Source organism: Clostridium sp. D33t1_170424_F3, from assembly GCF_015667585.1.
GTDB lineage: Bacteria > Bacillota > Clostridia > Oscillospirales > Acutalibacteraceae > Anaeromassilibacillus.
This window is the reverse complement of sequence record NZ_JADPEG010000002.1, coordinates 1-115,343: the sequence shown is the minus strand read 5'-3', so window position 1 is coordinate 115,343 and position 115,343 is coordinate 1. Positions and strand designations below refer to the sequence as shown.

Annotated in this window: 82 protein-coding genes, 1 tRNA gene and 1 other annotated feature (1 of these 84 running past the window's edge); of the genes, 54 read left to right on the top strand and 29 right to left on the bottom strand. The window is 54.2% G+C overall.

Going from position 1 to position 115,343, the window contains the following annotated elements; translation table 11 throughout:
- From cuyB to I4V53_RS01910, 6 genes are all read right to left on the bottom strand, one after another.
- Positions 1-697 carry the 5' portion of a cysteate racemase gene (gene cuyB, locus I4V53_RS01935; RefSeq protein WP_195983725.1) on the bottom strand. Its footprint begins 26 nt before the window's first position, so only the first 697 of its 723 coding nucleotides appear in the window; the start codon lies at positions 695-697; the stop codon falls past the left edge of the window.
- Positions 694-1,920, bottom strand: a complete 1,227-nt coding sequence (locus I4V53_RS01930; protein ID WP_195983724.1) for a carboxylate--amine ligase — start codon at positions 1,918-1,920, stop codon at positions 694-696. The genes cuyB and I4V53_RS01930 overlap by 4 nt, the downstream gene beginning before the upstream one ends.
- Positions 1,921-2,150: 230 nt before the next feature.
- Positions 2,151-2,963 carry a M15 family metallopeptidase gene (locus I4V53_RS01925; protein ID WP_195983723.1) on the bottom strand — a complete coding sequence of 271 codons (813 nt, stop codon included), beginning with the start codon at positions 2,961-2,963 and terminating at the stop codon, positions 2,151-2,153.
- A 186-nt stretch (positions 2,964-3,149) separates the two neighbouring features.
- Complete coding sequence (locus tag I4V53_RS01920; protein ID WP_195983722.1) at positions 3,150-4,670, bottom strand: sodium:solute symporter family protein; 1,521 nt, start codon at positions 4,668-4,670, stop codon at positions 3,150-3,152.
- A 472-nt stretch (positions 4,671-5,142) separates the two neighbouring features.
- Positions 5,143-11,862: a DUF8487 domain-containing protein gene (locus I4V53_RS01915; protein WP_195983721.1), complete on the bottom strand. Its 6,720-nt coding sequence runs from the start codon at positions 11,860-11,862 to the stop codon at positions 5,143-5,145.
- Between the two features lie 411 nt (positions 11,863-12,273).
- Entirely contained in the window at positions 12,274-13,530 is a 1,257-nt protein-coding gene (locus tag I4V53_RS01910) for a DUF1015 domain-containing protein (RefSeq protein WP_195983720.1), read from the bottom strand.
- Between the two features lie 231 nt (positions 13,531-13,761).
- Between I4V53_RS01910 and I4V53_RS01905 the strand changes: the two genes are divergently transcribed.
- A complete protein-coding gene (locus tag I4V53_RS01905; RefSeq protein ID WP_286166991.1) occupies positions 13,762-14,160 on the top strand; it encodes a DUF3783 domain-containing protein in 399 nt (132 codons plus the stop codon).
- Positions 14,157-14,897 (top strand): peroxide stress protein YaaA, encoded by a 741-nt coding sequence (yaaA, locus tag I4V53_RS01900; protein WP_195983718.1) that lies wholly within the window; start codon positions 14,157-14,159, stop codon positions 14,895-14,897. The genes I4V53_RS01905 and yaaA overlap by 4 nt, the downstream gene beginning before the upstream one ends.
- On the opposite strand, the gene I4V53_RS01895 is transcribed toward yaaA, so the two are convergent.
- Positions 14,865-15,068, bottom strand: coding sequence for a hypothetical protein (locus tag I4V53_RS01895; RefSeq protein ID WP_195983717.1), 204 nt, complete (start codon positions 15,066-15,068; stop codon positions 14,865-14,867). The genes yaaA and I4V53_RS01895 overlap by 33 nt on opposite strands.
- 133 nt (positions 15,069-15,201) lie before the next feature.
- Here I4V53_RS01895 and I4V53_RS01890 point away from each other — a divergent pair, with 133 nt between their 5' ends.
- The gene (locus I4V53_RS01890; RefSeq protein WP_195983716.1) at positions 15,202-15,411 is read left to right on the top strand and encodes a hypothetical protein; all 210 of its coding nucleotides are present in this window, start codon (positions 15,202-15,204) and stop codon (positions 15,409-15,411) included.
- A gap of 76 nt (positions 15,412-15,487) precedes the next feature.
- On the opposite strand, the gene nifU is transcribed toward I4V53_RS01890, so the two are convergent.
- The 3 genes from nifU to rnhA all read right to left on the bottom strand — a co-directional run bounded on the left by nifU (position 15,488) and on the right by rnhA (position 17,766).
- Positions 15,488-15,922 carry a Fe-S cluster assembly scaffold protein NifU gene (nifU, locus tag I4V53_RS01885; RefSeq protein WP_195983715.1) on the bottom strand — a complete coding sequence of 145 codons (435 nt, stop codon included), beginning with the start codon at positions 15,920-15,922 and terminating at the stop codon, positions 15,488-15,490.
- Positions 15,923-15,973: 51 nt separating this feature from the next.
- The gene (gene nifS / locus I4V53_RS01880; RefSeq protein WP_195983714.1) at positions 15,974-17,161 is read right to left on the bottom strand and encodes a cysteine desulfurase NifS; all 1,188 of its coding nucleotides are present in this window, start codon (positions 17,159-17,161) and stop codon (positions 15,974-15,976) included.
- A 155-nt stretch (positions 17,162-17,316) separates the two neighbouring features.
- A complete protein-coding gene (gene rnhA / locus I4V53_RS01875; RefSeq protein ID WP_195983713.1) occupies positions 17,317-17,766 on the bottom strand; it encodes a ribonuclease HI in 450 nt (149 codons plus the stop codon).
- A gap of 898 nt (positions 17,767-18,664) precedes the next feature.
- Between rnhA and I4V53_RS01870 the strand changes: the two genes are divergently transcribed.
- The 10 genes from I4V53_RS01870 to I4V53_RS01825 all read left to right on the top strand — a co-directional run bounded on the left by I4V53_RS01870 (position 18,665) and on the right by I4V53_RS01825 (position 33,747).
- On the top strand, positions 18,665-20,473 hold the full coding sequence (locus I4V53_RS01870) for a ribonuclease J (RefSeq protein ID WP_502709351.1): 1,809 nt from the start codon (positions 18,665-18,667) through the stop codon (positions 20,471-20,473).
- Between the two features lie 81 nt (positions 20,474-20,554).
- Positions 20,555-22,525 (top strand): DHH family phosphoesterase, encoded by a 1,971-nt coding sequence (locus I4V53_RS01865; RefSeq protein ID WP_353616458.1) that lies wholly within the window; start codon positions 20,555-20,557, stop codon positions 22,523-22,525.
- A gap of 13 nt (positions 22,526-22,538) precedes the next feature.
- On the top strand, positions 22,539-22,994 hold the full coding sequence (gene rplI / locus I4V53_RS01860; RefSeq protein ID WP_195983712.1) for a 50S ribosomal protein L9: 456 nt from the start codon (positions 22,539-22,541) through the stop codon (positions 22,992-22,994).
- 21 nt (positions 22,995-23,015) lie between these two features.
- A complete protein-coding gene (gene dnaB, locus I4V53_RS01855; RefSeq protein ID WP_195983711.1) occupies positions 23,016-24,392 on the top strand; it encodes a replicative DNA helicase in 1,377 nt (458 codons plus the stop codon).
- Positions 24,385-25,869 carry a tRNA lysidine(34) synthetase TilS gene (gene tilS / locus I4V53_RS01850; protein WP_353616457.1) on the top strand — a complete coding sequence of 495 codons (1,485 nt, stop codon included), beginning with the start codon at positions 24,385-24,387 and terminating at the stop codon, positions 25,867-25,869. Before dnaB ends, tilS begins: the two co-directional genes overlap by 8 nt.
- Entirely contained in the window at positions 25,799-26,338 is a 540-nt protein-coding gene (hpt, locus tag I4V53_RS01845) for a hypoxanthine phosphoribosyltransferase (RefSeq protein ID WP_050698833.1), read from the top strand. Before tilS ends, hpt begins: the two co-directional genes overlap by 71 nt.
- Positions 26,339-26,387: 49 nt before the next feature.
- On the top strand, positions 26,388-28,262 hold the full coding sequence (gene ftsH / locus I4V53_RS01840; RefSeq protein ID WP_502709350.1) for an ATP-dependent zinc metalloprotease FtsH: 1,875 nt from the start codon (positions 26,388-26,390) through the stop codon (positions 28,260-28,262).
- A 129-nt stretch (positions 28,263-28,391) separates the two neighbouring features.
- On the top strand, positions 28,392-30,368 hold the full coding sequence (locus I4V53_RS01835) for a DNA gyrase/topoisomerase IV subunit B (protein WP_195983710.1): 1,977 nt from the start codon (positions 28,392-28,394) through the stop codon (positions 30,366-30,368).
- 12 nt (positions 30,369-30,380) lie between these two features.
- Positions 30,381-32,615, top strand: a complete 2,235-nt coding sequence (locus I4V53_RS01830; protein WP_195983709.1) for a DNA gyrase subunit A — start codon at positions 30,381-30,383, stop codon at positions 32,613-32,615.
- 388 nt (positions 32,616-33,003) lie between these two features.
- Positions 33,004-33,747 (top strand): copper homeostasis protein CutC, encoded by a 744-nt coding sequence (locus tag I4V53_RS01825; RefSeq protein ID WP_195983708.1) that lies wholly within the window; start codon positions 33,004-33,006, stop codon positions 33,745-33,747.
- On the opposite strand, the gene I4V53_RS01820 is transcribed toward I4V53_RS01825, so the two are convergent.
- Together I4V53_RS01820 and I4V53_RS01815 are read right to left on the bottom strand one after the other, a co-directional pair.
- Positions 33,742-34,341, bottom strand: coding sequence for a DUF4364 family protein (locus tag I4V53_RS01820; RefSeq protein ID WP_195983707.1), 600 nt, complete (start codon positions 34,339-34,341; stop codon positions 33,742-33,744). The two genes, I4V53_RS01825 and I4V53_RS01820, sit on opposite strands and share 6 nt — an antisense overlap.
- Positions 34,342-34,516: 175 nt before the next feature.
- Positions 34,517-34,900 (bottom strand): helix-turn-helix domain-containing protein, encoded by a 384-nt coding sequence (locus tag I4V53_RS01815; protein WP_195983706.1) that lies wholly within the window; start codon positions 34,898-34,900, stop codon positions 34,517-34,519.
- Between the two features lie 294 nt (positions 34,901-35,194).
- Between I4V53_RS01815 and I4V53_RS01810 the strand changes: the two genes are divergently transcribed.
- Positions 35,195-35,270 (top strand) — tRNA-Thr (locus I4V53_RS01810).
- A gap of 473 nt (positions 35,271-35,743) precedes the next feature.
- On the opposite strand, the gene I4V53_RS01805 is transcribed toward I4V53_RS01810, so the two are convergent.
- The 5 genes from I4V53_RS01805 to I4V53_RS01785 form a co-directional block, all read right to left on the bottom strand.
- Complete coding sequence (locus tag I4V53_RS01805) at positions 35,744-36,595, bottom strand: DegV family protein (protein WP_195983705.1); 852 nt, start codon at positions 36,593-36,595, stop codon at positions 35,744-35,746.
- A 159-nt stretch (positions 36,596-36,754) separates the two neighbouring features.
- Positions 36,755-39,457, bottom strand: coding sequence for a bifunctional acetaldehyde-CoA/alcohol dehydrogenase (adhE, locus tag I4V53_RS01800; RefSeq protein WP_286166988.1), 2,703 nt, complete (start codon positions 39,455-39,457; stop codon positions 36,755-36,757).
- A gap of 297 nt (positions 39,458-39,754) precedes the next feature.
- Positions 39,755-40,411 (bottom strand): redox-sensing transcriptional repressor Rex, encoded by a 657-nt coding sequence (locus tag I4V53_RS01795; RefSeq protein ID WP_195983704.1) that lies wholly within the window; start codon positions 40,409-40,411, stop codon positions 39,755-39,757.
- 84 nt (positions 40,412-40,495) lie between these two features.
- A complete protein-coding gene (locus tag I4V53_RS01790) occupies positions 40,496-41,707 on the bottom strand; it encodes an NADP-dependent isocitrate dehydrogenase (RefSeq protein WP_195983703.1) in 1,212 nt (403 codons plus the stop codon).
- 26 nt (positions 41,708-41,733) lie between these two features.
- Positions 41,734-43,668, bottom strand: coding sequence for an aconitate hydratase (locus I4V53_RS01785; RefSeq protein WP_195983702.1), 1,935 nt, complete (start codon positions 43,666-43,668; stop codon positions 41,734-41,736).
- A 483-nt stretch (positions 43,669-44,151) separates the two neighbouring features.
- On the opposite strand from I4V53_RS01785, the gene I4V53_RS01780 reads away from it, so the two are divergent.
- From I4V53_RS01780 to I4V53_RS01755, 6 genes are all read left to right on the top strand, one after another.
- Complete coding sequence (locus tag I4V53_RS01780) at positions 44,152-44,964, top strand: ClpP family protease (protein ID WP_502709349.1); 813 nt, start codon at positions 44,152-44,154, stop codon at positions 44,962-44,964.
- Between the two features lie 116 nt (positions 44,965-45,080).
- A complete protein-coding gene (locus tag I4V53_RS01775) occupies positions 45,081-47,684 on the top strand; it encodes an FtsK/SpoIIIE family DNA translocase (RefSeq protein ID WP_353616456.1) in 2,604 nt (867 codons plus the stop codon).
- Positions 47,685-47,853: 169 nt separating this feature from the next.
- Positions 47,854-49,731, top strand: a complete 1,878-nt coding sequence (locus I4V53_RS01770) for a YgiQ family radical SAM protein (protein WP_195983701.1) — start codon at positions 47,854-47,856, stop codon at positions 49,729-49,731.
- Positions 49,732-49,733: 2 nt separating this feature from the next.
- Complete coding sequence (locus I4V53_RS01765; RefSeq protein WP_195983700.1) at positions 49,734-50,651, top strand: ComEC/Rec2 family competence protein; 918 nt, start codon at positions 49,734-49,736, stop codon at positions 50,649-50,651.
- A 70-nt stretch (positions 50,652-50,721) separates the two neighbouring features.
- Positions 50,722-50,940 carry a DUF3006 domain-containing protein gene (locus I4V53_RS01760; RefSeq protein ID WP_195983699.1) on the top strand — a complete coding sequence of 73 codons (219 nt, stop codon included), beginning with the start codon at positions 50,722-50,724 and terminating at the stop codon, positions 50,938-50,940.
- Positions 50,941-51,115: 175 nt separating this feature from the next.
- Complete coding sequence (locus I4V53_RS01755; RefSeq protein ID WP_195983698.1) at positions 51,116-52,585, top strand: NADP-dependent glyceraldehyde-3-phosphate dehydrogenase; 1,470 nt, start codon at positions 51,116-51,118, stop codon at positions 52,583-52,585.
- Positions 52,586-52,830: 245 nt separating this feature from the next.
- On the opposite strand, the gene I4V53_RS01750 is transcribed toward I4V53_RS01755, so the two are convergent.
- The 3 genes from I4V53_RS01750 to I4V53_RS01740 are packed head-to-tail and all read right to left on the bottom strand — an operon-like array spanning position 52,831 to position 55,563.
- Positions 52,831-53,637, bottom strand: a complete 807-nt coding sequence (locus tag I4V53_RS01750) for an ABC transporter ATP-binding protein (protein WP_195983697.1) — start codon at positions 53,635-53,637, stop codon at positions 52,831-52,833.
- Positions 53,615-54,529 carry an ABC transporter permease gene (locus I4V53_RS01745; RefSeq protein ID WP_195983696.1) on the bottom strand — a complete coding sequence of 305 codons (915 nt, stop codon included), beginning with the start codon at positions 54,527-54,529 and terminating at the stop codon, positions 53,615-53,617. Before I4V53_RS01745 ends, I4V53_RS01750 begins: the two co-directional genes overlap by 23 nt.
- A 23-nt stretch (positions 54,530-54,552) precedes the next feature.
- The gene (locus tag I4V53_RS01740) at positions 54,553-55,563 is read right to left on the bottom strand and encodes an ABC transporter substrate-binding protein (RefSeq protein WP_195983695.1); all 1,011 of its coding nucleotides are present in this window, start codon (positions 55,561-55,563) and stop codon (positions 54,553-54,555) included.
- Positions 55,564-55,716: 153 nt separating this feature from the next.
- Positions 55,717-55,971, bottom strand: a binding site (T-box leader).
- 416 nt (positions 55,972-56,387) lie between these two features.
- On the opposite strand from I4V53_RS01740, the gene I4V53_RS01735 reads away from it, so the two are divergent.
- From I4V53_RS01735 to I4V53_RS01600, 28 genes are all read left to right on the top strand, one after another.
- Positions 56,388-57,071: a response regulator transcription factor gene (locus I4V53_RS01735; RefSeq protein WP_050698803.1), complete on the top strand. Its 684-nt coding sequence runs from the start codon at positions 56,388-56,390 to the stop codon at positions 57,069-57,071.
- Positions 57,058-58,557 (top strand): sensor histidine kinase, encoded by a 1,500-nt coding sequence (locus tag I4V53_RS01730; protein WP_286166985.1) that lies wholly within the window; start codon positions 57,058-57,060, stop codon positions 58,555-58,557. The genes I4V53_RS01735 and I4V53_RS01730 overlap by 14 nt, the downstream gene beginning before the upstream one ends.
- A 103-nt stretch (positions 58,558-58,660) precedes the next feature.
- Positions 58,661-59,620 carry an NAD(P)H-dependent glycerol-3-phosphate dehydrogenase gene (locus I4V53_RS01725; RefSeq protein ID WP_195983694.1) on the top strand — a complete coding sequence of 320 codons (960 nt, stop codon included), beginning with the start codon at positions 58,661-58,663 and terminating at the stop codon, positions 59,618-59,620.
- Between the two features lie 108 nt (positions 59,621-59,728).
- Positions 59,729-60,559 (top strand): Mrp/NBP35 family ATP-binding protein, encoded by an 831-nt coding sequence (locus tag I4V53_RS01720; RefSeq protein WP_195983693.1) that lies wholly within the window; start codon positions 59,729-59,731, stop codon positions 60,557-60,559.
- A 117-nt stretch (positions 60,560-60,676) separates the two neighbouring features.
- Positions 60,677-61,213, top strand: coding sequence for an HdeD family acid-resistance protein (locus I4V53_RS01715; RefSeq protein WP_195983692.1), 537 nt, complete (start codon positions 60,677-60,679; stop codon positions 61,211-61,213).
- Positions 61,214-61,439: 226 nt separating this feature from the next.
- Positions 61,440-61,928, top strand: a complete 489-nt coding sequence (locus tag I4V53_RS01710; RefSeq protein WP_207747813.1) for a MarR family winged helix-turn-helix transcriptional regulator — start codon at positions 61,440-61,442, stop codon at positions 61,926-61,928.
- The gene (locus I4V53_RS01705) at positions 61,925-64,153 is read left to right on the top strand and encodes an ABC transporter ATP-binding protein (protein WP_195983690.1); all 2,229 of its coding nucleotides are present in this window, start codon (positions 61,925-61,927) and stop codon (positions 64,151-64,153) included. The genes I4V53_RS01710 and I4V53_RS01705 overlap by 4 nt, the downstream gene beginning before the upstream one ends.
- Complete coding sequence (locus I4V53_RS01700) at positions 64,150-66,057, top strand: ABC transporter ATP-binding protein (protein ID WP_195983689.1); 1,908 nt, start codon at positions 64,150-64,152, stop codon at positions 66,055-66,057. The genes I4V53_RS01705 and I4V53_RS01700 overlap by 4 nt, the downstream gene beginning before the upstream one ends.
- A 264-nt stretch (positions 66,058-66,321) precedes the next feature.
- Positions 66,322-68,136 (top strand): TasA family protein, encoded by a 1,815-nt coding sequence (locus I4V53_RS01695; RefSeq protein ID WP_195983688.1) that lies wholly within the window; start codon positions 66,322-66,324, stop codon positions 68,134-68,136.
- 12 nt (positions 68,137-68,148) lie between these two features.
- A complete protein-coding gene (locus I4V53_RS01690) occupies positions 68,149-69,138 on the top strand; it encodes a hypothetical protein (RefSeq protein WP_195983687.1) in 990 nt (329 codons plus the stop codon).
- A 164-nt stretch (positions 69,139-69,302) separates the two neighbouring features.
- Positions 69,303-69,653: a DRTGG domain-containing protein gene (locus I4V53_RS01685; RefSeq protein ID WP_050698794.1), complete on the top strand. Its 351-nt coding sequence runs from the start codon at positions 69,303-69,305 to the stop codon at positions 69,651-69,653.
- A complete protein-coding gene (locus I4V53_RS01680) occupies positions 69,650-70,093 on the top strand; it encodes an ATP-binding protein (protein ID WP_195983686.1) in 444 nt (147 codons plus the stop codon). The genes I4V53_RS01685 and I4V53_RS01680 overlap by 4 nt, the downstream gene beginning before the upstream one ends.
- A 2-nt stretch (positions 70,094-70,095) precedes the next feature.
- A complete protein-coding gene (locus tag I4V53_RS01675; protein ID WP_195983685.1) occupies positions 70,096-71,424 on the top strand; it encodes a [Fe-Fe] hydrogenase large subunit C-terminal domain-containing protein in 1,329 nt (442 codons plus the stop codon).
- Positions 71,402-71,734 carry a DRTGG domain-containing protein gene (locus I4V53_RS01670; RefSeq protein ID WP_195983684.1) on the top strand — a complete coding sequence of 111 codons (333 nt, stop codon included), beginning with the start codon at positions 71,402-71,404 and terminating at the stop codon, positions 71,732-71,734. Before I4V53_RS01675 ends, I4V53_RS01670 begins: the two co-directional genes overlap by 23 nt.
- Positions 71,731-72,462 (top strand): PHP domain-containing protein, encoded by a 732-nt coding sequence (locus I4V53_RS01665; RefSeq protein ID WP_195983683.1) that lies wholly within the window; start codon positions 71,731-71,733, stop codon positions 72,460-72,462. Before I4V53_RS01670 ends, I4V53_RS01665 begins: the two co-directional genes overlap by 4 nt.
- A gap of 254 nt (positions 72,463-72,716) precedes the next feature.
- Positions 72,717-73,211: an NADH-quinone oxidoreductase subunit NuoE family protein gene (locus I4V53_RS01660; RefSeq protein ID WP_195983682.1), complete on the top strand. Its 495-nt coding sequence runs from the start codon at positions 72,717-72,719 to the stop codon at positions 73,209-73,211.
- A 1-nt stretch (position 73,212) separates the two neighbouring features.
- Positions 73,213-73,767, top strand: a complete 555-nt coding sequence (locus tag I4V53_RS01655; protein ID WP_195983681.1) for an ATP-binding protein — start codon at positions 73,213-73,215, stop codon at positions 73,765-73,767.
- 2 nt (positions 73,768-73,769) lie between these two features.
- Positions 73,770-74,141, top strand: a complete 372-nt coding sequence (locus I4V53_RS01650) for a (2Fe-2S) ferredoxin domain-containing protein (protein WP_195983680.1) — start codon at positions 73,770-73,772, stop codon at positions 74,139-74,141.
- Between the two features lie 12 nt (positions 74,142-74,153).
- Positions 74,154-75,947 carry an NADH-quinone oxidoreductase subunit NuoF gene (gene nuoF / locus I4V53_RS01645; RefSeq protein WP_195983679.1) on the top strand — a complete coding sequence of 598 codons (1,794 nt, stop codon included), beginning with the start codon at positions 74,154-74,156 and terminating at the stop codon, positions 75,945-75,947.
- 18 nt (positions 75,948-75,965) lie between these two features.
- A complete protein-coding gene (locus tag I4V53_RS01640; protein ID WP_195983678.1) occupies positions 75,966-77,711 on the top strand; it encodes an NADH-dependent [FeFe] hydrogenase, group A6 in 1,746 nt (581 codons plus the stop codon).
- A gap of 1,106 nt (positions 77,712-78,817) precedes the next feature.
- Positions 78,818-80,092 (top strand): dihydroorotase, encoded by a 1,275-nt coding sequence (locus I4V53_RS01635; protein WP_286166984.1) that lies wholly within the window; start codon positions 78,818-78,820, stop codon positions 80,090-80,092.
- 69 nt (positions 80,093-80,161) lie between these two features.
- Entirely contained in the window at positions 80,162-81,094 is a 933-nt protein-coding gene (gene pyrF, locus I4V53_RS01630) for an orotidine-5'-phosphate decarboxylase (RefSeq protein ID WP_195983676.1), read from the top strand.
- On the top strand, positions 81,091-81,852 hold the full coding sequence (locus I4V53_RS01625) for a dihydroorotate dehydrogenase electron transfer subunit (protein ID WP_195983675.1): 762 nt from the start codon (positions 81,091-81,093) through the stop codon (positions 81,850-81,852). The genes pyrF and I4V53_RS01625 overlap by 4 nt, the downstream gene beginning before the upstream one ends.
- A gap of 16 nt (positions 81,853-81,868) precedes the next feature.
- Entirely contained in the window at positions 81,869-82,786 is a 918-nt protein-coding gene (locus I4V53_RS01620) for a dihydroorotate dehydrogenase (RefSeq protein WP_195983674.1), read from the top strand.
- On the top strand, positions 82,776-83,549 hold the full coding sequence (locus I4V53_RS01615; protein WP_286166983.1) for a histidine phosphatase family protein: 774 nt from the start codon (positions 82,776-82,778) through the stop codon (positions 83,547-83,549). The genes I4V53_RS01620 and I4V53_RS01615 overlap by 11 nt, the downstream gene beginning before the upstream one ends.
- Entirely contained in the window at positions 83,546-83,980 is a 435-nt protein-coding gene (gene ruvX, locus I4V53_RS01610) for a Holliday junction resolvase RuvX (protein WP_195983673.1), read from the top strand. Before I4V53_RS01615 ends, ruvX begins: the two co-directional genes overlap by 4 nt.
- A gap of 374 nt (positions 83,981-84,354) precedes the next feature.
- Positions 84,355-86,169: a diguanylate cyclase domain-containing protein gene (locus I4V53_RS01605; protein WP_195983672.1), complete on the top strand. Its 1,815-nt coding sequence runs from the start codon at positions 84,355-84,357 to the stop codon at positions 86,167-86,169.
- Between the two features lie 42 nt (positions 86,170-86,211).
- The gene (locus tag I4V53_RS01600) at positions 86,212-86,688 is read left to right on the top strand and encodes a GNAT family N-acetyltransferase (protein ID WP_195983671.1); all 477 of its coding nucleotides are present in this window, start codon (positions 86,212-86,214) and stop codon (positions 86,686-86,688) included.
- 130 nt (positions 86,689-86,818) lie between these two features.
- On the opposite strand, the gene I4V53_RS01595 is transcribed toward I4V53_RS01600, so the two are convergent.
- Positions 86,819-87,205: a MerR family transcriptional regulator gene (locus I4V53_RS01595; RefSeq protein ID WP_195983670.1), complete on the bottom strand. Its 387-nt coding sequence runs from the start codon at positions 87,203-87,205 to the stop codon at positions 86,819-86,821.
- 689 nt (positions 87,206-87,894) lie between these two features.
- On the bottom strand, positions 87,895-88,728 hold the full coding sequence (locus I4V53_RS01590; RefSeq protein WP_195983669.1) for a MerR family transcriptional regulator: 834 nt from the start codon (positions 88,726-88,728) through the stop codon (positions 87,895-87,897).
- Between the two features lie 86 nt (positions 88,729-88,814).
- Here I4V53_RS01590 and I4V53_RS01585 point away from each other — a divergent pair, with 86 nt between their 5' ends.
- Positions 88,815-90,188 (top strand): MATE family efflux transporter, encoded by a 1,374-nt coding sequence (locus I4V53_RS01585; RefSeq protein ID WP_195983668.1) that lies wholly within the window; start codon positions 88,815-88,817, stop codon positions 90,186-90,188.
- A 70-nt stretch (positions 90,189-90,258) separates the two neighbouring features.
- Here I4V53_RS01585 and I4V53_RS01580 read toward each other — a convergent pair whose 3' ends face one another.
- Together I4V53_RS01580 and I4V53_RS01575 are read right to left on the bottom strand one after the other, a co-directional pair.
- Positions 90,259-91,002, bottom strand: coding sequence for an N-acetylmuramoyl-L-alanine amidase (locus tag I4V53_RS01580; protein ID WP_195983667.1), 744 nt, complete (start codon positions 91,000-91,002; stop codon positions 90,259-90,261).
- Between the two features lie 51 nt (positions 91,003-91,053).
- Complete coding sequence (locus I4V53_RS01575; protein WP_195983666.1) at positions 91,054-91,938, bottom strand: polysaccharide deacetylase family protein; 885 nt, start codon at positions 91,936-91,938, stop codon at positions 91,054-91,056.
- 283 nt (positions 91,939-92,221) lie between these two features.
- Here I4V53_RS01575 and I4V53_RS01570 point away from each other — a divergent pair, with 283 nt between their 5' ends.
- On the top strand, positions 92,222-92,863 hold the full coding sequence (locus tag I4V53_RS01570) for a hypothetical protein (RefSeq protein ID WP_195983665.1): 642 nt from the start codon (positions 92,222-92,224) through the stop codon (positions 92,861-92,863).
- Between the two features lie 148 nt (positions 92,864-93,011).
- Here the strand turns inward: I4V53_RS01570 and I4V53_RS01565 are convergent, their stop codons facing one another.
- Positions 93,012-93,548, bottom strand: a complete 537-nt coding sequence (locus I4V53_RS01565) for a PadR family transcriptional regulator (protein WP_195983664.1) — start codon at positions 93,546-93,548, stop codon at positions 93,012-93,014.
- Between the two features lie 121 nt (positions 93,549-93,669).
- On the opposite strand from I4V53_RS01565, the gene I4V53_RS01560 reads away from it, so the two are divergent.
- Positions 93,670-95,043: an MATE family efflux transporter gene (locus I4V53_RS01560; protein WP_195983663.1), complete on the top strand. Its 1,374-nt coding sequence runs from the start codon at positions 93,670-93,672 to the stop codon at positions 95,041-95,043.
- 172 nt (positions 95,044-95,215) lie between these two features.
- On the opposite strand, the gene I4V53_RS01555 is transcribed toward I4V53_RS01560, so the two are convergent.
- From I4V53_RS01555 to secG, 4 genes are all read right to left on the bottom strand, one after another.
- The gene (locus tag I4V53_RS01555; RefSeq protein ID WP_195983662.1) at positions 95,216-95,479 is read right to left on the bottom strand and encodes a pro-sigmaK processing inhibitor BofA family protein; all 264 of its coding nucleotides are present in this window, start codon (positions 95,477-95,479) and stop codon (positions 95,216-95,218) included.
- Between the two features lie 87 nt (positions 95,480-95,566).
- A complete protein-coding gene (locus tag I4V53_RS01550) occupies positions 95,567-95,848 on the bottom strand; it encodes a DUF2508 family protein (RefSeq protein WP_195983661.1) in 282 nt (93 codons plus the stop codon).
- Between the two features lie 304 nt (positions 95,849-96,152).
- The gene (rnr, locus tag I4V53_RS01545; protein WP_286166982.1) at positions 96,153-98,366 is read right to left on the bottom strand and encodes a ribonuclease R; all 2,214 of its coding nucleotides are present in this window, start codon (positions 98,364-98,366) and stop codon (positions 96,153-96,155) included.
- Between the two features lie 173 nt (positions 98,367-98,539).
- A complete protein-coding gene (gene secG, locus I4V53_RS01540) occupies positions 98,540-98,794 on the bottom strand; it encodes a preprotein translocase subunit SecG (RefSeq protein ID WP_050698766.1) in 255 nt (84 codons plus the stop codon).
- Between the two features lie 243 nt (positions 98,795-99,037).
- Here secG and I4V53_RS01535 point away from each other — a divergent pair, with 243 nt between their 5' ends.
- The 3 genes from I4V53_RS01535 to I4V53_RS01525 form a co-directional block, all read left to right on the top strand.
- On the top strand, positions 99,038-100,120 hold the full coding sequence (locus I4V53_RS01535) for a tetratricopeptide repeat-containing glycosyltransferase family 2 protein (protein ID WP_195983660.1): 1,083 nt from the start codon (positions 99,038-99,040) through the stop codon (positions 100,118-100,120).
- A gap of 507 nt (positions 100,121-100,627) precedes the next feature.
- Positions 100,628-107,956 (top strand): Ig-like domain-containing protein, encoded by a 7,329-nt coding sequence (locus tag I4V53_RS01530; RefSeq protein ID WP_195983659.1) that lies wholly within the window; start codon positions 100,628-100,630, stop codon positions 107,954-107,956.
- A gap of 342 nt (positions 107,957-108,298) precedes the next feature.
- A partial coding sequence (locus I4V53_RS01525; RefSeq protein WP_195983658.1) for an Ig-like domain-containing protein occupies positions 108,299-115,343 on the top strand: 7,045 nt, incomplete at its 3' end.

Below are 115,343 nucleotides of genomic sequence, written 5' to 3'. Positions count from 1 at the left end.
ATGTGGGGCGAAGCGGTTTATCACAGCGCAGGATGCCGGCGCGCGCCAGAACGTCCAGCGTATCCAATACGCCCGGGCCGACGGGAGAATCCCGCTTGATGAGCGAAAGCTCCGTACAGCCCAAAATGACGCATTCCGCGCCCTGTTTTTGTACCGCGCTGGCGGCCGCGTGGAACTTGTCCAGCTCAACGGGGCGGCCCGCTTTAAAGTCGTCGTAAATCAATTGCATTACGCGCTGCTGGTTGGTTTCGTCCGGCAGAACGCATTCGATTCCCTGTTCCGCAAGCGCGTTTTGAAACAGACCGGCGCGCACGGTGCCGGTGGTCGCCAGAATGCCGGCGGTCTTTACGCCGTTTTCCCTGAGATGCAGCGCGGTTTCCCGCAAGGCGTGCAGAAATGGGATCTGCACCGCCGCGGAAAATTCCTTATATAGCGCGTGGGAGGTGATGCAGGGAATGGCAATACAGCAGGCCCCCAGCGCTTCCAGCTTTTGCGCCGCTTCAACGATGGGCACAAGGGGAGAGGGCTTGGCATGATCCAGGATATAGGCCGTCCGGTCCGGAATGGACGGCCGGTTAAACACAATCGCGTCCAGATGCTCCTGGTCGGTTCGCGCGTCCGTCATCTCTACGATACGGCGCAGAAAATAGGCGGTTGCCATTGGGCCAAGTCCGCCGATCACACCCAGTGTCTTCATTCGTGCAGCCCCTTATTGCCAAAATATTTCTTATACTTTTTGCGGTAGTTCATCTGATTCAGGAAGAAGGAAAGCGCATGTTTCGGGCTCCAATCCGGTTGATACTGCATGGACTGACAGTATTTTCCGTCTTTGATAAGGTTGCGCGCCTTTTCCTTCAATGACGCATCTTTGACATATTGAAAAATAACATCTTTTGGGATGATGCTCCAAAGCACCTCGTTGGTGACGACGGTAAGCTCCATATTCTTCTGTTCGATCACGTCGTCCACCAGCCATTTGGCGAGGTTGTATCCGGCGGCGGTCACATAGAAGCTGCTGCGGCCCTGCCGCAGGTTCATCTCAAACAGCTTGTACTGCTTGTCGCGTGGGTCGTATTTCATATCAAAATTGGCGAAGCCAATGTACCCGATGCCTTCCAGAAAACGCTTCATGCGTTCCGCCAGCTCCCGGTCGCAGGTGCTGATGATCGCGGCATAGCTGCCGATGCCTTCCGGGGAGTGTTCCTCCAGCAGGGCGTGTCCCAACGCGATCAGCTTGACCTTTTTATCGCGTCCGCTGTAGCAGTTCATTACGCGCATATTGCTGTCGTCACCGGGGATGTATTCCTGCAGGATCAGGTGATCCTTATAGGAGGAACTGTAGATGGCGTTCAGAATATCGGTGAATTCCTGTTGATTGTAGGCGACAAACACCTTCTTTTTATACGGGAAGTGGCAGTTCCAATAGGCCACGGAGTTGCTGGGTTTGATGATGACCGGGAAGTCGAAGGGAAGCTGAATTTCCTTGTAATTTTCATAGCTGCAGGCCGCGGTTTTGGGAAACGCGAAGCCGTGTTCCTCACAGACCTGATAAAAGCTTTCCTTGATGCTCAATCGCATCAGCAGCGCTTCGTCGATGCATTCAAAGCGGTAATAGGGGCGCAGCTTGTCCTGATTGCGCACCAGCAGCTTGATGTAATTATCGCCGCAGGGGACCAGCAGAAGCGTCCGGCCCGGATAGCGGCCCGCAAACGCAATCAGGGTCTTGCAGAAAACGGCGTCGTCCTCCAAATCGGGTTCCACACACTCTACAGTGACAATTTTGCTGTTGGAGGTTGCATTCAAACGGCCCTTTCCCACAGCAACGCTCCTGATGCCGTAGGCTTCGTGAAACGAACGCGCCATGCCGTAGACGTTTACATCGCTGCCAAGCAGTACCGGCAGAAAATCGGGTTGACTCATCCAAATTTCCTCTTTTCTTTATCGGGCGCACGGACTGCATGCAGCCCGCACGGTTCTCTTTTCAGTATGGGCCGGCCGGACTCCTGCCATACCGGAAATCCGGCCGCTGTATTTGATTATTATACTATCTTTACCAGGGAATGACAATAAAAGATTCCCGGATTGCGGGCATGGAACCATGTCAAATAAAAAGGGCGGCGGGGAAATTCCCAGCCGCCCGGTTGACGCTTTTAAGAGAGAGGACCCTGCAGGTATTCTATAAATTCCTCCAGGCACATGCCCAAACGATTGATTTCCTCCGCGTTTTCCTTGCCGACATACCGGTAGTGCCACGGCTCAAAGATGATGCCGGTGACGTCCTGTTTGCCGTCCGGATAGCGCTGGATAAAGCCGAACTGCGCGGCGTTCTTTTTCAGCCATTTGCCCTCCGGCGTATCGGCGAAGTCGCTGTCCAGCGTTTGGTGGTCAACGGCGCAGATATCCGCCGCAAGCCCCAGATTGTGTTCGCTGGTGCCTGGTACGGCCACGGTGGTTTTTGCCGCATCGTAGGCTTCCTCATAGGAGTAGCCCTGATTTTCATATTTAGCCATTTCCTCGTCAAACAGCTCGGTTTGCCTTTCAACGGTCCGGTAACCGGAACAGACCATCAGGTCCAGGCCAGAGCTGTTGCCGGCTTCCAGCAGGGCAGTAAGGGCCTCGAACGCGCGCGCGTCAAATTCCTTTCCGTTGGGCAATGATCTGGTTTCAATGGAGTGATCTTTTGGAAGTGGATTTTCTTCATTAACCAGCTGTAAACGCCAGTCGTCCAAACGGGGATCGGGCGTCTGCGGGCTTGCACCGCCGGAAGGGGACTGCTGCATGTATTCGGATACCGATTCTGTGGGGGGCGTATCCGGGTTGCCCCGGGACTGGGCCGCGCCGTCCGCCAGATTGTTGTATAGGGCAGTTGTGCCGAATCCGATCAATACCAGCGCGGCGATTGCTCCCAGAACAATTTTAATCCGGCGTCTGCGCAGGGCGATGACTCTATACGTCTTTGGCATGTCTTTCCTCCTGTATTTTCATTCCTGTTCTATAGATAATACAGTTTAACCTATGAATTCCTTGCATACTGTCCCTTATTATACGCAGTTTTCGAACAAAAGACAACAAACAGACGGATGCATTTTGAAATCGTTCGACAAAAAAGAGGGACACAACCGGTTGTGTCCCTCTTTTTGTAAGATTTATTATTTTACATATCCATGCTTTTGCCGCCATTCCTCCGCCGTGCCGTTGTAGAAGAAATCGTTGGTTTCGCCGCTTTTCCAACCGGCGGAAGAGGCGATCTTACTGACCGCGAAGCAAAGCACCAGTGAAACGAACATTGCCAGGCATGCGTAAAGCGGGCCGTCCGGTGTGGTGAATCCGGAGATGGCGACCGGCACGAACGCCGTCAGGAAGCCGCCGATCATACCGGACCAAGCGCCGGCACGGTTGATCCCCTTCCAGTACAGCGCGATTGCATACGGGGCGAGGAACGAGCCGGAGATGATGCCCCAGGAATATGACATCATTTCCAGGATCGGCGTTGGATAATTTGCCACGATGTAAGAACCTACTACAAATACCAGGCACAGGATACGGGTGAGCATCGCAACGTTGGAATCGCTCATTTTCGGCTTCCATTTACCCTTGATGAGGTCCATGGAGACGGTGGAGCATGCGGTCAGCGTGATGCTGGAAAGTGTGGAGACAGACGCTGAAATTAAGAGTACCAGTACGATGCCGATCAGAATATTCGGGAGTCCCGCCATGTTCAGCATGTTGGGAATGATATAGTCCTTGCCGCCCGCAGGCATGGTGTCTCCAAAGAACAGGTGCGAGAAGGAACCGATGAAATAGCCGCCGCCCGCGACCAGAAGCGCGAAAAGGGTAGAAATGATCGTGCCGCGCTTGACTTCCCTCGCGTCGCGAATGCCGTAATATTTGTGGATCATCTGCGGCAGACCCCAGGTGCCGAAGCTGGTCATCACGATGGTTGCAATCAGGGAGATGATGCTCTGCGTACTCATGGGCGTCATGCCGCTCTGGCTCATGTAGGCGGTCATGCGCTGGAAGCCCTCGGAAAGCCCCCCGACCTGCGGGCAGATGACGACCATTGCCAGCAGCGCCGTCACACCGAACATCATCACAATGCCTTGTACAAAATCGGCCTTAAGAGTAGCCATGTAGCCGCCCAGAACCAGCACCACCGCGGAGGCGACCGCAATCATGATCATGCAGACGCGCTCGTCGATGTTCAGGAGAATGGAACAGACGCTGGTCAGACCCTTGTAGACAGAAGCGGAATAGGGAAGCAGGAAGATAAAAATGACCACGCTGGAAAATATTTTCATGCCGCCGCTCTGGTACCGCATCTCAAAGAGCTGGGGCATAGATTTGATTTTCAGCCTGCGCGTAACCTCGCGGGTGCGCCCGGCCAAAACCATCCAGGCGAGCAGAGAGCCAAAAATGGCGTTGCCGATACCGACCAGCGTGGCGTACAGGCCGAAGTTCCAGCCGGAGCCGCCGGAGTATCCGATGAACATAACCGCGGAAAAATACGCGGTGCCGTAGGAGAGGGCGGAAATCCACGCGCCCGCGTTGCGTCCGCCCACGGTGAAGTTCGCCATGCCGCCGTTGCTGTTTTTGGAGTTGATCACGCCGATTGCCAGCATGAAGATGGCGTAAATAGCGATGACAATCCAAATGGTTGTTTCTTTACTCATGTTACCAGCCCCCAATGTGCTTTTTTAGTTTAAACCATCGATGAATCAACTTACTAAATCGTATGTTATTTTATCAAAAAACGGAGGGAATAGCAAGAGGTTTTATGCAGAAAATATAATTTTTTGTAATAAATGAGCGTTTTGCTTATTATATACAATTTTAGAATGAAACCACCTGCACCGCAACTGCGGTGCAGGTGGTTTTTGGTGCTATATTGCCGTATTTGAATGCACAGCGTCATTCACAGGCATGAAGTATCTTATACACCTCCGGTCGAAATACGCTTACAGCGAGGACCATTTTACGCAATTGTGATAACACAATGCTTTTGCGGATGATGCGCAGCGTCTTTCGCAGACATAAAGTGTCCAGCACACCTATAGTGCTGTTCAGTGAAAGCTTCTTTTCAAACAGGGCCCTTTTAGACTCTGTTCATACAGGGGCGATCCTCTCAATTGGCCGGTATCCTGTTCAGCCAACTGTTACCACACAATGCTGCTGTTCTTTCTCTCCAGACATTGTAGTGTACACGCCGGTGCTCTGGCCGGGTGTGCCGACCGCCCAGATTCTGTAATAGCAGTCGTTGCCAATCTTCGCCACAAACTGCGTCTTGAGCACATTGCCGTCGCCCACGGTGAAGTTCGGGGCCGCACTGCTTCCGTTGACAACCGTCATCTTGAAGCAGTAGGCGCTGCCTCTCTTCAAGGTGAAGTTTGCTGTGGTATCGGAACAGACGGACTTCTGGCCCATCACGTTCTGTGCCGCGCTGACCACCGGATTGGTCACGGCGACTGCCGTTCCCGCGCCGGAAACGTTGCCAACCGGCTTCTTGCTGCCGGAACTGCCGCTGTTGGACGGCTTGTTGCTGGGTTTCGCCGGCTCTTCCGGCTTGTCTGCCGGAACCAGGCCCGCGCGGGCCTTCTCCACCGTTGCGCAGACTGCCGTGATTTCCTCCTGCGTGGCGTTCTCGTCTTCGTAGACGTTTAGTGCGGTATTCAGCGCCGCGCGCAGGATCGCATAGCTTGCCGCGGTGTAATCCTCCGGGTTGAGCGCTTCAGACTCGTCGATCAGGGCTTTCAGCGCTTCCTTGTCCGGAATCATACGCAGGTTCATCATTGCCTCGTACAGGGCGTCCGCCATCTCGTCCACCTGCTTCTGGGTCGCGTTCGCGTCTTCCAGAAGGGCTTCCGCCTGCGGGAGAATCTCATTGAACTTGTCTTTCTCCGGGCCGTCCAGATACTTGTCGATTTCAATCTCCTGTGCCTGCTTCACAAAGGCTTCCAACGTTTCCGTGTTTGCCTTGAACTCCAGGCGCAGGATCGCTTCGTGCAGGTTCTTTGCCGCCTTCTCGACTTCCGCCTTCAGTGTCTCGCCCTCGTCGTCATAGACTTCCTGTGCATAGGCGAGCGCTTCCGTGTAGCCCTCCTGGCTCTTCGGAGTAAAGTTGTCCAGGTCAAGCTGCGCCGCGTAGTCGAGCCAGTATTCTAGCTTGTCTTTGGTGCCTTCCTCAAAGGAGAGGTAATGCATCGCGTTGAGCAATTCTTTCCAGGCTTCGTTCACTTCGTCCTGGGTCGCCTTATCGCTTTCATAAACAGTCTTTGCATTGTCGCGCGCCGAAATAAACTTCTTGCGCACGGATTCGACGAGTTTGTTGAGCTGCTCGTCGGTCACTTCGTTCGCCTTTTCCAGCAGGGATTCCAGAACGTCCTTGTTCACGCTGGTGAAAGTGAAGCGCAGAACGGTCTTGTCGTTCGGCATGATATAGGTGTAGGTAAAGCCGTCGGCCTCAAACGGGATATCGGCACCGTTCAGCTTTGCGCTCGCAAACGGGCTGTTCGCCGGGGTGAAGGTGAAGGTCAGCTTCGTACCCGGAACCACTGTCGCGCCGTAGATGCCGTTGCCGTCGAGAATCACGTCTGCTTCGCCGGTAATTTCCACATCTGCCTGGCTCGGGTTCCACTGCACGTTCAGCAGCTGCGGATCTGTAACAACAGCTTCCTCAAATACAAAGGAATGCAGCGCAACCGCGCCCTCAACCAGCTGAAGGGAAATGTCTTTTACGCCGTTGAATAATTCGGGCGAAATATCCACGGTAAAGTCTCTGTCGTTGGCGGCGCCCCAGCCGCCGGTTTGCAGAATTCGGACGTCCGCATAGTCGTTCTCGCCGGTTCCATAACGGAAGCGCAGGACGGCTTCTTTTTCCTTTTCCGAGTCGCTGCGTCCATTGGCGGCGCGGACCGTCAGTTTCATCGCGCCGGAGCCGCCGAAGTCGAGGCCCTTGTAGATGAGCGTTTCTCCCTTGTCAAAGCCGCCGACGACCTGATCCGGTTCCGCACGTTCCAGCTTCACACTGCCGTCGACTTCGTCGTAATTCCGGGCATAGGTGATTGTGTATGCGGATTTGCTCTTCCCGGTCAATACCAGACTGTCCAGCGCGCCCTGCAGTTTCTTTGCCGCAGCGGCGATCGCGTCGTTATCGTCCATATCGGCCTGGGACGCTTCTTCGTAGGCTACAGTGAACATCTGCCACGACGCCTCTGTGTACAGCAGGGGACGGTTTTCCACCGCTGCCAGCTTCTCCCGCGCTTCGTTCATTGCGTTCACATAATCGGGATTTACAACGGGTTCGCTGGTGTATCCGGTAAAGAGCAGTGCTTCGAGGTCAAAGCTGGTACCCGGATCGAATCCGATCACCAGATTCTGCGCGCCTTTGATGCCCTTTGCTTTGAAAGTCTGCTTAAAGAAGGTCTCCGAAGAGAGCTCGTAGGATTCGCCTTCCCCGGCTTTGAAGATAAAGGGAATGGTTGTTTCTTCGCCCGCATCTTCATAGCGCAGGTAGCCGCTGACATCCTTGCCGTTCAGGGAACGTCCTTGTATTGTCACGTCTTTGGAACCATATGCGCCGAATTCCACATGGTTGAACCGGATTTCCACCCGGTCTGTGATGGCGCTGACATAGTTCTGCATGATGACGTGGCTTCCGCCGTCGATGTCGGTGATGGTGATGTCGCCCGCCGCGGATTCCGGCTCCAGCTTTTCATATGCGCTGACGTATTGCGTGGAGCCTTCACCAAACCAGAAGGAGTTGAACGCGATGCCGCCGTTCTGTGAGACCAGAACAACGTCGTTCAGGCCGGAGATGCGCGGAATATCAAAGGTCTGGGATTTGTACTGGCTCCACGAACCGGTGTTCTTGAAATGCAGGGTAGCGATCAGCGGGCCGGTGGAGGAGCCGGTACGCAGCTCCAGTACGGCGTCGTAGCTGTTGGCGTTCGCGCCGTTCAGGGTGATGGTGGAACAGCCGTTGAGGCCGAATTCCACTTTTTCATAGCGCAGCCAGTTGCCCTTGTTGATGTTGCCGAGCGCGGTTGCCTTTTCGCCGTCTTCCGTCGTGCCGGATTCTGACTTGAAGCTGCCGTTGCCCTCGGTATAGGATTCCGCCTCAATTGTAGAGTAGGCGTTGGTGTTGGTGAGCTCTTTAAAGGTATCGGTCAGGTATTCCTGTGTCAGTACGGCCTTTGGCTGGAATGTTTCAGACGCCATATATTGGAGGATACTGGCATACAGCTGCTTCGCCTCCGGATAGGCGTCCATCTGATTCAGCAGGTCGAAGGTGCAGACGACAAGCTTGCCCTTGCCGACGTTTGCCTCAAACAGGCTGCCCAATTTGCGGCTCCACTCCATGTGGTCGATGTTCCATGCCAGAGGTTCCAGATCTGCCGGCGCGTTGTCCAGTACGACCGCGCGGGAACCCTTCATCAGATTGAACCACTGGTAGTCGCTGAAAAAGTCCGTTGGGAAATTGGCAAAAATGGGGTGTTCATTCTGCACGTACATGCCCATTGTGTGTGCGTTCCGGTCGGAGCGGTGGAACATCTTGCTCCAGTAATCGGTGGTCCAGCGGACCGCGACGCTGTCTGGGATAATCTTTTCAGAAGGTTCCGGCAGATAGAGGACCTTGCCGCCGTTTTCCAGTGCGTTCAGGGTCGCTTCGTCCAGATTGGAGGAAACGATCACACCGGCGGGAACGGCGGTATCGATCTGCTGCGGATACACCCAGACGTCATAGCTGTTGCTGCCGATGGAATCCACGGATACCTCCACCGTCAGTTTGGAGGCGTCCGTAATATCAGACAGGGAGGCGGAGAAGGTTCCCAGATTGGTGACGCTTCCCTGCGGGACGTCCATTGCGTCAAAAGACCCCTCTGCGAGGACCGCGTCGCCGTTTTTCAGCTTCCACTGTCCCACTTTGCCCTGGAGCGACGCCGGGCTGTAGTTGACAACGGAGATCATGCCGCTGAGTTCCTGGTCGTTGCGGTAAACCAGCTTGGGTAGCTGCGCCAGTACGACAACGGAGTCATTGAAGCTCTTGTACTGCTCGGTGGTGAATCCGCCAGGTTTGTCCTCCATGAAGTTGTCCAGAATGCCCACATGCGCCGTGCCCTGGCCGGGGAAGTCCTGGATGCTGAGCAGCTGGTAGCCGCCGAGGCCGGGGGTACGGAGCGCGGTTTCCATATCTGCGCGGTAGCCGATGGCGGAGACGCGCGCGGAAACTTTGGAGAAGATTTCATTCATATGGAGCAGGCCTTTGCGTTCCATCAGGTCGCGGTAGTATTGCAGGTTGCGCGCCTCAAAGACGCCGGGCTCGTACTTCGGAATTTCTTCGTCAAAGAGCGGAAGCACCTGGTACTGGCCCGCTTCGTGGTTCATCAGCGGCTTATCGACGATGCTGATGGCGTTTGTATAGGTGAAATTGCTGTTCGGCTGCATGGATTCCAAAGCGCCCCCGGAGGCGGCGTCCACCCAGGAGAAGGAAATGCGGGTGTGGTACGGATCGGAGTTGGCCTTGGTTTTGCAGGTTGTCCAGTAATCGTCCCCTGTGTTGAGGGACGGCGCCCAGTAGTTGTTGTTGCTGCCTTCCGCGTACAGGCGGGTATCGTCCACGCTGCGGCAGAGCTCACGGAGCGCATTGGCGCCGTCACGGTTGCTGCCGGTGGTGTTCAGCTCGTTGCCCCAGGCAAACATGACGAACGATGGATGATTCGCCAGGTATTCCAGGATGCGGACGGCTTCTTCGCTGTAATACTCGTTGAACGGTGTTCCGCCAAAGCCGTACAGCTCGGGCTGCATGTAGATGCCGAGCTCGTCCGCTGCTTCAAACGCCGCTTCGGGCGGCGTCCAGGAATGGAAACGGAAGAAGTTGATGCCCAAATCCTGCGCCTTGGTGAAGAAATCAATCCATTCCGCCTTGGTCATGTACGGATACCCGGTGAGCGGGAACACGGCGGAGTTGCCCTCGCCGCGCATGAAGGTGGTGAGGCCGTTGATGGTGAATTTGGTGCCGGAGGTTTTAAACTCACGCATGCCAAAGTTTTCCGCTGAGGAATCGGCTGCACCGTTGGCCGCCAGGTCTACGGTCAGGCGGTACATGGAGGGATCAAATTCCGACCAGAGACGGACGTTTTCACCCATTGCATAGGTGATGGTGATTTCCATCTCTGCTTCGCTGTCCTCCAGAGAGAACGCCTGAACCATCTGCGGAACGATGTGCGGCGCTCCGTCGTGATTGTAGCTCTGCGCGTTTAAAGTTAAACTGCCGCTGACCGCCGCGCCGGTGTCGTTTGCGACGACGGCTTTAACCGTGGCGGTGTGGTCCTGAATATTCGGATAAACCCGGACGTCCTTGAGGAAGACCGGATCAGCGGCTTTCAGCTCGATCTTGCCCAAAATGCCGTTCCAGTTGGTTACGGTTTCTTCCGTCAGCATATGGCAGCCGGTGCCGACCGGATAATCGGTGTTGCGCACCTGAACGGTCAGTGTGTTTTCCTGTCCGGGGACCAGGCCGGTCAATGTATACTCCTGTGCGACGCCCAGCGTATTGTTGGCGTTGCAGTCGGTCTGTTCCTGTCCGTTGACCCAGACGCGGGTGTTCTTTGTGCGCTCCATCAGGAAGGTTACATGTTTGCCCTCCCAATTCTGCGGGATAAAGACCTGCTTCTGATAGACCGCGTCGCCGGTGTAGGTGTACTTGCAGCTGAGGCGGTTGGTGTTGACCGACGTATTCAAATTGCCCTTCCTGTTTTCATCCAGCGTGCCGGGGAGCACACAGGTGTCGGACAACGCGCCGTCGTCAGCGGAATAGGCGCCCAGCTTCAGCTCCCAGACGCCCGCGAGGGATTTCAGGCTGGTCACGATGCGGTCTTTGAAGGTCTCCATCGCCTGTACCAGCGTTTCGTATGCCAGATGAACGGTTTCCTTGTCCGCCTCGCTGTTGTTCAAAACGGCTTCTGTCTCGTGCAGCACGGACTGGAAATCCCGCTTTGCCTGTTCGGAGGCCTCGCCGTCCGCTTCGCCGGCGGGCGTGCCGTCGTTAAGTGTGTTCGCCTGCTCTGCGAGAGCGGCAAGCTGCTCTTTGGTGTATGTAATGCGCGCGTGATGGAATGCGTCCAGTGCGGTGCGCAGCGCGTCCGCCGCCGTCTGGATCCCTTCCGGATCGGATTCCGGCAGGGAGACCGCTTTCAGCTTGGCGTCTTCAATGGCCCGATTTAATGCATCCGCGGCGTCCTGCGGGTACTGGTTCGGCTGGCTGCCGGTTTCCGTTCCCGCGAGAAAGCGTTCCGTCTCGTCAATGCTGTTCCAGAGCGGTGTGTAAGGGCTGGAGGACGCGTAAATGTTCAGCTCTGCACAGGACATCATGGAAGCGCTGACGGCTTGCAGTTTTACATAACGGCCGCTTACCGGCGTCTGCAAAACGGCCTCCTTTTCCGTCATGTCGGCAATCCAGTCGCCTTCTGCCGCTTTTGTATAGGTCTGTCCGTCGTTACTGACGGAAATTTCATACTTTTTGACATAGCCGTTCTGGTTGCCGTCCTGTCTTGGCAGATAAGTCAGCCTGGAGATTTCCACAATACGTCCCAGGTCTACGGCAATCCAGTGCGGGGATGGCGGCGTAGCGCTCCATTGGGTGTGCCATATGGACGCGGCGTTGCCGTCGACCGCCATAGAGGCGTAACAGGTGTCGCTGGTTTCCTCCTGGCTGGAAGCGGTGGCCTCCATCAGGAATTGGGGTACCCTGACCGATTGATCTTCCCGGACCGCTGCCTGTGAAAGCGACACCGGGATACTGCTGACCAGCAGGGCGGCGGCGCATACGAACGCCGTGAGTTTTTCTCTAAATCGATTTCTTTTCAAATTTTCCCCTCCATAACACGTAAGCGCAGACGGTCTGATTCCGTCTGCAGTTCGGATCAATCCCTTGCTTCATTGTATTGGGATGATGTACTGCGGTTTTCTCAACTTCCGGTTTATCCTTGTAGACGCGCGCATTTTTCACTTCCTTTCCGGGACAGATTTGTTCAATTAAATAATGCAGATTAGAAAATCTATCGTTTACTGTGTGAACAGTATCCTTTTTATTAAAACATGTATAAAAATTTTTGTCAATTTACATCATTAAAAAATGCATTTTAGAATTTTTAGTGAATATTGAGGGTCATGCGATGGCTTTGCGTTCGATATTCTGATGGAAGAACGGTGAAGATGGAAAAAATAAAAGGCCTGCCGCGGAACGTTTCCCATTCCGCGGCAGGCTCTTTCGGCCCATTATTCAGCTTTGATTTTTCTGCCTTCCAGATAAAAGCGTTTATCCCAGGCGTGTCCCATTGAAAACGTCTTGCGCGGGAGCGCGCCGTCCAGTACGACGGTTTTAAACAGCTCTTCCTTCGGCATGGCCTCCAGCAGGAAGCCGACATTGCCGGGTTTGGCGGAGAGCTCCTCGACCACTTCATTCCCATGAATGTAGTCGACCCGGCCGCCGTTTTCTGCGATATAAGCATCCAGGAACGATTGCAGTGTGCCGACCGGCAGGTTGGAGACAGCCGCGTTAAAGCGAAGTTCCTTCTTTTGGCCGTTGTTGCAGACCATAACGCGCTGGCCGCCTGCGGAGCCGCACTGTGCTTCCAGCGCTGCCAGAAGCTTTTCCTCGTCCACGTCGAAGACGACGCGGTGGATCGGCTCGAATTCCAGGGAAGCGTCGTGCAGGTTGACCACTTCCACCAATGCGTAACGGGCCGGATGCGCGCGGTATTCTTCTTCCGGCAGGGTCTTTTTCAGGTTTTCGTAGCAGGTTTTTGCCGTCGCCAGGGAGTGGTTCCCGTCGCCCACTGCAAACAGCAGGGGAGATTTCCCTTGCAGGCCGTAGCGCCGGTTGAACGATTCCGGGTCGGCCAGTTCGCCCAGCGCGCCGAGGATGCGCATGGATTCGGCGTCGTCGCACTGGTATCCGGCGATGGAACCGCTGTCCTGCATCAAATCAAACCGGTAGACCTCTTCCAAATCGCCCACGCGGTCCGCAATGGGCTCAATTACAGTCTTTGCGGGGTCGTCGATCAGCAGCATGATATGCGGGCATTCCAGGGAGGCGTCCTCACGCACCTTGACGCGGGGCGGGATGCGCTCCAATACGGTGCCCTCCGTCGCGCGGATCAGGGATTCAGAGCCCTTGGTGAAGTCGTACTGCTCCAGATCGACCACGCCCATCAGTCCGCGGCGTAGCTTCCCATCGCGCAGGGTGCGTTCCACATACAGGAATTGATCTGTTACGCGGAACAGATCGGAAGCCAGATAGCGGTCCATCGCGTCGTTGACGTCCGCGATCCGCTGTTCCACGCCATCTTCCTCCAGATAGAGTTCCGGCACGATCATACGCAGGGTGGAAGGCGCTTCGCCGACAAACTGCTCCACCTCCTGCCAGTAATCCGGCTGCGAGGTATACTGGTCGCATGCGACCACGCTCCACTTGGTCAAATCCGCGTTTGCGGGCAAAAGGGTCTCTGCGGGATAAAAACCCAAACCGTTCATATCATTTCTCCCTACTTTTGGATTGCCTGCGCACGACGGCCAGGCTGCGGCACAAAGAAGAAGGCCATCCATATGGATGGTCTTCCCGGAATTTGTATCTATTGTATCGCGTTGCAGGCAAAAATTCAAGGCTGTTTCGACAGTTTCTGCGGGCTTTAAATTGAGAATCAGTTGCATTTTTAAGAACAGGATGCTATGATGGAGGAAATGAAACACAGGGGAGGACTTATCATGCAGACGCCCACCGTATTTCTTTACAACCTGGATACCCCGAAGGGGAGCCAAATCAAACGCATGTGCCTGCTGATGAAAATCCGCGTCCGTTCGGTCAAACCGGAGGAATACGCCGAACCGCTGGCGGTATTGTCCGGGCAGATGGAACCGACGGGCCGCACACCGGAGAACGCCGTCTTTACCGACGAAATGCTTTTGCTGGTCCATTTTACCAACGGTTTGCTGGATGCTTTTTTGCAGGGCTTCCGCCGGCATAAAATTACGCCGGTGGCGCTGAAAGCGATTTATACGCCCCATAATGCAGCGTGGAATTCCATTCAGCTTCGGGAAGAGCTGCTGAAGGAACGGGAAGCGATGACGCAGGGCGGACAGGCGCACGGGCCGGAAACCCCATGAAAATTCTGCTCTCGCCAGCGAAAAAAATGAACGCCGACGTGGACTTTTTAGAGCCGCGCCGGCTGCCCGCGTTGTTGGAGCGGACGGAACAGTTAATGCGGTATTTGCAGAATCTTCCGTATGAGGAGCTGAAAAAACTGCTCGGCTGCAACGATGCGATTGCACGGTTGAATTTTGACCGCTACCGGAAGATGCAGCTGCGCCGGAATCTGACGCCCGCGCTTTTAAGCTATGAAGGAATCCAATATCAATATATGGCGCCGCATCTTTTCACCGAACCGCAGTATGCGTATCTGGAAGCGCGCGTGCGGATCCTCTCTGGTTTTTATGGTGTGTTGCGGCCGTTTGACGGCGTCGTTCCCTACCGGCTGGAGATGCAGGCGAAGATGAAAACGTCTTTCTGCAAAAATCTGTACGATTTTTGGGGCGGCAGCCTGTTTGACCAGTTGGAGGAATCGAACGGGACGATTGTAAATCTGGCCTCCCAGGAGTATGCAAAGGCGGTGCTTCCGTATGTTCCGCAGGCGGTGCGGGTGGTAACGCCTGTCTTTGGCGAGCTCTGCGAGGGCAAGATCAAGGAAAAAGGCGTTTATGTCAAAATGGCGCGTGGGGAGATGGTCCGTTATATGGCAGAGCATGCGATAACCTGTCCGGAGAACATCCGGCCGTTCCGCAGGCTGGGGTATCGATATTGCGCGGAACGGTCAAACGATTCCGTCTTCGTATTTCTCCGTTAGCGCGCTGTCCGCAGCGGCGGAAACGACGACGTCCTGTGCAGGCTGCAAGGCGTCGACGGCGCGGCGCAATTCCTCCAGTTTGCTGTAAATTTCATTCTGATTTTGAATCAACGCATTTAAATTGTGGTTGATTAATCCCAATTCCTTACATATCTTTTTGTGATGTCTCATGGTCGTATTCGCCTCGCTCTTTTTTCTACAGTATACACGTATTTTTCTAAATAAGCAACCACACGCATGTGAGAAAAGTTGGCTGAACGCTCCCCGGAGGACAGAATAGTATGAAGGGACGGGGGTGAATATCATGAACAATCGGCAGTTATTGACACAGCTCAATACCGTGCGAAATGCGGTTCTGACCTATCAGCGGATGCAAAACACCTCCTTTCAGGTGGAAAATCTGCTGCGCCAGGCGGGGTGGGCAGCCGGTTATATGCAGGATATTCGTGCGCTGCGCAGCGCCGTGCGGCAAATCCAATGCACCATGGCGCATGTGCGCCGGGGCAGACGATAAAAAACGGCAGGCCCGGATCTTTACAAAAGTCCGGGCCTGCCGTTTTTTATAGAATTATAGATTGTAAGGGTTTAAATTAATGTGCATCGCAGGCGCATTCCTCACATGCCGGGACTTCTCCGACAAAGGGCGTGGGGTCGATGCCCTGGCGCTTGTAATAGTCAGATACCGCCGCTTTAATGGCCTGCTCGGCGAGAACGGAACAGTGCACCTTGACCGGCGGCAGTCCGTCGAGCGCCTCCATTACAGCCTTGTTGGTAAGCTTGAGCGCGTCCGCAATCTTCTTGCCCTTAATCAGCTCCGTTGCCATGGAGCTGGTGGCGATGGCCGCGCCGCAGCCAAAGGTCTTGAATTTTACGTCCGTGATGGTGTCGCCGTCGACCTTAATGTACATGCGCATGATGTCGCCGCAGCGGGAGTTGCCGACTTCGCCGACGCCGCTGGGGTCTTCCATCTCACCGACATTGCGCGGATTTGCAAAATGATCCATTACTTTTTCACTGTATGCCATAAACGATCAGCCTCTTTTCTTTGACATTGTTTTTCTGTTCATATTTATCAATCAGTTATACTTTTTTCCGTGGATGATTTCATCCCAGAGCGGGGACATGGCGCGCAGCCGCTCCACAATGCCGGGTAGAACTTCCAGGATGTAGTCGACGTCCTCTTCCGTGTTCTGGTCGCTGAAGGAGAGGCGCAGGGAGCCGTGCGCGATCTCGTGCGGCAGACCGATGGAAAGCAGCACATGGCTGGGGTCCAGCGAACCCGAGGTGCAGGCGGAGCCGGAGGAACCGCAGATGCCGTTCAGGTCCAGCAGCAGCAAAAGGGATTCGCCTTCAATGCCCTCAAAACAGAAGTTAACGTTTCCCGGCAGCCGTTTGACTTGGTCGCCGTTCAGGCGGGAGCGCTCAATCTGCAAAATACCGTCAACCAGCCTGTCCCGCATGGCGGTCAGACGCTTGGCGCGTTCCTCCATGGTGGCGCAGGCTTCTTTCAACGCGGTGCTCAGGCCGACAATACCGGCCACGTTTTCGGTGCCGGCACGGCGTCCGCGCTCCTGCGCGCCGCCGTCGATTAAATTGGGGAGCGGTATCCCTTTGCGGACATAAAGCGCGCCCACGCCTTTGGGGCCATGGAACTTGTGCGCGGAGAGGGAGAGCAGGTCGATGCCCTGCGCTTTTACATCGATCGGCACGTTGCCGACCGCCTGTACCGCGTCGGTGTGGAACAACACGCCGTGCTGTTTGCAGATAGCCCCGATCTCCGGAATCGGCTGGATGGTGCCGATCTCATTGTTGGCGTACATAATGGTGACAAGAGCCGTATCCTCCCGGATCGCGGCTTCCAGTTCCTCCGGACGGACCAGACCGTCTTCGTGAACATCCAGGTATGTGACGGAAAAACCCTCTTTTTCCAGAGAAGCGCAGGTATGCAGCACAGCGTGGTGTTCAAATTTAGAGGTAATAATATGCTTTTTGCCTTTCTTTGCCTGTAAGTGCGCCGCGCCTTTGATGGCCCAGTTGTCGGCTTCGCTGCCGCCGGAGGTAAAGAAAATCTCAGCCGGTTCCGCGCCAAGGCAGGCGGCAACTTCTCCGCGCGCCAGCTCCAGCGGGCGTTTGGCGTCCCGGCCTACGGAATACAGGCTGGACGGATTGCCGTAAATTGATGTAAAATACGGTTTCATCGCCTCAAAAACAGCGGGAGAAACCGGCGTTGTCGCGGCGTTATCAGCATAAACAAAATGTGCCATGTTCACAATCACCTTTTCTTTCCTTATATCAGTGCGCCGGGTTCCCGATCGGGCCGGCAAATTTTTTTACAAAATGGACTGGCAAATCCTGACTGATTTACTATGATTATAATATACACCTTTTTAGTATAGTATGCAATAGGGTTTGAAAAATTTTATAGCTGTCCGGACCTGGCACGTTCCGCCGCCGCCACCGCCAGGCGGTCGCAGCGTTCGTTTTCCGGATGGCCGTTGTGCCCCCGCACCCAACGGATGGTGATTTTGTGCTGTTCCAGCAGGTTCAACAGCGTCTCCCACAGGTCTGCGTTCAGAGCGGGAGATTTGTCCGACTTGCGCCAGCCGTTGCGCCGCCAGCCTTTGGCCCAACCCTTTTCTATGGCGTTGCAGACGTATTGGGAATCGCTGTACAGCGTTACTTCGCACGGTTCTTTCAGGCATTGCAGGGCGGCAATGACCGCACTGAGTTCCATGCGGTTGTTGGTGGTGTCCGCGTCGCCGCCGCTGATCTCCTTTTCCACGCCGTTATACCGCAGGACCGCACCCCAGCCGCCCGGCCCTGGATTGCCCTGGCAGGCGCCGTCCGTAAAAATTTCCACATGTTTCATCGTATCCATCCTTTTCCTATATATGTATTGGATTTATATGTATTGAATTGTTTTTTCTGTGCAATCAAGTTATTCAATCATACCCGACCAGCAGAGGCTTTTCTTTAAGGCTGAAACGCCATATCACATCCAAAAGCTGGTATGATTCAATGTTCTCTCAGCCGTCGGAAGCTCTGCTTCCGGTCACGGCGTGAGGTTATTATACCAAGAAGAGGCGCAGCCTCCATCACAACGGTACAATGTTCTCTCAGCCGTCGGAAGCTCTGCTTCCGCTAACGGCGTGAGGTTATTATAGCATAGAAAGATATTGCGTGCGCGCAGGGCCGCAATTTTTTTCAGATGGCGGTACGATTGGTTTAACAAGCACAGAAGGGGCCATAATATGAATAAAAGTGCGGCCTGCTTTTTAGGAAACTTGACAGCTATACAATATCAAGGTACAATAAAAGCAATCATAACCGGTGGGAAACGGCGCTGTTTTTTGGAAAAGGACGGGCCGGACCCGCGGTCGGGAATGTATCTGCCGCAGAAACCGTACAGACGGTGTGCGGCGTCCTGTTGAAAAAGGTTTCACAAGGGTTTTCAGTATGTGCGACAGGATGGAATTACCCCGGACGGGGAATTCCTTTTTAACTGAATATTATTAATGCGCGCGGTTCCGGCAGCGTTTCCGGAGCGGCTTTGCGCGGATTAAAAATATAAATATTTTACTTTGGAGCGTCATGCCCGCCAGGCACCGTTTGCAGGCGGACATTTTATCGGCGTATCCAAAAATAATGGAGGTCATATCTTGACGGAAAGAAATCAGAATCAAACGGATACAGTGCACCTGCAGGAGGCAGCTGCAGAAACAGGGGTGCATCCGGCGCTGTATGGAAAAGTAACGTTGCCAGCCAGACTGGAAGAAACGCCGGAGAAGAAGCCGGAACAGCCCCGCCGCCGTCCTGCGAAGCGGGCGGCGCAGCCTAAAAAACCGCAGCAGGCGGAACCGGCCGCGGAACAGGCGGCCAAGCCGGCGCGCGGCAAAAAACGCGGACAGCCACCGGTGAAGAAGCCGTCCATTAAAGCGTATTTTCTGGGCGGACTCAACGAGATTGGAAAGAACTTCACCTTGTATGAGTGCGAAGGCGATATGCTGATCGTGGACTGCGGCATGGCGTTCCCGGACGAGGATATGCTGGGTGTGGACCTGGTTCTGCCGGACTTTACCTTTGTGGAGCGCAACGCGGATAAAATCCGCGGCATTGTGCTGACGCACGGACATGAGGACCACATCGGCGCGCTGCCGTACCTGCTCAAGCGCGTCAACCTGCCGATCTACGGCACCATGCTGACGCTGGGCCTGGTGGAAGGGAAGCTCAAGGAGCACGGACTTTCCGGTAAGGTCAAAATGAACGTGGTTAAACCGGGACAGACCGTTAAGCTCGGCTGCATGAACGTGGAGTTTATCCATGTAAACCATTCCATTCCGGACGCGGTCGGTTTTGCGATCCACTCTCCGGCAGGCACCGTTGTGTACACCGGCGACTTTAAGATCGACTGCACGCCCGCCTGGGGCGAAATGATCGACCTGGGCCGCTTTGCGGAGTTGGGCAACGAGGGCGTTCTGGCCCTGCTGGCGGACTCCACCAACGCCGAACGGCCCGGCTACACCAAGACGGAGCAGATGGTGGACAATACCTTTGAAAACCTGTTCAAGCGCGCGGAGAAAAAGCGCATCATTATTGCGACGTTCGCGTCCAATATCAGCCGCGTGCAGCAGATCATCAACTGTGCGGTCCGTTATGGCCGCAAGGTGGCGCTTTCCGGGCGCAGCATGCTGAACGTGATGGGCATCGCCGTGGAGATGGGGTATTTGCAGGTGCCGGACGGCGTGCTGATTGACATCGACCTGCTCAACCGTTACCCCAAGGAGAAGGTGGTGCTGATCACCACCGGCAGCCAGGGCGAGCCGATGAGCGCCCTGACGCGCATGGCGTTTGCGGACCACCGCAAGGTGGAGGTCGGCCCCGGCGACTTCATCATTATCTCTGCAAGGCCGATTCCCGGCAATGAAAAAACCGTCGGCGCTGTGGTCGACGAGCTTCTGAAACGCGGCTGCGAGGTCATTTATGAATCGATGTACGAAGTGCACGTTTCGGGCCACGCCTGCCAGGAGGAGCTTAAAATCATTCAGGGGATTACCAAACCCAAGTATTTTATCCCGGTCCACGGCGAGCAGAAGCACCTGCGCAAGAACGCGGGGCTTGCCGCATCGATGGGGATGGACAGCTCCCGGATTTACATCGGCGACATCGGCGATGTGGTGGAGCTGAACCAGGATTATATGAAGAAACTCACCAGCGTCCCGGCGGGCCGCATTTTGGTGGACGGCCTCGGCGTGGGCGACGTGGGCAGCATTGTGCTGCGGGACCGCAAGCATCTGGCGGAGGACGGCCTCATTGTCGTGGTGTGCACCATCGACGCGTCAGGCAATGTGGTTTCCGGCCCGGACGTCGTCTCCCGCGGATTTGTCTATGTGCGTGAGGCGGAGCCGCTGATCGACGAGGCGAAGAAACGTGTGGTTGCTGCTCTGGAGAGCTGCTCGGAACACCACATCCATGAGTGGGGCGCTTTAAAGACGCGCATCAAGGACGAGTTGTCGCGCTTCCTGTACGAACGTACGCGCAGAAGCCCGATGATCCTGCCGATCATCATGGAAATATAAAACGACGTGCTGGCTGCGGCGGAAACGCCGCGGCCATTCGTCATGCGTGCCGGCCAGTTTCGGATTTAAGGAGTAAAAACGGTGAAAAAAAAGATATGGGTTGCATCGCCGGTCTGTCTGGTCATTGCGGCGGTTATGCTGGTAATGGCGGGGGTGAGTTGGTTTACCCACAATCCGGCGGTGTTTGTCACAGAGCTCGTTCTGGCAATCGCGGCCGTGATCATGGTCGCGGTTTCTATTTTCCGGTTTCAATCGCATATCCTGTATTCGGTACGGGCTGTGCGGCGCGTCCTGTCCGGGCAGGAATACCAGGCGCTGCAGCGTTTGACCATGCCGGTCGCCATCATCGGGGAGGCCGGGGATATTGTCTGGGCCAACCCCGCGTTTCTGGAGAGCGTCGGCGGAACGAGGGACTGCCGCGGGGAAAACATCCTGCGCTATCTCTATCCCCATACGCTGGAGCAGGTGATGCAGGCGAAGGGGACGGACGTCGGCGTTGGAAACCGCCGCTTTACCGCCTATGCCTCGCAGACGGCGGGGGGCAGCATCCTGTACCTCGTGGACGATACATATTATAAGGCCGTCAACAAAGAATTTGCGGAAAAGCGGCCGGTTGTGGCCATCGCGCATTTTGATAACCGGGAGGAGCTGGCGCGGGATCTCAACGGAGGCGAAGACGCGCGGCTTGCGTCCGATGTGGAGAGTACACTGGCGGAATGGGCGCAGAGTATGAACGGCTTTTTGCGCCGTCTCAGCGGCGGCCGCTTTTTGATCCTGACGGATGAGGCGCATATCCGGCAGGCGATGGAAAAGCGCTTTGAAATCCTGGACATGGTCCGCGGGATCAAAACGGTGGAACGCCGCAGCCCGACGGTTTCCATCGGTGTGGGCCGCGGCGCGGGGAACCTGCAGGAATCCGAGCTGTGGGCGCGCAAGGCGCTGGAAATGGCGCTGGGCCGTGGCGGCGACCAGGTGGCGGTCAAACAGAAAAACGATACCTATGAGTTCTTCGGCGGCTTGAGCAAGGGCGTGGAAAAGCGCGACAAAGTGCGCACCCGCGTCATTGCCGCCACACTTTCCGATCATATCAAGGATTCCGACAATGTGATGATCATGGGCCACCGGTTCTCCGATCTTGATGCGGTTGGTTCGGCGGTCGGCATCTGGAGCGCGGTGACCAAGGCGCTGCAAAAGCCGGCGTACGTGGTAACCAACCGGCAGCAGAGCCTGGCCGGGCAGCTGATTACCCATGTTGAAGCGGCGGCGCCGGGCAAAACAGTTTTTCTCGCGCCGGCGGAGGCGCTGGAGCAGATGACGTCCCGCACCCTGCTGATCGTGGTGGACACGCATTCCCCGGACTTTGTGGAGAGCAAGGACTTGCTGAACCGGGCGGCGCGCGTGGTGGTAATCGACCACCACCGCATGATGGTCAAGCACATTGAGAATGCAATCGTCTTTTACCATGAACCGTACGCCAGCTCCACGTCGGAGATGGTGGCGGAACTGGTGCAGTATGTCGGCGACCATACGCTGACACAGGCGGAGGCCGAAGCGCTGTTGGCCGGCATCATGCTGGATACCAAGAGCTTTGTGCTCAAGACCGGCGTGCGCACCTTTGAAGCGGCCGCATACCTGCGCCGCCGCGGCGCGGATACGGTGGAGGTCAAGCGCATGTTTGCCGATACCATCGACAGCTACAAAGCGAAATACGCCATTGTTTCCGCGGCGGAAATCATGGAATGCTGCGCCATCGCCCACACGGACCACGAGTTCCCGGACATCCGGGTAACCTCGTCCCAGGCGGCGGATGAGCTGCTTTCCATCCAGGGCGTCAAGGCGTCCTTCGTAATCTTCCCCACGGGGAATGTGATGAATATCTCGGCGCGTTCGCTGGGGGATATCAACGTACAGATCGTGATGGAGGAGCTGGGCGGCGGCGGCCATTTGAATATGGCGGCGGCGCAGATTCCGGATATCACGGTGGAACAGGCCAAAACACAGCTGCTGGCGGCGATCAAAAAGAAAGTGCAGCTGGCGGCGAATCAAAAATAGGAGGGAATTTATCATGAAAGTCATCTTATTGCAGGATGTAAAGGGAAGCGGGAAAAAGGGCGAGCTGGTCAATGTGTCCGACGGATACGCGCGCAATTTCCTGTTTCCGCGCAACCTGGCCAAGGAGGCCAACGCACAGGCGATGAACGAGCTGAAAAACGCCGAATCCGCCAAAGCGCATAAGATTGAGACGGAAAAGAAAATGGCGACAGAGGCCGCGGCCAAGCTGGAAGGCAAGAGCGTCAAGCTGACTGCCAAGGGCGGCACGGGCGGGCGCCTGTTCGGCTCCATTACCTCCAAGGAAATTGCGGAGGCGATCCGAAAAACCTACCACATCGACGTGGATAAGCGCAAGATCGAAGTGGACGGAGATATCAAGGCGTTCGGCACCTACCAGTGCGTGGTGAAGCTCTATACCGGCATCAGCGCCAAGGTTTTCGCAGTGGTATCGGAATCGCAGGAAAAGTAAAAGTAAAGGAAAACGGGAGGGATGCACATGGACAATTTAACGGCGGGTTACAGCGCCCTGAATTTGCCCTTCAGCCCGGAGGCGGAGCAGTCCGTTCTGGGCGCGATCCTGCTGGATTCCTCCTGTCTGGACCGGGTGGCGGAGATCCTGCCCCGCCCGGACTATTTTTATCAGACCAATAACAGCCTGATCTATGCCGCCATGCTGGACATGTTCACAGTGGGCCGGCAAGTGGACTTTGTCACGCTGCTCGAAAAACTCAAGGAATACCGGGAGTTTGACGAGACCAGCGGCAAGACGTATCTGTTGCAGCTCGCGCAGATTGTTCCCTCGATCAGCAATGTGGAGTCGTACGCCCGCATTGTGCGGGATAAATACGACATCCGCACGCTGATTATTACGGCGCGGGAGATTATGGAGGAGGCGTCCGACGGCGGGGTCGACGCCGAAAAACTCCTCGATTCCGCAGAGCAGCGGATTTTTGACATCCGCCGCGGGAAGAATATGCAGGGGTTGCAGCGCATCGACGAGATCATCATCCAGACGCTGGACCGGCTGGACCTGCTCAATTCGCCGGATAGCGATTTATTTAAGGGCGTACCCACCGGCATCCGGGAGCTGGACGACACCATCACCGGGCTGAACCGCTCCGACCTGATTTTGCTGGCGGCGCGTCCCGGTATGGGTAAAACAAGCTTTGCGTTGAACATCGCGCGGCACGCGGCGGTCAAGGCGGAGAAGAAAATTGCGTTTTTTTCCCTGGAAATGACGAAGGAACAGCTTTCCTCCCGTTTGATCTCCACAGAAGCCATGGTAGGCGGCACGAAGCTGCGCACCGGCAAGCTCAGCGAAGACGAGTGGGTGCGCATCATCGAGGCGGGGGATATCCTCTCCAAGACGAAGATGTATTTTGACGACAGCTCCGGCATCACCGTGCCGGAAATGAAGGCAAAGCTGCGCCGTCTCAAGGATGTGGACCTGGTGGTCATCGACTATCTGCAGCTGATGTCAGGTTCCAACAACCGCAAAGGGGATGGCAACCGCGTGCAGGAAATTTCAGAGATCACCCGGAACCTGAAGATCATGGCGAAGGAGCTGAACGTGCCGGTATTGACGCTTTCACAGCTGTCCCGTGCCAGCGAGCAGCGCACCACGCACCGGCCGATGCTCTCCGACCTGCGAGATTCCGGTTCCATCGAGCAGGACGCGGATATTGTTCTGTTCCTGTACCGCGAGGATTACTACGCGAGCGCGGACGCGCCGGGAGAATCCGACGACCGTAACAGCGGCGAATGCATCGTGGCAAAAAACCGCCACGGCGAGACAAAGACCGTGCCGCTGCATTGGCAGGGCGAGTTTATGCGCTTCACCGCACAGGAGGTTTTGCGCAGTGAGTGAGGAAATCGCAATCATAAAAGAGCTGGTTCAAGGGGTAATCGCCGAGTTTGGTATGCTCCCGCCGGGCGGCAGGGTCGTTGTGGGCCTGTCGGGCGGGGCGGACTCAATGGCGCTTACCCATTTTCTCGTTTATCAGGAGAAGGCGGAGGTGCTTGCCGCGCACGTCAACCACGGGCTGCGCGGGGCGGAATCGGATGCGGACGAGGCGTTTGTCCGCAAATGGTGCGCGGAAAACCGGATTCCGCTCCGGGTTCTGCATGCCGACGTCAAACGCCTGGCGGAGGAGCGGAAGCAGGGTCTGGAGGAATGCGGACGGGAGGTACGCTACGCCTTTTTTCAGGAGCTGGCCCGGTCAGAGGACGCCAGAATTGCTACGGCGCATACCCTTTCCGACAGCGCGGAGACCGTTTTGCTCAACTTGGCCAAAGGTACGGGTGTGCGCGGGCTGTGCGGCATTCCACCGGTGCGCGGCAATATCATTCGCCCGCTGATCCGTGTCGTGCGCGAACAGGTGGAAGTGTATTGCCGGTTTTACGGGCTGCCGTATGTAACGGACAGTTCCAACCTGGAGCGGGATTTTGCACGCAACCGGGTGCGGCTGGACGTCGTGCCGGTTTTGAAGCGGATCAATCCCGCGTTTGAAAAAGAAATTGCGGGCATGACAGTGCGGCTGGCGCGGGACGAGGCGTTTTTGCAGGAACAGGCGGAGCAGGCGGTTCAGCGTGCGGAGACGCCTCATGGATACAATCTCGCTGTTTTAAAGGCATTGGCACGGCCGGTTCTGGTGCGTGCGGCGGCGGTTGTGATCCGGCGCGCCGGGGATGCGCGGCTGGAAAGCAGGCATCTGGAAGCTGTTGCGAATGTGATCGCCGCAGGAAAGGGCGCCGTCAGCGTTGCGGGAGGAATACAAATCGCCGCGCAGGGCAATACTCTTTTTGTCGCACCGGAGCGCACGGAGCCGTGGAGCGTGCCGGTTTTGTTCCCGGTCACGCAGACGCCGGACGGGCGCAGCATTTGTTTAAAAAAAATTAACAAGAATGCCGTTCAAACAGAGAATAAATTTCATAATTTGTTATTTCATAATTGCATCAACTGTGATACAATATGGACTAATCCAGTCTTTCGGACCCGGCGTGCGGGCGATGTCTTTCGTCCGGCGGGCCGCGGCGTGTCCAAATCGCTGAAAAAGCTGTTTAATGAGGCAAAGCTGGAACCCCTGCTGCGAGACAAAGTCATTTTGCTGGAAAGCGGTGGGGAGATTCTTTGGATAGAGGGCTTCGGCCCGGCGGAAAGCGCCCGGGTTTTGCCCGGAACACAGCAGGCGGTTGCAATCAGAGTGGAACCTGCCGGGAGCGGCGCAAGGGCGGACGGCTCCCAGGACGAATGGGAAAGGGATGGGTACACCAATGGTGAACGATATTCAGGAAGTGCTGTTCAGCGAATCGTATCTGGCGGAAACGGTCCAGCGGATCGGTAAGCAGATCAGCGAGGATTACAAGGATAAAAACCTGTTGATGATCAGCGTATTGAAGGGCTCCGTGGTCTTTATGGCGGACCTCATGCGCGCGATCACGATTCCGTGCCGGGTGGATTTTATGTCCGTATCCAGTTACGGTTCCGGGGTCAAAACCTCCGGCGTGGTCAAGATTGTCAAGGATTTGGATATTCCGCTCGCGGGTTACGACCTGCTGGTGGTGGAAGATATTCTGGACAGCGGCATGACGCTCAGCTACATACTGGAGCTTCTGCAGTCCCGCGGACCCAGAAGCATCAGGCTCTGCACGCTGTTTGACAAGCCGGAGCGCCGCACCGTCGACATAAGCGCGGATTATGTGGGTACCAATGTCCCGGACGCCTTTATCGTGGGCTATGGGCTTGATTATGATGAAAAATACCGCAATCTTCCCTTTGTGGGCATTTTAAAGCCGGAGGTATACGGCGGCTGACGGAACCTCTGTAAAGGAGTGAATGTAGATTTTGGAAAATAAGGACACCATGAAACGCATGCTGATCTACCTGGGTATCCCTATCGCGCTCTTTCTGGTGATCGCCCTGCTGTTCAGCAACCGGCCTTCGGAAAAAGCCTACGTCTATTCGGACATCGTGAATTACTTTCAGGATGAACAGGTGACGGAGTTTTCCATCAACATGGGCACGGGTGAAATGCGCCTGCAGCTCAACGATGAAAAGAAGAGCATTATCAACTATACGGCGCCGAACTCGCAGTACCTGCTGCTGGAGATTCAGCCCTATGTGGACGAGTACAACGCCAAACGCGACGGTGAAGAGCGCATGAAGCGCGACATCCAGCGCGCGCCGGAAACCTCCTGGCTGGTGAGCATGCTGCCGATGCTGGTGGTGCTGGCCCTGGGCGTGTTCCTCTGGTGGTTTATGATGAAGCGCCTGAACTCCACCATGGGCGACGCCGGCAAGCAGATGAACTTTGGCAAGGCGAAGATCAAGCAGATGGCGGATGAAAAGCGCAAGACCACGTTTGCCGATGTGGCGGGCGCGGATGAGGAAAAAGAGGAGCTGCGCGAAATTGTGGAGTTTCTCAAAAATCCGAAGAAATACAACGAGCTGGGTGCGCGCATCCCGAAGGGCGTGCTGCTGGTGGGCCCTCCGGGCACCGGTAAAACGCTGCTGGCGCGCGCGGTCGCGGGCGAGGCGGGCGTGCCGTTTTTCTCGATTTCCGGCTCGGACTTTGTAGAGATGTTCGTCGGCGTCGGCGCGTCCCGCGTCCGCGATCTGTTTGAACAGGCAAAAAAGAATTCCCCCTGCATTATCTTCATCGATGAGATCGACGCGGTCGGCCGCCAGCGCGGCGCCGGACTGGGCGGCGGGCACGATGAACGCGAACAGACTTTGAACCAGCTGTTGGTGGAAATGGACGGCTTTGGCGCGAACGAAGGCGTGATTATGATCGCGGCGACCAACCGCCCCGACGTCCTCGACCCGGCGCTGATGCGTCCCGGCCGGTTTGACCGCCAGGTGGTTGTCAGCTATCCGGATATCAAGGGCCGCGAAGAAATCCTGAAGGTTCACGCGCGCGGCAAGCCGCTGGCGCCCGACGTGGTGTTGCGGACCATTGCGAAGACCACCGCCGGTTTTACCGGCGCGGATCTGGAAAACCTGCTGAACGAGGCCGCGTTGCTGGCGGCCAGAAAGAACCTCAAGGCCATCACCATGGCGGAGATCGAAGAGGCCACCATCAAGGTTGTGGTGGGCACGGAGAAGAAGAGCCATGTGATGACGGAGCGGGAGAAGACCCTGACGGCGTATCACGAGGCGGGCCATGCGGTGGCGACCTTCTACTGTCCGACGCAGGACCCGGTGCATCAGATTTCCATTATCCCGCGCGGCATGGCGGGCGGCTATACCATGCATCTGCCCACGGAGGACCGCTCCTATCAGTCCCGCAAGGAGATGAAGGAGGACTTGGTAGTCCTTTTGGGCGGCCGTGTGGCGGAGGCTCTGACGCTGGACGATATTTCGACCGGCGCTTCCAACGACATTGAGCGTGCGACCAAAACGGCGCGTTCCATGGTGACAAAATACGGTATGAGCGAAAAGCTGGGCCCGGTACAGTACGGCGCGGACGACAGCGAGCCGTTCCTGGGCAGGGATATGGGCCATGTCCGCAACTATTCCGAGGAGACTGCTTCCGCGATCGATCGGGAGATCAAGAGTCTGCTGGTGGATGCGTACCATCGGACGGAAACTATTCTCACCGAGCACATGGACCAGCTGCATGAGGTGGCGAAGTTCCTGTACCAGAATGAGAAGATGGGCGGAGAAGATTTTGCCGCTGTTATGAATGGGACGTATCAATATCCGGAAGAGAAGAAAGAACCCGTCACAATCGGGTAAAATAGAAAGAGGGGAATGTACAAACATTCCCCTTCTTTTTGCGGATGGGATTCGCACGTATGTTTTGTGGAACAGGAGCATCCGCGGAGAATGGACAGGAACAATAAAACTTGGGGAGCGATCGATTCAATGGCAAAAAAACCGGTTTACGGCAATGAAAGCATATCATCCCTGAAAGGGGCGGACCGTGTCCGCCGCCGCCCGGCCGTCATCTTCGGTTCGGATGGTATCGAGGGGTGCGAACATTCGATATTTGAGATTTTATCCAATTCCATCGACGAGGCGCGCGAGGGCTACGGCAGCGAAATCACCATCACCCGCTACGCGGACGATTCGGTAGAGGTCTGCGACCACGGGCGCGGCTGTCCTGTGGATTACAACCAGAAGGAACAGCGCTACAACTGGGAGCTGGCCTTCTGCGAGCTGTATGCGGGCGGCAAATACAATAATGCGGCGGCGGAGAGTTATGAGTATTCGCTGGGCCTCAACGGCCTGGGCCTGTGCGCCACACAGTATGCTTCCGAGTATATGGATGTAGAGGTGTGCCGGGACGGGTTCCGGTTTAATCTGCATTTTGAGCACGGCGAGAACGTCGGCGGCCTCAAAAAGGAGCCGTACAACGGCAAAAGCGGCACCAAAATCCGCTGGAAACCGGACATCCAGGTGTTTACGGACATCCGTGTGCCGGCGGAATACTATCTGGATATTATTAAGCGGCAGGCGATCGTCAACGACGGGATCAGGTTTCTGTTTCGCAACCAGGCAGGCGGCAAATTTGAAACGACGGAGTTTCTCTACCAGCAGGGCATTGTGGACCATGTCAAGGAGATTGCGGGGGAAGACGCGCTTACTTCCGTGCAGTTCTGGCAGGCGGAGCGCAAGGTGCGCGACCGTGCCGACAAAGCGGAATACCGCACCAAAATCAATGTGGCGCTGGCTTTCTCCAACCGCAGCAAGCAGATTGAGTATTACCACAATTCCAGCTGGCTGGAACACGGCGGTGCGCCGGACAAGGCCGCGCGCAACGCTTTTGTATACCAGATTGATTCATACTTAAAACAGACCGGCAAATACAATAAGAACGAGAGCAAGATCACCTTTGCGGATGTGGAAGAATGCCTCATCCTGATTATCTCCTCCTTTTCCAACCAGACCTCCTATGAGAACCAGACGAAAAAAGCCATCACCAACAAAGGCATTCAGGAGGCCATGACGGAGATGCTCCGCCATCAGCTGGAGATTTATTTTATTGAGAATCCGCTGGAGGCGGACAAGATTGCCGCGCAGGTACTGATTAACAAGCGCAGCCGTGAGGACGCGGAGAAGACGCGCCTGAATATTAAAAAGAAGCTCAACAGCAACATGGACATCACCAGCCGCGTGGCGAAGTTTGTGGACTGCCGCACCCGCGACGTCAACGAGCGTGAAATCTTTATCGTGGAGGGAGATTCCGCGTTGGGCGCCTGTAAGCAGGCCCGTGACCCGAACTTTCAGGCGATCATGCCGATCCGCGGCAAAATCCTGAATTGTCTCAAGGCAGATTACGATAAAATCTTCAAAAGTGAAATTATTACAGACCTGCTCAAAGTGCTGGGCTGCGGCGTGGAAGTCAAGGCGAAGGCAAACAAAGAGCTATCCACTTTTGACCTTTCCCAGCTGCGTTGGAATAAGGTTATTCTTTGCACTGATGCGGACGTGGACGGCTTCCAGATCCGTACGCTGCTTTTAACCATGCTGTACCGTTTGACGCCCACCCTGATCAACGTGGGCAAGGTGTTTATCGCGGAATCGCCGCTGTTTGAGATCACGACCAAGACGGAAACCTTCTTTGCCTACACGGAGAAGGAGAAGGACGACGTGCTCAATAAGCTGGCTGGGAAAAAGTTTACGATCCAGCGCTCCAAGGGATTGGGCGAAAACGAACCGGACATGATGAACCTGACCACGATGAATCCGGAGACGCGCCGTCTGATTAAAGTCATGCCGGAGGACGCGGCGCGCACGGCACAGATTTTTGACCTGCTCCTGGGGGACAATCTTTCCGGGCGCAAGGATTATATTGCGGAAAACGGGCATTTGTATCTGGATGCCGCGGACGTCAGCTAAGGAGGTGGGAATATGCCGAGAAAACGCAAGGAACAGGCCGCGCCGCGCGCCAAAGCAAGCGGCGTTATTGAGGGCGCGGGCGAGATTGTAGAGCAGCAGATCACGGAGACGCTGGAGCAGAACTATATGCCCTATGCGATGAGCGTCATTCTATCGCGCGCCATCCCGGAAATCGACGGCTTCAAGCCCGCCCACCGCAAGCTGTTGTATACCATGTATAAGATGGGGCTTCTGGGGCCCACCCGTACCAAGTCCGCCAATATCGTGGGGCAGACGATGAAGCTGAACCCGCACGGCGACGCGGCGATTTACGACACAATGGTGCGGTTGAGCCGCGGCTACGAGGCTCTTTTGCACCCGTTTGTGGATTCCAAGGGAAACTTTGGTAAATTCTATTCGCGCGATATGGCGTGGGCGGCGTCCCGTTATACGGAAGCGCGGCTGGATGACATCTGCAAGGAGCTTTTCAGCGATATTGACAAGGATACCGTCGACTTCGTGGACAACTACGACAACACCCTGAAGGAACCGACGCTTCTGCCGGCGACCTTCCCGACGGTGCTCGTCAACGCCAATACGGGCATTGCCGTCGGCATGGCGAGTTCTATCTGCCCGTTTAATCTGGCGGAAATCTGCCAGACGACAATTGCGCTGATGCGGGACCCGGAGCACGATATCACATCCACCCTGCAGGCGCCGGATTTTCCCGGCGGCGGGCAGCTCATTTACGACGCCAAACAGATGAATGAAATATACCGCACCGGGCGGGGAAGCTTCCGCGTCCGGTCCCGGTATTCCTACGACAAGGCTGCCAACTGCATCGACGTGACGCAGATTCCGCCCACCACCACCGTGGAAGCGATTGTGGAAAAGGTTGTGGACCTGGTCAAGCAGGGGAAGGTAAAAGAGGTAGCGGATATTCGCGATGAAACCGGACTGGACGGCATGAAGATCACCATTGACCTCAAGCGCGGTGTGGAGCCGGACCGTCTGATGCAGCGGTTGTTTAAGCTTACGACACTGGAGGACAGCTTCTCCTGCAACTTTAACGTGCTGATCGGCGGTATGCCGCGCGTGCTGGGCGTAGGATCGCTGCTGCAGGAATGGGTGGCGTTCCGCATCGAGTGTATCCGCCGCCGCACGTATTACGACCTCAGCAAAAAGCGGGACAAGCTGCACCTGCTCAAGGGGCTGCAGGCAATCCTGCTGGACATCGACAAGGCGGTTTCCATCGTCCGCAATACGGAAGAGGAATCCGAGGTCGTACCGAACCTGATGATCGGCTTCGGCATCGATGAGATTCAGGCGGAGTATGTAGCGGAGATCAAGCTGCGCCATTTAAACCGGGAGTATATCCTCAAAAGGACGGAAGAGACGGACCAGCTGGAAAAGGACATCGCGGCGCTGCAGGCGATCCTGGACAGCAAATCCAAAGTGAAAAGCATCATCATTGCGGAGCTGCAGGCAGTCGCCAAGCAGTACGGGCAGCCGCGCCGCACGATGCTGATCTATTCCGACGAGCTGGAGGAGTACGCCGAGGAGGAGAGCGTGCCGGATTATCCGGTGCATCTGTTCTTTACCAAAGAGGGTTACTTTAAAAAGATCACCCCGCAGTCCCTGCGCATGAGCGGGGAGCAGAAGCTCAAGGAAGGGGACAGTGTGGCGCAGCAGATCGAGAGCAGCAACGCGGCGGAGCTGTTGTTCTTTACCGACCGCGCACAGGTGTACAAGGCGAAGGCCTCCGATTTTGGAGATACCAAAGCCAGCGTGCTGGGCGAATATATCCCGGCGAAGCTGGGGATGGACGAGGGGGAAAACGCCCTTTATATGGCCGTCACAAAGGATCACAGCGGCTATATGCTGTTCTGCTTTGAGAACGGCAAGGCGGCGAAGGTGGAGCTGCAGGCATATGCCACAAAGACCAACCGCCGTAAACTGCTGGGCGCATACAGCGACAAAGCGCCGATTGCCGCTATCCTGCAGCTGCGGGAGGACGGCGAGGTCCTGTTTACCAACGCGCAGGGCCGGATGCTGCTGGTGCATACCGGTGCGATCCAACCCAAGACGACGCGCAATACACAGGGCGTCGCTGTAATGACTCTGCGCAAGGGCGGGCGTCTGATGCAGGTTGTTCCGTATGCGGAAGGGATGCTGATGAAACCGGATCGCTACCGTAAAAACATCCCGGCAATCGGTGCTCTGCCAACGGCGGAGGAAACGGCGGGGGAGCAGACCACTTTATCTTAATCATAAAAGACAAAAAGCAGGCGCCGGCAGCCAATAGCTGCCGGCGCCTGTTGTGGTTTTCGAAACGGCAAACGCATGCATTCCGAAACACCAACTATAGCATGACCGGATTCGCGGGATGTTATTCATATTTATGATAAAAACAGTAAATTTTTATTTATGCGGTTCAGAAACGCGTTGGGAAGCACAGCACATAGAAAATAAAATTTAAAATGGAATGGCTGCGCCCTGTGAGGGACCGGCAAACGACTAAGTTTTACCGTCAGAGGCCGGTCTATGTTACTCCCATAATCTGCAATAATTTTATTCAATTCAGGTGCTTTTCTGGATTTTTTAAATCATATGTGGTACAATACAGCCGAATAAAGATTGAAAAGGAAGGTCCACCATGAACCATTTTATTCTGGAAGTCTGTGTCGACAGCATTGCTTCCGCGGAAGCGGCAATGCGCGGAGGCGCGGACCGTCTTGAGCTGTGTACCGGTCTTGTCGTCGGAGGCCTTACGCCAAGTCTCTCTTTTTTGCACCAAGTAAAAGAGCGCACGGACATGCGCACCCATGTGCTGGTGCGCCCGCGTTTCGGCGATTTTTGCTATACTGACGACGAATTTGCTGTAATGCTTGAGGAAATCTCCGCACTGGCGCAGGCGGGCGCAGACGCTATTGTCACAGGTTTTCTGCTTCCGGATGGAAACCTGGATCTTGTAAAAATGGAAAAGGTCCGGGCGCTTTGTAAAAGCTGCTGTGTTACGCTCCATCGTGCCTTCGACGTCTGCGCCGATCCCCGCCGCGCTTTGGAAGAAGCGAAATCCCTGGGAATCGATACCATTCTGACCTCTGGGCAGCAAAACAGCGCGGTGGAAGGCGCGGCACTTTTGCAGGAGCTGGTAAAACAGGCTGGTCCGGTTGAAATTCTGGTGGGCGGCGGTGTTAAACCGGAAAACCTGCGTGAGCTGGCGCTGAAGACCGGAGCGAGAAGTTTTCATCTCTCCGCTAAAAAGGAGAAAGACAGCGCCATGCGGTACCGGAAAGCCGGCGTAAGCATGGGGCTGCCTGCGATGAGTGAATATACAATTTTTGAAACGGACGAAACGGAGATTGCCGCCGCCCGACAGATCCTGGAACAGCTATAAAGCGTTTCCCTTCGTGTTCTTTAAAATATCTGCGACCAGATCAGAATTGTTTGTTACTGCCGCCAACAGGACGCGATAGACGTTTTCCGGGGCGCGATGAAAATTCCGTTTGACCATTCGTGCCTGGTACAGATCCGGCACGTACAGCATAAAGCTCATCAGCTCCATATCTCCGCCGGAAACATGGCAGATTACGTTGTAGCCGTTGTCCGTGCGGCGAATCTCCACTTTGTTTTCACGTTCCCTCTTAGCGGCCGCCAAAAGATTAACAGCGGCAGAGACCGCGTGTTCCCGTACGGAGATCGGCACGGCGGCATCCAGCTGCTTGGCGATCATGCGCGCTTGCGGCGTAGCGGTCAACAGCTCCGGATTCTGTGGCTCCTCCGTAAGATTCCCGTTTGCCAACAGCTCCGCAATCGCGTCTGTAATCTCAAAATAATTGGCAAGTCCGTTATCCTGCATAATACGAAGGATCTCTTCCCGGGACAACGGAGCGTCGACGCTGGAAAGCAGATAACAGATCAAAATCCGAATTTGATTTTTTGTACGCAGTCCTCCCGGCTCAACGCCGCCGGTAAAAGCATCATAATCCACGGGACCCTCTCCATTTCTTAAAATACAAGCAATTTACCGAAACACCGGTAAAACAGGCACCTTATAAAAAAGCCAAAGCAAAGATAACGCCAAACACGGCGATTTCGCTTTGACCAGCACTTCTTTTATTTAGTTTATCATAAGGCCTGCTGCTGTGCAAGGAGAGAAATGACGATTATTTTTTGATTCCGACGACGCCTTTGCTGTAGGCCAAAATCTGTTCTCGCTCTTTGGGGGATGCAGCACGAAAAATCCCAACCAACATACGTTCATTGGGAGATAGGTCATAGATATATTTAATATGATCAAAACTGTCGGGACGGTTCACATCGCGCAATTCTCCGGATTCCTTTTCGTCTGCCAATAGCTCCAGCAGGGAAACATTATAAACTTTTGCCAGAGTTTTCAAAACAGCAATGGAAGGCGTCGTTTTTCCTGTCTCATAATACGTATAGGTAGAACGAGAGCAATTCAGAATTTTGGCGATTTCCAACTGTTTAAAACCGTTATTTTCTCGGAGTGCGCGCAGTTTTTCGCACAGCTTTTTATCTGTCAACATTGATTCCCATCTTTCATGTGATTTGGGTAGTATATGCTATATTATAATATAATAAAGATATTTTCGGATAAATGCGTCAATATTATTCACTGCAGTACGGTCAACATTGTCGATAGTATTTACAGAAAGCCTGCGTATCTCCCAGGGAAAGCAAATATTTTTAGAAAAGCCCTTGACGTTACCGGCAAAATTTTATATAATAATCTAGCTGTCAGAATTCATTTGTATGAAATGCTCAGAATGATTGATATTGGGCCAGTTCCATACAAATTTTTTAACATTAAATTTGAATATGCTACTGTGGCTCAGTTGGTAGAGCAGCGCATTCGTAATGCGCAGGTCGTCGGTTCGAGTCCGACCAGTAGCTCCAGGAGTAGAAAGCGAAAAGATGTTTGGCGTGAAAGCCAGTGTTTTGAGCTTTATAAGGCCCTCAACTCAAAAGAGTTGGGGGCCTTAGTTTGTAAATCGCGGCAAAGCCATTCCGGACGGATGTTGAACAGACGTCTAAATAGAAAGCAGGGATTTCCTTTGCTTTCCTCCAAGAGCAAGATGCTCTGCAATCTTGCGGTGTGTTTTCTCCTTTCCCTGTATCGAAATGGTTTCCGGTTCGATCGTCTGTATATTGGTTTATTTTGTTTACGCATGACGACGCCCCCTGATGTAGTTCTATTTTCCTACATCGGGGGGCGTTTTGTCTGCTATCTGCTTTTACTGGTTTGGTTTATAGCTTCCAATATTAATGGATACTTTACTTTTTTCAATTTTAAGAGGGCTGTTAAGCGGGAACAGGGAGCCTGGTCCTTTTATGGGAAGAACAAATGCTGACAGAGAGTAACTGCCGTTTTATTTTTTAAATACACCAATTCCCAGTAAACCAGGGCCGGTGTGAACGCCGAGCGCAGGGCTGATCTGTCCTTCCACCACAATTTTTCCTTTGGGGATGCGCGTCTTTAAGTCCGCCTTGATGAGATTGGCTTCATCCTGTGCGGCCCCGTGCATGATCGCCAGTTCCACCTCGCCGTCTCCGGCGGCGTTCTGTGCCAGCGTTTCAATTTTACGGATGGACTGCCCGCGGCCCAGCGCCTTTGCGACCGTATAATAGATGCCCTCTGTGTTGCAGGAGATTACCGGCTTCAGATTCAGGGCAGTCCCCAGCGCCGCCGCAACCAGGCCGATGCGCCCGCCCTTTTGCAGATATTCCAGGGTTTTCACACAGAAGAAGATGCGGCAGTTGCCCACCTGCTTTGGGAGGGTGTCGATTAACTCTTCCCAGCCCATACCGCTTTCCAGATATTGCGCCGCGCGCAGGGCGAAGAAACCGCTGCCGATGGAGATATTTTTCGTATCCATGACATAGCAGTCCAGTCCTTCGTAATCCTCGCAGAGGATTTTCATCACGTTGTATGTGCCGCTCAGTCCACTGGAAATGCATACGACGAAGACCTTTTCATAGCCGTCCGCTTTGATCCGGTCCAGGATCGCGTTGATATGGTCGCCGCCTGGGAGGGACGTTTTGGGAATCTCGACCGGCAGCATGGCGTAGACCGTGTTGGCCGTGATGTCGACGCCGTCCAGGTATTCGCGCTCCTTGTAGAGAATTTTTAATGGAATCTGGTAGATATGATATTTTTCTGCCAGCGCTGCGGGAATATCTCCGCCGGAATCCGTTAAAACCGCCACTTTATCTTTGTTCATTTTGCAGCCTTCCCATCTTAAATGATTCTATCTTATATGTAATAAAAAACATGGTATTACCTGATATTCGTAACAAGATTATAACGGCATTTTGTACAAAAGTCAAGCAGAGGCAGAGCCCGGCGTCAAACTGCGCCGGGCTGCCCTGCCGCGCCTGCGTCAGGCGTGCGTATGGGGCGGAAAATAGGATTTTGCGTAGATATCGCGGATCTCGCTGATGAGCGGGTAGCGCGGGTTCGCCGTGGTGCACTGGTCCTCGTGCGCGCGTTCGGAAAGTGCCTGCAGGTTGTCGAAAAAGACCTTTTCCTCCACACCGCAGGCCTGGATGCTGGTGGGGCAGTCCAGTTCCTTCTCCAGGCGATAGATTGCCTCAATCAGGTTGTGCACGCTCTCTTCCGTCGTTTTACCGCGGCAGCCGATAAACTCCGCGATCTTGGCATACTTCTGATCCGCAATGAACTTTTCATATTTGGGGAACGCCGGGAATTTGGTGGGCTTTTGTGCATTATAGGCGATCACATGGGGCAGGATGACGGCATTGGCACGCCCGTGCGGGATGTGGTATTCGCCGCCCAGCTTATGCGCCATCGAGTGGTTCAGCCCCAGAAACGCATTGGTGAACGCCATGCCCGCGATGCAGGAGGCGTTGTGCATTTTCTCTCGCGCTTCCGGGTCTGCGCCGCCGTTGCGGTAGGCGCGCGGCAGGTAGTCGAATACCATGCCGATGGCCTGCAGCGCGAGCCCATCCGTGTAGTCGCTTGCCATGATAGAAACATATGCTTCAATTGCGTGCGTCAGCACATCCAGACCGGTGTCTCGCGTGGCGGTCTTGGGAAGGTCGCGGACAAACTGCGGGTCGATGATTGCAACGTCGGGGCGCACCGCGTAGTCCGCCAGCGGATATTTGATATTGCCGTTCTGCCGGTCCGTGATGACGGCGAAGGAAGTCACCTCGCTGCCGGTGCCGGAAGTGGTGGGGATCGCCACCAGCTTCGCCTTTTCGCCCAGACGCGGGAATTTGTAGGCGCGCTTGCGGATGTCGAGAAATTTCAGCCGCAGGCCGTCGAACGAGGTTTCCGGATGCTCGTAAAACAGCCACATGCCTTTGGCGGCGTCCATTGCGGAGCCGCCGCCCAGCGCAATAATAACATCCGGCTCAAAGATGCGCATCGCTTCCACGCCGCGGCGGATGGTGGACACGTCCGGGTCCGGCTCCACATCGGCGTAGATTTCGGAATGGCAGTAAACCGCCCGCTTGCGCAGGTAATACAATACCTTATCCACATATCCCAGCTTGACCATGGTGGCGTCCGTCACAATAAACGCGCGCTCAATGTCCGGCATTTTCTCCAGATACTGCACGGAGCCTTCCTCAAAGTAAATCTGCGGCGGGATTTTGAACCACTGCATATTGACCCTTCTCTGCGCAATGCGCTTTTTGTTAATCAGGTTGACGGAGGAGACATTGGAGGTGGTGGAGTTGTGCCCATAGGAGCCGCAGCCCAGTGTCAAAGAGGGCGTATTGGTATTGTAAATGTCCCCGATCGCGCCCTGGGAGGAAGGGGAATTGGAGATAACGCGCCCCACCTTCATCTCTTTGCCGTAGGCCTTGATCAATTCTTCATCGGTGGAGTGGATGACGGCGGAATGGCCCAGACCGCCCAGCTCCAGCATTTTTTTCGCCATGGCGAAGCCCTCGCGGCTGTCCTTGACGACAAAGTAGGCCAGAACGGGGGAGAGTTTTTCGCGTGAGAGCGGATAATCCGGTCCCACATCCTGCAGGCGCGCGATCAGGATTTTCGTTCCCTCCGGCACATGGACGCCGCTCTGCTCCGCAATCCAGCGGGCAGGTTTTCCCACGATGTCGGGATTGACAGCCTGCGTCTGCGGATTGATGACATAGTTGGATACCTTCTCAATCTCCGCCTCATTGAGGAAATAGCAGTTGTTATCTGCCATGATGCGCTCAAAATCGTGCGCAATGACCTCGTCCACAATGACCGCCTGTTCCGAGGCGCAGATCATACCGTTGTCAAACGTTTTGGAGAGCATCAGATCCGTGCAGGCGCGCTCCAAACGGGCGGTCTTTTCAATATAGCACGGCACGTTGCCGGGGCCGACGCCCAGCGCCGGTTTGCCGGTGCTGTAGGCGGCCTTGACCATGCCGCTGCCGCCGGTTGCCAAAACCAGAGAAACGCCGGGGTGGTTCATCAACGCGTTGGTGGCCGCAATGGACGGTGCGGTGATCCACTGGATGCAGTCCTTCGGTGCGCCGGCTTTAACCGCCGCGTTGTACATCACGCGCGCCGCCTCAGAGGAGGACGCCTGCGCGCCGGGGTGGAAGCCAAAGATAATCGGATTGCGCGTTTTCATGCAAATCATCGACTTGAACATGGTGGTGGACGTCGGGTTGGTCACGGGTGTAACGCCGGCGACCACGCCCACCGGTTCCGCAACCTCCACATAGTCCTCCAGCTCGTTTTCATCGACGATACCGACGGTTTTCTGGTTTTTGATGGAATGCCAGATGTACTCCGTCGCAAACATGTTCTTGATAATTTTGTCTTCCACGACGCCGCGGCCCGTCTCTTCAAAGGCGAGCTTTGCCAGGCGCACATGCTCTTCCAGGCCGGCCAGCGCCATGGCGTGCACAATGTTGTCCACCTGCTCCTGTTCCAGCTCCATGAATTGTTCCAGCGCGGTGTTGGCTTTTTTTACCAGACGATCGACCATTTCATTGACGTCTTCCTGCGGCTCCATCGCACGCTCCCGCGCAACGGCCTCGATGGCCACATCGGTCTGTGCTTTTACCGGATCTGCCCGTTTTACGACGGGAACTCTATGTGTATTCTCTTCAGACATGCTGTTTCCTCCCGTTCTGCTTTTGATATGCGTTATTATGTCCTGCAGAGGAAACAAATATGCCGTTTTACGGAATTGCCGGACGGTTCGTATGGGAAATGAGAATGATCTCCTGGCAGGGCATTTTCTCAAAGCCGTCACTTGTCAAAGAGGGGACATACTGCACAAAGCAGGTTCTGTGATGCGTATATTTGTATATTTTGTTATGAATTATACAAATAGGATATGAAGCCGAATTTATTTGAACAGCGCAATATAAAAACGGTGCAGTTTTTACTGCACCGTTTTTTTAATACCTTATTTTTTTGCGGTTTCCGTGGGGGGAGAATTGGTAATCCGGTAACAGAGCGTCATCAGGCTGTCGTTCAGATGGACGTTTTCCACAATGGTGTCCGGATATTTCATGGTGATGTCGTAGTGGCTGAAGTTCCAGAAATTGCGGATACCCAGCCCGTACAGCCGGTCGCTCAGTGTACCAACAGCGGCGCGCGGCACGCAAAGCACCGCCATCGTCGGCTTTTCCGCCAGGCAGAACTGGTCCATCACATCCGTGCTGCGCACCACGAGCCCGTTGATGGTTTCCCCCATTTTATCCGGAGAGTTATCAAAGATTCCCGCCAGAATAAACCCTTCCGTTTCAAAGGAGAGGTGGGAAGCGATTGCCCTTCCCAGATTGCCCGCACCGACCAGAATGGCCTTATAGGAATGGGAAAGTCCCAGAATGTTGCCGATTTCCGTACAGAGCTGGTCTACCATGTAACCGTAACCCTGTTGGCCGAATCCGCCGAAGCAGTTGAGGTCCTGCCGGATTTGGGAAGCCGTCAGGCCGAGCTTGGCGGAGAGCTCGGTAGAGGAGATGCGTGTAACGCCCTTTTCATTCAGCAGCTTTAGAAAGCGGTAATACCGCGGGAGCCGCCGGATGACGGACATCGATATATTATCCCGTTTTGGCATGGTTGCAATGTCCTTTCAAAGATAGGCGGCAAAAGAAACGCTCTGTTCCCGCCTGCAATTTCGGCGTTTAAAAGTCAGGCTGGTTTACAGCATGACAGCGAGGCGCTTGTCAATTTCCTTCAGGAAGGTTTCCGTGTCGACAACGGTTTTGCCGGGAAGAGTGGAAAGGCTGGCCAGGTCTCCTGTCATAACGCCTTCTTCGATGGTCTGGATAGAGGCTTTCTCCAGCTTGTCGGCGAACGCTTCCAGTTCCGCGTTGCCGTCCAGCTCACCGCGTTTCCGCAGCGCGCCGGTCCACGCGAACAGCGTCGCCATGGAGTTGGTGGAGGTCTTTTCGCCCTTCAGATGCTTATAATAGTGGCGCTGAACGGTGCCATGCGCCGCTTCGTATTCGTATACGCCGTCCGGGGAGACCAGCACGCTGGTCATCATTGCCAGGCTGCCGAACGCGGTGGCGACCATGTCGCTCATCACGTCGCCGTCGTAGTTCTTGCAGGCCCAGATGTACCCGCCCTCGGAGCGGACCACGCGCGCGACCGCGTCGTCGATCAGGGTGTAGAAGTACTCAATGCCTGCCGCGTCGAATTTCTCTTTGTACTCCGCGTCAAAAATCTCCTGGAAAATGTCCTTAAAGCGGTGGTCGTACTGCTTGGAGATGGTATCCTTTGTGGCAAACCAGATGTCCTGTTTGGTGTCCAGTGCAAAGTTGAAGCAGGAGCGGGCGAAGCTGCCGATGCTCTTATCCAGATTGTGTACGCCCTGGATGATGCCGGACGTCTGGAAATCATGGATTGTGGAACGGCTCTCGTTGCCGTCCTTGTTCGTTACAACCAGCTCTGCTTTCGCACCTGCGGGAACCTGCATTTCCACATTGCGGTATACGTCGCCGTAGGCGTGACGCGCAATGGTGATCGGCTTTTTCCAGCTGGGGATAAAGGGCGTGATCCCCTTGACCAGGATCGGTGTGCGGAAGACTGTACCGTCCAGAATGGCGCGGATCGTGCCGTTCGGGGATTTCCACATTTCTTTCAGATTGTATTCCTCTACGCGCGCGGCGTTCGGGGTGATGGTGGCGCATTTGACGGCAACGCCGTATTTTTTGGTGGCCTCTGCGCTGTCAAAGGTAACCTGGTCGTTTGTCTCATCGCGATGCTTGAGACCCAGATCGTAATATTCCGTTTTCAGGTCGATATAGGGGTTGAGCAGGATGTCCTTAATCATCTTCCAGATGATGCGGGTCATTTCGTCGCCGTCCATTTCGACCAGCGGGGTTGTCATTTGAATTTTATCAGCCATGGGGTATCCCTCCCGAGCGATTTATTTTATTTGGATTGTTCCCTTGTATAGTTCAGCAGGCCGCCTGCGAGCACCATTTCGCGCTGACGGTCGGAGAGGACTGCTTCCGCCTCGAATTCCGTTCCCCTGGTCAGGTTTTTGACCATGATTTTGGTATTGCCCGCGATGGCGGAGCGAATGTCCGGCAGCTGGAGTTCGTCCATTTGATCCACCGTGTCGTAATCGGCCTCATTTTTAAAGACCAGCGGGATGATGCCGGCGTTTGCCAGATTGGCGCAGTGGATGCGCGCAAAGCTCTTGGCGATAACGGCCTTCACACCGAGGTACAGCGGGACCAGAGCCGCGTGCTCACGGGAGGAGCCCTGCCCGTAGTTGGCGCCGCCGATCACGATACCCTGTCCGTATTCCTTGCAGCGCGCCGGGAATTCCTTGTCGCACACGGCGAAGCAGAAATTGCTCAGGTACGGAATATTGGAGCGGTACGGCAGAATTTTTGCGCCGGCCGGCATGATGTGGTCGGTGGTGATATTGTCGCCGACCTTCAGCAGGGCCTTTGCGGTGATGGTGTCCTCCAGCGCTTCCGTAGTGGGGAATTCCTTGATGTTCGGGCCGCGCAGGACTTCCACCTGATCCATCTCGCTCTCCGGGGCGGGGGCGACCACCATGTTGTCGTTGATCAGGAACTTCTCCGGCAGTGTGACCGGCGCCTCTTCGCCGAGGGTCTGCGGGTTGGTCAATACGCCGGTAATAGCGGAAGCCGCCGCGGTTTCCGGACTGACCAGATAGACCTGTCCGTCCGCCGTGCCGGAACGTCCCTCAAAGTTGCGGTTGAAGGTGCGCAGGGAAATGCCGTTGGAGTTCGGGGACTGGCCCATGCCGATGCACGGACCGCAAGCGCATTCCAGGATGCGCGCGCCCGCGCCGATCAAATCGGCAAGCGCGCCATTCTGCGCCAGCATATTGTAAACCTGCTTGGAGCCCGGCGCAATGGACAGGCTCACATCGGGGTGTACAGTCTTGCCCTTGAGGACGGCCGCCACGCGCATCAAGTCCAGATAGGAGGAGTTGGTGCAGGAGCCGATGCAGACCTGATCGACCTTGATCGCGCCCAGCTCGTCCACGGATTTTACATTGTCCGGGCTGTGCGGGCAGGCGGCCATCGGGACCAGCTCGGAGAGGTTGATGGCAATTTCTTCGTCGTAAACAGCGTCCGGATCGGAGGCCAGCGCCACCCAGTCCGCCTCGCGTCCCTGCGCCTTCATAAAGTCGAAGGTGATTTCATCGGAGGGGAAAATGGAGGTGGTCGCGCCCAGCTCCGCGCCCATGTTGGTGATGGTCGCGCGCTCCGGAACGGTCAGGCTTTTGACGCCCTCGCCCGCGTATTCCACGATTTTGCCCACGCCGCCCTTGACGGAGAGGATCTGCAAAACCTTCAGAATGACGTCCTTGGCGGAAACCCACGGGGAAAGCTTGCCGGTCAGGTTGACGCGCAGCATTTTCGGCATGGTGATGTAGTACGCGCCGCCGCCCATTGCGACCGCCACATCCAGTCCGCCTGCGCCCATCGCGAGCATGCCGAGCCCGCCGCCGGTGGGCGTGTGGCTGTCGGAGCCGATCAGCGTTTTGCCCGGAATGCCGAAGCGCTCCAAATGCACCTGATGGCAGATGCCGTTGCCGGGGCGGGAGAACCAAATGCCGTGTTTTTTGGCGACGCTCTGAATAAAGCGGTGATCATCCGCGTTCTCAAAGCCTGTCTGCAATGTGTTGTGGTCGATGTATGCGACGCTGCGTTCCGTTTTGACGCGCGGCACGCCCATCGCTTCAAATTCCAGGTAGGCCATTGTGCCGGTGGCGTCCTGGGTCAGGGTCTGGTCAATTTTCAAGCCGATATCGCTGCCAACGGTCATTTCGCCGCTGACAAGATGGTTTTTGATGATCTTTTGCGCTAAAGTCAATCCCATACTGATCGTTCCTCCATTCATTCTTGTCCGATCTCCGATCCTTATCGTTCCAATCAGATTTTTATTATTCCTATTATCGGTCAATTTGCTCAGATTGTCAATATATTCACAGGAATTGTAAGCGCGGATTATGCAGGAAAAACAGACGTTTGCTGCACACTTGATGGACATTGTAAATGATGGTATAATAACCTCACGCCGTTAACGGAAGCAGAGCTTCCGACGGCTGGGAGAACATTGTTCCGTTATGTTGGAGGCTACGCCTCTTAATGGAATAATAACCTCACGGCGTAAACAAAATCAGAGATTTTGACGCCTGAGAGAACATTGTTCCATTGTGACGGAGGCTGCGTCTCTTTAATCGTATCATACATACAAATTAGGATAACTTGCGCCTGTACGGCAATTTTTGTGCAGGAACCGCGTATGAACAGCGGTTTCCCCGGCACACTAATGCGGTAGGAGGTGGCAAATTTGGACAAAATGTATTCTGCCATGCGTGCCGCGCGGTATTCTATCGTTCCGCCGGCAAGCAATAATGATAGCAATGACAGCGGAGAAAATAAAGAGCAAAACGACGCGCGCGAAGAAGAGCGGCGGCAAACGGAGCAGATTGTAGACACCGGTTCGGTGATCACGGGCGACGGGCGCCACATGATCCACTGCCTGACCATCATCGGGCAAATCGAAGGACATAACGTTTTGCCGTCACAGAACAAGACCACAAAATATGAGCATGTGATCCCGCAGCTGGTGGCAATTGAGGAAGAACCGCGCATCGACGGCCTTCTGATCATCCTGAACACGGTGGGCGGCGATGTGGAGGCGGGCCTCGCCCTCGCGGAGCTGGTGGCCGGAATGAAAAAGCCCACGGTTTCCCTGGTGCTGGGCGGCGGGCATTCCATCGGCGTGCCGCTCGCGGTCGCAGCCAAGCATTCATTCATCGCGTCAAGCGCGACCATGACCATTCATCCGGTGCGGATGAACGGCCTGATGCTCGGCGTGCCGCAGACGCTGGAGTATTTTCAGCGCATGCAGGAGCGGATCACGCAGTTTGTCACGGACAATTCCCACATCACGCCGCAGCGGTTTTACGACCTTGCGATGAACACGGAGGAGCTGGTGATGGACGTTGGCACCGTGCTGGACGGCCCGGACGCCGTGCGGGAAGGGCTGATCGATTCGCTGGGCAGCCTGTCCGATGCGATCGACTGTCTGTATAAGATGATCGACAAGGACAAGAAGGCGGCAAAAAAGCCCGCCAAATCGACAAAGAAAACCGGCAAGAAAGCGTAAAATAAAGCTTTGCGGCGGAAGAAAACAGTTGATAAGCGCGGTTCGCCGCGCTTTTACATAATTTGCGGATTTTAAAAATTTATACAAGCGTTTACCGCTTGAAATCAGGTGATAAAGTGGCTGGAAAGTACGAAAAACAAACGCAAAGCCCCAAAAAGAAGGCCCCTCCCAAACGGGCGGCGGCCGATCCGAAGGCCCGCCGCCAGGCGGAAAAGCAGCGCGCTGCCAACCGGCGCGCGCAGGAACCAAAGCTCACCAAGGAGGAGCGGGAAGCGAAACGCGCGGAGGAAGCAAAGCAGCGCAACCAGATTGTTGCAATTCTGCTGTTTGCTTTGTCTATCTTCATGGCGTGCCTGGTGCTGATTGAAGGCGACCATGTCTGGTTCTGGCTGCACAGCGTTTTGATGGGCCTGTTTGGCACCTGTTCCATCCTGTGGCCGGTCCTGCTGCTGTACATATCGGTCGTTACGGCCTTTGAACGAAAGAGCAGCCGGATGCGGGGCCGGGTTGGCCTGATGGTGGGCATCATCGTGCTGGTGTGCGCCGCCTTTTACATCTTTGCGGAGCATTCCGCCGAGGGTGTGTCCTATTTTCAGGAGCTGGGAAAGTTGTACGGCGAGGGCATTTCCCGCAGCGGCGCAGGGCTGGTCAGCGGGCTGATCGGCATTCCCCTGGTGGCTGCGCTTGGGAGCGTCGGCGCGCGGATCGTGATCGTTCTGCTTCTGTTTGTGGCGGTGATGATTCTGACCGGCACCAGCCTGGTACAGCTGTTCCGTGCGGTGACCAAGCCGGCGGAGGCGGTCGCCAGCAACATCGGCGAGGCGCGGGAACGCTGGCAGATGGAGCGGAACCGGCAGGATCCCATCGACATCGCGCTGGATGCGGAGGACGAAAACAGGCTGCCCGCGCATCCGGTGAAGTCGGCCAAGCCGGTTAAAAATGAGAAGCTGGAAAAGCTGGAGAAGGTGTTCAGCACGCCGGATCCGGTGCTCAATAAAGAGAAGCCGAAACCGAACCCGGCGGAAACCGCAGAAGCGCTCAGTAAACCGATCGGTTTGCAGCCGACGGAATCGGCGGTGGAGCCGGTCAAGGACCCCTCCGGTTCCACGGAAGCCGCTGCCGCGTTTATCCGCAAAATGACGGAGAAAAAGCCACCGGAACCAGCCAAGCCCGCCCCGGAAATTCAACTTACCATGCTGGACGAGCCGCCGATGGACGGGGACTATCATTTCCCGCCTGCTTCCATGCTGGAGGTTTCCAAAGCGGTGGACGAGTCAGAAATTGCAAATGAATTGCAGACAAACGGAAAGCGTCTGGTTGAAGCGCTCAAGAGCTTCGGCGTGCAGACAAAAATTCTGGATATATCCCGCGGCCCGGCGGTCACCCGCTATGAATTACAGCCCGCGTCGGGCGTCAAAATCAGTAAGATCACCAATCTGGCGGACGATATTGCGATGAACCTCGCGGCTTCCGGCGTGCGTATCGAGGCGCCGATTCCCGGTAAGGCCGCCGTGGGCATCGAGGTGCCGAACCAGAAGGTCAGCGTGGTGCGCATGCGCGAACTGATCGAATCCAATGCGTTTGCCACCAGCAAAAGCCGCCTGACCGTCGTGCTGGGCCGCGACATTGCGGGCGCAATCGCCACGGCGGATCTGGCAAAGATGCCCCATCTGCTGATTGCCGGTTCCACCGGTTCCGGTAAATCGGTCTGCATCAACTCATTGATTGTCAGTTTATTGTATAAATCCACGCCGGACGAGGTCCGCTTTTTGATGATCGACCCAAAGGTTGTGGAGCTGGGTATTTACAACGGCATCCCGCAATTGCTGGTCCCGGTGGTGACCGATCCGCGCAAAGCGGCGGGCGCGCTGAGCTGGGCCGTGACGGAGATGCTCAAGCGCTATAAAATTTTTGCGGAAAACAATGTGCGCGATCTGGCGGCGTATAATCGTCTTGCTTCCTCCTGCGGCTACCAGACGGAGGACGGGCAGCCGATGCAGCATATGCCGCAGATCGTCATTATCATCGACGAGCTGGCGGACCTGATGATGGCCGCGCCAAACGAGGTGGAGGATTCCATCTGCCGTCTGGCACAGATGGCGCGCGCTGCCGGTATGCATCTGGTCATTGCGACGCAGCGTCCGTCCGTGGACGTCATTACGGGTATTATCAAGGCCAACATTCCCAGCCGTATCGCGTTTGCGGTTTCGTCCCAGGTGGATTCCCGCACGATTCTCGATATGGGCGGCGCTGAAAAGCTGCTGGGGCGCGGCGATATGCTGTTCTCCCCGGTGGGTTCGCCCAAACCGATCCGGATTCAGGGCTGCTTTGTCAGCGACAGCGAGATTGAAAGCGTCGTCAGTTTTGTAAAGAAATCACAGGAGCCGGGTTACGACCAGGGCATTGTGGAGGAAATCGAAAAGAACGCCGTGGCGGAAAAGAGCAGCAGCGGCGCGGACACGGACACTTCCGATACGGATCCGATGATGCAGGAGGCGATCAAATGCGTGGTGGAGGCCGGCCAGGCGTCCACGTCCCTTTTGCAGCGCCGTCTCCGCCTGGGCTATGCACGCGCGGGCAGGTTGATCGATGAGATGGAGCAGATGGGGATTGTCGGTCCGCACGAAGGCAGCAAGCCGCGCCAGGTGCTGATTACCTACCAGCAGTGGCTGGAGATGAGCATGCGTGTCAACGATGAACAAAACAGCCAGCAGGGCTGATGTTTAAAGAACCGGGGTCTGTATCACAATATGGTTTGCGCGAAATTCCGGCTGGATCAGAGGGATTCTCCTCCGCCAAAGGCGGGGGAGAATCGTCAATTCAGCCAATCTTTGTGGGGGTTCAGCGAATCGTGATACAACCCCCTATTTTGTTAACAGGGGAATAGATATGGCTTTTTTACCGATCACAAAAGAAGAGATGGAGCAGCGCGGCTGGGATGCGCCGGATTTTGTACTGGTGACAGGCGACGCCTATGTTGACCACCCGACCTTTGGCACAGCGATCATTTCGCGTGTGCTGGAAAGCTACGGATACCGCGTGGCGATCCTGTCCCAGCCCAACTGGCGTACGGACGAGGATTTCCGCCGTTTCGGCATGCCGAAACTGGCCTTTCTGGTCAACGCCGGAAACATTGATTCCATGGTGGCACACTATACCGTTGCCAAAAACCGCCGGAAAACGGACGCCTATTCGCCGGGAAGCAAGCCCGGCCTGCGCCCGGACCGCGCGACCATCGTCTACACGCAGAAGCTGAAGGAGCTGTATCCGGACACGCCGGTAATCATCGCTGGGCTGGAAGCCTCCCTGCGCCGGTTTGCCCACTACGACTATTGGGACGACCGGGTGCGCCCTTCGATTCTGGTTGAGTCCGGCGCGGACCTGCTTTCCTACGGGATGGGAGAAAAGCAGGCCGTTGAGATCGCCGGGCGCTTGCTGGACGGGGAGCCGATCCAAAGCATCACCGATGTGCGCGGCACCTGTTATCTGGTCCCCACCAGGGAATACCGGCCCGGCCCGGCGGTGGAATGCCCCTCTTTTGAGCAGGTCAGCACAAATAAGCGGGAATACGCGGTCTCCTGCCGGAAACAGCAGGATGAGCAGGACGCCGTACGCGGAAAAAGGGTGATTCAGCGCCATGAGGACCGGATATTGGTGCAGAATCCGCCGATGGCGCCGCTGACGCAGGAGGAGCTGGACGCGGTCTACGAGCTGCCCTATGAGCGCACGTATCATCCCAGCTATGAAAAGCTGGGCGGGGTTCCCGCGATTCAGGAGGTGGAGTTCTCCATCACGCATAACCGCGGCTGCTTTGGGGCGTGTAATTTCTGCTCCATTGCGTTCCATCAGGGGCGCGCGGTCACCGTGCGCAGTGAGGAATCCGTTCTGCGCGAGGCAAAGCTTCTGACCGCGAACCCACATTTTAAAGGATATATCCACGACGTGGGCGGCCCGACGGCGAACTTCCGCCAGCCGTCCTGCAAAAAGCAGGAAACCCAGGGGCTTTGTCCGGGTAAAAAATGTCTTGCGCCGAAGGCCTGCCCGGCTTTACAGGTGGACCACAGCGAATACCTCGACATGCTGCGCAAACTGCGCTCTCTGCCCAAAGTGAAGAAGGTGTTTATCCGTTCCGGCATCCGGTTTGATTATCTGATGGAAGAAAAGGACGACGCTTTTTTCCGGGAACTGGTGGAGCATCACGTCAGCGGGCAGCTGAAGGTCGCGCCGGAGCACTGCACCGCGCGCGTGCTGGACTGCATGGGCAAGCCGCATATCGAAACGTATCTTGCGTTCCAAAAGCGCTTTTTCAAGCTGACCAGGGAGGCCGGTAAGGAACAGTATCTGGTGCCATACCTGATGTCCTCCCATCCGGGGAGTACGCTGCAGGACGCGGTGGAACTGGCGCTGTTCATCAAGAAAAACCGCCTGCACCCGGAGCAGGTGCAGGACTTTTACCCAACGCCCGGCACCATTTCCACCTGCATGTTTTATACGGGACTGGACCCGTACACGATGAAAGAAGTCTATGTGCCGCGCGACAACAAAGAAAAGGCCATGCAGCGCGCGCTGATGCAGTATTTTATTCCAAAGAACAAACCGTTGGTGATTGAGGCGTTGAAGCTGGCGGGACGTACGGACCTGATCGGCAAGGGGGAAAACTGTCTGGTATGGGGAACGGTTCCCGGTGCAAAAAGGGAAGCGCCGGACAGAAATCACCGGAAGAAGCCGCAGAAGCGCGGCAAGCCCGCCGTAAGAAAGAGAAAATAATTATGCACGGAGACTTGCAGAAAACCGCGCTGCGCCCCGGGCTGGTTGTTCTCGCCGTACTGGTGCTGGTCTGCGCGTGCATTCCGGCCTCAGCGGGGAGCTGGCACAGGCTGGGAAAGCTTTGTGGCCTAAACGATTTTTCCGACGCCGCGGATGACGTGCCTTTCTCTCTGCATGTGCTGGAGGTCGGCAAGGCGGACAGCCTCCTGCTGGAATGCGGCGGGGAGGCGATGCTGGTGGACGGCGGCACGGCAGACCGCGGGGAGGAGGTTGCCCGTTACCTTCGTCGGCGCGGCTGGGACTCCCTCCGGTATGTGGTCAACAGCCATCCGGACGCCGATCACATTGGCGGTTTGGCCGGTGTGCTGGAGGACTTTTCTGTGGGGACGTACTTTTGTCCAAGGCTTCCCGACTCTTTGCTGCCGGATACGGAGGAGTTCCGTGCGGTGAAAAACGCGCTGGCCCAAAAGAAGATGGAGCCGGTTTATCCGGCGGATGGGCAGTCGTTGTTTCTGGGAGAAGCGGAAATCACGGTCTTTCAACCGCAGGTTGAAGCGAAAAACCTCAATAATAGCTCTTTGATCCTTTACGTTTCGTATAAAAACACTTCGTTTTTACTGATGGGAGACGCCGAGTCGGAAGAAGAGGAGGCGCTCCTGGCGCAGAATTGCAATCTCAGGGCGGATGTGCTGAAAGTAGGCCATCACGGCAGTGAAACTTCCACCGGAAAGGAACTGCTGAACGCGGTTTCTCCGCGATATGCGGCTATCTCTGTCACCAACGACCGGAATAACCTGCCCCGGGTGAAGGTGCTGCGCCGCCTGCAGGCGGCGGGGGTCGAGGTGTGCCGTACGGACGTCAGCGGTACGCTGCTTTTCCTGAGCGACGGAAAAGAAGTACAGCTCTTAACGGAACGCTGAAGCGCCTCTTGCATCGCGGCGCAATTTCCGATATGATTAGAGAAAATGAAAAATAAAGGAGGAATTTCCTGTGCGGATATTGGTCATCGACCGGTTTGAAGGTACGTTCGCCATTTGTGAAAACGAGGAGCAGAAACTCTTTGCCATTGAAACGTCGGAGCTGCCGCAAGGCGCGGCGGAGGGATCGGTCCTGGAGATCGACGAGGAAGGGACTATCCGGGTCAACGAAGAAAAGACGGCGGCGCGCCGTTCCAAGGTAAAAAAACTGCAGGACAGCCTGTGGAAATAAGCGAAGGCCTCCCGTTTCCCTGCTGGAAAATGGGAGGCTTTTTGCTTTGTTTCCTTGTTTTATATGCTGAAAATAGCGGGACTGAGGTTGGTTTTCCCTTTATGCAGGCAAAGCCTTGTGTATTTTCCTTCCAGAAAGAGAATACTATGAAGGAGAATCAAAAGGGGGCTGACATATGTTTCAGAATACCATACAGGGAGAAACCGTCTACGGGAACCTTTTAAACGGGGAATGGGTGGAGTCCGCATCGGGCCGTTTGCTGGAAATCCGGTCGCCCGTGGACGGCAGTCTGGTCGGGAAAATACAGGCCATGACAAAGGAAGAGGTAACAGAGGCTATTCAGGATACAAAGCTGCACGGGAAAACGTGGGCGGAATGGCCCATCCATGAACGGGCGGAAATTTTTTACCGTGCGGCAGACCTGCTGGAAGAACGCGCGGAGGAAATTGCGGACATCCTGACCATGGAGGTAGCCAAGGAACGAAAATCGGCGTTGTCTGAGATCGTCCGTTCCGCGGACCTGCTGCGGTATACGGCGGACATGGGGAAAAGCATGGAGGGGCAGGCGATCAGCGGGGAAAATTTCCCCGGCGGTTCGCGCCGGAAAATGTCCTTTGTGTGCCGGGTGCCGCTGGGAACCGTGCTGGCAATTTCGCCGTTTAACTACCCGGTCAACCTCTCCGTTTCCAAGATTGCCCCGGCGCTGATCGGCGGCAATACCGTGGTGCTTAAGCCTGCCACCCAGGGCGCGGTCAGCGCGCTGCACCTGGCGGACGTTTTGCAGAGCGCCGGGCTGCCGGGCGGCGTACTCAACACGATTACAGGGCGCGGCAGTGAGATCGGCGACTATATTGTGACGCAGGATGGGATCGATTTCATCAATTTCACCGGCAGTACGGAAATCGGGCAGCATATCTCCAGCCTGGCCCGCATGACGCCCCTGCTGCTGGAGCTGGGCGGCAAGGACGCCGCAATTGTGCTGGAGGACGCGGACCTCGATTTTGCAGCCAATACCATTGCGGACGGCGCGTTTTCCTATTCCGGGCAGCGCTGTACCGCGGTGAAACGCGTGTTGGCAACGGATGCGGTGGCCGATCAGCTGGTGGGGAAATTGAAAACTCGCGTAGAACAAATGAAGGTCGGTGACCCGCGCGAGGGCGCCATGATTACGCCGCTGATCGATGAAAAAGCAGCGGAGTCGGCGCAGAAGCTGATTGAGGACGCGCTGGAAAAAGGCGCTCACCTGCTTACCGGAAATAAGCGCGAGAAAAATCTGGTCTATCCCACGCTCCTGGACCACGTGACAAAGGAGATGGAGGTTGCGTGGATCGAACCGTTTGCGCCGATTTTACCGGTCATTCGGGTGAAGAGTGTGGAACAGGCGATTGAAATTGCCAACCAGTCGGAATACGGTTTGCAGTCCTCCGTCTTTACAAACGACATCAACAAGGCGTTTTCCATCGCGGAGCAGCTGGAAGTCGGCACTGTGCAGATCAACAACAAGACGGAGCGCGGACCGGATCACTTCCCGTTCCTGGGCGTAAAGGCGTCCGGTATGGGAACGCAGGGCATCCGCTACTCCATCGAGGCGATGACCAGGCCGAAGGCGATCACCGTAAACCTGCGCGACGAAGATTTGTCATAACCGGCAAAATCCGAGTGCGCGAAGGGATAAATCGAATCAAGCATAAAAAGGCGCTCCTGCCGGCTGATTCAGCCGCGCAGGAGCGCCTTTTCAATTGATTGTGTTTAATAACCTGCGCAAAAGAAATTGTCGGGCATATTAAAACGATAAAAACAGGTATTTGCTATTTCCGTCCGGCGCTGCCGTACTTCCAATTCAATGCGACAAAAAGGACCGGCCGTGCGTGCAGGCTTAGTCTGCCCCACTCAGTTGCCGTCTTCGAGGCTGATCTGGTTGAACTTTTCGGTGAGGTCGCGGGTGCTGAGGGCGGATTTCTGTTCGTCTGCCGCATCCAGCACAATGGAGCCGCGGTGCATCATAATCATCCGGTCACCATAGTTGATCGCAAATTTCAGATTGTGCGTCACCATCAGTGTAGTCAGCTTTTTTTCATGCACAATGCGTTCCGTCAGCTGCATCACATTTTCAGACGATTTTGGGTCCAGCGCGGCGGTGTGTTCGTCCAGAATCAGCAGGTCGATGGGCGTCATGGTGCAGATCAGGAGCGCGAGCGCCTGCCGCTGTCCCCCGGAAAGGCTGCCCACAGAGAGGTTGAGTTTATCCTCCAGCCCGAGCTTCAACAGTTCCAGCTGGGTGCGGTAGGCGTCGATCCGCTTTTTGTTGACGCCGCGCCGCAGGTTGTAAGCGCCGCCCTTGTTGTCCGCCAGCGCCATGTTTTCCAGAATCGTCAGCTCCGGGCAGGTGCCCTTGCCGGGATCCTGAAAGACGCGTCCAATAAATTTGGAGTGCTGGTATTCTTTTAGTCGCGTGATATCCCGTCCGCCTACCGCAATGGTCCCGCTGTCCACCGGGATGCTGCCGCACAGCAGATTTAAAATGGTGGTCTTTCCGGACCCGTTGCTGCCCACCACGGAGATAAACTGCCCTTCTTTGATGGAGAGGTTAAAATCCTGAAATAAAACGACTTCGTTGACGGAATGCGGGTTGAACGTCTTGTAGATATGTTCCATCCGTACGAGCGCGTTTCCGTCAGATTTGGGTTGGGTTGACATGTTGCTTTCTCCTCCTTCCGGACAGCAGGTTGTTGGAAACCAGCGCGAGCGTGAACAGGACCGCCATCAGCAGCTTCAGGAAATTGGTCGGCAGCCCCAGCTGCATGGCGATCACAAGGCAGGCCTTGTAGAGGATTGCGCCGAATACGACGGACAGGGTCGGCTTGATAAATTTTACCTTGCGGAACAGGCTGGTGCCGATGATTACGGAAGCCAACGCCATGACCACCATGCCGGTGCCGCTGCTGACATTGGCAGATTCGCCCTGCTGCGCGAGGATGCAGCCCGCCAAGGCGGTGCAGGCGTTCCCGATGGCCAGGCCGATGATTTTCATGGTGCCGGGATTTTTGCCCAGAGAGGTGACGTACTGCGCGTTGTTGCCGGACGCGCGCAGCAGCAGGCCGGACCGGGTTTTCAAGTATGCGTCCAGCAGCAGCTTGACGATCAGGCAGACGATCCCCGCCAGGATCACGATGCGGTAGGGGGATGCCGCCTCCGGCAGGAGCGCCGCGGGGCCGGCGTTAAAAATGGTGTCCATGTTGTAAAAGGGCAGGATCGAGCTGCCGCCGGTGATCACCAGGTTGACGCTCCACAGGCCCGTCATCACCAGGATGCCGGAGAGCAGATCGGTGATTCCCAGCTTGACATGCAGCAATCCGGTGACACAGCCCGCCAGCCCGCCGCATACAAATGCGATCAGGCAGGCCAGCCACGGATTGACGCCCGCCGTGATCAGCGCCGCTGTAACGCATGCGCCCAGCGGGAAGGTACCGTCCACCGAAAGGTCCGGAAAATCCAGCACCGTATAGGTGATGTAGACGCCGATTGCCATGATGCCGTAGATGAAGCCCTCTTCCAGGACGTTAATCAATAGCCCAAGTGCGATATCCATAAAAATCGGAACCTGCTTTCTGTTTATTTACTCAGTGCCGCCGCGTTTGCATATTCGGAGGGGAGGGAAAGCCCCAATGCCTTGAGGACCGACTCGTTGTAAACCGGCGCGTAGTCTTTTACCATGAAGACGGGCAGGTCGCTTGCCTTTGCTTCGCCCTTCAGAATCTGTGCGGCCATTTTGCCGGTTTCCTTGCCGAGCGCCACATAGTCGATGCCCATGGAGGCCAGGCAGCCGTTCTTGACCTGCTCCTCCTCAGAGCCAAAGACCGGGATGTTCGCCTCGTTGGCGGCCTGTAACACCGTTGAGAGGTTATCCACCACGTTGTTGTCGGTAAAATTGTTGATGCAGTCCACGCCCTTTGCAATCAGCGTCGCCGCGCCTGCCGCCACCTCGGAGGCGCTTGTCACGCCGACGTCGACAATCTCAAAGCCGTAATCCTTGACGATCTCTTTGATTTCTTTGAGCTGTGAGACGGAGTTCGGTTCGCTGGTGGTGTACAGGATGCCGATCTTATCTGCGTCCGGAAGAAACGCGCGGATCATCTGCACCTGCTGTTCCAGAGGAAGCACGTCGGAGGAACCGGTACAGTTGACGCCGGGCTTTTCATTGCTCTGTACGATGCCCGCCGCGACCGCGTCGGAAACGGCGGTGAACACCACCGGGATGTCCGTCGACTTAGCGGCGGCGTAGGCGCTCATAGCGGACGGCGTCGCGATGCCCGCGAGCAGGCTGTATTTTTTGGCAACCATATTTTTGGCGATCAGATCGCTGTTGGAAATGTCGTTCTGGGCGTTCTGGAAGTCGATCTCCAGGTTTTCTCCCTCTTTAAAGCCCGCCTCTTCCAGGCCCTGCACAAAACCGTTGTAGCAGTTATCCAGAGAAGGATGTGCGGCAAACTGAATCACGCCGATCTTGATTGTTTCGCTCTGGCCGCCGCTTTCGTTTCCGGCAGGGGCGCCGCATGCTATGCAGGCTGCCGCCAATAAGGCGCTCATCATCAGGACTGCTGCTTTTTTCAAAAGATGTTTCATCGTGAAATTCCTCCTAAAAGTTTCATGGGTTTATGTTGTTTGAGAAAATGTCCCGGAGACCGGGACGGAAGGATAGGGAACGCCAGCCATCAGCCAAGGACATCGCCTCCTGAATCATCAATTTGAGAAACAAAAAAGCCCTTGCCCCTGTAAAACAGGGACAAGAGCTGTAACTCCTGCGGTACCACCCGGATTGGCGAAATTTCGCCCGCTTTGTTCATGCACAGTGAAAATGCATGCTCCCCTGATAACGGGCGGAGTCCCCCGTCAAAAGCTACTAAGCGTAAACCGCCGTTCGTTTTGCCCTCCCAAGTCCATTCCGCCTGCTGCTTCCCGCCGCAATTCCACCGCCTGCGGCTCTCTGAATGGTTGCTGTGCCTGCGTACTACTCTCGGTCATCGGTTTGCCATGTTTTCTTTGTCTGCTATTATATGCCGCGGTTCCGCATTTGTCAAGCAGAGGGCGAAGTTTCCTCCGTGTGCGCGGGAAAAAACGGTTTCTGAAGTATCACCGCAGGTTTTCTATTTGCAAAAAAACTGCCGCCGGGAACCTATTTGTTGCAACGCAGCGGGGTACCATATTGTTTACCGGGAAATCAGCGGCGCTTCGCGCGAAAAACAGGCTTTTGCCGTACTTCTTTTGTCCGGTTTACCTCCACTTTATGTGTACCGAGCACTCTGACCGGATGTGGGAATCAAAACGGTAACCTTGCCCTTTTATCCGGTTTGTAGTACGATGGCATTACAGTAAAAAAACTCTTGCAACCGTCACAAAATCATCACAGTGGCATGCGACAATCAATGTAAATAAGGAGGAGTGAAGGCATGTATCGCATATTGGTAGTGGACGACGAGGATAAAATCCGCGAGTTGATTAAAAAATACGCCGTGTTTGAAGGGCACACCGTCACGGAGGCGAAGGACGGCATGGAGGCCGTCGGCATTTGCCGGGAACACCCGAACGAGTTTGACATCATCATCATGGACGTCATGATGCCGGAGCTGGACGGTTTTTCCGCCGTGCGGGAAATCCGCAAATCCAATTCCACGCCGGTCCTGATGCTCTCCGCGCGCGGCGAGGAATACGATAAAATCCACGGCTTTGAGCTGGGGATCGACGACTATGTGGTCAAGCCCTTTTCCCCAAAGGAGCTGATGATGCGCATCAACGCCATCATGAAGCGCGCCCAGCCCGCGCCGGACCAGCCGCAGAAGGAACAGGTCAGCTTTGAGGGCCTGACGATCGACTTTACGGGCCGCATTGTGACCATCGATGGGGAGAAGGCGGACCTTTCCCCCAAGGAGTACGACCTGCTGTTTTATTTTGCGCGCAACCGCAATATTGCCCTGACGCGCGAGAATCTGATCACCAACGTATGGGGCTATGATTTTTACGGCGATGACCGCACGTTGGACACGCATATTAAATTGCTGCGAAAAAGCCTGAAGCAATACAGCAAATTCATTGTAACGCTGAGGGGAGTTGGCTACCGTTTTGAAGTTTCGTGAGCATTGGGAACGGATAGAGGAGCGCTTCCACCACGGGCCGCATGGCCGGATCAGCATCAAATGGGGGCTGTTCAGCGGCTTTGCCATATTTGCGGCTGTGATTCTGGTGCTGCTGTGGGTGTTCCAGACCATGTTCCTGAACGATTTTTACCGGTTTATTAAAATACGGGAAATCAAGGATACCGCGCAGACCATTGAAAAGGGCATTAATTCCGACGACCTGGGTATGCAGCTGAGCAAGCTTTCCCAGAATAACCAGATCTGCATCATTGTATCGGATGAATACGGCGACCTGTTCTACTCGGAGGACGCCTCGCCGAGCTGCGTCATTCATCGCCTGAATCCGCTGCAGCGCGCGGCCATCTATATGCTGACGGACCGCAACGGCGGCACCTATTTTGAGACGTTCTTCAGCGACAATCTCAAAACGGCGCCGGATCTGCAGCGCCGTACGTACCGCGGGGAGGACCCCGACGCGCCGGAAAATATGATCTATACGTTTATTGCAGAAAGAGAAAACGGGCGCAAGCTGCTGGTGCTGCTGAACTCCACCATCTCGCCGGTCGGCGCGACGGTGCAGACGCTGCGCATCCAGCTGATGTGGATTACGGTGATCATGCTGGGTCTTGCGATTGCACTGGCGCTGTTCATGTCCAGAAGAATTTCCGGCCCGATTATCCAGATCAATTCCTCTGCAAAAGGGTTGGCACATGGCGACTACAACGTCGAGTTTCTGGAAAGGGGTTACCGGGAGATCGCGGAGCTGGGCATCACGCTCAACTATGCCGCAAAAGAGCTTTCCAAGGTGGAAACGCTGCGCCGCGACCTGATTGCCAACGTTTCCCACGATCTGCGCACGCCGCTGACCATGATCACGGGGTACAGCGAGGTCATGCGCGATTTGCCGGGTGAAAACACGCCGGAGAATGTGCAGGTTATCATCGACGAAGCCAACCGGTTGACGACGCTGGTCAATGATATGCTGGACCTGAGCAAGATGCAGTCCGGCACGCAGACGCTTTCCCGCAGCGTATATGATCTGACGGAAAGCATTCGCAATATCCTGAAGAGATATAATAAACTGACGGATTACAACATAAACTTTACCGCCGGGCGGAATGTGGAGGTCTATGCGGACGAGCTGAAAATCTCCCAGGTGGTGTACAACCTGGTCAACAACGCGCTGACATATACCGGCGCGGACAAATGCGTCTATGTGCGTCAGCTTGAGCTGGGCGGTAAGGTCCGCATTGAAGTGCGCGATACCGGGGAAGGCATCGCGCAGGATAAGCTCAAGGATATTTGGGAGCGCTATTATAAAGTGGACAAAGCCCATAAACGCGCGCAGGTCGGCACCGGTCTGGGACTTTCCATTGTCCGGACCATTCTGGATATGCACGGCGGCGCGTACGGCGTGCAGAGTGAAGAAGGCGTGGGAAGCACCTTCTGGTTTGAGCTGGATATGGAAAAGGAGCCCGAAATTTAAATACAATTCTGTTGTACAGTCCTCCAATATGGTATAATAAGGATATATTTCTATTTGAGGGGAGGCATCGCGCGGGCCGAAAGAAGCGCCCGCGCGTCTTTTTATGAATATATCGGTTATTGGATGCGGACGTTGGGGAAGTTTTCTGGCCTGGTATGCGGACCGGCTGCAGCATACGGTCGCCCTGTATGGACGGGATGGCTCCAAACGCTTTGAGGAATTGAAGGAAACACGGTCAAACGGTTTGGTAACCTTAGAAGATTCTGTACAGTTAACCAACGATTTGGGATGGGCGGTGCAGAACGCACAGATTTTAATTATTTCCATCGCGGCGCAGAGCCTGCGTATGCTGATGCAGCAGATGTCCGTGTTTGACCTGAACGACAAGGCAATTGTGCTCTGTATGAAAGGGCTGGAAGCCGATACAGGCAACCGCCTGACACAGATTGTGGAGCAATATGCGCCCAAAACGACGACGGTTTCCATTTGGGTGGGGCCTGGCCATGTACAGGACTTTACGGCGGGCATTCCCAATTGTATGGTGATCGACAGCCGTTCCCCGGAGGCAAAGGAGATGTTGGTCAAGACGTTTTCCAGCGACCTGATCCGGTTTTATTATGGCAGCGACCTCATCGGCAACGAGGTGGGGGCCGCGGCGAAGAACGTCATCGGCATCGCGGCCGGTATGCTGGATGGGCTGAACAAGACGGCTTTAAAGGGCGCGCTGATGGCGCGAGGCACACGGGAGGTGGCCCGGCTGATCAAGGCGATGGGCGGCAGCGAGATCACCGCTTACGGCCTTAGCCATTTGGGAGACTATCAGGCCACCATTTTTTCCGCGTACAGCCACAACCGCCGCTTTGGCGAGGCGTTTGTGCGTGGGGAGCCGTATGGAGAATTGGCGGAAGGTGTGGCCACGACGACCGCTCTGTTGCGCCTGAGCGAGCTGTACGGGGTGGAAATGCCCATCTGCCGCGCGGTCGACGCGGTGGTCAACCAGAAGGCGGAACCGAACCAGGTCTTGACGGACCTCTTCCTGCGAAGCCTGAAAAAAGAATTCTGACCGTTCCTTTCTTTGTTGACAAATTTGGTATAGTTTATTACAATAGAAAACACGTCCGGAAGATACGGGCGGATTTTTGCCGTGAGAGGCGATAAAGGAGATATCGGTATGAGTGAAAACTGTACGCACGATTGCAGCAGCTGTGGGGAAAATTGTTCCTCGCGCCAGTCCAATCCTGCGGATTTTCTGGAAAAACCAAATGCGATGAGCAGCATTAAAAAAGTGATCGGCGTTGTGAGCGGCAAGGGCGGCGTCGGTAAAAGCATGGTGACCTCCATGCTGGCGGTTCTGCTGAACCGCCGCGGCGCGCATACCGCGGTGCTGGATGCGGACATCACCGGCCCTTCCATTCCGAAGGCGTTCGGCGTGCATGAAAAAGCGATGGGCAGTGAGTTCGGCATTCTCCCCGCAAAGACCAAAACGGGCATCGACATCATGTCTGTCAATCTGCTGCTGGAGGACGAGAGCGCGCCGGTCGTGTGGCGCGGCCCGATCATCGCCAACACGGTCAAGCAGTTCTGGACGGATGTGATTTGGACGGATGTGGACTATATGTTTGTGGACATGCCTCCCGGAACCGGCGACGTGCCGCTGACGGTGTTCCAGAGCATTCCGCTGGACGGCATTGTGATCGTCACCTCGCCGCAGGAGCTGGTATCCATGATCGTTGCAAAAGCGGTCAATATGGCGAAGATGATGAACGTGCCGATCATCGGCATCGTGGAGAATATGAGCTATGTCAAATGTCCGGACTGCGACAAGGAAATTAAAATATTCGGCGACAGCCATGTGGAGCAGACGGCGGAAACCTTTGGCCTGAAGGTGCTTGGCAAGCTGCCGATCGATCCGGAGGTCGCGAAGAACTACGACGCCGGACTGGCGGAGCTGGTCAACGCGGACTGGCTGGACAGCGCCGCGGACGCAGTGGAGGCCCTTTAAGCTGTTTTTTCAAAATCGCCCTGATTTTTACAAAAATCGGGGCGATTTTCGTTTCTTTTTTATAGATGGTAGGGTATAATAGAACATAAAGTACATTTTGAGATAAGAGGGGTTTATATGAAACAAGGGGTTTCCAAAACGCTTTGGCTGATTTCCGGGATTGTGTTGATTTTTGCGGGGGTGCTGGCGATCATCGCGCCAACGTCCATCATCCTGTCCCTGACCATCGTATTCGGACTTGCCATGCTGATCACCGGACTGGCGGAAATTGGCATTTATGTATTTGCGCGCAGTGCGATGTACGGCGTCGGATGGCTGTTGGCAAACGGAATCCTGACCGCTCTGCTGGGCCTGTTTGTCATGTGCAACCAGGTGGTGACGGAAACCATCATTCCCTATATTTTCGGACTATGGGTTGTGTTTTCCGGCGTGCTTCGTCTGGTCGATGGGCTGGACCTCAAAAAGTTCGGTGTGAAGGGCTGGTTCTGGATGGCTCTGGTGGGTGCGGCGTGCATCCTTTTGGGCTTTATCTCGTTCATCCGTCCGGTGATTGCGATCAACATCATCGGCGTCATGATGGGTGTGATTTTCCTGCTGCAGGGGGCGGCGGCGCTCTTTATGTGGTGGTTCGAAAACCGGCTGAAAATAGATTGAAAAATAGCGCGCGGGCGGAACCTGTATTTCAGGTTCCGCCCTTTTTTACTGTGTGAAGGTTCTGTTAATTATTTGTGAAGAGTCTGCGGGTTCGCTTGACAAAGAGCAAAAAAGGCTTATAATCATACATTATTCATAGTATTAACTATTTATGGATGCAATGGTTAAGAGGAAACCGGTTTAAAAAGCCGTACAGTGGGGAAGCATTGAAGGAGGATTTTTACAGATGGGACCGTGTGATAGTCGATTGTTGGAGTTGTTTTGGCGCTATCGCAGCGTCAGGCCGTTCCTCTCCCAGACAGAAGGACTGCCCATGAGTGCGTTTTTTATGATGCATGGCATTGCGCTTTGCGGAAAGGGCCAGGAGGAAAACGGGGAAGAGACCGGTGTGCGTATTTCCGAGATCAGCCGGCGGACCAATATGTCGATGCCTGCCGTGTCTCAGATGCTGAATTCGCTGGAGGGCAAGGGCCTTGTGGTCCGCAGTATGACAAAGAACGACCGGCGCGCCGTATTTGTGTCTCTCACCCCCACGGGGAAAGCCCTGCTGGGGGAAGCGCGGGAGGACCTGTTTGCCACCATGGAAGAAGTGGAGCGGCGGATGGGCAAGGAGGAGACGGATCAGCTGATTCAGCTCTCCACGCGGCTGTTTGACATTATGGATGAGATGAGAGACCAGAAAAAATCAGAGGGAAAGGGTGAATCCACTCGATGAGAAGACTAGCAAGGTACTTAAAGCCGTATATCTGGCCCATTATAGCGTGTGTGCTGCTGCTGTTCGGCCAGGCAATGTGCGACCTGAACCTGCCGAACCTGATGTCCAATATTGTCAATGTTGGCATTCAGCAGGGCGGCATAGAGGACAGAGCGCCGCAAGCCATCAGTGAAAACGGCTATACGCTGATCAAGACCTTTATGACAGCGGAAGAGCAGGACCGGATGGACGGCGCATATCAGAAGATTGACGCCGGCAGCGCGGAGGCGGAAGATTACCGTTCTGCTTATCCGGCGCTAGCTTCCACAGACATTTATGTGCTTCGTGCGGAATCGCCGGAGCAGGTGCAGCAGCTGGCCGACGCGTATGAGAAAAGCGTCATGACCTTCTCCAATGTGATGAGGGGTGCGAACGAACAGGGGGACGTGGAGCTGTCCGCCGATAAGATGAGTTTGCACGACCTCGATTTCACAGAGCTATACCGTGCGCTTCCCATGCTGGAGCAGCTGCCGGAGGAATCGGTCCAGCAGGCGCGTAAGCTGGCGGAGGCCTCTCAGAGCGCAATGGGCGGGCAGATGGGCGTCGCCATGACGCGCGAATTTTACAGGGAACTGGGCGTGGATGTGAACCAGATCCAGAGCAATTACATCCTGAAAACCGGCCTGTTCATGCTGCTGCTGACGCTGGCCGGCGCGGTTGCAACGATCTGTGTGGGCCTGCTGGCGGCGCGGGTTGCGGCGGGCACGGCGAAAAACCTCCGCCGGGATGTGTTCCGCAAGGTTGAAAGCTTTTCAAACGACGAGTTCGATCAGTTTTCCACAGCGTCTCTGATCACGCGCACGACCAACGATGTGACGCAGGTGCAGATGCTGCTGATTCTGGGCCTGCGCATGATCTGCCTGGCGCCCATTATGGGCATCGGCGGTATTTTGATGGCGCTGAACAAGAGCGTTTCCATGAGCTGGATCATCGCACTGGGCGTGCTCATCCTGATCGGCATTGTGGTGGTGGTATTTTCCATTGTCACGCCGAAGTTTAAGATTGTGCAGAAGCTGGTCGACAAGCTGAATCTGGTCACCCGGGAAAACCTCAGCGGTATGATGGTCATCCGTGCGTTCGGTACGCAGAAGTTTGAAGAGGAACGCTTTGAGAAGGCCAATAAAGACCTCACCAGCACGAACCTGTTTGTCAACCGTGTGATGGTCGCCATGATGCCCGCCATGATGTTTATGATGAATGTGGTTTCCCTGCTGATTGTCTGGGTGGGCGGCCACCAGATCGAACAGTCCATGATGCAGGTGGGCGACATGATGGCGTTCATGCAGTACGCCATGCAGGTGATCATGTCCTTCCTGATGATCTCCATGATGTTCATTATGGTGCCGCGTGCGGCGGTTTCCGGCGGCCGTATCGCAGAGGTGCTGGAGACGGAGCCGACGGTCCGCGACGCGGAGCAGCCGGTACGCCTGAAGGGGAGAGCAAAGGGGAAGATTGAATTCCGTGACGTCAGCTTCCGCTACAGCAACGCCGAGGACGACGTGCTGCAGGACATCAGCTTTACGGCCCTGCCGGGGCAGACCACCGCGTTTATTGGTTCCACCGGGTCCGGCAAATCGACGCTGATCAATTTGATTCCGCGCTTTTACGACGTGACCTCCGGTAAAATTTTGCTGGACGGCGTGGATGTCCGTAAAATCCCCCAGCATGAGCTGCGGGAGAACATTGGATATGTGCCGCAGAAAGGCATATTGTTCTCCGGAGATATCGCATCCAATCTGCGCTACGGCAGCCCGGATGCGACGGACCGGGAGATTGAACGCTCCGCCGAGGTGGCGCAGGCCGCGGAATTCATTCAGAATATGCCGGACGGCCTGCACACGGATATTTCACAGGGAGGCACCAACGTCTCCGGCGGGCAGAAACAGCGCCTGTCGATCGGCCGTGCGCTGACAAAACGGGCGCCTGTCTATATTTTTGACGACAGTTTTTCCGCGCTCGACTTTAAGACCGACGCCGCCCTGCGCCGCGCGTTGAAAAAGGATACCGGCGATTCCACTGTGCTGATCGTTGCCCAGCGCGTCAGCACCATCATGGACGCCGAACAGATTATTGTGCTGGACGAAGGCAAAATTGTGGGGATCGGCACCCATAAGGAACTGATGCGGACCTGCGGGACGTACCAGGAAATCGCCCGTTCCCAGCTTTCAGAGGAGGAATTGGCATGAGCAGTCCGATGAAAGCCCAGACGCCCAAAAGACACGGCCCGTTTGGCGGCGGGCGTGGACCGGTGGGAGCGCCTACGGAAAAGGCAAAGGATTTCAAAGGCAGTATGGGGAAGCTGCTGCGGTATCTTGGACGGTATAAAATCCGCGTCGCCGTTGTGCTGGTATTCGCCATGCTGTCCACCGTATTTATGATCGTGGGCCCGAAAATCCTGGGCACCGCGACCACGGAAATGTTTAACGGCATTATGGGGAAAATTGCGGGTACCGGGACCGGCATCGACTTTGGGCGCATCCTGCAGATTCTCCTGTTTCTGCTGACGCTGTACCTGATCAGCCTGGCGTTCTCCTATATTCAGAGCTGGGTCATGACGGGCGTCTCCATGTGTGTGACGTACAATCTGCGCAACGACATCATGAAAAAGATCAACCGGATGCCGCTCAACTATTTTGATACCACCAGCCACGGCGAGGTGCTCTCCCGCGTGACAAACGACGTGGATACGCTGAGCCAGACGCTGAACCAGAGCATCACGCAGATCATCACCTCGGTGACGACCATCGTGGGCATCCTGATTATGATGTTTTCCATCAGCTGGCAGCTGACGCTGGTTGCGCTGTGCATCATCCCGGTTTCTCTGATTTTTATCCTGCAGATTGTCAAGCGTTCCCAGAAATATTTTGCGGCGCAGCAGGAATATCTGGGCCATGTCAACGGCCATGTTGAGGAAATGTACGGCGGGCACATGGTGATGAAAGCGTTTAACGGCGAAGAGGCCTCCGTACAGGAATTTGACGCTTATAATGAAACCCTGTTCCACTCCGCGTGGAAGTCGCAGTTCCTCTCCGGCCTGATGATGCCGGTGATGAACTTTGTTGCCAACGTGGGCTATGTGGTCGTCTGCATCATCGGCGGCTGGCTGGCCTCCGGCGGCCGTCTGGATGTGGGCGGCATCCAGGCGTTTATCCAGTATGTGCGCCAGTTTACCCAGCCGATCACGCAGGTTGCCAACATCAGCAATATTTTGCAGCAGACTGCGGCGGCGGCGGAGCGCGTGTTTGAATTCCTGGAAGAGCCGGAAGAAACGCCTGACGCGCCGGTTGTGCATATCAACGACGATGACACCGTGCCGGACACGGACAGCCTGATTCACATCCATGGCAGCGTGCAGTTTGCGCATGTCAAATTTGGATACAATGCCAATAAGACGATCATCAACGATTTCAGCGCCAATATTCTGCCGGGTCAGAAGGTGGCGATCGTCGGCCCCACGGGCGCCGGAAAGACCACCATGGTGAAGCTGCTGATGCGCTTCTACGATGTCAACGAGGGCGCGATTCTGGTCGACGGCTACGATATCCGCAATTTCTCCCGCAGCGAGCTGCGCTCCATCTTTGGCATGGTGCTGCAGGATACCTGGCTCTACAACGGCACCATCCGCGAAAATATCCGCTACGGCAGGCTGGACGCGGACGACGACGAGGTGAAAGCGGCGGCGAAGGCCGCGCAGGTGCACCACTTTGTGCGCACTCTGCCGGGCGCTTACGATATGGTGCTTAATGAGGAGGCCAGCAACGTTTCCCAGGGGCAGAAGCAACTGCTGACCATTGCGCGTGCGATCCTGTCCGATCCGAAGATTCTCATCCTGGATGAAGCGACCAGCTCCGTCGACACCCGCACGGAAGTGCTGATCCAAAAGGCGATGGATAACCTGATGAAGGGCCGCACCAGCTTTGTGATTGCACACCGGCTGTCCACGATCCGTGACGCCGACCTGATTCTCTGCATGAAAGACGGCGATATTGTGGAGCAGGGCACGCACGATGAGCTGATGGCAAAGAACGGTTTCTATGCGAATCTGTATAACAGCCAGTTTGAAAAGGTTTCCGCGGCGCCGGAAGAATAAGCGGGAAAACATCCGCTGTACAGAGCGGTAATTTCCTTATCATCATACAAAAAGGGCTTATCGAAAGATAAGCCCTTTTTTGCGTGAAAAACGGTTTCATATAATATCGACTGTTTCTAGTCATTTTTTATAAAATAATTAGGATAATTTTACGTGCATTTTTCTGAGGTGTGTGGTATAATACAAAAACAAGAAAAAGATATGACAAAATATGGTATATCCTGCGCCCGCTTGTAACATATAAATAAAAGGAGAAGACCAAACATGAAAAGAAGCAGAATTATTTTGTCGGGTGTCTCCGTGCTGTTGGTGCTGAGCCTGTTGATCGGAGGCACGATGGCATGGTTTACCGACACGGAAAAAGTCAACGCAAATTTTTCCGCCGGCGTGCTGGACATCACTGTAAAACCGGACATTGAAAATCAGGCAACCCTGGAATTTAAAAATCTGCGCCCTATGAAATATGGAAACTTTGAAAACGAGCTGAATCCGGCGGGCGGTGACAACCAGGTAGACGCGAATGGGATGAACGTCAGCGATTTTGCCCCGCATCCCGTCTATTTCCAGCCGGTCAAGATCACCAACGACGGCACGCTGCCCACGAAGGTGGATATTTCCGTCAATCTGGGCGATCCGTGTAAAGAGGGCGAGGAGAATACCAACCTGAGCGAAGATGGCGAAACGGTTCGCTGGGACAAGGAGCACAGGGTTGCCTGTGCAAACGGCCTGGAAAAAGTCCTGAAGATTTTTATCTACAAGAATACCGGCACGAGCTGGGAAAGAATCAAGGACGTCAACCTGAACAAGTATTATGACGATGCGGTCGCTGATCCGGGTACGCTGGCAACAGATAACACGGAGCCGGAAACAAAGACCGTCTACACCACGGCGATGCTTCCGGCGGGCGGCGATGAAACCTATGTCATCGCGGGCTATCTGCCGGAAACGGTGGGCAACGACTATCAGGGCAGGCACTATCACGCGGACCTGATGTTCAACGCGTATCAAATAGACGAGGGCGCGAGCGGCGGCGCTCCCGACGTGGACTCGGACCGGTTTAAGGACAATGTGAAAATTGAATGGCGCGAGGGCGGCCAGACGGGTGAACTGGCTGCCAGCAGGTTCATTACATTGAAAAGCAGCGCCGATGTTTCTGCGGCGGATTACGCTGCGCCGGCCGGGTATGTTTACGATCCGGAAAATCAGGTAAAGGCTGTAACGGTTGATGAAGAAACCGGTCTGGCCGTGCCTGCCGTCATCATTTTCACGGTAGAGAAGGGGGACCCCGGCTTTTCCGGAGGCGACGGCACGGAGGACAACCCTTTCCTGATTATGAACAAGCGGCAGTTTAATAAAATCCGCGATTACAGCGATAAGTTCTTCGTTTTGGGCGCTGACATTGCGCTTGGCAGCGATTACGTCCCCACCCAGTCCATCAGCGGCGGACTGAACGGCGAGTACAAAGGCGCCAGATACACGGTCAGCTATACCATAAACGGTGTGGACAACTTGGGCCTGTTTGTAAATAACACGGGCGTTTTGAAAAACCTGACCCTTGAAGGAACTATTAACAGCAGCGGCAACGGTGTGGGGTCCATCGCTGTCGTCAATGCCGGAACCATTGAAAACTGTGCTTCTTCTGTCAATATCAACGGTACCCTGCGCACGGATGAGGCGATGGAAGCGAATGAAGGAAAAAACTGCTACTTCGGCGGGCTTGTTTCTACAAACACGGTGGATGCGGCGCTCAAAGCTTGCAGCTATACCGGTTCAATCAACGCGGATTTGACGCAATATGAAGCGATATTGGCAGACCATCATTCGTGCTATATGCACCTTGGCGGCCTGGCTGTGGTGAATGCCGGCGCAATTGAAGATTGTTCGCTGACGGCCCCGGAAGACGGTGCAAACGTGCGCGGCGTGTGCTGCGTGGGCGGGATCGTTTCCGAGAACAAGTCCACCGGTGTCATCCGGAACATTACAACAACCGGTCATACAGCCGGATATCTGGTTGCGGAGGACGAAGGCAGACTGTTTAACAGTCAGACAATTGTCAAAAATGATGGGATATATGAATAAGGAGGACGCATCATGAAATTTGCAGGTAACAAAAGACGGAAACGCTTTCTTGCAGTTGGTCTGGTTGTAGCGCTGATCGTGACTGCGTTTTCTATCGTTGCGGCGGCCCAGACAAGAGCTTCACAGAAAACGACCACCGTTACCATTCGGTGGACAACGGCGTTGGCGCCGGACGCGTCCGCGACCTTGAAAACGGATAAACCCGCAACTTATAATGGATACCCGGTTACTTACTCCACACGATATGGCGCTCCGTTCATTACAATTGATTTGGGCGAATATAACGTCAGCTTGGACGAGTTTCAGATTCCGTCCCTCAGCACTTTTTGTGATCTTCAAGGCACCTCTGCGGTGGACTATGTATCCACCCACAGCGGAGACAAAAAAGAGGGACAAAATCTGTTACTCTTCAATGGTGGCAATGAACTGGTCTACTACCTGAAGGGAAGTGCGGAACCGGAAAAGAAAACCGCAACCGTGCATGTCTATGGCCGCGGAGAGGCTGGCGCGTGGACAGGCCCCACGCAGAGCAACCCAAGAACCTATACGGTAGAGTTGGATCAATCGTCCGGTTATGGGGATTTTACCCTTCCAGCGCTTGCGTCTGCGGGATTTTCCATTACGGACCCCAGCGTGAAGTTTGCCCATTGTACCACTCCGAATGGCGCACAGCAGCCGGGGACGTCCATCCGTTTGACGGAAGGAACCTATTCTGTGATTTATGAGTTCCAGAAGAAGGCGCCGTCTGAGATCGAAAAGGACTTTATGGTTCAGTTTGTCGATTCAGACGGAACTGTGATTCCCGATTTGTCTTATACGCTCCATTTTCAGACGTACGGAACAAAAGTGATCGACGACGATCTTGTGTACCAGTATCTCGCGGAAAAAAGCTACATACCCAATCCCAAAGAGCAATCCTACAGGGTGACGTATTCCGGTGACGGTACATTTGACCCGCAGGAAGTAAAATTCCAGGTTACTGCGGTGAGCACGTATCACTGATTGGCAATTTTAAGAAAGGCTCCGGCAGGCGATTCTTCTAAAATCGTCTGCCGGGGCCTCCTTTTTGTTGTTTCCTTTTCTGTGATATGTTATAATAAAAATGCATAAAATTTAGAATGCCGTATCCAAAAACATTGTATAGGATGAAATGGGAGGAAAGTTCTATGACAGTACGCGACGTAGTACAAATTCTAAAGGCGGAGATCCTTGCGGAAGGGGATTTGGACGTGGAAGTGCGCACAGCGTGCGGAAGCGATATGATGAGCGACGTTCTGGCCTTTGTAAAGGACCAGTCCGTCCTGCTGACGGGCCTGACCAACCCGCAGGTGGTGCGCACGGCGGAGATGATGGACATGCACTGTATCATCTTTGTGCGCGGCAAGGAGGTTGACGATACCATCCTGGAGCTGGCGAAAGAAAAGGATATGACGGTGCTGCGCACGCCCTACCGGATGTTCACCGCGTGCGGCCTGCTTTATACAAATGGATTGTCAGGGGGATGTGACGTTACATGAGTACCCTGCATTTTGATTATGTAGTCCCCGGGGACGATTTCACCCAGGCGGGTGCGGCGTCCAGCGACGTCAAAAAGAAGCTGAAAAAGATTGGCTGCAGCGCGGATGTGATCCGCCGTGTCGCGATCGCCATGTATGAGGGAGAGATCAACATGGTGATTCACGCGGGCGGCGGCATGGCGCATGTGGATATTGGCCCGGATGAAATCTATGTGGCGCTGGAGGATCATGGGCCCGGCATCAAGGATGTGAGCAAAGCCATGCAGGAGGGCTGGTCTACCGCACCGGACAATGTGCGTTCTCTGGGATTCGGCGCGGGCATGGGTTTGCCTAATATAAAAAAGTATTCCGACGTTTTGAAGATAGACACCGAGGTCGGCAAGGGGACGACCTTACATATGACTGTTTTCACGGATCGGAGCAAAGCAGGCGGTGATTAATTTTGGATAAGTTTTTCCATTCCGTCATTTTGGACAAGGATAAATGCATGGGATGTACCAACTGTATCAAGCGCTGCCCCACAGAGGCGATCCGCGTGCGCGACGGCAAGGCGCTGATCCTTTCAGAGCGCTGCATCGACTGCGGCGAGTGCATCCGGGTCTGCCCGCATCACGCCAAGCGCGCAAAATTCGATCATCTGAATCTGTTGGACGGCTACGAGTATAAAATTGCCCTTCCTGCCCCCGCGCTGTTCGGGCAGTTCAACAATCTGGACGACATCGACATCGTGCTCACCGGTTTAAAGGCCTTCGGCTTTGACGAGGTGTACGAGGTGTCCCGCAGTGCGGAGCTCATTTCCGACGCGACGCGCAAGCTGATGCAGAAAGGCGTTCTGGAGCGTCCTGTCATCAGTTCGGCATGCCCGGCGGTGGTGCGCCTGATCCGTGTGCGCTTCCCGGACCTCTGCTCCCATGTACTGCCGCTGAATTCTCCCATGGAGACGGCGGCGCGCATTGTCAAGAAGGAAGCAGCGAAGAAGACGGGGCTTCCGCTCGAAAAGATCGGGGCGTTTTTTATTACGCCCTGCCCGGCAAAGGTCACAGATACCAAATGCCCGATCAATTCCAAAACATCGTATGTCGACGGTGCCATTGCCATCAGCGAGATTTTCCCGACGCTGGTGGAAAAGATGGAGCACGCGGATACGGTGGAACCAATGATGCAGTCCGGGGTAATCGGCGTTGGCTGGGCGTCCAGCGGCGGCGAATCCGCCGCGCTGCTCAACGATAAATATCTGGCGGCGGATGGCGTGGACAATGTGATCCGCGTGCTGGAGGAGCTGGAAGACGAGCGCATCAAGGAGCTGGACTTCATCGAACTGAACGCCTGTGCGGGCGGCTGTGTCGGCGGCGTGCTCTGCGTGGAAAACGCGTATGTGGCAAAGGCGCGATTGCAGCGGCTGCGCCGCTATCTGCCGGTATCGCAGAACCATTTGGAAGGGGACGTTCCGCCCTGCATGCAGTGGCAGGACAACCTGGAATTTGCACCGGTGCTCAAGCTCTCCGACAACATGGAGGAGGCGCTGCGCATGATGGCAGAAATGGACGAGATCGCCGCGCGGCTTCCGGGGTTGGACTGCGGTTCCTGCGGCGCACCCACCTGCCGTTCCTTTGCGGAGGACGTAGTGAAGGGTGCGGCAAAAGAAAACGAATGCATCTTTGTACTGCGGGAAGAGATCAAGCATGTGGCCCAGGCGCTGTCCTCCATGGGCGGCTTTGTGCCGGGGCACAATAAGGAGGACGGGTCTGATGACGGTAAAAGAACTGTGTGAAAAGCTGGACTTGAAACGGTTGGTAGAAGAGGATCTTTCGCGTGAGGTGACAGGCGGCTATACAGGCGATCTGCTCAGTTGGGTAATGGCGCGCCTGCCTGCGGATGCGGCCTGGTTCACGGTGATGGGCAACGTCAACGCCATTGCGGTCGCGTCTCTGGCGGACGCGGCGTGTATCGTCCTTACGGACAACGCGGGGCTCGACGAGGACGCGCGGCAGCGTGCGGAGCAGCAGGGGATCGTTGTGCTGAGCAGTGAGAAGAACAGCTATGAGCTGGGCGCGCGGCTGGCGGAGCTGCTCAAAGGATGAAGGCGTTTTATGATCTTCATCTGCATTCCTGTCTGTCTCCCTGCGGCGACGATGATATGACGCCCTGCAACCTGGTGAACATGGCGAAACTGCTGGGTTACGACATCATCGCTCTCACGGATCACAACACCTGCCGGAATACGCCCGCGGCGGTCCAGGCAGGAGAAGCGGCGGGGCTGGTGGTAGTGCCGGGCATGGAACTTTGCACGGAGGAAGAGGCGCATGTGGTCTGCCTGTTTCCGGATGTGCCTGCCGCGCAGGCCTTTGAGGCTTATGTGCAGGAAAAAAGCTATCCCATCCAAAACAAGCCGGAAATCTTTGGCCATCAATATGTGATGGATGCGGAGGACCATATCCTCAACGAGGAAAAGCGCCTGCTGATCAACGCGACGCAGATCAGTGTCAACCGCGTCTATTGGGAAGCGGTGCGGTTTGGCGGGACGGCGTTTCCCGCGCATGTGGATAAGACTGCGTACAGTGTCATTGCATCCCTGGGCGCGATTCCGCCGGAAGCTGGATTTCGCACGGCGGAAATTAGTTTTAACGGTGTTCTGGAAAAGCTGTTGAAAACCAATCCGGAGCTTACAGCGTTGAGACATTTGCACAATTCTGACGCCCATTATCTGGAACATATGCGGGATCCTTCGTGCAGCTTGGAGCTGCCATCATGTTCTGCAAGAGATTTGATTCAGCTTTTGAACGAGGTGAAGGGCGATCAGGAGAGGTAAAACAATCAAACCTGTTAAAAATATAACAAAATACCGGCAAAACCAGCAGAATGGGCGGCGCTACAAAGGACAATTGATAAAATTATAACAAACAAATGAATTTCCCATGGAAAAAAAGCAAGGAATCATGAAAATTTAGTAGAAAATGTAGATTTTAGTCGTGCATTATGCTATAATTATTAACAATGCATATGGGGCGTTCTGTCCGAATTATTAATGGAATGCCGCATTTGAAATCACAGGGAGGAACGAGAATGCAAAAAAAAATCAGCAATCTGCCTTTCAGTGGAACCCCGGAGCAGGAAAAAAAGCTGCACGAGGTTATTGAAAAGCACAAGGACGACAAGGGCGCAATCATGCCCGTTCTGCAGGAGGCACAGGAAATCTACGGCTATCTGCCGGTAGAAGTGCAGACCATGGTAGCGGAAGGTCTGGGCAAACCGCTGGAGGAAGTTTTCGGCGTGGCGACCTTCTATTCCCAGTTTTCCCTTACCCCCAAGGGTAAATACAACATTTCCATCTGCCTGGGCACCGCGTGCTATGTAAAAGGCGCGGCGGCGATCCTGGACAAGGTCAGCGCGATTCTGGGCATCCAGCCGGAAGAGTGCACAGAGGACGGAAAATTCTCTCTTACCGCTTGCCGTTGTATCGGCGCATGCGGCCTGGCTCCGGTTCTGACCATCAACGACGACGTATACGGCCGTCTGGTGCCGGAGGAAATCGACGGTATTTTGGCGAAGTACAACTGATATGCGTGAGCTGTCTTTAAATGTGATGGACATTGCGCAGAATTCCATATCGGCGGGGGCGAGTCTGGTCACGATAGACGTTTGCCAAAGCAGTGCGGCGGACCGGCTGGTGATTTCGATCATCGACAACGGCCGCGGCATGAGCGCGGAGCAGGCGGCCCGGGTGACGGACCCGTTTTTTACGACGCGCACCACGCGCAAAGTCGGCCTCGGCATTCCGCTTTTTAAAATGGAGGCGGAGATGACGGGCGGCGGGCTGCAGATTCACTCTGTGCCCGGCGAGGGTACGACTGTGCGTGCGGAATTTGTGCCCTCCCACGTGGATTTTATCCCGTTGGGGGACATCAATTCCACTGTGCTGCTGCTGATTACCTGTAATACGGATCGGGATTTTGTGTTCCATCACAGAATGGACGAACGCGAATTTACCCTGGATACCCGCGAGCTGCGCGGGATTCTTGGAGAAGAGGTGGAACTGAACGCGCCGGATGTCGTTGCGTGGATCGGGGAATATCTCGAAGAACAAACAGAATGCATCAAAGGGGAGAAAATATAGTTATGAAGTCGTTAGCTGAACTTCAGGCAATCCGTGATAAAGCCCGCAGCAGAGTAACGCTGCGCGAGGGACAGGACGACGCAATCCGCGTACTGGTCGGCATGGCCACCTGCGGTATTGCGGCGGGCGCGCGCCCGGTCCTCACCACTCTTGTGGATGAAGTGGCAAAAAGAGGCCTCCAGAACGTCATGGTTACCCAGACGGGCTGCATTGGCATCTGCCAGTTTGAACCGGTCGTCGAGATCGTGGAGCCCGGCAAGGAGAAGGTCACCTATGTCAAGATGACCCCTGAAAAGGTAGCCCGCGTTGTCAACGATCATCTGGTCAACGGCAATGTCGTTACAGAATACACCATCGGCGCAAATTCAAAATAAGGAGGCTGCAAAATGTATCGTTCCAATGTATTGGTTTGCGGCGGTACCGGCTGTACCTCCTCAAACAGCGAGCTGATCATTGAGAAGCTCAAAGAAGAAATTGCCGCACAGGGCCTTGAAAAAGAGGTCAATGTGATCCGTACGGGCTGCTTTGGCCTGTGCGCGCTCGGCCCGATCATGATTATCTATCCGGAAGGCGCTTTCTACAGCATGGTAAAGCCCGAGGATGTGCCGGAGATCGTGGAAGAGCATCTGCTCAAAGGAAGAATCGTCAAGAGACTTCTGTACCAGGAGACCGTAGTGGAGAATTCCGACTCCATCAAGTCCCTGAACCACACGCCTTTCTATGAAAAACAGAATCGTGTTGCGCTGCGCAACTGCGGTGTAATCAACCCCGAAGACATCGACGAGTACATAGCGGTGGACGGCTATCAGGCGCTGGGCAAGGTCCTGACGGAAATGACGCCGGAGCAGGTCATCGATGTGATGAAGAAATCCGGTCTGCGCGGCCGCGGCGGCGCGGGCTTCCCGACCGGCCTGAAGTGGAGCTTTGCAGCGCAGAACCAGGCGGATCAGAAATATGTCTGCTGCAACGCCGACGAAGGCGACCCGGGCGCATTTATGGACCGTTCCATCCTGGAAGGCGACCCGCACGCCGTGCTGGAAGCAATGGCGATCGCCGGTTATGCAATCGGCGCGTCCCAGGGTTATATTTATGTCCGCGCGGAGTATCCGATCGCGGTTAAGCGTCTCCAGATCGCCATCGATCAGGCCAAAGAATACGGCCTGCTGGGCGAAAACATCTTTGAAAGCGGTTTTACATTCAACATTGAGCTTCGCCTTGGCGCGGGTGCATTTGTATGCGGTGAAGAAACCGCTTTGATGACCTCGATCGAAGGCAAGCGCGGCGAGCCGCGTCCCCGTCCGCCGTTCCCGGCGCTCAAGGGCCTGTTTGGCAAGCCGACCATCCTGAACAACGTCGAGACCTGGGCCAATATCCCCCAGATCATCCTCAAGGGCGCCGACTGGTTCTCCTCCATGGGTACTGAGAAGAGCAAGGGCACCAAGGTATTCGCACTCGGCGGCAAGATCAAGCATACCGGCCTGGTGGAAGTGCCGATGGGAACCACCCTGCGCGAGATCGTCGAAGAAATCGGCGGCGGCGTTCCGGGCGGCCACGCCTTCAAGGCGGCGCAGACCGGCGGACCTTCCGGCGGCTGTATCCCGGCGGCGCAGATGGACGTGCCGATTGACTATGACAACCTGATTGCCATCGGTTCCATGATGGGTTCCGGCGGTTTGATCGTCATGGACGATACCACCTGTATGGTGGATATTGCAAAATTCTTCCTGGAGTTTACCGTTGACGAGTCCTGCGGCAAGTGTACGCCCTGCCGTGTCGGTACCCGCCGCCTGCTGGAGCTGCTCAACAAGATCACCAGCGGCAACGGCACCCTGGAAGACATCGACAAGATGGAAGAGCTGTGCGAGTATCTGAAAGAAAACGCACTGTGCGCTCTGGGCCAGACCGCGCCGAACCCGGTGCTGTCCACGCTGCATTACTTCCGCGACGAGTACATCGCACACGTTACGGAGAAGCGCTGCCCGGCGGGCGCCTGCAAGGCTCTCACCAACTATCACATCATTGAAGATAAATGTAAGGGCTGTACGCTCTGCGCGCGCAACTGCCCGGTTGGCGCTATCACCGGTACGGTTAAGAAACCGCATGTGATAGACACGGTCAAATGTATCAAGTGCGGCGCTTGTATGGAGAAGTGCAAGTTCAACGCAATTGTGAAGAGATAAGAAAGGAGTGTGCCAACAATGAGTATGGTCAATATCAAAATCAACGGCATGCCCCTCTCGGTGCCGGCTGGTTCCACTATTTTGGAGGCCGCAAGATTTGCGGGAATCAATGTCCCGACCCTGTGCTTCCTGAAGGACGTCAACGAAATCGGCGCTTGCCGTATGTGCGTTGTAGAAGTGAAAGGCGCCCGTTCCCTGGTGGCGGCCTGTGTTTATCCGGTCAACGAGGGGATGGAGGTTTTCACCAATACGCCCAAGGTGCAGCAGTCCAGAAAGATGACTCTGGAATTGTTGCTCTCTGTGCATGACAGAAAGTGCCTCACCTGCAAACGCAGCGGAAGCTGTGAGCTGCAGTCGCTGTGCTATGAGCTCGGTGTGGACGATGCGGAACATTTCGACGGTTCCAAGCCGGAAGCGCTGGTCGACGAGACCACCGACTATCTGGTGCGCGACAATGGCAAGTGCATCCTGTGCCGCCGCTGCGTCGCAGCGTGCGCCAACCAGCATGTGTCCGTCATTGGCCCGAACAGCCGCGGCTTTGATACCCATATCGGCTGCATGTTCGAGCGTCCGCTGAGCGATGTGGCCTGCGTATCCTGCGGCCAGTGCGTTGTGAGCTGCCCGACCGGCGCGCTCACCGAGCGCGACCAGTGCGGCGAGGTCATGGCTGCAATTAACGATCCGGAGAAGTACGTCGTAGTACAGACTGCTCCGGCCATCCGTGCAACGCTGGGCGAATGCTTCGGCATGCCGGTTGGAACCAACGTCAAGGGCAAGATGGTTGCGGCACTGCGCCGTCTGGGTTTTGATAAAGTGTTTGATACTGACTTCGGCGCGGACCTCACCATCATGGAAGAGGCCACCGAGTTCCTCGGAAGAGTGAAGAACGGCGGCGTGCTGCCGATGATTACTTCCTGTTCCCCCGGATGGGTGAAATTCTGCGAGCATTACTTCCCGGATCTCCTGCCGAACGTCTCCAGCTGCAAATCTCCGCAGCAGATGACCGGTGCGATGATCAAGACCTGGTTTGCAGAGAAAAACAACCTGGATCCGAAGAACATCGTGGTTGTGAGCGTTATGCCCTGTACCGCGAAGAAATTTGAGATCAAGCGCGACGATATGAGTGCAGCCGGCGAAGAACTGCCGGATACCGATATTGCGATCACGACCCGCGAGCTTTCCCGCCTGATTAACATGGCGCATCTGGACTTCGTCAACCTGCCGGATGAGGAGTTTGACGACGCGATGGGCGTTTCCACCGGCGCGGCCGCCATCTTTGGCGCAACCGGCGGCGTAATGGAAGCAGCTCTGCGTACCGCCGCGGATGTTCTGGAAGGCAAGAGCGTCGAGAACGTCGAATATACCGAAGTACGCGGTACCGAAGGTATCAAGGAAGCGGTTTACCATGTCGGCGGTATGGACGTCAAGGTTGCGGTTGTCAGCGGCCTGAACAACGCCAATGAGGTGTTGGAGAAGGTTCGCAGCGGCGAGGCGGATTACCACTTTATTGAGATCATGTGCTGCCCGGGCGGATGCGTCAACGGCGGCGGTCAGCCGATCCAGCCGTCAACCGTGCGCAGCTTCACCGATTTGAAAGCGGACCGTGCCAGGGCGCTGTATGAGGAAGATAAGAACCTCCCGCTGCGCAAGAGCCACGAGAGCCCGTTGATTAAGCTGGTCTACGAGGAATATCTGGGTGAGCCCGGCAGCCATAAGGCGCATGAGCTCCTGCACACCAGCTACGTGGCGCGCAAGAAATATTAATTCATACTGGCGTGGACATCACGCATTTTAAAGGACCCGAAGCGGCAACTTGCCGCTTCGGGTCCTTTGCCGCAGCAAGTTGGAAAACTTTGCTTTTTACCGTTTAATACGGTATAATAACCTCACGCCGTGACCGGAGGCAGAGCCTCCGACGGCTGAGAGAACATTGAATCATATTGGCTTAAAAAAACGGAAAGCGTCAGTAATGAAACAGCTTTGTAGCGAACCGGATATGATTGAATAACCTCATGCCGTAACCGGAGGCAGAGCCTCCGACGGCTGGGAGAACATTGAATCATACTGGCTTAAAAAAACGGAAAGCGTCAGTAATGAAACAGTTTTGTAGTGATCCGGATATGATTGAATAACCTCACGCCGTAACCGGAGGCAGAGCCTCCGACGGCTGGGAGAACATTGAATCATACTGGCTTAAAAAAACGGAAAGCGTCAGTAATGAAACAGTTTTGTAGTGATCCGGATATGATTGAATAACCTCACGCCGTAACCGGAGGCAGAGCCTCCGACGGCTGGGAGAACATTGAATCATACTGGCTTAAAAAAACGGAAAGCGTCAGTAATGAAACAGCTTTGTAGCGATCCGGATATAATTGAATAACCTCACGCCGTAACCGGAGGCAGAGCCTCCGACGGCTAGAACATTGAATCATATTGGCTTAAAAAAACGGAAAGCGTCAGTAATGAAACAGCTTTGTAGCGAACCGGATATGATTGAATAACCTCACGCCGTAACCGGAGGCAGAGTCTCCGACGGCTGGGAGAACATTGAATCATACTGGCTTAAAAAAACAGGAAGCGTCAGTAATGAAACAGCTTTGTAGCAAACCGGATATGATTGAATAACCTCACGCCGTGACCGGAGGCAGAGCCTTCAACGGCTGAGAGAATACAGAATCAGCTGTGCGTATAAATCGTTTTCAACGCTTGGACTGTTGCACCGTTCATGGATATGTTATAATAACTTCAATGGTATAACCGGAGGCAGAGCTTCCGATTGGTGCTTGTGAAAACAGGATACTGTTATGGTAGAGGCTTTGCCTTTTTTATAAGGTAAATTCAAAAATATGAATGCTTTTAGGAGGTGCGCTTTGGAAAAGCTGCTGATACAAACGGCACGAATTCTCGATTCTGTGAATGGGCGGGATGAAACAGGCGATATCCTGATTGAAAACGGAAAGATCACCGCGGTTGGCAAAAGAATTGACTGTCCGGATGCAAAAAAGCTTCAAGCGGACGGCTTGGTTGCAGCGCCTGGATTGGTGGATATGCACGTTCACCTGCGGGATCCCGGATTTACAGAAAAAGAAGATATTTTGACAGGCTGTAAAGCGGCGGCGGCAGGCGGTGTGACCAGCCTGCTCTGCATGCCGAATACAAGACCGACGATCGATACGCCGGATACAGTGCGCTATATTTTAGAAAAGGCGGACCAGGCGGACGCGCGCGTTTATGTTGCCGCTGCGATTACGCAGGGACTGCAGAGCGGGCAGCTGAACGATCTGGCTGCGTTGAAAGAGGCGGGAGCCATCGCGTTAAGTGACGACGGACGCCCGGTGGTAGATTCCCGTCTGATGGCACAGGCCATGCAGGCGGCGCCCGGGTTGGGGCTGCGTATAGTTTCCCATTGCGAGGATTTGTTCCTTTCAAAGGGAGGCCTGATGCACGAAGGCGCTGTCTCCAAAGAGCTGGGAATTCCGGGCGTACCGGCTTCGGCGGAGGATTGCGGTACCGCAAGGGAAATCGCTTTGGCGGAAGCCTACGGCGTGCCGATTCATATCTGCCATGTCAGCTCCCGCATTTCCATCGCCATGATCCGCGATGCCAAGCGCCGCGGTGTACGGGTGACGGCGGAGACAGCGCCGCACTATTTCAGCCTGACGAACGAGCTGCTGCGCGCAAAAGACGCCGATTACCGGATGAGTCCTCCTCTGCGCACGGAGCGCGACCGGCAGGCAGTCATTGAAGGGTTGCAGGACGGCACCATCGATGCGATTGCGACAGACCACGCGCCGCATACGCCCCAGGAAAAAGCTGATTTTGCCTCTGCTCCAAACGGGAGTATCGGCATGGAGACGTCGTTGGCGGCTGGAATTACCTATTTGGTACAGCCGGGCCTGTTGACGCTCGGCGAACTGCTGCGGTTGATGAGCGCAGCGCCCGCACAGCTGTTGAATATCCCGGCGGGAGCGCTTTTGGCGGGGCAGTCTGCGGATTTGGTCCTGTTTGATGAGAAAGAAAAGTGGACCGTGAATCCAGATCAGCTCCACGGAAAGAGCCGTAACGCGGTCTTTAAAGGCCGCACTTTGACCGGTAAGGTCAAATATACCATTTGCAGAGGGAAAATCGTGTACTGCGATACCTGATAAAATGATGTGGCGGTCTGCCGTTTCTGCGAACGGCAGGTCTAAAATAATTGCTTTGGAGGAATGAAAATGTCTTTTGACAGATTGATTGAGAAAATTGCAGAGATGCAGAACCCTACGGTGGCGGGCCTGGACCCAAAGCTGGCGTACATCCCGTCCTATATAAAAGAGAAAGCGTTTGCACAGCACGGCAAGAATCTGGACGGCGCCGCCGCCGCCATTCTGGAGTATAATAAGGGATTGATCGATGCGTTGTGCGGCATCGTTCCCGCGGTTAAGCCGCAGTGCGCGTACTATGAGATGTACGGCTGGCAGGGAGTAAAAACCCTGCACGATACCATCGCGTATGCGCGTGAAAAGGGCATGTTTGTCATCACCGACGGCAAGCGCAACGACATCGGCACCACAATGGAAGCGTATGCTGCGGCGCATCTCGGTACAGTGGATGTAGAGGGCGAATGCTGCGTCCCGTTTAACGGCGATGCGCTCACTGTAAACGGCTATCTCGGTTCCGATGGTGTAAATCCCTTGCTTTCCATCTGCAAAGAACAGGACAGGGGCATTTTTATTCTGGTAAAAACCTCCAATCCTTCCTCCGGTGAGCTGCAGAACCGTACATTTGACGACGGCAAGACGCTGTATGCCACCATGGGAGCGCTGTGCGAATCCTGGGGCGAACAGCTTCCCGGCGCGCACGGATATTCCGGTGTGGGCGCGGTGGTCGGTGCGACGTATCCGGAGCAGCTGAAGGAACTTCGCACGGCTCTGCCGCACACCTTTTTCCTGGTGCCGGGTTACGGTGCACAGGGAGGCGGCGCGAAGGACGTTGCCCCGGCGTTTGACGCCAACGGCTGCGGTGCGATTATCAACGCCTCCCGTTCCATCCTGTGTGCCTGGCAGAAGCAGAACGCGCCGGAAGCGGATTTTGCCAAGGCCGCGGCCGCAGAAGCGGTACGGATGCGCGATGAAATTATCGGTGAGATTGGAACGATTCAGCTATGAAATATGATGTAAAGCAGTGCAGGATCCTGCGGAAGCAGGAGATTGCAACAGATATTTTTGATGTGACGGTACATAGCCCGGAATTCGCACAGGCGGCACAGGCCGGCCAGTTTGCGCATATTTATGTGCCGGGCAAAACGCTTCGCCGTCCGATTTCCATCTGTGGGATCGACCGGGAACAGGAAACGCTGCGCTTTGTCTATCAAATCCGGGGAGAGGGCACACAGATTCTGGCGGAACAGAGCGAGGGCGACGATCTGGACATCCTGGCGCCGCTTGGAAACGGGTTTCAGCTGGGGGATATCTCCCGCAAAGCGCTGCTGATCGGCGGCGGAATCGGCGTGCCGCCCCTGCTAGGCGTTGCGGCGGCCTATGGCCCAAACGCGACGGCGGTGCTGGGCTTTCGCAGCAAGGATGCAGTGATTCTACAGGATGACTTTGCTGCTCTGGGCTGCGCCGTCCGCATTGCGACGGACGACGGTACGGTGGGCCGCCATGGAATGGTGACGGACTGCCTGCAGGATTTGGACTTCTCCGTGATCTATGCCTGCGGTCCCATGCCCATGCTGAAAGCGGTGTGCAGAGTTGCGCGGGAACGCGGCGTGGAGTGCCAGATTTCTCTGGAAGAACGCATGGCCTGCGGGATCGGCGCCTGCCTGGGCTGCGCCTGTAAGCTGCATCGGGACGGCAAGGAGATTTACGGCCACGTCTGTAAGGATGGGCCGGTGTTCCCCTATCAGGAAGTTTGTTTAGAGTGAGGAAGGGCGGTACAATATGGCAGATTTACGAGTAAAGATTGCGGGGGTGGATTTTGCGAATCCCCTGATTGCCGCCTCTGGCACGTTTGGCTTTGGGCGGGAATACCAGGCGTTTTATCCGCTTTCCACGCTGGGAGGCATTTCCTGCAAGGGGATTACGCTGATGGAGCGTCCGGGCAATCCGCCGCCCCGTATCGCGGAAACGCCCTCTGGTATGCTCAATTCGGTGGGATTGCAGAATCCCGGCGTCGATCATTTTATTGAGAAGGACCTGCCCTGGCTGAAGCAGCAGGGGACAGTCGTCATCGCCAACATTGCGGGCAACACGCAGCAGGATTACTGCCGCATGGCGGACAAGCTTTCTGCCAGCAGCGTCGATATGGTTGAGCTGAATATCTCCTGCCCCAATGTCAAACAGGGCGGGGTGCAGTTCGGCACTTCCTGCCAGGGCGTGGAGGAGATCACTTCTGCGGTGCGCAAGTACTGTGAAAAGCCGCTGATAGTCAAGCTGTCCCCAAATGTAGCAGATATTGGGGAGATCGCAAAAGCAGCGGAGGCCGGCGGCGCGGACGCAATTTCTCTGATCAATACGCTGACCGGCATGCGTATTGACATCCGTACCCGCCGCCCGATTCTGCACAATAATACCGGCGGCCTTTCCGGCCCGGCGGTATTCCCGGTGGCGGTGCGCATGGTCTGGCAGGCAGCGCAAAAGGTCAAGGTACCTGTGGTGGGTCTTGGCGGGATCAGCACCTGGCAGGACGCGGTGGAAATGCTGCTTGCGGGTGCATCGGCACTGCAGATCGGCACGGCTCTCTTTACGGACCCATACGCTCCGGTGAAGATTCTGGACGGGCTGAACCGCTATCTGGATGAAAATCATATTGCCTCCGTTACAGAGCTGACCGGTGCGGTGTGCCCGTATGGAAATTGATAAAAAGAAAGGACCTGGCATGGAAAACGGGATGAAAGTGACAACTGATCCGATGCGGCATACGCCCATTCCGCCAAAGCCGGAGGAGGCGACACGCATATTGCTGGTGCGCCACTGTGAGGCGGAGGGCAATACAATGGGTGTTTTTCAAGGCAGCTCGGACTGCGGAATATCCGGCAACGGGGAGAAGCAGCTGGAATTGCTGGGCCTGCGGTGCCGCAATATGCGGATCGACGCGCTGTATGCCAGCCCGCTCAAGCGCGCTTACCGGACGGCGGAGGCGGTCAACCGCTATCATAACCTGCCCATCCACACGGATGTGCGATTGATGGAGCTGGACGGCGGCGATTATGAGGGGCTCCCGTGGGCGGAGCTGCCAAAAGTCGCGCCGGAGCAGGACAGCAACTGGTATACCGCGCCGCAGGATTTTATCGCGCCGAACGGAGAGTCCATGAGACAGGTGTACGACCGTGTGTGGGAAGCGCTTCTGGCGGTTGTACGGGAGAACCGTGGGAAAACCGCCTGTATCGCGTCCCATGGCTGTGCCATTCGCAATATGCTTTGTCACGCGAAGGGATGGCCTTTGGATCGGCTGAATGATGTGGATTGGTGCGACAATACTGCAATCAGCGTCATTGACTTTAACCGGGAAAATAGTCCGCATTTGATCCTGCAAAATGACGCGACCCATTTGACGCCGGATGTCTCTGTCTTTGCCAGGCAGACCTGGTGGAGGCGGGAGAATTTGGAGCGGAAAAGATGAGGATTTTAGCGGTTGATTTGGGGAAAGCGCGGACCGGGCTTGCCGTCTGTGACGAGGGAGAGCGCCTTGCCTCCCCGGCTGGTGTGATTCAGGAGTATAACCGGGAAAAGCTGGCGGCTGCCATTGCGGAGAAGGCGAAAGCATATGGCGTTGGAGAGTTTGTCGTCGGCTTGCCGCGCAACATGGATGGAAGCGAAGGGGAGAGCGCCCAGGGTGCGCGTCTTTTTGCGGAGCAGTTGCGGGCATTGACAAAACTGCCGGTTGCTTTACAGGATGAACGCGGTACAACGATCACTGCGCATGGATATTTGAACGAGACCGATACGCGCGGTAAAAAACGAAAGGCTGTGGTGGACGCGGTCGCGGCAACGATCATTTTGGAGGATTACCTCATGCGGCGCAGAAACAAAGGAAATACTCCGAACTTATAAATTCATGCTGTACAAAAAGCGTTACTGCCCATTGAATGGTTTACTGGGATAACCGGAATAAAATATAAAAAGCAGTTTCTTATAAATAGGGAACGCTGCAGAGCGACAGCTCAGCGGTGTTCCCTATTTGTTTTTGCCAGCTTGAAGGAGAGAACAAAACAAATTTTTTAGATGCAACGATAGAGGAGAAATGGAACGGTATACGTCCAGTCTATTGATTTGGAAAAAAATCGTTCATGGTATAAACAATCCTGTCGTAAAATAGGAATTTTGTATATAAATATAGGGTTTATTCTTTTCTTTGCACACTTACATGATTTATTCCTATATAATAATTTAAAAAATATTAAACAAATGTAAGGATGAAGGAAAAGATGAAGTGGAGTAAACGGGTCATTGTCTTCCTTCTTTTGTGTTTTATACTCATTTCCCTGTTGATCATTGTCTCGTTTGTACAGTATCGTACACAGCTCGATGAGGAGTTTGATCAGTTAATCGAGGAAAATCTGACAGCATACGCAGAGGGGCAAAGAACGGAAATTCAGGGAATGATAGTGGATATCAAAGGCACGTTGGAAGCGATCGCTGTCATGGTGGATTCTACGGAAATCGATCCGGAAGGTCCGTGGCTGGCAAATTATCTGCGGGCCATTGGGGAAAAACAGGCGCGCTATCAGGTGACGTATGCGTCCTTGAGCGAGTTGTTCAGCGGTTTAAACGATTCGGGCGTCCGTCCGGAGGACTGGCAGACTTACGATCTTCTGTCACGTGGAAAATCGGTGGTTTCAAACGTGCGGTTTTCCAAACGCATGGGGGAAAAGTACTATTTCAGCATCGCGGTTCCGGTATACAAAAACGGAGAGGTGGCAGGCGTTTTGAGGAGTCTGGTGCAGGCGGAGAAGCTGGTCCAGACGCTGCAGACCGGTTATTTCAGGGAATCGGTGCAAAGCTACCTGGTAAAAGGGAACGGCGATTTTGTGGAAATATCGGAGCCGCTTCCCAATAATCTGTACACAGCTATGCGTCCGTATCTGACGGAACAGGAGGATCAGGATTCCGTTCGGGAGATGTTGAAGCAAAATCAGAATACAACCTGTAAATTTCAATTGGAGGATCAAAGCTATATCTACATTTCCACTGTCTCTTTGGGCTATAACGACTGGCATATTGTGAACATTACAAGCGCCGAAAATGTTTCCCGTCATTCAAAAGTCATTATGCAGTATACGGTGGAAATGGGCGTGTTTCTCATTCTGCTGACCATAGCGGCGGGACTGGCGTTTTTCTGGACGGTGCAACGGCAGAAAAAGAAGCTGCATCTGGAGCACGAGCGTTACGCGGTTCTGGCAAAGTTCTCCGACACGGTGCTGTTTCAATATTTTTATAAAGATCAAATTTGGGAATTTACCTCTAACGCGCAAAAATTGTTGCCGCTGTCCAGTCTGCGAATTTGCGGCGGAAACGAGTCTTCTGTGGAAATATTGCATCCTGACGATCGAAAGCGCGTAGCATGGCAGCTGGAGAACCCACTGCCTGAGGGCGAAATTTGCAGCCAGGAGCTTCGTATGATGGGGTTGAACAACACGTATTTTTGGTGCCTCTGCCAATATCAGACCTTTTATGATAAAAAGAAAAGGCCGCTTTTAGCAATGGGAAAGCTGGTGGATATCAATAGTCAAAAGGAGCGGGAGCTTATTTTGCTTGAAAAATCGGAACGGGATTCGCTGACCGGACTTTATAACAAAGCTACAGTGGAAAACCAGATCCGCCTGTATTTGCGAAAAGAGCGATCCAGAGGTTTTCTCTATATGATTGATATTGACAACTTTAAGCAGGTAAATGACCGCCGCGGCCATGCAGAGGGAGACCGGTTGCTTGCGCGGATTGGGACGGTACTGTGTTCGGTATTCCGCGAAGAGAGCGATATTCTGGGACGTGCCGGCGGCGATGAGTTTGTAGCCTTTATGACAGGTTCCGACGATCAGAGTGTAGCGACGGATCGGGCGCAGCGCATCCTGGAAAAGATTCGTGCGCTCAGCGATTTGTGGGAAGGAAGCTGCCCTGTTTCCTGCAGCATTGGCATTGCCGCATGGCCGGGAGACTACACCGAGTATGAAGATTTGTTCCGCGCAGCAGATCATGCGATGTACCATGCAAAAAAGGAGGGGAAAAACACCTTCTCTTTTTAGCGTTGCAAAATGGGTCCATTGGTATAAAGGAATGAGGTGCGTATGAAACAGATTCAGTTGAGAGCATTCAAAGATACGGATATCCTTCCATTTGAGCAATGGCTGCATCAGGATTATGTGGCGCAATGGTATGAGCAGCCTTTGGAGTGGATGGATGAGGTGCGGCAGCGCAACGATGCGTTCCGTTTTATTCATCACTTTATTGCTGTATATAACGGCGCGGATATTGGATTCGGCCAGTACTATGCGTATGAAAAGAGCGGTGAGGATTGGCACGGAGCAATAGAAACAGGCGGTACCTACAGCATGGATTATCTTATTGGCGAACGGGCGTGCTTAAAGAAGGGGTTGGGAACCAGCCTGGTAAAAGCGCTGCTGACAGCGATTTTCCAAGAACCTGACGCACAGCGTGTAATCGTGCAGCCTGAGGTGGAAAATCAGGCTTCCTGCAACACGCTGCTTTCCGCGGGTTTTCAATATGATGAGGAAAACAGGCTGTACCTGTTCACGCGGATTTGACTGGCATGAAGGGGCTTTATAAAGTAACAATGCATGATAAGACCGCGGCGCACTTTTTCAGGATGCGCCGCGGCCTTATGTTTTATCTTATGCTTGTTCCGTACGGAGACAGAATCCTGTGCCGGCATGTTCAGAAATCGGCTTTTTTCAGCTTTTCCTCGGCCTTGAGCATGTGATTCTCGTAGCCGTCAATTTTCTTGTCCAGCCGGGCCAGCACGGCCTGCATGTCCGCAATACGCTCCGCCAACAGCCGCCGTTGTTCAATTAAAAGCTCTTTTCGGGCGGGGACGGTTTCGCTGCCCTGCCGAAACAAAGCGACATACTCGATCAGTGCTTCGATCGGCATGCCAGCGCCCCGCATACATTTGATAAATTCAACCCAGCGGCAGTCTTCCTCCTCATAGCTTCGAACGCCGCTTTTGTTGCGGTGTACCGGGGGAACCAGTCCAATGCGTTCATAATAGCGCAGGGTATCTGCGGAGAGGTCAAATTGCTTGCTCACTTCGGTAATCGTCATGGAAACCCTCCTGTTGCCATTCTTTGAAAAAGTAGATTAAAAACTTATCGCCAGGCAGGACGGAAACCTTGCCTGCTTGTTTCATAGTGCATTTGCCGTTAAGAAGATCATACCACTTGGAGTGAGCTTCAAGTCAAGGGGATATAGACAAATTTTATTTTTTTCTTAATATGGTGCACACTCAGACTGAGCATATAAACAGCAGGCAGGTTTTGCTGTGTACCGGGAGCCGGGGCTATGACCGGTAAATGCGGAGATGTGCAACAAACTGGAATAAGAACCTGCCGTAAATGAAAAAGCCGCCCTTTTAGGCGGCTTTTTCAAGAAGAGTTTAGAAAAGGAGAAATATGAAAAGAGAAGTTCTTGTAATCGGTTTTAGGTTCCTTTTGGAATGGTTATAGTATACCGGTCGTTTGTGAAAAATACCTGAAGGACGTTTGAAGCTTTATAAAAGGAGTCCTGATGGTTTGGTCAAGCTTCAAGGTACGGGAAATGAAAACGGCCCTGCTGCAAGCAGGGCCGTAAGTTGTCTGATCAGCACAGGCCTAAGCACTTGCGCAGCAGTTCCAAAAGATCCTTACAGTTCATGGGCAGTTCCTCCTTACAACGAAAGATTTGTCTCGCGAGGACAATGAAATAATAACAAATTTGTAACCTTTTTGCAAATGCAATTTCTGGAAGTGCAAATATCAACTGCCGGAAGAGGCAATTTCAACAGAAATTTTGGTAATATAGTCCTCGCTGTACTGGTTGGTAATTTCATCCAGCAGGCCGTCTTCGTAGGAATACGCCCCCATTTGCAGCTCGTTTTCGTTCAGGAAGGCCAGCAGCTTTTGATACGTCCCCGCAGTCGATTCATAACTGCCGCGGTGATAGGCGGTGGCAAAGGTTCCGGCGGGCTTGTAGTGCACCGGTAAATCCGCGGGAGGAACCGATACCTTTGTATAAAAGTAGACGTATTGGCTGCATCCGGCGTTCAAAATGGCCTCCCGCTTGACCATCGTGCCCAGAAAGGCGGAGCAGGGAAGCTTGTTTCTGCTGCACAGGTTGAGGTGTTCCGTCAGGATGGTCAGAGATTCGTCGTCGCTGACATTCTCAATAGAATGGCTCAGAACAAGAAATTCAGCGGGCTGTGTCTCCAGTTTGACCGTGTTGCAGTCAATCTCTTTGGCACGGCGCACCAGCTCAATTTTTGCGTCCATCATTTGGTGAATGCGGTGAAGGTTTTGCAGCGTTTCTTCGAGCGCGTCTCTCTGCCGTTCAAACAGCGAAATAAAAGCATCGGGGCTTCGTTTGTCGAGATAGGATTTAATTTCCTTGATGGGCGTTCCCATTTCACGGAGCGTGTGGATGACGCTGAAGGCTTCAAGCTGTAAGTAAGTGTACAGGCGATACCCATTTTCGCGGACCGTTTCCGGCTTGAAAATACCGACTTCGTCATAGTAGAACAAGGTTTGCTTGCTTACTCCACACATTTTGGCGAATTCCCCAGTTGTAAAAACCCATTTTATATTTTTTTCCATGATTTTAAAAAATCTCCTTGACTATATGGTTACTATATACTTTATTATAAACTATGCTGCCAATTTATACAATGGAGTTGTGCTTTATGAATTCGTTAGCAAGGGAGTTCCGCTTTGGCTCCCTGATTGGTTTTACCCTGCCGACCATCATTATGATGATCTTTCTTTCTTTTTACACGATTGTCGACGGCATTTTCGTTGCCCGGTATGTGGGGTCGAACGCGCTGTCAGCCGTCAATATCGCTATGCCGCTGATCAATATTATCACTGGCGTCGGCATTATGTTTGCAACGGGCGGAAGCGCTGTCGTGGCCAAAGAAATGGGGGAAGGGCAAGAGGAAAAAGCCCGCGGGCATTTTTCCCTGATTATATGGTTTTCCGTCCTCGTCGGTTTGGTCATTGCGGTGATCGGCTTGTTTTTTACCGGGCCTATTACACATTTGCTGGGCGCGACGCCCATCCTGTACGACGATTGCTATACCTATTCCATCATAGGGATGCTGTTTGCGCCTGTCTGCATTGTAAAATGCCTGTTTGACTATTTTCTGGTCACGGCCGGCAAGCCGCAGATTGGCCTTTTAAACAGCATTTTGGGCGGCGTCATCAATATGGTATTGGATTACGTCTTTATTGTCCCCATGCAGATGGGCATCGCCGGTGCGGCAATTGCCACCGGCATCGGGCAGCTTTTGCCAGCGATCATTGGAATTCTCTTTTTTTGCAGAAAAGGAAATGATCTGCATTTGCAAAAGCCGTCAACTGATTTTAAAACGCTGGGCAAATGCTGCGTCAACGGTGCGTCTGAAATGGTCACAAACCTGTCCATGGGCATCACCACTTTTCTGTTCAACATGGTAATGCTGCATTATCTGGGTGAAAACGGCGTAGCGGCAATCACCATTGTCCTGTACGCGCAGTTTTTTCTGGTTTCCGCCTTTTTGGGCTTTACCTCCGGCGTTGCGCCTGTCATCAGTTTTCATTACGGCAGCAAGAACTGGAAACAGGAGCAGCGGATCATCCGGTATTCGTACGTTTTCATTCTGGGTTCGTCCGCAATTACTTTGGTTGCGGCCATTCTCCTGGCGCCATTCCTGATGGGGATTTTCTCGCCGCAGGGGACGGAGGTATACGATATTGCCCTGCATGGTTTTTATCTGTTTTCCATCAGCTTTATCCCGGTGGGAATCAATATCTTTGCATCAGGTATGTTTACCGCGTTCTCCAATGGGATCGTTTCCGGTTTTCTGTCTCTCTTGCGTACGCTGGCGTTTGTGGTGTTGGGAATTTTGGTTTTACCAATGTTCCTGGACATCGACGGCGTATGGCTTACGATTCCATTTGCGGAGTTCGCCGCGGTGTTCTTCTCGATCGGCCTGACATGGAAATACCGGCAGCGTTACGGGTATGGACGAAGAGAGGATGCGGTAAAACCGGTTCCGGCGGTGCAAAAAATGGAATAAAGCGTCTGCATAGAAAAATGCACAGGTCCGCCGTGGCGAATCTGTGCATGGCCTGTGCAGGCTTTTTCTTTTAAGTTAGACGGATGAACCGGCTGTCGGAATAACCGACGTTGCCGTTGTAATTGACCACGTACCAGCCCTGCCATTCTCCGTTGACGGTAATCGGCGCGCCGTTGGGCGCTTGTGCGATGACCTGTGCTTCCAGACTCGGGCGGGCGCGGATGTTCAGGTTACCGCCTTGTGTAGTGACGACGCCCTGGCGGGCCGGTTGTGGATTGCTGATGAACGGCAGGCCGAAATACTCGGTGAGACTTTCTACAATATTGGCGGCGATCTCGTTAATATTATTGCGGATCCAGTCGGCGTCCTGTACATTGTCGTGGTAAGCGACCTCGATTAATACGGAGGGGGCGTTTGTCTTGGTCACTTCCGCAAGCGTTGTGGTAGGAACCGTTTTGACCAGGCTTGGCTGTGGATAAATGTTCTTGAAGTTGTCGGCAATGATGGTGGCGGCGCGTTTCCCGCGTTCGCTGGCGGGGTAATAGTAAACGTCGGTTCCCCTGAGCTGGCCGCTTAAATTGGGCGGAGCGGCATTGGAATGCAGCGCCAGATGCAAGTCATAATAGCCTTCGTTGGATTCCCGGATGACCTGGCCCAGGGTCATATCTTTCCGGCTGCGGGTAAAGCGGATGCCGTTGGCGCGCAGATAGGGTTCCATGGCGTCTGCGATCAGATTCATGTAATACTGTTCATTGCCGCCGCCGACATATTCGTTAAACGGCTGCAGCGAGGGACTGAGATAAATAATGGGCATTTGGATTCCTCCCTGTCATTATGGTTTAAAAAATAAGCATGTATCCTCAGTTTATGCCGCGGCTTTGGGAGGCGCCAGTTTCTTAAAGAAATCTGTGCTGCTTTGCCCCGGCGGACGCAGGTACCGCCCCAGGCCGTAAAGGCACTCGGGATCCCTGGTAATGGTGTTGACGCGGCTCTCACAGGTCAGCGTGGCGGAGAATCCCAGGCTGCGCACGATGGGGACAGCGTCGTTGCTGATTGCGCCGAAGGGGAAGACAAAGGTGTTTGGTGTGTAACCGGTGTGTTCCTGCATCTCCTGCTGCATCTGCGTGATGTCGTCGGTCAGCAGGGCGGTGTATGATGCGAGGCTTTCACCTTTCAGCTTTTTGGTGCCCAGGCGTTTCCCGTCGCTGGAATGAAGGTTGTACGAGTGATTCTGAAATTCCACATAGCCGGAGGACATCATCTCTTTGATCTGGTCCCAGGTCACATGGGAATAGGTGGCGTGGTTGGCGTCCGCTTTGCTGAACTGGTCGGTGAAATATCCGATGGGGGAAATGACGATTTTGCTTTCATATTGTTTGGCCAGAGGGAATGCGTACAGATAGTTATTATAGTAGCCGTCGTCGAAGGTAAGCATGATGGGGTTATCCGGCAGGGCCGTTCCCTCTTTTACATAGTTCAGCAGGTCCTGCATATTGACGGTATGATAGCCGTTGTCCTTCAGATATTTTAAATCCTCTTCAAACGTCGCGGGTGAAATAATGTATTTGCCCTTTCCTTCCTTCAGCATACTGTGATACATGATGATGGGAAGTTGAATGCCCTCCTGCTGTACCTGTGCACTGGCAAGCTGTGCCTGGCCGATCTTACTGCTGGTTAAGGCGCAGACGCCGACGGTTGCAAGAACCAGCAGCAGAGCCAAAACCCGCTTGATATGGAACGTTACATACATATACGGATGCTCCTTATGCAGTTACTGCTAATATATATAGAGAAATGCGGAACTTTATGATATAATAACCTCACGGCGTGACCAAAATCAGAGATTTTGACGCCTGAGAGAACATTGAATCATACCGGCTGGGGAAATGGAGATAGTTTCGGAAATGAAAGGGGCTTCATGTTGGTCGGGTATGATTGAGTAACCTCACGGCGATATAGAAATGGGAGATTTTGACGCTTGAGGGAACGTGAAAATGTATGGAACAAAATTAAGAATGAGATGGTGAAGCATTTTGAACGATGAAAACAAAGAGATGATTTCCGAGCAGGAAGTACAGAAGGATGAAGAACAGGCGAAAAACGGGGAAAAACCCCGCAGAAAGTTTAATAAAAAGGCTTATACCTTTGGGATTGCCCTGTTGCTGATGTTTTTTGCGATTTCCATTTACCGCACGCATATGAATGGGTTCGGTATGATTGTACAGACGACGGATACCTATAATTACGAGGTGCAAACGCTGGAGCAGCCGGTCCTGTTCACGATCGACCTGGATGATCTGAAGGGTAACGAGGGAAACAATATTTACAGTGACGGCGATTGTACCATTAATATTTCTACGGTGGAAAAGACAGACGATGGGTATTTGCTTACCTTTATGGCAACTCCCAAGCACGACTTTTTCCAGAACTACGCGGTTCTGGTTTCCGCGGCACAGGAGGAATACCAGATTGTGCCGGACGGGACGGCTCATCTGGCGGTGTTGAAGGCGGAACTGAACGGAAGCTACCAGGACGAAGCTTTTGCCGGCGAGCCGGGCGAGGCAAACGATATTGGCACGCTGTTTACTTACACCATTCCCGTAGAAGAAACCACCGGGAAGGTAACGCTGACATTCAGCGGTCTGCGGAAAATGAACTGGGACATTAAAAGATAAAATCATCGTTCCTATGTGAAAAATGAACCGCTTCTGGTTGTGCAAATCGCGCAACTAGGGGCGGTTCATTTTTTAGATCAGAGAGGCTTTATCTGTTATCTTTTTTATCATATCTGTTCCAATGGAGATATGCAGGATTTTGACGTTCTTAGTTTGCAGAAAGATCTTTATCCTTCAGCGAAACAATCCATGCTTCAATTGCCTGCGTCAGGATATACTGTTGCTGTAAAACAGCCATGCCTGTTTTGGGAATATCCGGTATGTTTTTCTTTTCTCGTATGTTTTCCTCCAGATAAGTCTTTAATGTTTTTATATTGTTTTCAATATCTGTGAGACAAGTTTTTTGGCCTTCCGGAGGAAGGCTTGATAAATTTACGACTACGGCGTTAAAGTCCAGGAAAAAGCGAACAGGCTGCAAAGCGATCTCATACATAAGGCGTTCAAATTCCTTGCCGCCAGCTTCTGTCAGGGAATAGACGGCTTTCTCAGGCATTTTTCCCTCTTTTACCGGGTTGCTTTTGATATAGCCTTTTTCCTCAAGCTGTATCACCTTTTTATAGATGGAGGGCGTGCTGATTTTTACCCACCTGGAGATGTTTCGGTATTCAACCAGTTTTTGGATTTCGTAGGCGCTTAAGGATTCCTTTTTTAAAATTCCCAATACGATTAAATCGATGGTTGCCATGCGTTCCTCCTTTTTATTTGACAAATAGTATAAATTATAGTAGTATAATCATCAACAAGTAAATACTATAATTTATACTACTATATTTTCTGAATTGTGTCAAGCGAAAGGAGAAGGTAACATGAAAAGATATAACACAAAAATGGACCTGTTGGGAAGCGAACCGATTCCAAAAGCGCTTTTGGCGCTGGGATTACCGACCATGATTGGGATGCTAATTAACGCGCTCTATAATCTGGCGGATACCTACTTTGTGGGAGGGCTGGGAACCGATCAGATGGGGGCGGTCACGGTGGCCTTTCCACTTGGACAGGTTGTCGTAGGTTTAGGGCTGCTGTTTGGAAACGGTGCCGCCGCCTGTCTTTCCAGGCTGTTGGGTCGCGGAGACAAAAATATAGCGAACAAAGTAGCCAGTACGGCGGTGTACAGCAGTATTTTGGTAGGCGCAATGGCAATTCTTTGTTCTCTTGTTTTCCTGAAACCAATTTTAAACCAGCTCGGTGCGATGGAAAGCATGATGCCGGATGCAATTGTCTATTCCAGTATTTATATCACATTCTCAATTTTTAACGTATTTAATGTGACAATGAACAATATTGTGTCCAGTGAAGGCGCTGCAAAAACTGCAATGTGTGCGTTGATGACAGGCGCTGTGTTGAATGTATTACTGGACCCTGTTTTTATCTATACGCTGAACCTGGGCGTTGCCGGGGCGGCGATTGCCACGGCTATTTCGCAATTCGTTTCCACTTTGGTTTATTTATGCTATATTTTTCGGAAGAAGAGCGTGTTTCACTTCCATATAAAGGATTGCTGCTTCTCCAAAGAAATCTTATCCGAAATTCTGAAAATAGGGATTCCCACATTGATTTTCCAACTGCTGACCAGTCTTTCGATTGGTATGATGGATAATGCGGCGAAAGAGTATGGAAATTCCGCACTTGCTGCAATGGGACCGCTCACAAAAATAATGTCTATGGGAAGTCTGATGGTATTTGGTTTTTTAAAAGGCTTCCAACCGATCGCCGGATTCAGCTATGGTGCGAAAAAGTTTGACCGCCTGCATGAAGCGATCAAGACTTCCATATGTTGGTCTACAATATTTTGTCTTATATTTGGCTTAGTCGTTGCCGTATTTCCTGCACAGATCATGTCTTTGTTTACGAAGGGCGATTTGGAAATGATACGTGTCGGTTCCGTCGCATTGCGGGCAAGCGGCCTTTCTTTTATCCTTTTTGGCTTCTATACGGTATATTCATTTTTGTTCCTGGTGATGGGAAAAGCGAAAGAGGGCTGTATCCTTGGCGCCTGCAGGCAGGGGCTCTGCTTTGTACCTGTCATTCTGATTCTCCCATTGGTTTGGGGATTGAATGGCGTTCTATACGCCCAGCCAATTGCAGATGTGCTTTCTGCCATTGTTGCTGTATGGATGGCTGTACGTCTTCATAAAGAATTGCTTACGGAGAAGGAGCGTTGCTGTTCAGCGGACCAATAAACAGGACTGCATTCGCTGTATCTGCTTCCGTTTAAATTGGAAACGGCTGCATCGACAAACAGAAATAAGGCATAAGAAGGCCGTACAAACATCTGGTTTGTACGGCCTTCTCACGTCTGATTCCAGTATCAGTGTGTATGAAACAGTTTGAGACGAGTGAAACAATCTTATTTTATGTAAGAATTAAATTTAACAGGAGCATGAGCGTCACACCAGGAATGCCTGCCGCGCCCGATACGCCGATTGCCAATGGACTGAGCGGCAGCGATACGCCCGTAAAAAAGCCGGTGAGATTGACGACCGCCAAAGCGCAAAGCCCGGTTGCAACGCCGCCCAACGCGCGCTGAACCGGATGGGACGCCTTTACAATTATCTGCAATAACACCAAAAGGGCAAATACGCCGAGTCCTGCCAGAATCACCATCCAACTTGTCATTGTACATCACCATTTCCCTTCGCTTATCTTCCGTTTGCCTGTTTCTTTGTGATCGGCTAAGGGGAGGGAAAAGCCTGCTGTTCAGGCCTAACCCTCCGCTCTTTTTGACTGAAACGGCGTACAGCTGATTCCCTTGCGCCGTGCGGTCTCCAATAAATGGCGGTACCGCGCGCGCAGCGCTTCGCGCTGATAAATACAGGCTTCAATCAGGTCGCCGTCGCATTCCAGTTCAAACCAGCGGTCGTTACAGGCCATCAGCCTGCTGACTTCCCGGACTTCCTCCAAAAGCTGCTGCTTTTCTTTTTCCTCCTTTTGATTGCTTCGTTCCCGGCCATCCACCAGTTGTATCAGTTTCAACACCGATTCCATAGTAACACCACTTTCCATCCGCACCCGTGCGGTTCCATCAGAGTCCCCGCGCGTACGTTTATCTTTATGTTCCTATGGTGGGCGTTTATTCCATCCTTTATACCGGTTTTTGGAGAAAAACAAATGAAATCTGCATTTGGTTTGGCGTAAACAGGGGAGAGACAGGGAAAGGATGCGTACTGCATTTGCAGGCAAGGGCAAACTCAGGGGAGGAATTCAAAGAAAAGGTGAATCCTGAAAAACAACGAAATTGCGCATAACAAACCCCGGCACGGTTTTGCGCCGTGCCGGGGTTCTGTGAGGCTTATATTTCCGCCGGGATGAAATCGATGCGTCCGCTGGCCACATCCGCGGCGGCCGCTTTGACGCGCAGGGGCTGGCCAATGGTCAGCTTCTTTCCGGTCGTCTCGTCGTATTGGGTAATCAGACCGTCAAACTGGAAATGCGCGCCCTCAAAGGCGGTTACCGGAACAAAGCCCTCCACCGTATTGGGAAGCTCCACAAAGACGCCGCGCATGGTCACGCCGCTGATGATACCTTCGTATTCCTCGCCGAGATGCTGCGTCATATATTCCGCCATGTAGCAGTCCTCCGCGCTGCGTTCCGCCATCATCGCGCGCACCTCGCACTTGGAGGATTGGGAGGCTGCAAGCTTTGCAAAATCGGCAAAGTGCAAATCCATCTGCTTGTCCTTCTCCAGGTAAGCGGAAATGATGCGGTGAATCGCGGTATCGGGATAACGGCGGATCGGGGAGGTGAAATGGCAGTAGTCCTCCAGCGCCAGGCCGAAATGCCCGACCGGCTGGGTATCGTAGCGGGCTTTCGCCATGGTGCGCAGCAGCTGGTGGGAAACCACCTTCTGTGCCGGCGTGTTTTGCGCCTGCTCCATGACTTTCGCAAAGTCGGCGGTTGTCACGCTGGCGCTGTGCCGCAGGCTCACAGCGTTCAGGCCAAGCGCCGCCACCAGGTCCGCCAGCGTCTCCACGCGCGCGGGGTCCGGCTGATCGTGAATGCGGTAGACAAACGGAATGCGTGCCTGCTTGGCCAGCTTGGCCGCCGCCTGGTTGGCGGCGATCATCAGCTGTTCGATCATCTGCTCCGATTCACCGGTGCCGCGCGGACTTACCTCGACGCACACACCCGTTTCATCCAATGTGAATTTGGATTCCGTGCTTTCCAAATCCACTGTGCCGTTTTGCCTGCCTCGTTCCCGCAGAATGTCCGCCAGTTCACGGGCGGCGTTTAGGGAGCGGATCACCGGCGCATATTTTTTCCGCAGTTCCTTGCTGGCCTTGCCTGCAAAAATCTCGTTGACCTCTGAGTAAACGCCACGCACTTTGGAGTTGATGACGCTCTTGCGGAACCGATAGGACAAAATGGCCCCCTGTTTGTCCAGCTCGATGATCGCGGAGAGCGTCAGTTTGTCTTCGCCCGCATTCAGAGAGCACACGCCATTGCTGAGCTCCACCGGCAGCATGGGAATGACCCGGTCCGCAAAATACACGGAGGTGCCGCGTTCCCGCGCTTCCATATCGATTGCGCCGCCCGCCTTTACATAGTGGGAGACGTCTGCGATGTGTACGCCCAGCCGGTAGCCCAGCCGGGTGCGGCTGACCGATATGGCGTCGTCTAGGTCTTTGGCGTCCGCGCTGTCGATGGTGCAGATGTTGGTGTCCCGCAGATCCAAACGGCCCTTCAGGTCTTTTTCAGAGATTCCCCGTTTGGAGACTCTCTTGGCTTCCGCCAGCACTTCATCCGAGAATTTGGTCCGGATGCCGTTCTGGTCGATGATGGCGTCGGCGCAGATTTTGGCGCTGTTGGAGGCTCCGTAGACCTTGACGATGCGGGCGGACAGGTCGTCTCTTCCGGGAACATGGTGAATTTCCGCCTGTACCTTGGTCCAGGCGCGCAGGTGCTTGATGCTGTCCTTCTGGACCGGCAGGTTGTACCGGATTGCATCGTCCGGCATGAATTCCAGGCCTAAATCACCCTGGACCAGCGTACCGGTCAGCAGGCGGCTGGCCTTTTCCGTAACGGTTTCCACGTCGGCAGAAAAGCCGCGCTCGCTGCGCTGAATGTGATCCAGCACGACGGAGTCGCCGATGAAGGCGGACTTCAACCGGTTGGCGTGAATGAACAAATCGTCGCCGCCGTCTTCAGGCCGCGCAAAGGCAAAGCCTTTGCTGAGGGATACGATCACGGCTTTTTTTACACCCTCGATTTTTTCAACAGGCCGGCGCAGTTGTTCACGGATCGGACGCAGATTTTTTGCTTTGACATTTCCGCCCTTCTCCGAACGCTTGACGGCGCTGGACGACGCCATGCGCGGGCCGGGCGCGGCCTGCACCCGGTGCTTTTTGTTGACGCTGACAAGGCCCTGCTGCTTGAGCTGGTTTAAAGCCTGATAAAACAGCTTGGTATCTTTTATTTTCATCTTTCGGATCAAGCCGCGGGAAGTGAATACCTGCGGCGTTTTCTGCACTGCATGCAGAATTTTGTCTTTCATTTCTTCCAACATTGTCTTGTACTCCTTTGCCCGCCGTCTGTGGCGGGGCGGCGCGGTCCGCGCCATTACTCAAATCATTCTTCCCTGTTTTTAACGGTTTTATATCTTTGTTTTTGAGGACTGCCACAGCTAAATTCAGGCAAAAAAAGCCCCGCTTTCAGAAGCGGGGCTTTTTGCATTCGGATTTATTGGCCTACGCCAAAAAACAGGATCGCGTTCAATACGATGACCAGAAGGAAGAAGCCGACGGCGACTACCTTTGTCCATCTTGCGAGAAACGCATCCACGGTCCGAGCCTGGTTCTTTGCCAAAAATGTATCCGCACCGCCTGTAATTGCTCCCAGTCCCGCCTGATGGCCTTCCTGCAACAGAACAATCACGATGATAGCGATGGAGAACAAAGCCAGAACGACCCCGAAAACAATTTGCAACGCGTTCATACTGCACCTCCGATAATACTGCCAGGAGCCCAAGCTCCTATAAATAGCTTTGATTATAGTACCACAAAAAAGCAGCTATTGCAAGTATCTTTTCCATTTTTCCCGATATGGGCGATCAATCCGATGATCCGGCAGCCTGTAGAAGTCTGCGAATCGGGAACCATTTTATTTTAGCAGCATAGGATGGAATAAATGGGTCTTTCTGAGAACAAAAAGGCCGCAATCCGGTGAGGGGGCTTTGCTATGGCAACGATCAGCCTGTGTATGATTGTAAAAAATGAAGAAGATGTCCTGGCGCGATGTTTGGATTCCGTCCGGGCTTGTGTGGATGAAATCATCGTGGTGGACACCGGGTCCACAGACGCAACAAAAGAAATCGCGCGGAACTATACGGATCAGGTGTATGATTTCCCGTGGATCGACGATTTTGCCGCCGCCCGAAATTTCTCTTTTTCAAAAGCGGAAATGGACTATTGCATGTGGCTGGACGCAGACGACGTTTTGCTGGAAAAGGATGCAAAGCAGCTTTTAAAACTGAAATCGGAGCTGGACCCGTCGGTCAGCATTGTCATGATGAAGTACCATACGGCCTTTGATGAGGAAGGAACCCCCACCTTTTCCTATTATCGGGAGAGACTGATCCGTAACCGCATGGGATTTGTCTGGCAGGGCGCGGTGCATGAGGTCATTACGCCTGCCGGTCAAATCATCCATGTCGACACGGCTGTCACGCATCAAAAACTTCATCCCAGCGACCCGGACCGGAATTTGCGTATTTTTGAAAAGCTGCGATCGGAGGGAAAAACGCTGGACCCGCGCGAACAGTTCTATTATGCGCGTGAACTGTATTATCATAAACGGTATGAGGACGCATTAAAGGAATATGCATCCTTTCTGGATTCGGGCCGGGGATGGATAGAAAATGAGATTGACGCCTGCCGTCAAATGGCGTATTGTCATTATGCCATGAATGAAGAGGACCTTGCACTGCGCGATTTATTGCGCAGTTTGGTTTACGATACGCCGCGGTCTGAGGTGTGTTGTGAAATTGGCAAACACTTTTTGGACCGGAACCAACTACAGCAAGCGGTATTTTGGTTTGAAACTGCGGTAGAGCAGCCTCGCAGGGAACAATCCGGTGGGTTTTCAGAGCCGGACAGCCATGATTATCTCCCGTATTTACAGTTGTGCGTCTGCTATGACAGATTGGGAAAATATGATGTCGCCAGTTTTTACAATGAATTGGCGGGAGAGTGTAAGCCGAATGCGCAGGCGGTTCAGTTCAATCGAACGTATTTTGAAAAACGGCTGAGCAAAGATAAATAAGTATTGTATATAAATATCCTGACGGGCCGCCCGGATACCGGGCCGCCCGTCATATAATCATAGAATAATCTGGTAAATGAATAAAAATATGATGGTAAAATGTTACATGTATGCTCCCACTATAACAAAATGAATTGTGTGGAAAAGATACTTTTTAAAAAGCAATAAAATTAGAAAGATATGATAAATAAACCAATAATTGTATTAAAAATAAGATATTATTGCTTGAAAAAAGAAACAGAAGAACAGGTACACAATCGTTGAAATTTTTTATCTAAAAGTGTTTTATATCTTGTGGTTGGCCTTGGAATGTGTTATTATTAACAATATCTTCATGGCGAATTTGTGCTTCGTTATACATATCTGTGTAATGAGGGACAAATGGAACCTTTTCCACATGAGGGGATAACAGTATCTTAATAGTGTTCTAAAGGAGGAATGCTGAGGCAAAATTTGAGAGGTGAGACAATGAAGAGAAGAGAACGAGTGAAGGAGGTATTTGAAAACGTGAAACATAGCAAAAAGCTGTTGGCTTTGCTGTTGGCGGCAACAATTGCAACAGGTAGTTTCACCGGCGCGCTGGCAATGACAGAGCAGGATGTGAAGGACAGCACCGAACGTACAGTGCTGACGGAAGTTACGGATGAAACCGAACGGGAAATCCTGTTCAACGACGATTGGAAGTTCTATTTGGGGGATCCTTCCAATGCCGGCAACAAAAACTTTGACGATTCCAGCTGGCGCAGTTTAACGCTGCCCCACGACTGGAGCATTGAGCTTGATTTTACAAATGGCAATGCAACCACTTCGGAGATTGGCCATTTGGCCGGCGGTACCGGTTGGTACAGAAAAACCTTTGTCCTGCCGGAGGAAATGGCGGGCAAACGAATTAACATTGAATTCGGCGGCGTCTACATGAACAGCACCACCTATGTCAATGGGAATTTGATTGGCAATTATCCCAATGGGTATCTGGAATTTACGTATGATATTACCGACGATCTGATCTGCGACGGTAAAACGGAAAACGTGATTGCCGTGCGTGCGGAAAACAGAACCGAAAGCAGCGGTAAAACCAGCCGCTGGTATTCCGGCAGCGGTATTTACCGCAACGTCAACCTGATTGTGACAGAACCGGTGCATCTGGCCAAATACGGCACGAAGATCACCACGCCGAATCTGGAGAATGATTATTCTGCAGGCAGTTTTGCAACGGATGTCGATGTTGTGACGAAGGTGCAGAATGATTCAGAGGAAGCACAGACGGTTGAAGTCCAGACTTCTATCCTGAATTATGAAGACGATACAGTCTTTACAGATGCGGTTATCTCTGATCCTGTAGAGGTTGCGGCAGGCGAAGTGCAAACCGTGGAGCAGACGCTAGAAGCAGTGGATCCGGAGCTGTGGTCTGTGGATTCTCCGAACCTTTATAAGGTTTTAACAGAGATTCTGGTGGACGGCGTCGTGACAGACCGTTACGAATCCCGCTTTGGTTTCCGCTGGACAACAGTTACCAATAACGAGGGCTTTTATCTGAATGGCGAATGGATGAAACTGAAGGGTATGTGCATGCACCACGATCAGGGTTCTTTGGGTTCGGCTGCATATTATCGTGCGATTGAACGCCAGATGCAGATCCTGAAGGGAATGGGTGTCAACGCTATCCGTGTTACGCATAACCCGGCGGCGGACGAGCTGCTTGAGATTTGCGATCGGTTGGGCCTGATGGTTATTGAAGAAGCGTTTGATGGTTGGTACAACGGCAAGAATACATACGACTATGCAAAGCGTTTCTTTGAAAGAACAGCAACGCATCCCGATGCAAAAGCTGGACAGACTTGGGCGGAATTTGATCTGCAGACCATGATCGACCGCGGAAAGAATTTCCCCGGAATCATTATGTGGTCGATTGGTAATGAGATCTGGGAAACTGGTGAAGCAAAGAGTCTTCAGACTGCAGCTAATCTCTTGAAGGTCGGAAAAGAAATTGACAATACCAGACCGTATACGATGGGCGAAGATAAGTTCCGCGACAGCACAAACACCGGCTATTATACGCAGGTGGCCGATATGCTGGATGTTGTCGGTATGAACTATGTGGATCACGGCCCGTCTTATTATGAATACAGACATGAGCAGTTCCCGGATTGGATTATCTGTGGTATGGAGAATTCCTCCGCGACAAAGAGCCGCGGTGTATATGCACATCCGGACAGCGAGGGGACAGGCGATTCTGGTTCCCATCCGGATTACCAACAGTCCTCCTATGATAACGATCATGTGGGCTGGGGAAGTACGGCAACGCAGTCTTGGGTTACAAACCGCGACCGTAAATATGTTCTTGGCGAGTTTGTCTGGACCGGATTCGACTACATTGGCGAGCCGACTCCGTGGAACCAGAATGCCTATGCGCCTCCGAAGAATAGCTACTTTGGCGTAGTGGATACGGCAGGCTTTGTAAAGGATGACTATTATCTGTATCAGAGCCAATGGACCAGCGTGGAAGAAAATCCGATGGTGCATATTATGCCGCACTGGAACTGGGAAGACGCTTCGCTGGCGTCTAAAGTCACTGTAAATGGAAAAATCCCGGTCCGTATTTATTCCAACGCGCGTTCTGTGGAGCTGTTCAAAGATGGCGAAAGCCTTGGTAAACAGACCTTTAAGACCATTGCGCCATATCAGGATGAGAACGGCGACGACGTGGTCTATCAGGTCAATCCGGACAGCAACAGTAAACTGTATCTGGAATGGCGCATTCCGTATGAGCCCGGCACTCTGACCGCGGTTGCTTATGATGCCGAAGGCAACAAAATTGCTGAAGACGTTGTAGCTACAGCGGACAGCCCGGCGGCGATTAAACTTTCCGCGGACCGTCAGGTCATTAAGGCGGACGGTTATGATCTTTCCTATATTACGGTTGATGTCAACGATGCAAACGGCAACTTTATGCCGACAGCGGACAATCAAATGTATTTTGACATCACCGGAGACGGTGAGATTGTCGGTGTGGACAACGGCAATGCCCCCAGCTGGGAGCGTTATAAAGATTATGACGGCGTGTGGAAGAGAAAAGCCTTCAATGGCAAAGCGCTGGTCATTGTTAAATCCACAAAAGACGAAGGTTCCTTTACCTTGACAGCAACCGGAGACGGCCTTGCCTCTGACAAGATCACTTGTTACACTACGGCGGATATAGAAGATGGCAGCCGTATCCTCGGCTACGATGCGCCGACCTCTGTGACAACCAATGTTGGCGTGCAGCCGGTTCTGCCTGCAACCGTAACCGCTATTTACAGCGACGGTAGCAAGGAAGACGTTTCGGTTGAATGGGATGTCATTGCCGATGAGAATCTGGCACAGCCGGGTTCCTTTGTTGTCAGCGGTACCGTTGACGGCGGAGAAGCGATTGAAATCACTGTGATTGTCAAAGGCGTGCTTGGCGTAAAGGATACCCGCCTTGTTGCGAAGACCGGGACGATCCCGACGCTGCCGGCTACTGTCAAAGTCGTGTACAGCGACGGTACAGAGCAGAGTGCGGCTGTAACCTGGGATGCCATTACAGAAGACGAAGTCGCGCAGGCGGGAATCGTCGAAAAGGAAGGCGCCGTAGAGGGATTTTCGTTTAAGGCGAAGGCATATATCCGTGTCGGTACGCAGGCTGTTTACAACAATAATGTAGCGGTGCGTCCGTCCGGAGCAACCTATCCTAAAGCGAATGCTTCCTTTAACGTGGGCACAGGGCATAATAAGTCGAACAGTATCAATGACGGCGTTATCGCATTTGATCCTTCCTGGAATAACTGGCAGAACGGCGGTGTTGGCGCTGAAAATTCCTGGGTAAGTGTGGAGTTTGAAGAGGCGCATAATATCGGTAAGATAGGTGTGCATTTCTTTACAGACGGACAGACCAAAGAACCCAGAGAACTTTTGGTGCAGTACAGCAACGACGGTACAGAGTGGACGACGGTTGAAAATCAGAGCAGGACAACCGGTTTTAATGTCGCTCAGGGAGACGTTTCGACTGAATATCCAATAACATTTGATGCAGTCGATGCGAAATATATCCGTTTGGCTATGAAGGGCCAGGTAAAAGATGCCAGCAGCTTTAAGCCGGTTGGCATTTCCGAGTTAAAAGCGTATGCAGACACCATTGAGGCCCCGATTCCGAGCAGTAATGCGACGCTGACCGCGCTGCAGTTGAACGGCAAGGACCTGGAGAGCTTTGAACCGGATACATTCGCGTACACCTACGTGCTTGGCTTTACGGAAGAAATTCCGGAAATCACCGTAGCGGCAGCAGAAAACGCTTCCGCGTTTGTCATTCCCGCCATGAGCGGCAACGATGCGGCGGTTGTCTCTGTTACAGCGGAAGATGGCACAACCAATCGTTATACCATTCAATTTACCCGCAGCACAGCAATGATTCACGAGGCTGAGATTGCAGCGGAAAAGACCACCTTTGCGGAGAATGAGCTCGTTCCGTTTACGCTGACAGCGAAAATGGAGGACGGCACCGTTCTGAACAACAGCGACTTGAACGTCGTATACGATGTGAAGGCAGTTGACGCAGAGGCGAAGGGTTGGATTAAGGTCAACAGCAATATGCAGATTGAAGCGCACTCCGCCGGTACGGTAGAATTGACCGCTGAGGTTACCTATCGCGGCAAGAGCATTTCTTCCAACACGCTGACGCTCACCATCACGGCAGGCGCTCCCATCGTTGTGACCGCCTATGATGCTGTGACGGTGACCACAAAGAAGAATGAGGCCCCGATCCTGCCTGAAAAAGTGAAAGCCTATGTGGAGAACAGCTTTGCAAGAGAGCTCTCCGTCACCTGGGATTCCATCGATCCTTCCAAGTATGCAAGCTTCGGCCAGTTTACCGTGGAAGGCGCTGTGGAGGGACAGATCCTGAAACCCACTGCGACCGTTATCGTGAAAGATGCGGTGGCAGCCAGACAGTTCTCTACAGCTACTCCGTATGCAGTGATTCCGCAGCTGCCGGAAACGGTTACCGTTTACAACAGCGACGGAACCTCGGCGACAGATGTAGAAGTTGTTTGGGATGATGTATCCGCTGACGCCTTCAAGGTAGAGGAAGGAACCATCGTTCCGGTTAACGGCACAGTGACGGTTGACGGGACGGAGCTTCCGGTTGTCGCAAACGTCCGTGTAACGAAGGCAGAAGTGACGCAGAGCGCAAACTATGCGTTGATGCGCAATGGCTATGAATTGCCGTTCGCAATCGCTTCTTATACCAATGATGTTCCCGAATCTACGGACCGTGTGGATAAGCTGAACGACGGCATCGTTTCCTTTGCAACGACGGATGCGGCTGGAAAGAACATCTGGTGCGACTGGCAGCGCGGTGCGGGCGGCACAGAAAACTGGATTGGCGTTATCATGGCAAATGAGGGCATCGTCACAAAGAGGTTTATAGACACGCTGAACGTTGGCTTCTATGACGAAGGTCCGAGCGGCGGCACCCAGAAACCGTCTGATTACCGCGTTGAATACTATACCGGCCCCATCGATTTCACACTGCCGGCGGGTCCGTCCACAGGACTTGGCCCGAACAACCCGCGCGGTCATGTCCGTGATATGGCGGACAGCCCGCTCAACGACAATGCAAACTGGACAGAGGTTACCTATATCGACGGCAAGCCGTCCGTAAAGACCGGCGAGTTGACGGAAGTTTCCTTTGAACCGGTGGAGACCTGCATCCTGCGCGTTTACATGATCCCGACCGGCACCGTGTGCCTGGGCGCGACAGAGCTGCAGTTCTTTGGAAAAATTGCAACAGCGAAATCCAATTACGAAGTTACAGCAATCCGTGTGGGCGATCAGGAAATCCCGCTGTTCCCGGGCGTGATGGATTATGACATCAAGCTCCCGTCCGCGGAGGTCCCGACTGTGACTGCAACGGCTACCAACAATGCTTCCGTTACAGTTGTTCCCGCCATAGACGCCAACGGCGCGGCAAAGATTATCTTTGTGCCGGAAGATGGCAGCGTGGCGAATACCAAGACCTATACCATTCAGTTCAGCAGCGACGTTGTAGAGCCCACATATCCGGTGCAGGTTGCTCCGGTAGAGGGCGCGGCCGTCAGCAGCAATGTCCCGCAGGCGAAGGAAGGCGACACCGTCACCGTCAGCATTGCGGATATCGCAGCCGGCAAGCAGTTCAAGTCCATCGCTGTTTCTGACGCAGAGGGCAATGCCATTGCTACGGCTGAAGTGGTGAAGGGCGAGCAGTATACCTTTGTGATGCCTGCATCCGCCGTAACGGTAACGGTTACCCTGGAAGACACGGATCCGACCGGCAAACATATTCTGCGCGCCAACTATGATGGCAGGGATGTTTCCCTGTGGATCAACGGCGAGCAGCAGAAATTTGCGGATAACATCGGTTACTACATGGTGAAGCTGGAAGCGGACGCGCCGATTGCGCTGACCTTCAAGCCGCGCCATGAGGGCAGAGAGTTCAGAGAGATCACATTGAACGGTGAAATCCAGACCCTATTGGGCACCAAGGAGTTCCTCTACACAGATACCATGGGCACAGAAGACACCATTCTCGACTTTACCTTTGACGTTGTGTACAAGAGCCTGCTGAAGATTGCCATCGACGCAGCCCAGGCAGAGGTGGAGAATGGAAACGCAGGAAAACTGCTCCCGGCAGTCAAAGAGAAGTTTGAGACCCGCTTTACAACGGCAAAGACCGTTTACGAGGATGCAAACGCAACGCAGAACCAGATCGATGCAGCCGCATACGATCTGACTGTTATCCTGCACTACATGATGTTCCGTCCCGGCAGCAAGGAAGACCTGAAAAAGATGATCGACGATGCAAAGGCCATCGATTTCTCAAACTTCCTGCCGGAAGGAAAACCGGCTGTAGAAGCGGCTTTGGCCAAGGCGGAAGCGGTTTACGCAGATCCGGATGCGATGCAGAAGGAAATTGACGAAGCAAGCAAAGCGCTGTTTGACGCAATGATGGCGCTGGAGCGCCCCGCCGACCGCGAGGTTCTGGACCGTCTGATCGAAGAAGCGGACGCAATTGTCGCTATTTTGGATAAGTATGTTCCGGCCGGGCAGGAAGAATTCCTCGCCGCTCTGGCAGAGGCGAAGAAGCTGACCGATACCGCAACATCGGACGAAATCAAAAAGGCAGTGGATACGCTTACCAACGCGATGGCGGAACTGCGCAAGAAGGCAGATAAGTCTGAGCTGGAAGCATTGCTTGCTTCCGTGGAAAACCTCAAGGCCAGCGACTACACAGCAGAAAGCTTTGCACGTCTTGCGACAGCAATTGATAATGCAAAGAAGGTCATGAATGACGAGAACCTGAGTGATAAAGATCAGGCGGTTGTCACAAATGCAGTCAATGAGGTTCGCACGGCAGAAAGTCTGCTTGTTCCGGCGAAGCAGAATCATAAGCCGTCCGGCGGCGGTTCTTCCTCTGGCGGCGGCTCCTCTTCCGGCAACGCCTACGGCGGTACCGGTACAGCGGTCGCAACCTCCCCGATAGTGACAGCGGGCCAGAATGTGCTGGCGGCGGCCTCCGTCCGTTCCGACACGACCCTGCCGTTTACCTTGAAGAGAGGCAGCGCGTACTGCTTCAAGATGACCGTGGTCAATGGCAATGAAAGCACCATTCCAAACTTTACAGTGGGCAACGGCGATGTGCTGAAGACCCAGTATGTAACGAAGATCGGCAACGATTATTATTACAGAGTATGGGCGATCGGCAAGCCGGGCCAGAGCACAGGCGTTTACACCGCCCTGCCGGGTCAGGCTTCGCAGAAACACTGTGTGGTTACAATCGGCTAAAGAAAACTGCAAAATCCAAAGGCAATCAGGGGAGCCGCAGACGAAATGTCTGCGGCTCCTTTTTTGTTTGCGGATGAATCAAAACACCTCTGAATATCATTTTCTGAAGAGCGTGATTCAACCATTAATATTTCCGATAGAAGGCTAATTCAATTGATGCGCTTTCGTGTGCATGGTATTATATAACAGTAGTGATGGCGTTTTCAGGGAATATTTATCTATATATAATAATTCCCAAACGACCTGGTTTTTGAGAGAGGAGGCAAGCAACAGAAGAAAAGGCGGTTTGCGTAGTATTGGAAGGAAAGAGAAGAAATTCTGGATTAGGGAGGTTTTGAAGGAATGGTACGATCTAAAAAGTTGACGGCGCTTCTGCTGTCTTTGGCGCTGGTCACCAGCAGTTTTGCCGGTGTACCTGGATTTGCGCAGGACGCGGAAGTACAACCGGAAGCGGCGCGGCAGGTTTTATTGCTGGACAATGGAACAGAGCGCGAAGTGAATTTTAACGAAGGCTGGCGGTTTCTGTTGGGAAATCCCTCTGACGCGAATGACAGCCGTTTTGACGATTCCGACTGGCGGCAGCTCGATTTGCCGCACGATTGGAGTATTGAACTTGATTTTGACCGCAATTCCCCCTCAACGCACGAGGGCGGCTATTTAAACGGCGGCACCGGCTGGTACCGCAAGACGTTTGTGCTTCCCGCAGACTGGGCGGAGAAGCGCATATCCATCGATTTTGGCGGCGTCTATATGGACAGCACTGTCTATGTAAACGGGGAACAGGTAGGCAACCATCCATATGGTTATACACCATTTTCCTACGATATTACAGACCGTTTAACGGCTGACGGCGTGACGGAAAATGTGGTGGCGGTAAAAGTGGTCAATCAGCAGCCCAGCAGCCGCTGGTATTCCGGCAGTGGTATCTACCGCGACGTGTCGCTTACGGTAACGGAGCCGGTCCACGTGGGTCGGTACGGCACGTTCCTCACCACGCCGGACCTGGAAGAAAAGAATGGAACCGGCGAAGTGACCGTGAACGCGCAGACGGACGTCGTCAACGATACGGAAAAGGCGGTGGAAGCCGTTGTTACGACGACGCTGTATGATCCGGACGGACAGGAAGCGGCACAGGGAACGGCGGATGCGCAGACCGTCGCCGCGGGAGAGACCGTTCTGGTGGAACAGGAAATCCCCGTCACAGCCCCTGCGCTCTGGTCCACCGAAGAACCGAATCTGTACCGGGCAGTTACGGAGATTGAAGTAGGCGGCGAAATAGTCGATACCTATCAGACGACCTTCGGTTTCCGGTGGTTCCAATTTGATCCGGAGAATGGCTTCAGCCTGAACGGGACAGACATGAAGCTGCACGGCGTCTGTATGCACCACGACCAGGGAGCTCTGGGCGCGGCGGCAAATTATCACGCAATTGAACGCCAGATGCGGATTATGAAGGAGATGGGCGTCAACGCGATCCGCGTGACCCATAATCCGGCGGCGGACGAGCTGCTGGAGGCCTGCAACAAGCTGGGCCTGATGGTGATCGACGAGGCGTTTGATACCTGGTACGGCAGCAAAAAAGGGTATGATTACGGGCGTTTCTTTGAGAAGGCCTGTACGGACCCCTCCGCAGAGCCGGGCATGACCTGGGCGGAATTCGACATTAAGACGATGGTGGACCGCGGCAAAAACGACCCCTGTGTCATCATGTGGTCCCTGGGCAATGAGATTGGGGAGACCAACCAGGCAAAGGGCCTGACGACGGCGCGGAACCTGAATGGCTGGATCAAAGAGATTGATACAACCCGCCCGACCACCATTGGTGAAAACAAGTTCAAGAGAAGCCCCACACAAAACTGCTTTGACGTATCCGATACAGTGGATGTGGTCGGTATGAACTATGAGGAGCCAAATTACGCGCTGCGGCATGAGCAGCACCCGACGTGGAGCCTCTACGGTTCGGAGACTTCTTCCGCGGTCAAAAGCCGCGGCATTTATCAGACCAACAACGCCCTCATGCAGCTGACTTCCTATGATAAAGAGCACGTCGGCTGGGGACAGACGGCGGCTACCTCCTGGAAAGCGGCGCGCGATCATGCGTTTATCGCGGGAGAGTTTGTATGGACCGGCTTTGACTACATTGGCGAGCCGACGCCGTACTATAACAGCTATCCGGCAAAAAGCTCCTATTTTGGCTCTGTGGACACAGCGGGCTTCCCGAAGGATTCCTTCTATATCTATCAAAGCCAGTGGACCAGTGTGGAAGACAACCCGATGGTGCATATTCTGCCGCATTGGAATTGGGGCGCTAATAAAGACGTCCTGGTAAACGTTTACTCCAATGCCGCCAGTGTGGAATTGTTCCTGAACGGGGAATCCCTGGGCGAAAAGGCGTTTGAGCAAAAGGTAACGAATTACGGCCTGGCGTATCAGGAAGCGGCGGACGGCAAGCTGCAGCTGGAATGGACCGTTCCATTTGAGCCGGGCGAGCTGAAAGCGGTCGCCAAGGACGAGCAGGGCGAACCCATTGCGGAGGATGTGGTCCGCACAGCGGGAGAGGCGAAGAAACTGCGCGTCACGCCGGAAGAGAAGGTCATCGCGGCGGACGGATACGACCTGTCTTATATCGCAGTGGATGTGACGGACGAGGACGGAACAATTGTTCCCAATGCGGACAACCTGATCCAATTCCGCGTGACAGGAAATGGAAAAATTGTCGGCGTGGACAACGGCGATCCCACCAGTGTGGAACGGTATAAAGCGGAGCAGCGCAAAGCGTTCAGCGGCAAAGCGCTGGTCATTGTTCAGTCGACAAAGGACGCGGGCGCCTTTACCCTGACGGCGGCGTCAAAGGGGCTGGAATCCGCACAGACAAAGGTATTTACGGTCGATCCGGATAGCGAAGAAACCGGGGTAGTCGGATACGAAACCCCTGACCTGACAGTGAAATCCGGAGAAATTCCGCAGCTGCCGGAGCAGGTTACGGCGATCTATGCCGACGGCAGCCAGGAAAGCGTCGCGGTTACCTGGGGCGAGCTTCCCGATTTGACCGAAGCCGGCAGCTATCGGTTGGATGGCGATACGGAGGACGGCGGCAGCGTTACGCTGGTCATTCATGTCCGCGGCGAAGCAGGCGTTAAAGCGTATTCGGCTGCGACGCTGGTCGGCAGTATCCCGCAGCTGCCGGAGCAGGTTCAAGTGCTCTATACGGATGCCAGCGTGGAGGATAAGGCCGTGGAGTGGGATGCGGTCACGGCGGAGATGGTTGCACAGGAAGGGACGTTTACCGTTTACGGCACAGTGGAAGGAACCTCCCGAAAAGCGGCGGCGACCATCCGTGTTTCCAGCGAATCGGTGCAGACCAATGCAGCGCTCAAAGGAGAGGCGATCACTTCTTTCCCCGGCAACGACAATATCCATTCCATCAACGACGGCGTACTCCGTCCGGCAAATGCAGGTTCCACCCGCTGGACCAACTGGCAGGCGAGCGGTCAGCACCGCGCCTCCGATTGGGTGGGCATTGCGCTGGATCAGGCGTATTTGGTGGATCAGGTCGCGGTGGATTTTTACACCGATGGCGCGGTGTCCCTGCCCAAGTCCCTGATTGTAGAGACTTCAACCGATGGGGAAACCTGGACTCCGGTTGGGAACCAAAGCAATACAGACAGCTTTGTTCTGCCGGCAACCGGGCGGTCGAACGATATTACCTTTGATCCGGTAGAGGCGAGTTATGTCCGCATCAATATGACCTGCCACACAAACAGCAGCGGCGCGCCGGATAAATATGTCGGCGTGACAGAACTGCAGGTGTTTTCTCACGTGGTAGCCGCTCATTCAACTGCGTCGCTTTCCGCAATTTCGGTGGATGGACAGCCGTTGGAGGGATTCCAGCCCAATGTCTATCAGTACGAGTATGCGGTAGGTTTTGAACAGGACGTTCCGGCCGTTACCGCGGAGGCGTTGGATAATGCGGCAATTTCCGTTTTGCAGGCGGTGAATATCGACTCCGCCGCGCTGATCTACGTGCAGTCCGAAGACCACAGTGTGGAAAATATCTATACGATCCAGTTTGTTCCCGCGCAGGCGCCGCTGCAGGAGGCGGTTCTCTCTGCGGTGCATACAAACATGACAGAAGACGGTACGGAAGCGCTGCTTCTGGATGTTATCCTTGCGGACGGCAGTAAGGTGGACCGTTCCGCGTGTACCGTGAAGTACACAGTGCAAACGGAGGACGAAGCGCAGGTAGAGGTCAGGGAGCATGTACTTTACGCAAATGGCGGACCGGGCGCGGCGGTTGTTACAGCGGAGGTTACCTACGGAGGGGCTACCGTTTCTTCCAATGCATTGCGCTTTACGATTGCGGCGAATCCGGAAAAGACGACGGTTACTTCCTATGAAGCGGTACGGGTTGTGACGGACAGAAGCCAGCAGCCGGTGCTTCCGGATCGCATCAAAGCGACCTTTAACACCGGTTTGCCGAAACTGGTTTCCGTTGTTTGGGATACCATTCCGGAGGAAAAGCTGGAGGAATACGGAAGCTTTACCGTTACAGGAACGGTAGAGGGACAGAGTCTGAAACCCACGGCAACCGTTGTGGTGCAGGGAAATCTGGCGGCGAAGAATCTTTCCATGGCGACGCCGGTCGGCGTCCCGCCCGCATTGCCGGAGCAGGTTTCAGTCTATCTGAGCAACGGCAGCACGATGGACGCAGCGGTTGTATGGGATGCTTATGACGATGCCCTTCTGTGGGAAACGGGTACCTTTGTGGTAAACGGTACAACAGAGACGGGCGTATCGGTCCGTGCCTCCATCCGCGTATCGGAAGATACGATAAAGGGCGACAATGTAGCGGCTGCCAGAGAAGGCTGGGCGCTGCCCGCGGCGGTCGCGTCGTTTACGCATGATATCAATCCGCCGAATTCCGATAGTGTGACGGAGGTCAACGACGGCCTGATCAGCTACGACGTCAGTGTGCTCAAAAACAAGTGGACCAACTGGCAGCGCGGCACCCAGCGCGCAGGCGACTGGGTGGGCATTGTGTTTGGCTTGGGACTCCCCGAAAAGAAATTCATTGACAATCTGGAAGCACACTTCTACACGGACAGCGGCACCAGCCTGCCCGCCGATTTCCGGATCCAGTACTATGTGGGCGAGGACGCACCGGTCGTCCCGGAGAATCCGGGCCGTGTTGCGCAGGCGGCGGACAATGCCATGAATGAGGAAGCCAATTGGCGGGATGTGTCCAATCTGGTTTCCGATCCGGCACAGACGGTGGAGAAAGCGGGCAACTATTATACGTTCGACACCGTGGAAACCTATGCGATCCGCATCAAGATGACGGGCGTCAGCGGTAAATGTCTTGGCATTACCGAAATGCGCGCATTTGAAAAAAGCGTCGCGGCGTACAATGATTTCACCGTGGAGGAAATCCTGGTGGACGGCACGTCTCTGCAGCTTGCGGACGGACAAAAGGAATATGAAATCAAGGTTTCGGCCACAGAAGTTCCGACCGTGACAGCGGAAGCGGACCGCAATGCGGCGGTAACGATTCTTCCCGCGAACCGTGTTCCGGGCACGACGCAGATTATATTCACCTCGGAGACGGGGACCCGGGAGGAAAACTATCGCATTCGGTTTGTGCAGGAGACGGAACAGCCGGTGCGGCCGGAAGGCTCCGGGACGCAGGAAGATCCGTTCCGCATCACCAGCGCGGCAGAGCTGGACAGCCTGCATACGCTTGGAACCTCCCTTTTGGAAGGACCATATTATTACAGCATCGAAAACGATATCGACCTGTCCAGCCGTATTTGGACGCCCATTGGCACAAAGGACGAACCGTTCAGAGGATATGTCCAGGGCAACGGATGCACCGTCAGCGGCCTGCGGGTGGAAAGCGCCGATTCCTATGCCGGTTTGTTCGGCAGCTTAAAGGAAGCCACTGTGGAATCTCTGACGCTGGAAGTTGACGCGGTTCAGGGCAAAAGCTATGTCGGCGCATTGGCGGGATATGCCAATGGAGGCGAAATCACGGACTGCCATGTAACGGGTGGAACGGTGTCGGCGGCAGAAAAGGCCGGTCAGGTTGGCGGCCTGCTGGGTGTCGACCTGTATACCGTGATCCGGGACAGCAGCGCATCTGTGGAGGTCCGCGGTTATTCCAATATCGGCGGCCTGCTGGGCGACTACACAGGAGAAGGCTATTACGGCGAGGGAATTGCCAATTGCTATGCGACCGGCAATGTCATCACCACGAATACGGAGCCGGAAACGCCGGTGCAGGCAGGTGGCCTGATTGGCAAATGCGCCACCAAGATCAATGCAAAGGGCGGTTTGACCAATTGCTATGCAACAGGCGATGTGATCGGCGAAGGACGCGCATTCGGAGGACTGGTGGGAAGCAGCGCGGACAGCGCGATTGTCAACTGTTATGCAACCGGCGAAGTAGGCGGCTTTAAAGCAGCAGGCGGGCTGATCGGTCAGGGTGCCGGTGCAAAGCTGATCAATTGCTATTCTACCGGAGCGGTAAAGGGAAAAGCCGGAAATGCCGGCGGATTTGTCGGTAACGCGAACAGCGTGACCATTACGGACTGCTATTGGAACCAGGAGGCGGCCGCGGCGTTCAACGGCTGGGGGACTCCCAAAGCGGGAGAACCAACAGCAATGGCGCCTACGGATATGCAAAAGCTTTCGTTCGCCCTGCTGCTGAACGACAAGAAGCCCGCCCTGCCCAAGTATTGCGCGGACTGGGGCTTTGACGCGGAGAAAAACAACGGCTTGCCGGTTTTGTGCGGCGTCGGCGACGGTAAGGATGTCGATAAGGCGGAAGAGCCAGAGGAAGAGTTTGTCCACTACACAGTACTGCTGAGCAACGTGGGCGGCCTGCTGCAGACGAGCTTTGAAGTAGACGTCAAGGTAGGAGACAGCCTGCAGCTCGGATACGAGTACGGCAAGAAGTGGGGAAGCGGCTCGACCAGCGATTACGGTTATTGGCTGACGGTCAACGGCAAGAAGGTCAGCTGCGATAATTACGGCAAGTGCAAATTCATCTACAACGGCGAAGAGGTCAAGGTCGGTACAAATATCGGCTGCATCACCTCCAAGCTGCCGCCGGTGGACATCCCGGCAATCGCCCCGGCCGAGGACATGGTTGGCAAGGACCAGACATTGGTTCTGCCGCTGCGCGACTTCACGGAGAACGTGATCACGATCCCGATCGTGGCGGAAAACCTGGAGGATCAGGAGATTGGTTTCTTCACCTTCACGGTGGATTCCTACACGGATTCCCGCCGGTTCCAGGTGAAGGACCTGATACAGCGCAATATTGATGTCACGATGAACAGCGGCTATGAGGTGGAAGACTGCACACCGGTGCAGACGATGAACTACG

Coding starts and splice junctions, on each gene's coding strand:
- I4V53_RS01930 (WP_195983724.1), bottom strand. CDS start 1,920: ATGAGTCAACCCGATTTTCTGCCGGTACTGCTTGGCAGCGATGTAAAC.
- I4V53_RS01925 (WP_195983723.1), bottom strand. CDS start 2,963: ATGCCAAAGACGTATAGAGTCATCGCCCTGCGCAGACGCCGGATTAAA.
- I4V53_RS01920 (WP_195983722.1), bottom strand. CDS start 4,670: ATGAGTAAAGAAACAACCATTTGGATTGTCATCGCTATTTACGCCATC.
- I4V53_RS01910 (WP_195983720.1), bottom strand. CDS start 13,530: ATGAACGGTTTGGGTTTTTATCCCGCAGAGACCCTTTTGCCCGCAAAC.
- I4V53_RS01905 (WP_286166991.1), top strand. CDS start 13,762: ATGCAGACGCCCACCGTATTTCTTTACAACCTGGATACCCCGAAGGGG.
- yaaA (WP_195983718.1), top strand. CDS start 14,157: ATGAAAATTCTGCTCTCGCCAGCGAAAAAAATGAACGCCGACGTGGAC.
- I4V53_RS01895 (WP_195983717.1), bottom strand. CDS start 15,068: ATGAGACATCACAAAAAGATATGTAAGGAATTGGGATTAATCAACCAC.
- I4V53_RS01890 (WP_195983716.1), top strand. CDS start 15,202: ATGAACAATCGGCAGTTATTGACACAGCTCAATACCGTGCGAAATGCG.
- nifU (WP_195983715.1), bottom strand. CDS start 15,922: ATGGCATACAGTGAAAAAGTAATGGATCATTTTGCAAATCCGCGCAAT.
- nifS (WP_195983714.1), bottom strand. CDS start 17,161: ATGGCACATTTTGTTTATGCTGATAACGCCGCGACAACGCCGGTTTCT.
- rnhA (WP_195983713.1), bottom strand. CDS start 17,766: ATGAAACATGTGGAAATTTTTACGGACGGCGCCTGCCAGGGCAATCCA.
- rplI (WP_195983712.1), top strand. CDS start 22,539: ATGAAAGTCATCTTATTGCAGGATGTAAAGGGAAGCGGGAAAAAGGGC.
- dnaB (WP_195983711.1), top strand. CDS start 23,016: ATGCACATGGACAATTTAACGGCGGGTTACAGCGCCCTGAATTTGCCC.
- hpt (WP_050698833.1), top strand. CDS start 25,799: ATGGTGAACGATATTCAGGAAGTGCTGTTCAGCGAATCGTATCTGGCG.
- ftsH (WP_502709350.1), top strand. CDS start 26,388: ATGAAACGCATGCTGATCTACCTGGGTATCCCTATCGCGCTCTTTCTG.
- I4V53_RS01835 (WP_195983710.1), top strand. CDS start 28,392: ATGGCAAAAAAACCGGTTTACGGCAATGAAAGCATATCATCCCTGAAA.
- I4V53_RS01830 (WP_195983709.1), top strand. CDS start 30,381: ATGCCGAGAAAACGCAAGGAACAGGCCGCGCCGCGCGCCAAAGCAAGC.
- I4V53_RS01825 (WP_195983708.1), top strand. CDS start 33,004: ATGAACCATTTTATTCTGGAAGTCTGTGTCGACAGCATTGCTTCCGCG.
- I4V53_RS01815 (WP_195983706.1), bottom strand. CDS start 34,900: ATGTTGACAGATAAAAAGCTGTGCGAAAAACTGCGCGCACTCCGAGAA.
- I4V53_RS01805 (WP_195983705.1), bottom strand. CDS start 36,595: ATGAACAAAGATAAAGTGGCGGTTTTAACGGATTCCGGCGGAGATATT.
- adhE (WP_286166988.1), bottom strand. CDS start 39,457: ATGTCTGAAGAGAATACACATAGAGTTCCCGTCGTAAAACGGGCAGAT.
- I4V53_RS01795 (WP_195983704.1), bottom strand. CDS start 40,411: ATGCCAAAACGGGATAATATATCGATGTCCGTCATCCGGCGGCTCCCG.
- I4V53_RS01790 (WP_195983703.1), bottom strand. CDS start 41,707: ATGGCTGATAAAATTCAAATGACAACCCCGCTGGTCGAAATGGACGGC.
- I4V53_RS01785 (WP_195983702.1), bottom strand. CDS start 43,668: ATGGGATTGACTTTAGCGCAAAAGATCATCAAAAACCATCTTGTCAGC.
- I4V53_RS01780 (WP_502709349.1), top strand. CDS start 44,152: ATGTATTCTGCCATGCGTGCCGCGCGGTATTCTATCGTTCCGCCGGCA.
- I4V53_RS01770 (WP_195983701.1), top strand. CDS start 47,854: ATGGCTTTTTTACCGATCACAAAAGAAGAGATGGAGCAGCGCGGCTGG.
- I4V53_RS01765 (WP_195983700.1), top strand. CDS start 49,734: ATGCACGGAGACTTGCAGAAAACCGCGCTGCGCCCCGGGCTGGTTGTT.
- I4V53_RS01755 (WP_195983698.1), top strand. CDS start 51,116: ATGTTTCAGAATACCATACAGGGAGAAACCGTCTACGGGAACCTTTTA.
- I4V53_RS01750 (WP_195983697.1), bottom strand. CDS start 53,637: ATGTCAACCCAACCCAAATCTGACGGAAACGCGCTCGTACGGATGGAA.
- I4V53_RS01745 (WP_195983696.1), bottom strand. CDS start 54,529: ATGGATATCGCACTTGGGCTATTGATTAACGTCCTGGAAGAGGGCTTC.
- I4V53_RS01740 (WP_195983695.1), bottom strand. CDS start 55,563: ATGAAACATCTTTTGAAAAAAGCAGCAGTCCTGATGATGAGCGCCTTA.
- I4V53_RS01735 (WP_050698803.1), top strand. CDS start 56,388: ATGTATCGCATATTGGTAGTGGACGACGAGGATAAAATCCGCGAGTTG.
- I4V53_RS01725 (WP_195983694.1), top strand. CDS start 58,661: ATGAATATATCGGTTATTGGATGCGGACGTTGGGGAAGTTTTCTGGCC.
- I4V53_RS01720 (WP_195983693.1), top strand. CDS start 59,729: ATGAGTGAAAACTGTACGCACGATTGCAGCAGCTGTGGGGAAAATTGT.
- I4V53_RS01715 (WP_195983692.1), top strand. CDS start 60,677: ATGAAACAAGGGGTTTCCAAAACGCTTTGGCTGATTTCCGGGATTGTG.
- I4V53_RS01710 (WP_207747813.1), top strand. CDS start 61,440: ATGGGACCGTGTGATAGTCGATTGTTGGAGTTGTTTTGGCGCTATCGC.
- I4V53_RS01705 (WP_195983690.1), top strand. CDS start 61,925: ATGAGAAGACTAGCAAGGTACTTAAAGCCGTATATCTGGCCCATTATA.
- I4V53_RS01700 (WP_195983689.1), top strand. CDS start 64,150: ATGAGCAGTCCGATGAAAGCCCAGACGCCCAAAAGACACGGCCCGTTT.
- I4V53_RS01695 (WP_195983688.1), top strand. CDS start 66,322: ATGAAAAGAAGCAGAATTATTTTGTCGGGTGTCTCCGTGCTGTTGGTG.
- I4V53_RS01690 (WP_195983687.1), top strand. CDS start 68,149: ATGAAATTTGCAGGTAACAAAAGACGGAAACGCTTTCTTGCAGTTGGT.
- I4V53_RS01685 (WP_050698794.1), top strand. CDS start 69,303: ATGACAGTACGCGACGTAGTACAAATTCTAAAGGCGGAGATCCTTGCG.
- I4V53_RS01680 (WP_195983686.1), top strand. CDS start 69,650: ATGAGTACCCTGCATTTTGATTATGTAGTCCCCGGGGACGATTTCACC.
- I4V53_RS01670 (WP_195983684.1), top strand. CDS start 71,402: ATGACGGTAAAAGAACTGTGTGAAAAGCTGGACTTGAAACGGTTGGTA.
- I4V53_RS01665 (WP_195983683.1), top strand. CDS start 71,731: ATGAAGGCGTTTTATGATCTTCATCTGCATTCCTGTCTGTCTCCCTGC.
- I4V53_RS01660 (WP_195983682.1), top strand. CDS start 72,717: ATGCAAAAAAAAATCAGCAATCTGCCTTTCAGTGGAACCCCGGAGCAG.
- I4V53_RS01655 (WP_195983681.1), top strand. CDS start 73,213: ATGCGTGAGCTGTCTTTAAATGTGATGGACATTGCGCAGAATTCCATA.
- I4V53_RS01650 (WP_195983680.1), top strand. CDS start 73,770: ATGAAGTCGTTAGCTGAACTTCAGGCAATCCGTGATAAAGCCCGCAGC.
- nuoF (WP_195983679.1), top strand. CDS start 74,154: ATGTATCGTTCCAATGTATTGGTTTGCGGCGGTACCGGCTGTACCTCC.
- I4V53_RS01640 (WP_195983678.1), top strand. CDS start 75,966: ATGAGTATGGTCAATATCAAAATCAACGGCATGCCCCTCTCGGTGCCG.
- pyrF (WP_195983676.1), top strand. CDS start 80,162: ATGTCTTTTGACAGATTGATTGAGAAAATTGCAGAGATGCAGAACCCT.
- I4V53_RS01625 (WP_195983675.1), top strand. CDS start 81,091: ATGAAATATGATGTAAAGCAGTGCAGGATCCTGCGGAAGCAGGAGATT.
- I4V53_RS01620 (WP_195983674.1), top strand. CDS start 81,869: ATGGCAGATTTACGAGTAAAGATTGCGGGGGTGGATTTTGCGAATCCC.
- I4V53_RS01615 (WP_286166983.1), top strand. CDS start 82,776: ATGGAAATTGATAAAAAGAAAGGACCTGGCATGGAAAACGGGATGAAA.
- ruvX (WP_195983673.1), top strand. CDS start 83,546: ATGAGGATTTTAGCGGTTGATTTGGGGAAAGCGCGGACCGGGCTTGCC.
- I4V53_RS01605 (WP_195983672.1), top strand. CDS start 84,355: ATGAAGTGGAGTAAACGGGTCATTGTCTTCCTTCTTTTGTGTTTTATA.
- I4V53_RS01600 (WP_195983671.1), top strand. CDS start 86,212: ATGAAACAGATTCAGTTGAGAGCATTCAAAGATACGGATATCCTTCCA.
- I4V53_RS01595 (WP_195983670.1), bottom strand. CDS start 87,205: ATGACGATTACCGAAGTGAGCAAGCAATTTGACCTCTCCGCAGATACC.
- I4V53_RS01590 (WP_195983669.1), bottom strand. CDS start 88,728: ATGGAAAAAAATATAAAATGGGTTTTTACAACTGGGGAATTCGCCAAA.
- I4V53_RS01585 (WP_195983668.1), top strand. CDS start 88,815: ATGAATTCGTTAGCAAGGGAGTTCCGCTTTGGCTCCCTGATTGGTTTT.
- I4V53_RS01580 (WP_195983667.1), bottom strand. CDS start 91,002: ATGCCCATTATTTATCTCAGTCCCTCGCTGCAGCCGTTTAACGAATAT.
- I4V53_RS01575 (WP_195983666.1), bottom strand. CDS start 91,938: ATGTATGTAACGTTCCATATCAAGCGGGTTTTGGCTCTGCTGCTGGTT.
- I4V53_RS01565 (WP_195983664.1), bottom strand. CDS start 93,548: ATGGCAACCATCGATTTAATCGTATTGGGAATTTTAAAAAAGGAATCC.
- I4V53_RS01560 (WP_195983663.1), top strand. CDS start 93,670: ATGAAAAGATATAACACAAAAATGGACCTGTTGGGAAGCGAACCGATT.
- I4V53_RS01555 (WP_195983662.1), bottom strand. CDS start 95,479: ATGACAAGTTGGATGGTGATTCTGGCAGGACTCGGCGTATTTGCCCTT.
- I4V53_RS01550 (WP_195983661.1), bottom strand. CDS start 95,848: ATGGAATCGGTGTTGAAACTGATACAACTGGTGGATGGCCGGGAACGA.
- rnr (WP_286166982.1), bottom strand. CDS start 98,366: ATGTTGGAAGAAATGAAAGACAAAATTCTGCATGCAGTGCAGAAAACG.
- secG (WP_050698766.1), bottom strand. CDS start 98,794: ATGAACGCGTTGCAAATTGTTTTCGGGGTCGTTCTGGCTTTGTTCTCC.
- I4V53_RS01535 (WP_195983660.1), top strand. CDS start 99,038: ATGGCAACGATCAGCCTGTGTATGATTGTAAAAAATGAAGAAGATGTC.